We start from the raw sequence: 107,891 nt of genomic DNA, 5'->3' as shown, positions 1-107,891 counted from the left end.
CCGCCGCGCCGCGACCCGCCGACACGACGGTGCCGGCGGAGACCCCCGCGCCGCCGCGCCCGGCGGCCGACGCCGCCACGACGGTGCCGGCCGGGACCTCACCGACGCCGCCCCCGGCCGCCGACGCCGCCACGTCGCCACCCGCCGCCACGCCGCGCCCGGCCGGCACGACGGTGCCGGCCGGGACCTCACCGCAGCCGCGCCCGGCCGCCGACGCCGCCACGCCGCCGCCCGCCGCGACGGCGCCGGCGGAGTCCCCTGCGACGCCGCGCCCTGGCGAGCCGACGGTCACGTCGGTCTCGCCCGACATCGACCTCGCGCAGGACGCCTCGCCGCTGCCCGGGGCGCATCGCGGAGGGTTCCAGCGCCTGCCGACCGCGCCGGTCGCGGTCACCGTCGAGACGGCTCCCGCCGAGCCGGGTGGTGAGTTCACGCCGGACGACACCTCGTGGCAGGCGACCGATTCCGCGTTCCACAGCGGCCTCGCGGGCTGGGCGCTCGCGTTCGCGGTCGTCGGCCTCCTGGTGTCGATGTTCGTCGGGTGGGGATTCCCTATCGGACTGGTGGCCGTCGTCTCGGCGATCATCGCCCTGCGTCGCCCGCTCGAGAACCGCGCCGTGGCGGTGTGGGCCATCGCCCTCGGCGCGCTGTCCATCCTCTACAGCGCCGGGTGGCTGCTCTTCACCGCGATGCGGGCGAACTTCTTCGGCTGACACCCGCCCCGCTCCCGCCCCGCCTCCCGCACCGCGCCCCCGCCTGCCGGCCCTCCTCGTCAGTTCACTTGCGCTGAACGTACGGAGAAGACGGCCCCGGCCGTACATTCAGCGCAAGTGAACCCGGAATCGGGAGGGTGAGCGCGGCATCCCGAGGCAGCGGTCAGACGCGGTCGGCGAGGATCGCGGTGCGCTTGTTGCCGATCCGCGTGAGCAGCAGCGTGGCCGACGCCGACCCGCGGAGCTTCAGGCGGGTGCGCAGCGCCGCGGGATCGACATCCACTCCGCGCTTCTTGATCTCCAGGCGCCCGATGTCGCGCTCGCGGAGGGACTTGCCGAGCGCCTTCACCTCCGCCGGCAGCACCTCGCGCACGCGGAAGGTCGACACGAAGGGCGAGGTGAGGGCGGCGTCCGACGTGAGGTAGGCGATGTGCTCGTCGAGCATGCCCGCCTCGAGGCTGCGAGCGACGTCGCCGATGAGCCGTGCGCGGATGACCGCGCCGTCGGGCTCGTGCACGTAGGCGCCGAGCTCGCGAGCGGGCTCGTCGGCGGCATCCGTCTCCGCCGTCAGCTCATGCGCCCTGTCGTTGCGGATGACGAGCGCCGCTCGCCGCACGCCTTCGCGCGCGAGCGCGCCCGACCACAGCACGAGCTCGACGGTGGAGCCGTCGGCGCTCACCCACTGCGCCTCGACGTCGTCGGGGATGACCTCACGATCGAGGCCGGGCCCGAGCTTGACGCCGACGGGCATGCGTCGCGCGAGGCCGAAGACCCAGTCGAGCGACGGCGACCAGTCCTCGGGACGGGTGCGTGTGGTCTCGGCGTGACCGGCGGTGCGGCGCGCGGGATCGAGCCACGCGGCGTCGACGCCCTCGAGATCCGCCTCCTCCGCGGTGCCGTGGCGCACCTCGACATCGGCGCCGAACGGGGCCAGGTTGTAGGCGGCGATCCCCGCAGTGATCTCGTCGGCGTCGACCGCCGTGACGCGCAGGCCGAGGCCGGCGAGACCGAGCGCGTCCCCGCCGATGCCGCAGCCGAGGTCGGCGACGTGGGCGAAGCCGGCATCCCGGAAGCGCGCCGCGTGGCGTGCCGCGATCGGCAGGCGGGTGGCCTGCTCGAGCCCTGCGCGCGTGAACAGCATCCGCTCGGCCAGTTCGCCGAACTTCGGCCGTGCGCGCGTGCGCAGCCGTGCCTGCCCGACGACCGCCGACACGAGGTCGGGGGAGTGACCGTCGCGACGGAGCCGCGTCACCGCCCGCGCGACATCGTCGGACGAGTCGACCGGCGGCATGGCGTCGAGCAGCCGGAGCCCCTCGGGCGTCAGGAGCGCCTCGAATTCGGAGAGTTCCACCCGCCGAGCCTACGGGGGTACCCCGGGCTGCATCCCCGAAACCCCCACCGGATCCCCCTCTGCGGAGGGGGGAAGTGCGGGGAACCTCCGGATGTGGCCGCGACCGCCCGGGAAGAGACTCTTCATACACCGCCACCCTGGCTCAGCGAGAAAAGGATCAATCATGGCTGACGACAACACCAACGTGCTGGGTGTTCAGACGAACATCGAAGACGTCCTCTCCAACAACGAGGTCGGGAACACCGACGTCGAGGTCGAGGACAACGTTGTCGGCAACGACGGAAACGTGGTCGGCAACGACACGGACGTCGATGTCGAGGACAACATCGTGGACAGCGCCGTCGGCAACGACATCGCTTCCGACAACGAGATCGGCAACACCGACGTCGACGTCGAGGACTCCGGCAACGGCAACTTCTCCGACAACGTGGGTGGCGACGCCACCGACATCGACGACTCCGGCAACGGCAACTTCTCGGGCAACACCGACAACTCCGACAACTCCGACAACTCGGACAACTCCGACAACTCGGACAACTCCGACAACTCGACCAACAACGCCGCTGTCGGCGTGGGCAACCAGTCGGACAACTCGGACAACTCGGTCGAGAACGAGCTCGAGGTCGACGTCGAGATCGAAGACTCGTTCAACGACAACTCGGACAACTCGACGGACGACAACCGCGACATCGAGGAGTCGTACAACGACAACTCGGACAACTCGACGGACGACAACCGCGACATCGAGGACGCCTACAACAGCTACACGGACTCGTTCAACGAGACCACGCTGAACGACGACTCGGTCACCGTGGGTGTGCGCCAGTACAACACCGGTGTCGGCGGCGACCTCAACATCGGCGGCGTTCTGGGTGGCGGCGCTGCTGCCGCGGCGGCTGGTGCTGCCGGTGCACTGAGCCTCGAGCTCGACAACCGCGCTCAGGTCGTCGACCAGTCGGTCAACCAGTCCTTCGGCTTCGTCGACGGCGACGTCGAGCAGGACTTCGACCAGGAGGCCGTCGCCAACTCGGGCGACAACGGCGCTGCTGCCGGCGACGACGCGACCGTCGACAACTCGTGGACCAACACCGAGGTCGGCGACATCTCGATCGGCAACACGTGGATCGAGACGCACATCAGCGACTCCTTCCAGGACAACTCGACCAACGAGTGGAACGAGTTCGAGGTCGAGATCGACGACTCGTTCAACGACTACTCCGACCACACCAACGTCGAGGTCGAGATCGAGGACGCCTTCAACGAGGAGTTCAACACCGAGGTCGAGAACGACTTCGAATGGGAGAACAGCGGCAACTTCTTCAGCCCGGGTGGGGACGTCGCAGGCGACGACCTCATCGATCTCTGATCCCTCTCAAGCCTTGCCCGGTCGCCTCTGAAGAGGCGGCCGGGCAAGACCAATTTACGATGCGGATCGACCGCCCGGTCCGCAACCCCCGAGGTCGCTCCGATGCCGTAGCGTGATACGGGGGAGATGCGTCGAGGGGGACACAGGTGTCTGAAGCTGTAGCCGTCAAGAAGCCGAGCCGGGAGGATGCCGAGCCGGCGGCGCCGTCCGCGGTGGAGCGTTCGTCGAGCAAGGCGCTCGTCACGATCGTCGACAACGTCGGTCAGCTCGCCTCATCGACGGGGCGCACAGACCTGGCGCGGCGTCTGGAGCACACCCACGAACGACTGCAGGACCCCAACGTGCGGGTCATCGTCGTCGGCGAGTTCAAGCAGGGCAAGAGCAAGCTCATCAACGCCCTTGTGAACGCCCCGGTGTGCCCCGTCGACGATGACGTGGCCACGAGCGTGCCGACCTCGGTCGGCTATGCCGCGACCCCCGATGCATGGGTGACCCTGCAGTCCGCGAATGAGTCCGAGGCGCCGGTCCGTCAGCAGATCGCGCTGGAGGACATCGCACAGTTCGTGTCGGAGCGCGGCAATCCCGCCAATGAGCGCAGAGTCGTCGCCGCCGAGGTCGTGCTCCCCCGCGAGCTGCTGAAGGGCGGACTGCGACTGGTGGACTCGCCCGGTGTCGGAGGCCTCGACTCGACGAACGCCCTCGCCACTCTGGCGGCGCTGTCATCCGCGCATGCCGTCCTGCTCGTGTCCGATGCCTCGCAGGAGTACACCGAGCCCGAGGTGCAGTTCCTCAAGCACGCCATGCGCGTGTCGCCGAACGTGGCCGCCGTGCTCGCCAAGACCGACATGTATCCCCAGTGGCGCGACATCGAGCGCATCGATCGCGCGCATCTCGGCGACCTCGGGGACGTCCCGATCTTCGCGGTCTCCAGCGATCTGCGCCTCATCGCCGCCGAGGAGCAGGACCGCGAGCTCAACAGCGAGTCCGGATTCCCCGCGCTCGTGGCCCACCTCCGGCAGGAGGTGCTCGGCCGCGCGGAGATCATCCACGCGCGCAGCGCCGTGCACGATCTGGTGTCGGTGGTCGAGCAGCTGAAGATGTCGCTCACCTCCGAGCTCGAGGCGATCCTCCACCCGGAGAACACCCCGAGGCTCATCGCGCAGCTCGAAGATGCGAAGGCGCGCGCCGACGAGTTCCGCGGTCGCTCCTCCAAGTGGCAGATCACCCTGAACGACGGCGTCGCCGACCTCATCTCCGACATGGAGCACGACCTCCGTGACCGGCTCCGCAAGGTGCAGCGCGAGGCCGAGGATGCGATCGACGAGGGCGACCCCGGCCCCATCTGGGACCAGATCACCGAATGGCTCGACCAGCGGGTGTCGGCGGCAGTCTCGGAGACGTTCGTGTGGACCGACGAGCGCTCACGGTGGCTGTCGGAAGAGGTCGCCGAGCTGTTCAGCGAAGGTGAGGCCGGCCTCCCGCTCATCGACGTGGGCGACACCGAGGGCGTGCTGGACCCGGTCGAGGGTCTGTCCGACCTCGGCCATCGTCAGATGGGCGCAGCCGAGAAGATCTTCATCGGCGTCCGCGGCTCGTATGGCGGCGTGCTCATGGTCGGCCTCGCGACCGGCCTCATCGGCCTGACCCTCATCAACCCGCTCTCGCTCCTCGCCGGCGTGCTCGTCGGCCGCCGGGCGTATCGCGAAGACATGAGCTCGCGGCTGTCCCGCCGGCGGTTCGAGGCGAAGTCCCTCGTCCGCAAGTACCTCGATGAGGTGCAGTTCCAGGTGGGCAAGCAGCTGAAAGACCGCCTGCGGCTCGTCCAGCGGGCGGCGCGCGACCACTTCGGCAGCATGGCCGACGAGATCCACCGTTCGTTGTCGGATGCGATGCTCGCCGCCAAGCAGGCGGCCGGCACCTATGCCGGAGAGAGCGAGAAGCGGGTGAAGGAGCTGAACGCCCAGGTGCAGCAGCTCGAGGCACTCCGGGCCAAGATCCCCGCCCTGCCCCCGGCGCGGGCCGTGGAGGCGGCGAAGCGGTGAGGACCACCACCCAAGACGATACGGCCGCCCTCATCCGCGCCGCATCGGAGCTCTATATCGACGACCCCGCGGCCATGGACGTGCTGTCCGACCTGGATCGGCGGCTCCGGGAGCCGCTGCGTCTGGCCATCGCGGGGATGGTGAAGGCCGGGAAGTCCACACTCCTGAACGCGATGCTGGGCGAGCGGCTCGCGCCGACCGACGCCGGCGAGTGCACCCGTGTGGTCACGTGGTACCGGTACTCGGCGACGCCCACCATCACGCTCCACCCCCACGACGGGCCGCCGCGGCGCATGCCGATCCATCGCGAGGAGGGCCGCCTCGTCCTCGAGCTCGGAGACATCTCGCCGGACGAGACGGCGTGGATCGATGTGGGGTGGCCGTCGACCGGGCTGCGCAATCTCATCCTCATCGACACGCCGGGCATCGCATCGCTCTCGAAGGACGTCTCGGCGCGCTCCACGGACTTCCTCGTGCCCGAGACCGAGCCGTCGTCGGCCGACGCGATCGTGTACCTCATGCGCCATATGCACGCGTCCGACCTCAAGTTCCTGGAGTCTTTCCGCGACACCGCCGCAGGAGCTTCACAGACGGTCAACGCCGTGGCCGTGCTGTCGCGCGCGGACGAGATCGGCGCCGGCCGCATCGACTCCCTGCTGTCGGCCGGCAAGGTCGCCCGGCGCTACGAGAAGGACGGCGAGCTCGCGGCGCTGTCGCTCGGAGTGGTCCCGGTCGCCGGACTGCTCGCCGAGAGCGCACGGACGATGCGCGAGGACGAGTTCACCTCATTCCAGGAGCTCGCCTCCCTCGAGCGCAAGGCACGAGAGGCGCTCATGGTCTCTGCCGATCGGTTCGTGCGACCCGCCGATTCCACGTCGCTGAGCGAGGAGGTTCGCCGTCAGCTCCTGAGTCGCTTCGGCATCTTCGGCGTACGTCTTGCGAGCGCTCTCATCCGCACCGGCGCCACCGACTCCACACAGCTGTCGGAGCAGCTCGTGCAGCAGAGCGGGCTCAACGAGCTCCAGCAGTTCATCCGGCTGCAGTTCCGTACGCGAGCGGCGGCGCTCAAAGTACGGGGCGTGCTCGACGCTCTCCAGACGCTCCTGCGCGACAGCCCGCGGCCCGGCACCGAGACGATCGTCGGGGGAGTGGAGCGGATCTACGCCTCCGCGCACACGCTGCGCGAGCTGTCGCTCCTGGCCCGCGCACGATCGTCCGATCTGCCGTTGAGCCGGTCCGACGCCACCGAGGCGGAGCGGATCATCGGAGGTGAGGGCCCGTCCGCATCGGCCCGCCTCGGGCTTCCCGATTCGGCGACGCAGCAAGAGCTGCGCGACAAGGTCGAGGAGCTGCTGGCGCGGTGGCGAAGACTCAGCGCGTCTCCGATCGCGGAGCGGGCGACGGTCGAGGTGGCCCGTCAGGTGATCCGCAGCCTCGAGGAGGTGGCGTCAGAAGTCGCCCTCGCCGCCCCCGGCCCGACGGACGTCGTGCTTGCGGGCGGTCCATTGCAGCGCGCCCCGGAACGAGCTGAAGAGGAGCGCGAGGAGGGCTAGCGACCACTGTGCGAAGAGCACCTGGCGAAGAACGGGGCCGTGCTCACCGGTGGCGAAGAATTCGGACGACAGCAGGAAGAGCCCGATCTGTCCCACCACCGTCGCGAGCTGCCACCACCGGGCATTCGGCTTGCGATTCGAGAACGACACCAGCAGCACGATCTGGATCAGCAGCAGGGTGACCGCCACGGCGAAGACGGACCAGAAGAGGATGTCGGCGGCAGCCGTGTACGTCTCCTCGCTGCGCCCCTCCGCGACGCCCTTCACGACCTCCGTGATGAGCGGTACCTGGTCTTCGCGGATCACGAAGAGGTAGACGACCGCGACGCCACCGGCGAGAAGGCTGAGCACCCACAGGAGCTGACTGAGGCGCACCGTGAACGGCGGCGGACGCTTCGTCAAGACGGGCGCGACGTTCGGGCTCGCCGTCGGCGGACGCTCCGGCGCTTCACGTCGCTCGCGCGGCGGAGGTGGAGGCGGAGTCCGGTCGCGTGAGGGGCTCGGCTGCGGGGCCACCACCTCGGAGGCGGGAACCTTCGCCACCGGCACGCGACCGATCGCCGTGCCGGTCGGCGGCGCCGTATCTCCGAAGCTCGGCGGCTGAGGCTTCGGGCGCGCGCTCGCGCGCCTTGGGTGGGCCAAGGCGCGCGAGCGGTCGTCGTCTTCCGGATCTGTCACGTCGGGCCTCAGAACTCCTCCTCGGACTCCGGCTCGATGTAGGTCTCGTCGATGGAGATGGCCGTCGCGTCGTCGGACTCGTAGTTGCCCTCGTTCGACACGTCGACGTCGGTCGCCGTCTCGGTCGTGGTGGTGTCGTTGAACGACTCCTCCACCTCGACGTCGACCGCCACATCCGTGGAGTTGTCGTTGACGGAGTCTTCGACGCCGACCTCGATGTCGGTCTCGGTGTTGGTCGAACCGTCGTTGAACGAGCCGTCGATGTTCGTCGTCGTGTCCTCGTTGCCGATGCTGACATCGCCGACGGTCGTCGTGTCGTTCGAGTTGTCGACGGTGGCGTCCTCGCCGGCGGCGGCGCCGTTGTCGCCGCTGTTGACCACAGCCTCCTGGTCGAAGATCTGGTTGACGTCGCCGTCCGCCCAGATGTTCTGGTTGACCGACTGGTCGACGATGGTCGCCCGGTTGTCGATCGAGAAGGACTGGGTGATGTTCGTGATCTCCTTCTCCACGGTCGTCGGCTTCGGAGGTCCGGGAGGGGCCGGCGGTCCCGCCGGCTTCGGATACACGTCGGGGCGGTCCACGATGACCGGCGCGACAGCCCGGACGTCGTCGACGCAGGCGTCACTGAGCCCGTTGCGGGCGAGCGTGCCCTGCGGGTCCTCCTCGAACTCCGCGGCTGCCGCGGGGTCATTGAGCAGACTGAGGATGAACTCGATCAGTGCATCGGCGATTGTTGCGAGCGGTGTTGTCATGTCTCGGCTCCTGTCACTTCGAGGCTCATTCTCGAGAGTAGGTGGTTGGTGTGTTCGGTGAATCGGGGGTTTCCCCGATGCGGATGGGGGACGGCACGGGGATCTGCGCGGGCAGGCGAGGGCATCAGGTGTCCCCGTCCGCGGAAGGGCCGGTCGGGCTCAGCGCGACACGCAGTTTGGCGATCAGATCCGAGCGCGACGTCGCTCCCAGTCGGCGCCGGATGCTCGCGATGTGATGCTCGGCCGTGCGCGGTGAGATGAAGATCGTCTCGCCGATCTCGGCATAGGTCTTGCCCTGCACGACCAGTCGCGCGACATCCGTCTCGCGCTCACTGAGTCCGGCGGCCGCGCTCGCGCGCGATGCCGGGGAGCTCTCCGCCGACGCATCGGTCGTGCGGGTCTCCTGCGGGTGCAGTTCGCGCGCGCACGCGAGCAGGCGGGCCGAGACCTTCCGGTCGTCCGAGCGGTTGGCGCCGTGTCGCGCGAGTCGTGCGGCGTCCCACCGCAGCCCGATGGCGCCGAGCCCCTGGGCCGAGGCTTCGACGGCGTCGGCGTCCACCGTCCCGGCGAGCACCGACGTCCAGAGGCGCCCGGCGGTGGCCATCGTCGCCGCGACGCGGCTGCCGGGCGCGGCGTCGACGAGCGCGTGCGCGTGCGGGCCGAGGTAGTCGGGGTGGTCCAGCAGGATCCCGCGCTGAATGCCGGCCCACCGCAGGTGCGCGGCCCAGAGCGGCGGCGAACCCAGCGACTCCACGATGTGCAGGGCCTGCACGAACAGCGGCTGCGTCGCCGACTCGTCACCGACGCGCGCAGCGGCGGTCACGAGTTCCGCGACCGGCAGCAGAGTGTAGAGGTCGACGTCGGCGTCCAGCAGGCTGTCGCGCCCGGACTCCCAAGCTTCGGCGAGGCCTGCGGCATCCTCGTACCGTCGCGCGAGGCCGACGCGGATGGCGTGCGCCAGCAGGTCGTCCCGCGGCACCGGCGTCGGTGCGAGGGCGAGAGCGGCCTCGAGGTCCTCGCGCGCCTTCCCGCCCTGGGCGAGACCGAGTGCGATCCACGCGCGCCACAGCAGCAGCCGGGAGAGCATCCACGGTGTTCCCGTGTGACCCTCGATGGCCGCGTCGATGACGGATCGCGCCGTCGAGAGGTCGCCGGAGCTGATCGCGGCGACCGCGGCGATCACGGCGGGAAGCTCCGGCATGGGTGCCGAGGACCGGGACGCGGTGTACAGGTGGGATCCGCGAACGAGGTCGGCGAGCGCGGTGTCGGCCTGGTCTGCCCGCAGCGATGCACGCAGACCTCGATGGACGAGCTTCATCGCAACGGTGAGGGTCGAGGGCGCCGCGAGCGCGGCCGTCGCCGTCTTGCCCTCGTCATCCTGCGCGCGAGGATCCCCGACGCCGATCCGGGTGATGTACTCGCGAGCGGATGCCTCGGCCGACGCGGGAGGGAGCACGTCGTAGACGGTGCACCCGGTCTGCAGCATCCCCCGCATCGACCAGGTCGCCGCGGCGACATCGGCGAGCCGGGCGTCCACCGCGGCGTCGCGCTCGCCGGACGCCATGGCCTCATCGATGAGGTGCGCGGCGCCGTCGACGTCTCCGGTCGCCCAGGCCACCTGCGCCCGCTTCGCATGCAGGTCGGCGGACGATGTCCCCGCCTCGGCGGCGGCGCGGTAGAAGCTGCCGGCGCGCACCGGATCCGCGTCGAGCAACTGGTCCCCGCGTTCGACGAGTGCAGCCACCAGACGAGGGTCGGACACGTCCGACAGCCAGTCGGTTCCGTGCGGGGCAGCCGGGTCGACACCCCCGGGGTGGGTCGTCAGCAGTTCGACGAGCCGGCGCGTGGGAAGGGTTGCGCGGACGGCGGCGCGCACGACGGGCACCGGACGTCCGTTGCGCAGGAGCAGGCCGTCGGCGTATGCCTGGACGAGGATCCCGTCCGAGTCGCCCCGCAGCTCGGAGTCGAGCGGATTCGCCTCCGCCGCCGCCACGCTGACCGCTTCGACCGCTCGCCTCACGTCCGTGTCGACCACCCCGAGGCGGTGTGCGACGCTCTGCTCGAGCACGCGACCGAGCGCTGAGTGGTCGATGTCGTCGGCGCAGTCCCTCTCGTCGTGTGCCGACAGCGCCGCCGACACGAGCCATGAGACGCCGCCGGTGATCTCGAGGATGTGATCCAGGCACGGCGCCGGGATGTCGCGGCCGGTTCCCGCGAGGTAGTCCAGGACGTCCGAGCGCGTCACATGTCCGAGGACGACCGCCGGGCGGCTGCGCTCCAGGTGTCGTGCGATGCTCGCCAGCTCGTGGGAGCTCGGCCACGGCCTGCTCGTCACGACGAGCGCGGTGTCCGGATCCGCGGCCCGCGCGATGAGGCCCTCGATCTGCGCCGGCGGCAGCAGATGCAGATCGTCGACGAGCAGCACGCTGGCGGCGGGAACGCCCGTCACGTCGGTGTCGGGCCCGAGCAGGTGCAGCGGCACACGGTTGCGGGTGAGGAATCGCTGCGCGCCGCGCAGGATCGTCGACTTGCCCGATCCGGCGTTGCCCGAGATGAGCATGCGAGGCGGCGTGTCCTGTGTGGTGAGAGCGTCGATGAGAGGATGCGCGTGTCGCGATCCTGTGAAGTCGGCGGCGTCGAAGAACGTAGCCAGTGCGGCTGTCGGCGTTGACATGTGATTCCCCAGGCGATCCCGGCGTCAGGGGACGATCTCGGGAGCGGGTGAGGTCTCAGGGGCCGGCTGCAGATCAGCGGGGACCGGCTCCGGCTCGGGGTCGGCCGGTGGGGTCGTGGGCTCCGGCTCGGGGTCGGCCGGGGGAGTCGTGGGCTCCGGCTCCGGCTCGGGTTCGGGCTCCGGCTCCGGCGCCGGGTCCGGCTGGGTGGTCGGTTCCGGTTCCGGCTGCGTCGTCGGCTCGGGCTCCGGCTGGGTGGTCGGTTCGGGTTGCGGCTGCGTCGTCTGGCCCGGCGTGTCGTCGCCGCTCGACGTCGGCGTGGTGCCCGACGATCCGGCGGCCGGCTTCGTGGACGTGCCTTCCTTCGTCGTGGTCGTCGTGGTGGTGGTCGACTTGTTCGGCCCCGCCTTCGAGACGGGAGCGTCGCTCCGGGGGGTCGGCTTCCCGGCCTTCGGATTCGCCGTGCCGCCCGACCCCTTGTCCGGCTCGGGCGCCGTCGCCGTCTCGGGGGCGTTCGTGTCACCGGCGGGCTCCACCTGCGCGGCGGCCTCGGCCTCGGCGTCGGCGTCGGCGGGTGCGGGAACCTGCTCCCAGCCCGACAGTGACAGGAAGGTGCCGCTGCCGTTGCCGAGCGTCATGGTGCTGCCGAAGACGATCGCGGCGGCGACCAAGGCCGCCGCGGCAGAGATGGCGATGTAGTGGCGCGCGCCGTGAGCCGACGATGCCGCGACGGGGGCGACCGGTGCCGCGAGCGCAACGCCGGCCGGCACGAGGAGCTCCAGCCCGCCGGCCGAGGCGCCTTCGAAGACGACGAGTTCGCCCGGAGCGGCGATCTCGCGATCCATCGCGCGGATGAGCGCCGTGTGGGCCGCGCCGAGCGCGATGGACGCCTTCGGATCCGCGTCGATCGCGGTCGGGCGGTCCAGATGCTCTGAGATCCGTTGCGTGACCAGCGGGATCCGCGATGATCCGCCGATGAGCAGCACCGACTCGAGCTGCTCGGGGTCGACCTCTGCCGCTTCGAGCGCATCCTCGAGCACGTCGACCGTCTGTGTGACGTACGGATCGATCATGTCCTCGAACTCGGCGCGCGTCAGCCGCACGCTCGAGCGGCCGGCCTGCAGCAGGACTGGGATGACGACGTCGGAGTCGAACGACAGCGCCTCTTTGGCGTCGACGCATTCGCGACGAAGCTGCGACAGCGCGACCCGCGCGTCGGCGGACGAGTCGTCCAGCGCCTCGGGCGAGACCTCCGCGGAGCGCAGCACGTGGCGCACGACGGCGTCGTCGAAGTCGGCGCCACCGAGATTGTCGAGTCCCATCGGCTCTCCGACGAGCTCGAACGAGGTCTCGGTCTTGCGCAGCAGCACGCAGTCGAACGTGCCGCCGCCCAGGTCGTAGACGGCGAGGGTCTCTCCGGGCTCGAGCACGCGCGACGCCTCGTAGTGCCGCGCCGCAGCCTCGGGCTCGGTGATGAACTCCACGTCGCGGATGCCGAGCGCGGCGAGCGCCGAGCTGATCGTTCCCACACGGTGCGGACCCCACATGGCAGGATGCGTGACGATGACACCTGCCGGCGCGCCACCCTCGCGTTCGGTCACCGCGTCGATGACGCCCGCCACGGTCTGCGCGTACAGCTGCTCGGCCGGGATCGACTGGTCGCCCACGACCAGCGGCACGTCGTCGCCGATGCTGCGTTTGAACTCGCGGATCAGTCGCTCGGGCGCGGTGACGCCGCGGCGTTCCGCCGCATCCCCGAAGAGGAGATCACCATCCTCGGCGACGAAGACCACCGTCGCGACGCTGTCCGCGCGTCGCCCGAGTGGAAACGCCGCAGCCGTGATGCTGCCGTCCGAAGCGACGCGCGCTGTCGCTGCCCCCAGCCTGCTGGTCCCAAGATCCACAGCCAGGAAATACCGCTCAGCCATGTTGAAGCATGCCCCCACATCGTGTGCGAGCTCCCCCGAACTCGCAGCGTTCTCACTCCCCAGAGAGTGAGCCGCTGCTGTGATGATACGCCGGAGCCCGACAAAGCCTCAAGGGCATGTAACAGTTGTGTTTCCGCCAGGTGTCTGCGACGCGCGCGATGTGACGTCCCGATTGGCACTCACGTTGCATGAGTGCCAGACCGTTGCCTAGACTGTCATCAGCACTCTCAACGTCAGAGTGCTAACGAGTCTTAGTCTCAAGAAAGAAGAGGTAGACCGTGTCGGTTTCCATCAAGCCGCTCGAGGACCGCATCGTCATCAAGCAGGTCGAGGCCGAGCAGACCACGTCCAGCGGTCTGGTCATCCCCGACACCGCCAAGGAGAAGCCCCAGGAGGGCGAGGTCGTGGCGGTGGGCCCGGGTCGTATCGACGACAACGGCAACCGCATCCCGCTCGACGTCGCCGTCGGCGACCGCGTGATCTACAGCAAGTACGGCGGCACCGAGGTGAAGTTCGGCGGTGACGAGCTCCTCGTCCTGTCGGCTCGCGACGTCCTGGCAGTCGTCGTTCGCTGAGTTCCGCACTGCGCGTGACCTCGAGGGTCGGATGCTTCGGCATCCGGCCCTCTCGTCATGTCCGGAGTCTTCGGGCGGCGCCGCATGGCAGGATTCCGTGCAGGCTCGGCAGGGAAGGGATGCCGCGGGCCGGCGCAGCGGGCCGGCACCGCGCGGGGCGGGCGTAGGCTGACTCGGTGAGTCGCGAGCAGTCGTCCCCGTCGGAACGTGGCACCGTGGACGGGCTCGACCCCTCGACCGCGCTGGACCTCGGTGTGACGACCGGCAGCCGTCGGGTGGCGGATGCCGCCGCCGAGGCGCGCGAGCGCACGCTGGGCGGCGTCTACGCGTTCAGCGCGTATCTGCTGTGGGGTTTCCTGCCGCTGTACTTCCTGCTGCTGGCGCCGACGGGTCCGTGGGAGATCGTGGCGTGGCGCATCCTGCTGTCCCTCGTCTTCTGTGCGCTGCTGCTCACGGTGACGCGCACGTGGCCGCGGCTGGCGGCGATCTTCCGGCAGCCGCGTGTGCTGGGGCTCACCGTGGTCGCGGGTCTCCTGATCTACGTCAACTGGCAGGTCTTCATCTACGGGGCGCTGAGCGACCAGGTCATCGAGACCAGCCTCGGCTACTTCATCAATCCGATCGCGACCGTGCTGCTCGCCGTACTGGTGCTGCACGAGCGTCTGCGCGCGACGCAGTGGGTGGCGATCGGCATAGCCGCTGCGGCGGTGGCCGTGATCGTCATCGGCTACGGCGACTTCCCGTGGATCGCGCTCACGCTCGCGGCGTCGTTCGGTGTCTACGGGCTGGTGAAGAAGAAGGTGGGTCCTTCGGTCGACGCCGTGAGCGGTCTCACCCTCGAGACGCTGTGGCTCACGCCGATCGCGGTCGTCGTGCTGGCGATCGTGGGCGCGACGGAGGGCCTCACGATGGGGTCGAGCGGATGGCAGCACACCGTGCTGCTGAGCCTGACGGGCGTCATCACCGCCGTGCCGCTGCTGCTCTTCGCCTCGGGCGCCCGCCGCGTGTCGCTGACCACGATCGGGCTGCTGCAGTTCGTGGCACCGATCCTGCAGTTCCTGATCGGCTGGCTCGTGCTCGGCGAGCCGATGCCCCTCGAGCGCTGGATCGGCTTCGCACTCGTGTGGGTGGCGCTGATGGTGCTCACCGTCGACTCGGTTCTGCACGCCCGGCGTTCGCGCGCCGGCGCCTGAGATCAGCGCACGAGGCGGGCGATGGCCTGCGTGGCCTCGGTGATCTTGGCGTCGGCGGCCTCGCCGCCCAGGCGTGCCGCATCCACCACGCAGTGTCGCAGGTGGTCGTCGAGCAGGCCGACGGCGACGGCCTCGAGCGCGGAGGTCAGGGCGCTGATCTGCGTCAGGATGTCGATGCAGTACTTCTCGTCCTCCACCATCTTGTGGATGCCGCGAGCCTGCCCCTCGATGCGCTTCATGCGATTGAGGTACTTGTCCTTGTCGGTGATGTAGCCGTGGTGCGAGGCGTCGCCCTCCGGCGACGCGGCGTGGTCGAGGGTCGTCTCGCCGTGCGTGTCCATCGTCATGTCTGTGAGTCCTTCATTCTGAACAACGTCCATCAAGTATCTGGGCAGGATCGGCGAGCAGGTCGCAGCTCGGCTAGGAGGCGGCGATCGCCTCCGCAGCAGCGGGCGCTTTCGCCCGCGAGGGATCGGGTCGGCCGCCGGAGAGGCTGCGGAACCGCCGCAGCCGGAGGCTGTTGCCCACAACGAAGACACTCGAGAATGCCATCGCCGCTCCCGCGATCATAGGGTTCAAGAGGCCGAGCGCCGCGAGCGGCAGCGCCGCCACGTTGTAGGCGAAGGCCCAGAACAGGTTGACCTTGATCGTGCCGAGCGTCGCGCGCGACAGGCGGATGGCGTCGGCCGCGCTGCGCAGGTCGCCGCGCACCAGGGTGATGTCGGATGCCTCGATCGCGGCATCCGTCCCCGTTCCCATCGCGAGGCCCAGGTCGGCCTGTGCGAGAGCCGCGGCGTCGTTCACGCCGTCGCCGACCATGGCGACGACGCGCCCCTCGGACTGCAGCTGGGTGATGACGGCGACCTTGTCGTGCGGCAGCACCTCGGCGATCACGCGCTCGATACCGACCTCGTCGGCGATCGCACGGGCCGCTGCGGCGTTGTCGCCGGTGAGCAGCACCGGGGTGAGCCGGAGTGCCCGCAGCTGGGCGACCGCCTCGGCGCTCGTCGGCTTGACCTGGTCGGCGACCACGAAGAGGCCTCGCACCTCTCCGTCCCACGCCGCCAGCACCGCGGTGCGTCCCAGCCCTTCGGCCGACGCCTTCGCGGTGGCGAGCTCCGTGGGCAGGGCCAGCGCCCAGTCCGCCAGCAGCGACGCGCGTCCGACGAGCACGGCGTGCCCCTCGACGACGCCCGACACGCCCTTGCCCGGAACGTTCTGGAACGACTCGACCGAGGGGAGCGGTCCGGTCTCGTCGGCGGCGCCGCGTGAGATCGCCTGCGCGATGGGGTGCTCGGAGGCGTGCTCCAGCGCTCCGGCGAGACGCAGCAGCTCGGTACGGGCGCCGGCTGCGGCATCCGACGTCACGGTACCGCGCGCGACCACGACGTCGAGGAGGGTCATGCGACCGGTCGTGACGGTGCCCGTCTTGTCGAGCACGACGGTGTCGACGGTGCGCGTCGACTCGAGCACCTCGGGACCCTTGATCAGGATGCCGAGCTGCGCGCCGCGGCCGGTGCCGACGAGCAGCGCGGTCGGGGTGGCGAGGCCCAGGGCGCACGGGCACGCGATGATCAGCACGGCGACGGCCGCGGTGAACGCCATCGACGCGGAGGCGCCGGTGAGCAGCCACCCCGCGAGCGTCGCCAGCGCGATGAGCAGGACGATGGGCACGAAGATGCCCGAGATCCGGTCCGCGAGGCGCTGCACCTGGGCCTTGCCCGACTGCGCGTGCTCGACGAGGCGCGCCATCTGGGCCAGCTGGGTGTCGTCGCCCACGCGCGTCGCGCGCACCACGAGGCGCCCGCCCACGTTGACCGTGGCGCCGACGACGGCGTCACCCGGGGCGACCTCGACGGGCACGGACTCGCCCGTCACCATCGAGGCGTCGACGGCCGACGTGCCCGAGGCCACGACGCCGTCGGTCGCGATCTTCTCGCCCGGCCGCACGACGAACTCGTCGCCGACGTGCAGGTCGGCGACGGGCACACGGACCTCGTCACCCGTCGGCCGCAGCACCGCCACGTCCTTGGCGCCGATCTCGAGGAGGGCGCGGAGGGCCGCGCCGGCGCGGCGCTTGGACCGCTGCTCGAAGTACCGGCCGGCGAGCACGAACGTGGTGACCCCGGCGGCCACCTCGAGGTAGATGTCGCCGGCCCCGTCGCTGGGGGTCACCGACCACTCGAACGCGTGCGTCATGCCGGGCATGCCGGCGTGGCCGAGGAACAGGGCGTAGAGCGACCAGAGGAACGCGGCCGAGACGCCCAGTGAGATGAGCGTGTCCATCGTGGCGGCGCCGTGGCGGAGGTTGATCCACGCGGCCCGGTGGAACGGCCAGGCGCCCCACACGACGACGGGGGCGGCGAGCGCCAGCGACGCCCACTGCCAGTAGGTGAACTGCAGCGCCGGGATCATCGCGAGCAGGATCACCGGTGCCGACAGCACGATCGACCCGATGAGGCGCTGGCGCAGGCTCGTCAGCTCGGGATCGGCCACGTCGGGCGCGGGCTCGGCGGCGGGCGGGGCCGGAAGGGCGGCGGTGTACCCGGTCTTCACGACCTCATCGATGAGTGCCTGCGGGTCCAGTCCCGCCGGTACGCTCACGAACGCCTTCTCGGTGGCGTAGTTGACGGATGCCTCGACCCCGTCCAGCCGGTTGAGCCGCTTCTCGATCCGTGCGGCGCACGACGCGCACGTCATCCCGCCGATCTCGAGTTCGACCCGGGCGGGAGTCGAGGCCGCGGCCATCAGGCCCGGACCGCGCTGTAGCCGGCCTCGTCGACGGCGGCGATGACGGCGTCGTCGGCGAGCTCCGTCGAGGCGACGATCGTGAGGGTGCCGGAGGCGGCGCTCACCTGGACGTCTTCGACGCCCGCGAGCTTGGACACCTCGCCGCGCACGGACGCCTCGCAGTGCCCGCAGCTCATTCCCGTCACCTTGTACTGGGCCTCAGCCATCTCTTCTCCTCGTGTTGTCGGGGTGGGATACCCCTGTGGGGTACCTCGATGACCAGTGTATACCGGCAAGGGGTATGCGGGCCTGGTTCGGACGGGATCGCGCAGACGCGGGGCCGCGCGAGGCGGACCCGCGATGATCCGTCCACAGGCGAGGCGTCTGCCGGAGGCGTGGAATTGCCCGCCGATCACGGATTTCAAGCTGTTACAGATCGTTAACGAAAGGCAACATTGCAGGAGCCCGGCGGCGATTAGGTTTAGTGCACTGGGTCGGCGCCCGAGCCGTTCCCGTTTGCCATTACACAGCAAGGAGCAACATGAGCGTCTTCACCCGCTCGCGCACGTCCACCGTCCTCGGTGGCATCGCGCTCATCGGCGCCAGCGCCCTCGTCCTCGCCGGCTGCGCCGGTGGCGGCGACGGCGGCGACGAGCCCACCGAGAGTGCGGGGCCCGTCGACGAGCTGAGCCTGAAGCTCGGCACGGCTCTGCCGCAGACCGGCAACCTGGCGTTCCTCGGCCCGCCCGAGGAGGCCGGCGTGGCCTACGCCATGTCGCAGATCAACGACGCGACCGCCGACACCGGACTCGACCTCGACGTCGTCTTCGGCGACTCGGGCGATACCGACAACAAGGCGTACGAGACCGAGATCCCCCGCCTGCTCGGCGAGGACGTCTCGGCCATCATCGGCGCCGCGTCGTCGAGCACGTCGCTGCAGTTCATCGACCAGGTCACCGGCGCCGGCGTCATCCAGTTCTCGCCGGCGAACACGTCCGACGCGTTCACGACCTACGACGACAACGGTCTGTACTTCCGCACCGCTCCGTCGGACGTCCTCCAGGGCGAGGTGCTCGGCAACCTCATCGCCGAAGACGGGCACCAGACGCTCGGCATGATCGTGCTGAACGACTCGTACGGCACGGGCCTGGCCAAGTACGTCACCGAGGCGTTCGAGGCCGCCGGCGGCGAGGTCGTCGCGGCTCCCACCTACAACACGGGTGACACGAGCTTCGACGCGCAGATCTCCGAGGTCCTCGCGGCCGACCCGGACGCGATCGCCCTGATCACGTTCGAAGAGGTCAAGACGATCCTCCCCAGCCTGTTCGGGCAGTACCCCGCCGAGGACCTCTACTTCGTCGACGGCAACCTGGCCAACTTCGGCGACCAGTTCCCGGCAGGTTCGCTGACGGGAGCCAAGGGCACGTTCCCGGGTCTGTCGCTCGACGCGATCACGGACTTCACCGACGCGCTCCAGACCTTCAACACCGATGAGGGCAACGAGCCGCTGACGGAGTTCACCTACGCAGCCGAGTCGTACGACGCGACGATCCTGCTCGCGCTGGCAGCGCTCGCCGCGGGCACGACCGACGGAACCGCGATGGCCGAGAAGCTCATCGAGGTCTCGGGCGGCTCGGGCGACGGCGAGAAGTGCGACACGTACGCCGACTGCGCCGCGATCATCGTCGGTGGCGGCACGGCCGACTACGACGGCATCTCGGGCCCGATCACGTTCGACGAGGTCGGCGACCCGACCGAGGCGTCGATCGGCATCTACCAGTTCGGCGACGACAACACGTACGCGGCCTACGAAGGCTGATCGTCTCCTGACGCGAACGGCCCCGGGTCCTCGGACCCGGGGCCGTTCCGCGTCGTGGGCGGCTGACGAGGCCGCCGCCAGCAGCACAGATGAGGTTTCACACTCAAAAGCGATGGGGGACGGATGCCGCGGCATCCGTCCCCCATCGTCGAAGGGTGTGTTCGCTAGGTGCCCAGCGTGCCCAGGTACAGCTCGGTGACCTTGGGGTCGTTCAGCAGCTGGCGGCCGGATCCCGTGTAGGCGTCGCGGCCCTGGTCGAGCACGTAGCCGCGGTCGCAGATCTGCAGGCAGCGCCGTGCGTTCTGCTCCACCATGATGCAGGTGACGCCCGCCTTGTTGATCTCGGAGACGCGGATGAATGCCTCGTCCTGCCGGACGGGGGAGAGGCCCGCCGACGGCTCATCGAGCAACAGCACCTTGGGATCCATCATGAGCGCGCGGCTCATCGCCACCATCTGGCGCTCGCCGCCCGAGAGCGATCCGGCGCGCTGCTTGAGCCGCTTGCCGAGCTCGGAGAAGATCCCCGTGACGAACTCGAGCCGCTCCTTGTAGGCGCTCGGGCGCTGATAGAGCCCCATCTGCAGGTTCTCTTCGATGGTGAGGCTCGGGAACACGTTGTTGTTCTGCGGGATGAAGCCGACGCCGCGCGCGACGAGCTTGTTGGCGCGCAGGCCGGTGATGTCGTCGCCCTCCAGGGTGATCGTGCCGCTGCGCACGTTCACCTGCCCGAAGATCGCCTTCAGCAGAGTCGACTTGCCGGCGCCGTTCGGGCCGATGATGCCGATCAGCTCGCCTTCATGGGCGACGAGGCTGCAGCCGTTGAGGATGTTCACCCCGGGCAGGTAGCCGGCGTGGACATCTTCGACGACGACGACGGGTGTGCCCGTCGCGGTGGGAGCGGTCATCGGCCGTCCTCCTCTTCTTCTGCTTCTTCCTCCGCGACGCCCGCGTCGACGAGTGCGGCGGCATCCGCCGCGGCAGATGCCGAGGCATCCGTCGTCGGATCGGCCTCGACGATGTCGATGCGGCCGGTCACGACGCCCAGATCGAGCTCCTGGTGGGCGCCGAGGTAGGCGTCGATCACGGCGGGGTTGTTCATGACCGTGGTGGGGTCGCCCTCGGCGACGATCTTGCCCTCGGCCATGACGATGACCCAGTCGGCGATGTGGCGCACCATGTTCATGTCGTGCTCGACGAACAGGACCGTCATGCCGAGGTCCTTGAGGTCGAGGATGTGGTCGAGCAGGGACTGCGTGAGTGCCGGGTTGACCCCGGCCATCGGCTCGTCGAGCATGACCAACGTCGGCTCGGTCATGAGCGACCGTGCCATCTCGAGCAGCTTGCGCTGGCCGCCCGACAGGCTGGCGGCGAAGTCGTCGGCTTTCGCGTCGAGCTTGAACTTCTCGAGCAGCACCATCGCGCGGTCTTCGAACTCGGCATCCTGCGATCGCCACAGGGCGGGGATCAGGCTGCCCCAGAACTTCTCGCCGCGTTGATTCTTCGCGCCGAGCTTCATGTTCTCCATCACCGTCAGCAGGCCCAGGGCCTTGGTGAGCTGGAACGTCCGGACCAGGCCCATGCGCGCCACCTTGTAGGCGGGTACGCCCGACAGTGACTTTCCGTCGAAGGTCCAGGTGCCATGATCCGGGCGATCGAAGCCGGTGAGCAGGTTGAACAGCGTCGTCTTGCCGGCGCCGTTGGGCCCGATGAGCGCGGTGATGGCGTTGCGCGGGATCTCGAGGTGCTCGACGTCGACCGCGTTGACGCCGCCGAAGGAACGGCGCACGTCGTCGGCGATGATGATCGGGTCGACCTTCGGGACGCCGGGTACCGCGTCGCCGACGTGAAGCCCGGTGGTCTTCGGCCGGGCGACCGGCGCGGCGCCGGTGACCGGGGCGCTTTCACTTGACAAAGGTCAGCTCCTTCTTGTTGCCCAGGAGTCCCTGAGGCATGAAGATCACGAGCAGCATGAGCGCGACGCCGACGAGGATGAAGCGCAGTGTGCCCGCCTGGATCTGCGACAGACCGAACAGCCAGCCGGCTTCGGCCATCGCCGGCAGGACATTCGAGAGGAATGTCTGGAGCGCCCAGAAGATCAGTGAGCCCAGCAGCGGACCGAACACGGTCGCGGCTCCACCGAGGAGGAGCGCCGTCCAGACGAAGAAGGTCAGCGACGTGACGTACACGCCCGGGCTGACCGCGGACGGCAGTGCGTAGACGATGCCACCGGCCGCCGCGAGGACACCGCCGAGGACGAGAGCCTGCATCTTGTACGAGAAGACGTTCTTGCCGAGCGAGCGCACGGCGTCCTCGTCCTCGCGGATGCCCTTGAGCGTGCGCCCCCATGGGCTGCGCATCAGCATCCACACGACGAGCACCGCGATGCCGATCGTGATGATGCCCATGATGCGCACCCACCACCCGGTCTCGTTGTAGACCCACGGGCCGAAACCGTACTCGCCGCGCGGGATGGGGTTCGACGCCCGGAAGCTGGTGTGGTAGCCGCTGAGCCCGTCTGCCGAGCCGGTCACGTCGTCGAACGCGGTCGTGAGGAACAGCAGCCGCAGCACCTCGGCCGCGGCGATCGTCACGATCGCGAGGTAGTCGCCGCGAAGACGAAGGGTCGGGATGCCGAGGATCAGCGCGAAGATCGCTGCCGCCCCGAGCCCGATCAGGGCGCCCGCCCACCAGGGGAGGCCGAACGACAGGATCGAGATCGCGTAGCCGTAGGCGCCCATGGCCATGAAGCCCGCGATGCCCATGTTGATCAGGCCGGCGTAGCCGAAGTGCACCGCGAGTCCGAGAGCCGCCAGGGCGTAGCCCATCGTCGCCGGGCTGAGGATCGACGACAGCGTGTTGGAGAGTATCTGCAACCAGTCCATGAGTGTGTCCCTAACCAATCCGCTCGCGTCGGCCCAGGATCCCCTGTGGTCGGAAGAGCAGGATGACGATGAGGATGAACAAAGCGCTGGCGTACTTGAGGTCGGCCGGGATCCACAGGCTCGACACCTCCACCAGGATTCCGACGATCAGCGCACCGACGAGGGCGCCGTATGCGGTGCCGAGTCCGCCGAGGACGACCGCGGCGAACATGAGCAGCAGGATCTGCGCGCCCATGTCCCACTTGATGCCGGGACGGTAGTAGGCGTAGAGGATGCCGGCGAGGCCTGCGAGGGCGCCCGCGACGATCCACACGACGCGCACGACGGCGTCGACGTCGATGCCGGATGCCGCAGCCAGCGAGGCGTTGTCGGAGATGGCGCGCGTCGCCTTGCCCGTCCGCGAGCGGGTGAGCCACAGCGCGAACGCGACGATGACCACGATCGAGATCGCCAGCGAGATCATGTCGATGACGCTCATCTGGACGGAGCCGAACAGCGAGATCTTGGACTCCGACGAACCCGGGAGCTGGAGCGTGCCACCGCCGATGAACAGCTGGAAGGTGTAGCGCAGCGCGAGCGAGAGGCCGATGCTGACGATCATCAGCTGCACGACGCCGACCCGGCGCCGGCGCAGCGGCCGCCAGAGGATGACGTCGAGGAACAGCCCGAAGAGGGCGCTGAGCACGACCGCGACCGGATAGCCGAGCCACCACGGCAGCGCGAGGCTCGCGGGCCCGACGAGCATGAACGCGGCGATGGCGCCGAAGGTCACCATCTCGCCGTGTGCGAAGTTCGAGATGCCCGTGGTGCCGAACACCAGCGAGAGGCCGATCGCGGCGAGCGCGAGCATCAGGCCGAAGCTGAGGCCCTGGATGACGCGCTGAACGAGCTGGTCGAAGAAGCTCGTGACGTTGCGCTCGCCTTCGCCGATGAAGAAGTTGACGCTCACGCGCCCGCCCGGCCCCACCTCGGCCTCTTTGACGTTCGGGGTGTCGTCTTCGGGATCGACGACGGCGATGCCCTCGGGGAGGGTGTCTTCGTCGAGCGTCACGACGTAGGTCTCGCCCCGCTCGGGGACGCCCACCCGCCATTGGCCGTTCTCGTCGGTCTCGACCTCTTGCAGGCCGCCGGGGCCGTCGACGGTGAGCGTCACGCCCTCGAGGGGCTCGCCGTCGAGCTGTACGTTGCCGCTGATCCGATAGGGATCGTCTTCAGCGGCCAGAGCGGGTGTCGCAGTGGCGAACAGTCCCAGTGCCACGAGAAACAGAGCGAAGAGAGCGGCTGCCACACGCGCTCGGACGCGTCTCGGGATAGCAGTCGTAGGACCCACAGAACCTCCAGTTCGGCACCACGCGGACACCGAAGCTCGGGTCGCATCGGCCGTGATGACGACGCTACGACTGTAATGTGTCGTCGCTGTTTCGCCTACGGTGCGATGTGGATAAGTGACCCGATCGCAACCGGACGGCGCTCGGCGGCTCGCGCGCTCGCGCGTGCCGTTTACTGCGGGAACAAACGGCCCCGCCCGACGCTTAGAATCGAGTACGGAGCGTCACGAGCGCACCGGCCGTCGCCGTCCACCCCCGAGAGCACGCGCGCGCCGCGCGAGGAGACCCCATGGAGCACAACGACCCCTTCGGCTTCGTCGGACTGACCTACGACGATGTGCTGCTGCTGCCCGGCCACACCGACGTGATCCCCAGCGAGGCCGACACGTCGTCCCGCGTGACGCGACGCATCACCGTCGCGACGCCGCTCATCTCGAGCGCGATGGACACGGTGACCGAGTCGCGCATGGCGATCGCCATCGCCCGCGAAGGCGGTCTCGGCATCATCCACCGCAACCTCTCGATCCAGGACCAGGCCTCGATGGTCGACCGCGTCAAGCGCAGCGAGTCCGGGATGATCACCGACCCCATCACGACCACTCCCGACGCGACGATCGAAGAGGTCGACTCCCTCTGCTCGCAGTACCGCATCTCGGGCCTGCCCGTCATCGACGACGACAACCGCCTCGTCGGCATCGTGACCAACCGCGACATGCGCTTCGTCTCGGGCTTCGAGCGCCAGACGACCAAGGTGCGCGACGTGATGACGACCGAGGGGCTCGTCACCGGCCGCGTCGGCATCAGCGCGGGTGAGGTCATCGCCCTTTTCGCCCAGCACCGGGTCGAGAAGCTGCCGCTCATCGACGAGGACGGCACCCTCGCGGGCCTCATCACGATCAAGGACTTCGACAAGAGCGAGAAGTACCCGCTCGCCACCAAGGACGAGCAGGGCCGCCTCCGCGTCGGCGCGGCGATCGGCTTCTTCGGCGACGCCTGGCAGCGCGCCGAGGCGCTCCGCGACGCCGGTGTCGACGTGCTCGTCGTCGACACCGCCAACGGCCAGTCCGCCGGCGTCATCGACATCGTCCGCCGCCTCAAGGCCGACGCCAGCTTCGACCACATCGACGTCATCGGCGGCAACGTCGCGACCCGCGAGGGCGCACAGGCGCTCATCGACGCGGGCGTCGACGCCGTCAAGGTGGGCGTCGGGCCAGGCTCGATCTGCACCACCCGCGTCGTCGCCGGCGTGGGCGTGCCGCAGGTGACGGCGGTGTACGAGGCGTACCTGGCCGCCCGCGAAGCGGGGGTGCCCGTGATCGCCGACGGCGGCCTGCAGTACTCGGGCGACATCGCCAAGGCGCTCGTCGCCGGTGCCGACACCGTCATGCTCGGCTCGCTCCTCGCCGGCACCGACGAGTCGCCGGGCGAGATCGTCTTCCAGGGCGGCAAGCAGTTCAAGCAGTACCGCGGCATGGGCTCGCTCGGCGCGCTCCAGACGCGCGGCAAGAAGACGTCCTACTCGAAGGACCGCTACTTCCAGGCCGACGTCCCCAGCGACGACAAGCTCATCCCCGAGGGCATCGAGGGACAGGTCGCGTACCGCGGTCCCGTGTCGGCCGTCGCGTACCAGCTCGTCGGCGGCCTGCGCCAGTCGATGTTCTACGTCGGCGCCCGCACGATCGACGAACTCAAGGCCAAGGGCAAGTTCGTGCGCATCACCGCGGCCGGGCTCAAGGAGTCGCACCCGCACGACGTCCAGATCGTCGTCGAGGCGCCCAACTACAAGAAGTAGCCCTCCGTCGGGCCCTGTGAGCGGATGCCGCGGCCCGGCGTCAGCGGATCCGGAACGCCTCGGCTGCTCGGGCGGTGTCGTCGGTCGCGAGGTCGGCGAGCACCGAGCCGACCGCCGGTGTGAATTTGAAGCCGTGACCCGAGAAGCCCGCGCCGACGACGATGCGACCGCGGCGATCGAGCACGAAGTCCTCGGAATCCGTCGAGGTGTACGTGCAGCTGATCGGCTCGGCCGACTCGGGGTCGAGTCCGGGGAACCACTCGGCGACGTAGTCGTGCAGTGCCGCAGCGAGCGCGGGCACCGGCCGGGACGTCCGGCGGTCGGGGTCCACGACCGGTCCGACGTGGTGGAAGCCCACCTTCACGCCCTCGCCCGGCGTGGGCATCCCGTACGTCGGGCCCGGGTAGGTCCCGCGCGAGACGAGATGGTTGAACGAGGGCCAGCGGGCGTCTGCGGAGATCGGGGCGAAATGCGCGGGGCTCTCTTCGGTCACCGTCAGCCGGGGGAGCGGGAACGACGCGGGCACGATGCCGGGGGTCCAGGCGCCCGACGTGACCACCGCCGTCTCGGCCACGACGTCGTAGCGGCGCTCGCCGTCGTCGACCGTGAGCGCGACGCCGTCGCCGCGCTCTTCGAGGGCGACGACGCGGTGGCTGTAGCGGATGTCGGCACCGTGGCTGCGCGCGCCGTGCTCGAGCGCATCCAGGGCCGCCGCGGCCCGCACCACGCCTGCGTCCGGGGTGAACAGCACGTCGCCGTCGAACCGCATCCCGCTCCAGCGGCGTGCGGCATCGACCGGCTCGAGGATCTCGGCGCGCTCGCCGCGCGCGACGAGCGCCTCGTGCACCTCGGCGACCACGGCGTCGTCGCCGTGGGTCAGCAGACCGTGCAGCCGCAGCAGCGGCTCACCGGTCGTGCGAGAGAGCTCGTCCCACTCGGCGCGCGCGAGGGCGAGCAGGTCCAGGTAGTGCGCGGCCGCGTAGGCGTTGTTGAAGTTGCGTGTCGCGCCGTGCGATGCGCCGTGCGTGTGGCCGCGCTCGAACCGTTCGAGGGTCAGCACCCGGTGCCCGCGCCGGGCGAGCTGCCAGGTCGTGGCGAGTCCCATCGCACCGGCGCCGACGACGACATGCGGAACGTGCTCGGTCACGGGTCGGTCCTCCACGGATCTGGGGCGCCGGCCGACGGCGCCCACGCGGAGCCCGTCGCAGGCGTGGGCTGCGGCATCCGTCGTCCATCCTCGCGCAGCGCGCGTGAACGATCGGCAGGGAGTCGGAGTATGACGGCCGGCATCCCCATCGGCGTGGCCGTGTGTCGCTACCCTGGCGCCATGATCAGGCAGCGGCAGCATCCTGCGGCGACACAGCGCACCACGCGCCTCGAGGCGTTCACCGACGGCGTGTTCGCGATCGCGGCGACGCTCCTGGTGCTCGACCTCACGTCGAACTCGCTGGGCGAGGTCGATTCCGACACTCAGATGTGGGCCGCCCTGGGCGGCATGTACGAGCTGTTCATCAACTTCGCGATCAGCTTCGCGCTGCTGTGCCTCCTCTGGATGGTCCATGTGCGGCAGTTCGAGCACATCGCGCGGGTCGACTCCGTGATGCTCTGGCTCAACAACGGGCGCCTGCTGTTCATCGTGCTCGTGCCGTTCGCGACGCGGCTGATGACCGAGTACGAGGCGTACTACGCTGGTCGCCTCGCGATGCCGGTCACGTTCTTCCTTGCGATCCTCTTCAGCTGGGTGCAGTGGCAGTGGGCGGTCCGCCATCGTGAGGTCATGCTGCCCGACATGAGCGCCGCGGATGCCGCTGCCTATGGGCGCGGCTCGCTCAGCGCGGTGGTGATCGGCGGGCTGGTCGTCGTCGCGTCGCCGTGGATCGGGTCGGCCGCGTTCCTGCTGTTCCTGCTCGACGGGCCGTTCACCCGGCTGCTGCGCGGCAAGGGCGACTGAGCGGGCGGACGCCCTCGGTCGGGCGCGCTGCCGCGGACGAGGTCATGCGCTCTCGCCGAGCGCACATGTCCGCGACGCGGGGAGCATGTGGTTTCGGCGAGAGCACACGATGTGGACGGGCGCGCGGGGTCAGCGCGCGATGCCCACGGGCTCTGGGGAGCCGGCACCCGTCGGCGCGAAAGGCTCGGCACCAGCGGGGGCGGCATCGGCGCCGGCGGTCGCGGCGGTGGCTGCGGCATCCGTTGCCCTGCCCGACGGGAGCCACAGCGCCACGACCGTTGCCGCGAGCAGCACCGCCGCACCCGTGAACACGGCCGGACGCGCCGCGTCGACGTACAGATCGGGCATGAGCTCGCCGCCGGCGCTCACGAAGATCGCGGTCATCACGGCGGTGCCGAGGGCGACGCCCAGTTCGCGGACGGTGGAGTTCACGCCGGACGCCTTCGCGTGGTCGATGAGCCCCAGCGTGGCGAGCAGGGCGGTGGCGGACGGGGCGAACACGAGCGCCATGCCGACCCCGGCCATCACGAACGGGACGATGAGCGCCGGGTAGTCGAGGTCGGTCGACATGATCGCCGCGATCCAGGTGAGCGCGGCACCCTGCAGGGCGAGGCCCAGCACCAGCAGCAGCCGCGTACCCACGCGGGGGGCCAGGATGCCGGCGATCGGCGCCACGACCATCGGCGCGAGCGTCCACGGCGTGGTCTGCACCGCGGCCTCGAGCGGGGTGGAGCCCTGCACGACCTGGAGGTACTGGATGAGGATGAACACCGAGCCGAAGGTGCCGAAGCTGAACGCGAAGCCGACGATGTTCGTGATCGAGAACGATCGGTCGCGGAACAGCCGCAGCGGCATGAGCGGGGCCTTCGCCCGCATCTGCCACCCCAGGAACGCGGCGATCAGGAGCGCGCCGACGACGATCTCGACGATGACGCCGGGGGAGTCCCAGCCGTCGTCATTGCCGCGCACGATCGCGTGGACGAGGGCCAGCACGCCCGCCGCCGCGAGCACGGCTCCGGGTACGTCGATGCGGGCGCGGGCGCCGAAGTCGTTGGTGAGCACGACCAGCGCGAGCGGAATCGCGATGAGGGCGACGGGCACGTTGATCCAGAAGATCGCCTGCCAGTTCCAGCCCTCCATGATGGCGCCGCCGACGAGGGGCCCGACGGCGACGCCGAGGCCCGAGACGCCGCCCCAGATGCCGATCGCGAGGGCGCGCCGCGCGGGCGGGACGGCGCCGCTCAGCAGGGCCAGCGAGAGCGGCATGACGCCCGCCGCCCCGAGGCCCTGCACGGCGCGGGCGGCGATGAGCTGCCCGGGGTCGGTGCTGAGCGCGGCGAGCACCGACCCGGCGCCGAAGACGGCGATGCCGATGGCGAACAGCGTCCGGCGGCCGAAGCGGTCGCCGAGTGCCGAGGCGATGAGGATCGTGCCGGCGAACGCGAGCGTGTACGCGTTCACGAACCACTGCAGCTCCTCGACGCTCGCCCCCATCTCGCTGTGCAGGACGGGCAGAGCGTTGGTCATGACGAGGTTGTCGAGCGTGGCCATGAACATCGGGAGGGATGCCGCGGCCAGCACGAGCGCGAACGGGCGCGGTCGCCGCCGCGTCCGCGGGGCGAGGGAGGTGTCGGTCATGAGGATCTCCGGTTGTAATCGAATGATTACCACAATGTAGTAATCGACTGATTACAAAGTCAAGTCATTCGCTGATAACCTCGGAGCATGACTTCTGTGCAGCGGGATGGCAGCGGTGCCACCGCCCTCGACGAGCCGGTCGAGACCGGCAAGCGCCTGTCCTCCGACGAGCGGCGCCGGCAGATCCTGGTGGCCGCGCTCGCCGTCTTCGGCACCCGCGGGTACGAGGGCGCGACGACCGACGAGGTCGCCCGCGCCGCGGGAGTCAGCCAGCCGTACGTGGTGCGGCTGTTCGGCTCCAAGGAGAACCTGTTCCTCGCGACGATCGAGGACTCCCTGACACGGCTGCTCGCAGCGTTCCGCGCCGCGCTCGCCGCCGACGAGGGCGAAGACCTCCCCGCCGCCAAGCGCATCGGACAGGCCTACGTCGACCTCATCGAGGTGCGGGGCCTGCACCAGACCCTCGCGCACGCCTACCTCCTGGGGAGCAACCCGGTGATCGGCGCCGCCGCGCGCCGCGGGTTCGCGGCGGTGTGGCGGTTCTTCCGCGAGGAGATGGGGCTCGACGCCGACGAGGCCCGCGCCTTCATGGCCGAGGGCATGCTGATCAGCACGATGATCGGGCTGCGCATCGTCGACGACTACGGGTCGGACCCGCAGATCACCGAGCTCTTCCGCTCCTGCTTCCCGAGCGAGCTGCCGCACGTGCTCGACGTCCTCCCTCGGGGCGACGAGCGCTGGTAGCGCGCCGGGTCGCGGCATCCTCGAGGTCGTGTGATCTCGTCGAGAGCGCATGTCGTTCGCGCGCGCGGATCTCGGCGAGGCGGTGCGATCCCGACGCCGGTTCATCGAAGGATGCCGCCCCTTGGCCACCGTCGGAGGCGCGGCGTATCGTCGGGGGCATGTGCCGGAACATCCACACGCTCCACAACTTCGAGCCGGCGGCGAGCTCCGACGAGGTGCACGCGGCCGCCCTCCAGTACGTGCGCAAGATCGCGGGCACCACGAAGCCCTCGAAGGCGAACCAGGAGGCGTTCGATCGCGCCGTCCACGAGATCGCCCACCTCACGCAGCACCTCCTCGACGACCTCGTCGCGACGGCGCCGCCGAAGAACCGCGAGGTCGAGGCGGCGAAGGCGCGCGAGCGGGCGATCAAGTCCGGCCGGTACGCCGCGCCGGCCGCCTGAGCCCCGGTCGTCGAGCGAGCGAGGAACGAGCGAGACGAAACGCGCCCTACCCGGCGCGGCCCGTCGGCTCGAGGCGTTTCGTCTCGGTCGCTGCGCTCCCTCGCTCAACGACCGTGGCCGGCGTCGGGATCGCCGTCGCGTCTCGATCGCTCCGGTCCCGGTCGTTGAGCGAGCGAGGGACGAGCGAGACGAAACGCGCCCTCGACCACGCGAGTGCTCGGGTTGGGATAGTCTGGTCGGCTCCCTGATCGGCGACGGACGCTTGGACTCGTCCCTCGCTCAGCGCAAGTGCCGCACCGGAGCAGACAGGGAAACACCGTGGGCTACATCGACATCGCCGCCGTCTCGTATGCGCTGCCTGACGGACGGCCGCTCCTGGACGAGGTCTCGTTCCGCGTCGGCGAGGGATCGACGACCGCGCTGATCGGGCAGAACGGGGCCGGCAAGACCACCCTGCTGCGGATCATCCGCGACGAGATCCCGGCGCACGGCGGCGTCGTGCAGATCGACGGCGGCCTCGGCGTCATGGACCAGTTCGTGGGCCACGGTGGGCCCGGGCAGACCGTCCACGATCTGCTGATCACCGTCGCACCCGATCGCGTGCGCCGCGCCGCACGCGAGCTGGAGGACGCGGAGGCGGCCATCATCGAGCGCGACGACCTCGACACGCAGATGCGGTACGCCGGAGCGCTCGCCGACTACGCCGAGGCGGGCGGCTACGAGTACGAGACCGTCTGGGACACCTGCACGACGGCGGCACTCGGCATCCCGTTCTCGCGTGCCCGGTTCCGCGAGCTGACGACGCTGTCGGGCGGCGAGCAGAAGCGGCTCGCGCTCGAGGCGCTGCTGCGCGGACCCGACCAGGTGCTGCTGCTGGACGAGCCCGACAACTACCTCGACGTGCCCGGCAAGCGGTGGCTGGAGGAGCGCCTGCGCGAGACCCAGAAGACCGTGCTGCTCGTCTCGCACGACCGCGAGCTGCTGGCCCGCGCCGCCGACCGCATCGTGACGCTCGAGGTCGGCGGCGCGGGCAGCACCGCGTGGGTGCACGGCGGCGGCTTCGGCACGTATCACCGTGCTCGCGACGACCGCATGGCGCGACTCGACGAGCTGCGGCGGCGCTGGGACGAGCAGCACGTCAAGCTCAAGGAGCTCGTCGCGACGCTCAAGGTGAAGGCCACCGCGAACGACACGTTCACGTCGCGCTACCGCGCCGCCCAGACGCGACTGCGCAAATTCGAGGAGGCGGGCCCGCCGCAGGAGCGGCCGAGGGAGCAGGACCTCGATGTGCGCCTGCGCGGTGCGCGCACCGGGCGGCGCGCGGTCGTCGCCGAGCAGCTCGAGCTCACCGGCCTGATGCGGCCCTTCGACGTCGAGGTGTGGTTCGGCGACCGGGTCGCGGTGCTGGGGTCGAACGGCTCGGGCAAGTCGCACTTCCTGCGGCTGCTCGCACGCGGCGGCACCGATCCCGACGGTCGGCTCGGCCACCTGACCACGACGGGTGCGGCGCTGGATCCGGTCGCGCACACCGGACGGGCGATCCTCGGCGCGCGCGTCGTCCCCGGCTGGTTCGCGCAGACCCACCGCCACCCCGAGTTCGACGGCAGGACGCTGCTCGACATCCTGCACCGCGGCGAGGACGCACGAGCGGGGCTTCCGCGCGAGGCGGCGAGCAGCGCGCTCGACCGCTACGGCCTCGTCGGCCAGGCCGAGCAGACGTTCGACAGCCTGTCGGGCGGCCAGCAGGCGCGGTTCCAGATCCTGCTGCTCGAGCTCTCGGGCGCGACGCTGCTGCTCCTGGACGAGCCGACCGACAACCTCGACCTCGTCTCTGCCGAGGCGCTGCAGGACGCCCTCGCCCGCTTCGAGGGGACCGTGCTCGCCGTCACGCACGACCGGTGGCTGGCGAAGTCCTTCGACCGCTTCCTGGTGTTCGGCTCCGACGGCCGGGTGTTCGAGTCCGGCGAGCCGGTCTGGGACGAGACCCGCGTCGCGCGGGCGCGCTAGGGATGACGGATGCCGCGGCCCGCGGCATCCGTCCCCGCCCCGTCCCCGCCCCGTCCTCACCTCTGTCGGGGTTTGGGGCGCATCACGTCCGTTTGGGGCGCACCGCGTACGCCCCAAACGCACGCGGGACGCCCCAAACCCGCGAAGCACCGGGTGCGCCCGGGGATCCGTGCGCCCCGGACATACGCGGTGCGCCCCAAACCCGCGAAAGCACCGGGTGCGCCCGGGGATCCCGTGCGCCCCGGACGCACGCGGTGCGCCCCAAACCCGGGAAGACCGCGTGCGCCCGGCGGGATCCGGCCGCGACAACCCCGCCGGGTAGGCTGGTCGGGTGAGCATGGACATCGAGCTCGGCCGGGCCAAGCGCGCGCGTCGCGCCTACACGTTCGACGACATCGCGGTGGTGCCCTCGCGGCGCACGCGCAACCCCGAGGACGTCTCGACCACGTGGACGATCGACGCATTCAGCTTCGACATCCCGGTGCTGGGCGCACCCATGGATTCGGTCGTCAGCCCGCGCACGGCGATCATGCTGGGCCAGCTCGGCGGCCTCGGCGTGCTCGACCTCGAAGGCCTCTGGACGCGCTACGACGACCCCGAGCCGCTGCTGGCCGAGATCGCCGGGCTCGACAAGACCGCTGCGACCCGCCGCATGCAGGAGCTGTACGCCGAGCCGATCAAGCCCGAGCTCGTGCGCGACCGCCTGGCCGAGATCCGAGCCGCCGGCGTGACCGTGGCCGGCGCGCTCACGCCGCAGCGCACGCAGGAGCTGTATGAGACGGTCGTCGCCGCCGGCGTCGACCTGTTCGTCATCCGCGGCACGACGGTGTCGGCCGAGCACGTGTCGAGCGTCGATCAGCCGCTCAACCTCAAGAAGTTCATCTACGACCTCGATGTGCCCGTCATCGTCGGCGGGGCGTCCACCTACACGGCCGCGCTGCACCTGATGCGCACCGGCGCCGCCGGCGTGCTGGTCGGGTTCGGCGGGGGAGCGGCGTCGACCACGCGCGCCACCCTGGGTCTGCACGCCCCCATGGCCACCGCGGTCGCCGATGTCGCCGGCGCGCGTCGCGACTACCTCGACGAGTCGGGCGGACGCTACGTGCACGTCATCGCGGACGGCGGTGTGGGCACGTCGGGCGACATCGTCAAGGCGATCGCGATGGGTGCGGATGCCGTCATGCTCGGCGTCGCGCTCGCGCGCGCCACGGATGCGCCGGGCCGGGGCTTCCATTGGGGCCCTGAGGCGCACCACGCCAAGCTGCCCCGCGGGCGTCGGGTGAAGGTCGACCAGGTCGCCTCGCTGGAGGAGGTCCTGTACGGGCCGGCTCCGGTCGCCGACGGCACCGCGAACCTCATCGGGGCGCTGCGCAAGTCGATGGCCACGACCGGATACTCCGACCTCAAGGAGTTCCAGCGCGTCGAGGTCGTCGTCGCGCCGTACGCCGCAGGATGAGTGACCCCGACGACGACTCCCGGTCGTTGAGTGAGCGAGGAACGAGCGAGACGAAACGCCTCGGTGGCACCGACGACTCCGTGCCGGAGCATCCGACGAACGGGCGCGTTTCGTCTGCGGGCGCTGGAGCGCCCTCCGCTCAACGACCGGATGCAGACGAGCCGGTCGAGGAGTTCCCGCCGACGCTGCGCGAGGTGATGCTGCGCCCACGATGGATCGGGATGCTGCTGCTGTGCCTCGTCGTCGCAGCCGTGTTCGCCTGGCTCGGGCAGTGGCAGCTGGGTCGAGCGGTGCAGACGAATCCGCTGCCGCCCGGCGCGACCGAAGAGGTGCAGGAGCTCGCCGACGTCGCAGCGCCGGGCGAATACCTCCCCGAGCCGCTCGTGGGTCAGCGGGTCGAGACCGCCGGCAGGTGGGTGCCCGAGGACTTCGTCATCGTGCAGTCCCGGTTCAACGACGGCGTCGAGGGCTACTGGGTCACCGGTCAGCTGCGCCTCGACCCGACCCGCACCGAGACCTCCGCCCCCACCTCCGTCGCGGTGGCCCTGGGGTGGGCCGCCACCGAGGACGACGCCCGTGCGGCCATCGAGAAGCTCGAGGCCGAGGCGGCGGCGGGCGACACCGTCGAGCTGACGGGACGCCTGATCTCGGACGAGGGACCGGTGCTGCCGCCGCGCGGCGCCGATCCGCAGACGCTGACACGGATGTCGCCGGCCGCCCTGCTGGGGCAATGGCACGACGTCTCGGGGCTGTTCGTGTACCGCCCGTACCTGGCCGCCGAGGATGCCGTCGCCGGCCTCGCCGCGATCTCCTCCCCGGCACCGGCGGACGGGTCGAGCGTGAACTGGCTCAACATCTTCTACGCGCTCGAGTGGGCCGTCTTCGCCGGTTTCGCTTTCTACCTCTGGTATCGCCTGGCGAAGGATGCCTGGGAGAAGGAGCTCGAGGACTTCGAGGACGCCCGTCGCGAGCCGGGCGACGAGCCGGAGCCGTCGGGGTCCTGATCCGACTCGTCCGACGGGTCGGACTTGTTGGACCCAGGCGCGAAACTCCATTCACCTGAATCGTGTTCAGATCAGTGTGAACGGATGATGTCCGCATGCCGTCCGAGAGCAGTCGCCCGCTGCTCCGGAGCAGGTCGCGCGGGGTAACTTCCGCACACGGACTGAACAGTCGGCGAAGTCCCGGAGAACCCGCTGATCCGCCCCGGATCCGTCGACAGACTCTTCCTCGGGCTCGCCGCACTGGCGGGCCCGCGCCACGTGCGCTGACCGAGTCGCACCCGAAGCGGCTCTCTCGAGAGGTGATCCCGCGTGCCCCGAATCGGCCGTCCCGCATTGATCACGGCAGGTTTCCTTGCCGCGACCATCGGTCTGAGCAGCATGGCGGGAGGGGTCGCGGTCGCCGCCGGCGGTGGCCTCGCTCCGCCCGCCGTCGACCCCGTCACCATCCACAAACCCACCGCCGTCCCCGATCGCGTGATCCTCACGCCGACCGTGTCGCCGACGACGAGCCAGTCCGTGACGTGGCGCACGTCCGATGCTGTCACCGCGCCTCAGGTGCAGTGGGCGCTCAGCGGTCCCAGCTTGGTCACCGGCGCACAGACGCTCGCCGCAGCGAGCAGCGTGCAGTTCGACGCCAACCTCGGCTACCCGGTGGCGCATCATTCGGCCACCATCCAGGGCCTGGAGCCCGGCACGGTCTACGTCTATCGCGTCGGAGACGGCGAGACGTGGAGCGAGTGGCTCGAGTTCACCACGGCGACCGATCAGGTCGGCGGCTTCAGCTTCCTCGTGCAGGGCGACGCCCAGAACGACAACAAGGCCTACACGTCGCGCGCTTTCCGCGCCGCGTTCGAGGCGCGCCCCTACGCGCGCGCCGTCGTCCACGCCGGTGATCTCATCGATACCGAGACGAGCGACGCGGAGTGGGGCGAGTGGCACGAGGCCGCCGCGTTCGCGAACCAGTACCTCAATGTGATCGCCTCGACCGGTAACCACGAGTACTACCCCGGCCCCGACCTCTCCCAGTATTGGGGTGCTCAGTTCGAGTACCCCCGCAACGGCCCCGAAGGCCAGGACTCGCTCACCGAGACGGTCTACTACGTCGACTACCAGGGCGTGCGCTTCATCAGCCTCGATTCGACGCAGGGCTTCAACGCCGACTCACGCGCCGCGCAGACGGAGTGGCTCGAGGGCATCCTCGCCGACAACCCCAACGACTGGACGGTGGTGTCGTTCCACCACCCGGTCTTCTCGGTCACGAGCGGTCGCGACAACGCGACGCTGCGCGAGTCGTGGCTCCCGGTCTTCGAGAAGTACGACGTCGACCTCGTCGTGCAGGGCCACGATCATGCGTATGGCCGCGGGAACCTGATTGCGAACGAGCAGAACCTGCCCGAGGGCGTGGATGCCGCGACCAGCCACGCCGGTCCCGTCTATCTCGTGAGCGTCGCCGGGCCGAAGATGTACGTCCCCGACCCCGAGGGGTCCAACAACTGGACGGCGAACGACGCGAATCTGCGTGTCGTCGGCCGCGACATCCAGCTCTTCCAGACGGTCGACGTGACCGAAGACGGGCGCATGCACGTCGAGGCGCGCACCGTCGACGGCGCACTGTTCGACGCCTTCACGATCACGAAGGATGCCGATGGAAAGATCGTGACGGATGCCGAGGCATGGGCGGGCGGACCCGGTTCGACCCGAGAGGGTGTCGAACCGCCGGCGTTGCCGGTGGACCCGGTCGATCCGGTCGATCCGGTCGACCCGGTCGACCCGGTGGACCCTGTGGACCCGACGGACCCGGTGGACCCGGTGGACCCGACCGATCCCGCAACCGACGAGCCCGTCCTGACCCTCAGTGACACCTCGGTCGCCCCCGGCGGGCAGCTCACCATCGATGCCACGGGCTTCCTCGCCGGGGAACGCGTCGCGATCGAGCTGCACTCGACTCCCGTCACGCTGGCACTGTCCACTGCGACCGACGCCGGTTCCGTGAACGCCACGGTGACCATCCCGCAGGATGCGACGGCGGGTGAGCACTCGATCGTCGTGCGCGGTCTCGAGTCGGGCCGCAGCGCGAGCGTCGACATCATCGTCACCCGTTCCCCCGGTGCCTCCGCCGGCGCTCTGCCGGCCACCGGCGGCGAGCTTCCCGTCGCGCTCATCTCCGTCGGTGCGCTCCTCGCGCTCGGCGGCGGCGTCCTCGTCACCCGAACCCTGCTCCGAAACCGAAAGGCAGCCTGACCGATGGCTCGTCATCGCACACCTCAGCGGCTGATCGCCGGGAGCATCGCTCTCGCCGTGGCCGTGACGGGTGCCGTACTCGTCGCGAGCCCCGCGAACGCGGCATCCGTCCCCGACACCCAGCGGTATGCACCGCGGGGCATCCCCGACCGGATCACCCTCACCCCGGGCGAGGACCCGACGACGCAGCAGGTGATCTCGTGGCGCTCGTCCACGTCGGTCGGGGAGGGCGTCGTCGAGTACCGCTCGCTGACACCCACGCCCTATCCGAGCGGGGTACAGAAGCTGACGTCGCAGGACCGCGTCGAGCAGAAGACCGATCTCGGGTACACCCAGGCGGTGCATACCGCGAAGATCACCGGCCTGCAGCCGGGCGTGGCCTACATGTACCGCGTCGGCGACGGCACGAACTTCAGCGAGTGGCAGGATTTCGAGACCGCGTCCGCGGGCGATGAGCGATTCTCGTTCATCTACCTCGGCGACGTGCAGACCGGCATCCACTCCGATGCGTCCCGCGTCGTGCGCAACGCGTTCCGCGATCGTCCCAACGCCGACCTCGTGCTGCAGATCGGCGATCTGGTCAACGACGCGGAGTCGGATGCCCAATGGGGGCAGCTCGATGACGCTTTCTCGTACACGCTCGGCACGCAGCAGTTCCTGACGACGCCCGGCAACCATGAGTACGAGGGCGGTCTCTCGGAACAGTGGCAGAACCAGTTCACGTATCCCGACAACGGCCCCGAGGGCGAGGGGGACGTCTACGACGAGCTGGACGGATCGGTGTACTACACCGATCACCAGGGCGTGCGCTTCGTGTCGCTCAACAGCAACATCATCGACACCGAGGGCCTCGCCGTGCAGGCGGAGTGGCTCGACACCGTGCTCGCGGACAACCCCGGGGAGTGGGCGGTCGTGTACTTCCACCACCCCGTGTACTCGCTCGACGAGGGACGCAACAATCTCGGCATCCGCCAGTCGTGGGGTCCGATCCTCGAGGAGCACAACGTCGACCTCGTGCTCACCGGGCACGACCACGCGTACGGCCGCGGCAACCTCGATGCGAACGAGCAGAACCTGCCCGCGGGCGCGGACCCCGAACTGAGCCACACCGGCCCGGTGTACGTGTCGTCGAGCGTCGGCTCGAAGTTCTACGAGGCAGGACCGCGGCACTGGAACGAGAACGACGCGCACCTGCGACGCCTCGTGACCGGGATGCAGACCTACCAGGTCGTCGACATCGCCGACGGCACCCTGCGCTTCGAGTCGCGGACGGCCGACGGCGCGTTCCTCGACGGGTTCACGATCACCAAGAAGGATGGCCAGAAGCTCGTCGTCGACGGCGTCGAGCCGCAGGTCATCGATCCCGGCACCCCCTCGCCGTGCCTGGGTTGCGAGGTCCCGCCGGACCCGGTGGATCCCGTAGACCCGGTGGACCCGGTCGGCGACTTCGCGTACGAGCACCTCACGCACCTCGACTCGGTGATGCCGAACAGTGCGGGCGGGGCGCATACTGCGTCTCTGCCGGCGGGGGTTGCCTATGACGAGGGTCGGGATGTGCTGTATCTGGGCGACCAGAACAGCCGGAAGGTGTTCGAGATCGATCCGGACACCGACACCGTGCTGCGGGAGATGACGTTGCCGGAGAACATCCGTGATCTGGGGATCGATGAGCAGAACAAGCTGCTCTACGTGGGTCAGCAGAACCGGAACTGGGTGGTCGTGTCGATCGCGGACGAGGACTTCGGTCAGATCAAGCGCGGACCCTACTCGATCATCGAGTCGCAACGGTCGATCGATGTGGACCCGGTGAACGACTACGTGTATGTCGCGGTTCCGGCTCGCGGTGTCGAGGTGTTCCGGGCGTCGACGGGTGAGTCGTTGGGTGTGATCAACGGCACGGCGGATGCATACTACGTGGCGGCTGATCCGGCGACGGGGACGATCGTGACGACCAAGTTCCAGAGCGTGGCGGGTACTCCTGATCTGCAGGCGTTCGCGGCGAACGACGGGTTCCGTCTGCTGTGGGAGAAGGAGGTGCGTGCGGGTGCGCGTCAGGTCGACATCGACAGCGAGCGGGGTCTGCTCTACGTGGGTTACACCGGTACGGCGGCGGACAGTGGCGGGTTCTCGGTGCATTCGCTCGCGTCGGGCGCGCTGCTGGTGGACCAGGTCGGGCCGGAGTTCGGCAAGGACGGATACGGCATCGTCGTGGACGAGGCGCACGAACGCGTCTTCGTCGCCAACCGCGACTTCCGCCTCAACCCGCCCGGAGAAGAACTCGCCGCGAAGGCTGTGACGGTCAGCATCCGTACCGACAGCGGCGAGCCGGTGGACCCGGTGGACCCGGTCGACCCGGTGGATCCCACCGATCCGTCGGACGGGCCCTACACCGCGACCGCGCTCACGGCCATCCCGACCGCGACCCCCGAGGGAGCGGACGAGATTCGTCCGGTCGGCTCGGTGGTCGACCCCACCACGGGCCTGATGTACCTCGCCGACGAGATGCGTCCGGCGCGGGTGCACGTCATCGATCCTGAGACCGATGAGGTCGTGCGCACCCTTGCGGCGCCCACGCTCGACCCGGTCGAGGATGGGTTGCGAGACATCGCGTTCGACGCCGCGACGAACGAGCTGACGGTCGCCTTCGGCGACAACTGGGTCGTGATGGATGCCGAGACCGGCGCGAAGGTCAGAGGACCCTTCGCCTTCTCGGGCGGGGTGCGCGGCATGGACGTGGACTCCACCGGTGGGCGGGTGTTCGGTGCCCTGCGCGGCACGGGCTTCGACGTCCGGGATGCCGCGAGCGGTGAGCTCATCCGCACGGTCGAGGGGCCTGCGGACGGCGGCGCCTGGCGCACGCACGGCGTCGCCTATGACGCGGCCAACGATCGCATCTACGTGAGCAACAGCGACGCGACCGGCTCGACCCAGGGCATCCGCGTCTACGACGGAGAGGACTACTCGCTCCTGGACACGCTGAACATCGACGGAGCCGACTTCCGCTCGATCGCCGTCGACCCGGCGGACGACACCCTGGTGGTCGGACACCAGAGCATCACGTTCGACAACTCTGGAGTGTCCGTCTATCGTGCGAGCGATCTCTCCCTGGTGGAGCGTCTCTCGGCGCATGCGTTCGGCAACAAGGTCTACGGCGTCTCGATCGACCCGGACACGCACGCGATGTACGTGTCGGCCCGTGACCGGTACCCGGCGGGGGTGATCAAGATCGCGCGCTCCGACGCCGGCTGACCCACCCCGAGGATCGTCCTCTCTCGCTGCGCGGGGGAGGGCGATCCTCGTCTCCGCCGGCGACGGTGCGCGGGCCGTGCACGCGTCCAGAGCCGGATTCCCGGGCGAAATCCCGCGGGTAGACTGGCATCATGCCCCGCGCCCCGAAGCTCGCTTCCTTTCCGGCGATACGCGGAGCCCTGAGGTTCTACCAGGTCTGCTCTATCATCACGGGCACGATGCTGCTCCTGCTGGTGGCCGAGATGATCGCCAAGTACGCGGTCGGCTACGAGCTGTTCCTGGGAGGTTCCGGCGGGTTCCTGTGGTTCGCGCCGGTCGTCGAGACCGCCTCGGGTCTCGAGTCGACAGGCGACGGATTCAACCTGTCGCTCGGCATCCTCGTCGCCCACGGCTGGTTCTACGTCGTCTACCTGATCTCGTGCTTCCGCGTGTGGAGCCTCATGCGCTGGAACCTCGGGCGCCTGGCAATGCTCGCCGCCGGCGGCATCGTGCCGCTGCTGTCCTTCTTCATGGAGGCGCGCGTCGCGCGCGACGTGAAGACCTACCTGTCCGAGCGCGAGGCTGCTGAACTGCACTCGCGCGCCGAGCACTCGTCCCTCACTCAAGCGATCCCGACGGAGAACAAGCGTTGACTCAGAGCCTTTCAGAAACAGGGACCGAGACCTCCCAGCGCCCCGTTCTCGTCGTCGACTTCGGCGCCCAGTATGCGCAGTTGATCGCACGTCGCGTGCGCGAGGCGGGCGTCTACAGCGAGATCGTCCCCCACACCGTGAGCGCGGCCGACATCGCCGCGAAGAACCCGGTCGGCATCATCCTGTCGGGCGGTCCCTCGTCGGTGTACGAAGAGGGTGCACCGGCGCTCGACACGGGCGTCTTCGACCTGGGGCTCCCGACGCTCGGCATCTGCTACGGATTCCAGGTGATGGCGCAGGCGCTGGGCGGCGAGGTCGCCCACACCGGGCTCCGCGAGTACGGGGCGACGGATGCCGCGGTCACGGGCGACGGCGGCGTGCTGCTGGGTGGCCAGCCGATCGAGCAGAACGTGTGGATGAGTCACGGCGACCAGGTCGCCAAGGCGCCGGAGGGCTTCGACGTCCTCGCCTCGACGAGCGCCACCCCGGTGGCCGCGTTCGGCAGCGACGAGCGCCGCCTCTACGGCGTGCAGTGGCACCCCGAGGTGAAGCACTCCGACTACGGGCAGAACGTCATCGAGAACTTCCTGCACAAGGCCGCGGGACTCGCCGCTGACTGGAACAGCGGCAACGTCATCGCCGAGCAGGTCGAGCGCATCCGCGCGCAGATCGGCTCGGGCCGCGTGATCTCGGCCCTCTCGGGCGGCGTGGATTCCGCGGTCTCGACCGCGCTCGTCCACGAGGCCGTCGGCGACCAGCTGACCGCGATCTTCGTCGACCACGGGCTGCTGCGCAAGGGCGAGCGCGAGCAGGTCGAGAACGACTACGTCGCCTCGACCGGCGTGCGCCTCGTCACGATCGACGCGCGCGAGCAGTTCCTGAACGCGCTCGAGGGCGTCAGCGACCCCGAGCAGAAGCGCAAGATCATCGGGCGCGAGTTCATCCGCTCGTTCGAGGCCGCAGAGCGCGAACTCGTCGCCGAGGCCGCGGCCGACGGCGAGCCGATCCGGTTCCTGGTGCAGGGCACGCTCTACCCCGACGTCGTCGAGTCGGGCGGCGGCACCGGTACCGCGAACATCAAGTCGCACCACAACGTCGGCGGCCTCCCCGAGGACCTGCAGTTCGAGCTCGTCGAGCCGCTGCGCACCCTGTTCAAGGACGAGGTGCGCGCCATCGGCCGCGAGCTCGGCCTTCCCGAGGCGATCGTCGCCCGCCAGCCGTTTCCGGGCCCCGGCCTCGGCATCCGGATCGTGGGTGAGGTCACCGCTGACCGTCTCGAGATTCTGCGCGATGCCGACGCCATCGCCCGCGAAGAGCTGACCAAGGCCGGCCTCGACGGCGAGATCTGGCAGTGCCCCGTCGTGCTGCTGGCGGATGTCCGCTCGGTGGGCGTGCAGGGTGACGGCCGCACCTACGGCCACCCGATCGTGCTGCGTCCGGTGTCGTCCGAAGACGCGATGACCGCGGACTGGACGCGTCTGCCCTACGACGTGCTCTCGAAGATCTCGAACCGCATCACCAACGAGGTGCGGGAGATCAACCGTGTCGTCCTCGACGTGACTTCGAAGCCGCCGGGGACCATCGAGTGGGAGTGATCCCGCGGGCGCCTCGGACCTTCGGGTCCGGGGCGTCACTGCTTTCTCCCGGCTGCCCGGGCGCCGGCGTTTCGGAGACGTGCGGGAGGATGGATGGGTGACCCCGCCCCCCGACGACATGCTGCCCGATGCCGACTACGTGCTGGTCGGCAGCCGCGTCGCGCTGGGGCTGGACGGCGGCTTCGCCGTCGCCGTCCCGACCCGCCTGCGGCTGCTGGCATCCGCCGGCGCGCCGGACCCGCTGCAGCTGAGCGTCGACGGAGCGGCGCCCGACGTGCACGCCGCACAGCGGCAGGCGTTCGTCGACGCCGGGCTGCTCGACAGCACAGCCTCGGCTCGGAACCTCTTCGATGACGTCGCCGCGGATCCCGCCTGGCTCTTCTCGGCGGGGGAGCCGGCCGGAGAGGGCGCTCGCGGGCCGGGCGTCGAGTACCGAGAGGTGGCCGACGCCACCGGCACGAGCATCCTCTCGCTGCCGGTGTTCCGGGACGACCCGACATGGCATCTCTCGGATGCCGCGATCATCGTGCATGCTCCGGGCGGCGACCGTGTGCTGCGCGGGTTCCGCAGCCTGTACATCGCGTGGCTGACGCACATCGCCGACGAGCGGCGCGCTGCCGCCGGGGACCCCGACCGGATGCTCGTCGTCATTTTCGAGTCGCGTCAGATCGGCGAGGCGCTGACCGGGTGGGACGACCCGCGAGTCCGGCTCGTGCACACCGTCCACAACTCGCACCTGCCGGCGCCCCACGACGACCCCGACGCGCCGGTGACCGGCATGTGGCAGCGGTGGCTCGCGACGCTCGACCGCTATGACGCGGTACTGTGGCCGACCGCCGCGCAGCGCGACGAGGTGGCGGCGCGCTTCGGCGACCCGGACAACTTCCACGTCGTGCCGAACACGATCGAGCTCGGCGCGGAGCCTCCCGTGGCGGCATCCCGCGACCCGCACCGGGTCGTGATGCTCAACCGACTGGCACCGCAGAAGCGCGTCGACCTCGCGATCCGCGCGTGGGTGCGGGTCACCGCCGCCGTACCCGATGCGCGGCTGGACATCTACGGCGGGGGCCCGCTGCGGGACGAACTGCAGGCGCTCATCGACGGCTTGGGTCTGAGGGCATCCGTCACCCTCCACGGAGCGACCGCCGACCGCGACGCGATCTTCGACCGCGCCGCGCTCTTCGTCACCTCGACCGCGTTCGAGGGGCAGGGTCTGTCGATCGCCGAAGCGCTCGCGCGCGGGCTGCCGGTCGTGTCGTTCGATGCGCGGTACGGCCCGCGCGAAGCGATCGGCGACGCCGGGCTGCTCGTCGCACCCGGCGACGTCGAGGGGTTCGCCGACGCGATCACCGTTCTGCTGCAGGACGACGCCCGCCGTGCCGAGCTGTCGTCGCGGGCGCGAGCCGCGGCGGCGGCCTTCACACCCGACGCCGTGCGCCCCGCACTCGCCGGCGCGCTCCGCGCCGCGGTCGAGCGACCCTCGCGGCGCACCCCGGCCGGCTGATCCGCGCTCCGACACGTTCGGCGGTGTCGGGGGCCGGCGGTACCGTCGCTCCATGGGTGTGCGGGTGGTCGCTGCGACGGAGGCGGGATGGGATGCCGTCGACGCCGTCATGCAGGCCGATGCGTCGTCGCGCAACTGCCAGTGCCAGTTCCACATCCTCGAGAATGCGGATGCGCGCCTCACCACGCGCCAGTCGCGGCGAGACCTGCTGCACGAGCAGGTGCGCAGCCTCGATCCGCCGCGTGGTCTGGTCGCGTTCGACGGGGACGCGGCCGTCGGCTGGTGCGGCGTCGAGCCACGCGTGCGCGTGCGGCACGTCCTGGCGAGCCGACTCGTACGCTCTCACAGCCTGTACGCGGCGGACGACCCGGGCGTGTGGGCGATCTACTGCATCCTCGTGCCGCCCGCGCGACGCCGCGGGGGAGTCGGCGCGGCGCTCCTGGCGGCGGCCCTGGCCCACGCTGTGGAGCGCGGAGCGACCGCGCTCGAGGGGTACCCGATCGACACCTCGAGGCGCGGCGGCCAGCTGCCCGCGGGGTTCTCCACCGGCACCGTCGCCATGTTCGACCGGCACGGCTTCGCGGCGGTCGCGGCGCTCCCCTCCGCGCGCACGCTGATGCATCGGCTCGCCTGAGCCCGCGTACTCGATGGAAGCGGTGCGCAGCCCCACGCCTGAGATCGAAGTGGCGGCGATCCGCCCAGGGCAGAGCCGCCGCGAGCGGAACCGGATGCCGTCACTCGCGCAGCCGCGCAGGCTGGGGTCATGGCAGACGAAGGCAAGATCCCCCAGTTCGGGGCCGAGGCGCGTCGCGAGCTGTTCCACCAGCGCGTGCTCGTGCTCGACGGTCCGCTCGACGATGACAACGGCACCCTGATCGCGACGCAGCTGCTCGCGCTCGCGGCCGAGGACGAGGCATCCGATATCGCCCTCTGGATCCATTCACCGGGCGGCTCGGTCCCCTCGATGCTCGCCATACGCGACGTGATGAACCTGATCCCGAACGATGTCGCGACCCTGGCTCTGGGGCTCGCGTGCAGCGCGGGGCAGTTCCTGCTGTCGGCCGGCGCCCCGGGCAAGCGGCGCGCGCTGCCCCACGCGCGCATCCTCATGCACCAGGGGTCCGCCGGCATCGGCGGGTCGGCCGTCGAGGTCGAGGTGCAGGCCGATGACCTGCGGCACATGCGCGACACCGTGCTCGGCCTCATCGCGCAGGACACCGGACAGAGCATCGAGCGGATCTTCGACGACTCGCTGCACGACCGGTGGTACACGGCCGCCGAGGCGCAGGACTACGGGTTCATCGACGGGATCGTCGAGGACTTCGCCCAGGTCGTGCCCCGCCGGCGACGTCCCGCAGGTCTCGGCTTGGGAGCAGACGCCACGGCGACGAGGGAGGTGGCGGCATGAGCGCGTACACGATCCCCAACGTGGTCGCGCAGCACCCGCGCGGCGATCGCATCATGGACGTCTACTCGCAGCTGCTGACCGAGCGCGTCGTCTACCTCGGCACCGGCATCGACGCCGGCGTCGCGAACGCCCTGATCGCACAGCTGCTGCACCTCGACGCCGACAGCCCCGAGCGCGACATCCAGCTCTACATCAACTGCGAAGGCGGTGACCCCGCCGCGATGCTGGCGGTGTACGACACGATGCAGCACGTGCGGCCCGATGTCGCGACCACGGTCGTCGGGCAGGCCATCGGGGTGGGCGCCGTGATGCTGGCGGCCGGCGCGCCGGGCAAGCGCTCGGTGCTGCCGCATGCGCGGGTGGTGCTGCACCAGCCGGCGGGGCAGGGGAGGGGTGCGATCCCCGACCTGATCCTTCAGGCCGACGAGCTCGTGCGCGTGCGCGGCGAGGTCGAGGAGATCCTCGCGCGCCATACCGGACAGGATGCCGCCAAGCTGCGCGTCGACACGGATCGCGACCGTGTCTTCACGGCGACCGATGCCGTCGCCTACGGTCTCGCCGACCAGGTGCTCGAGCGGGTTCCGGGTCGCTGAAGGCGTCCTTCGGCAAGTTCAGGGCCCTTCCGATCCGATCGTTGAGCGAGCGGATCGGGTCGGCGCTTATCCGGTCGTTGAGCGAGCGGAGCGAGACGAAACGCGTCGGCGTCCGCGGGGACCTCCAGGGCGTTCGTCTCGCTCGTTCCTCGCTCGCTCAACGACCGGGGGAGGCGGGCGCGCGTTTCGTCTCGCTCGTTCCTGCTCGCTCAACGACCGGGGGAGGCGGGGGCGCGATTCGTCTCGCTCGTTCCTCGCTCGCTCAACGACCGGCGGCGGGCGCGTTTCGTCTCGCTCGTTCCTCGCTCGCTCAACGACCGGTAGCGAGGGGGCGCGTTTCGTCTCGCTCGTTCCTCGCTCGCTCAACGACCGGGGGAGGCGGGCGCGCGTTTCGTCTCGCTCGTTCCTCGCTCGCTCAACGACCGGTGGCGGTCATGGGGAGCCAGGCCAGACCTTCCCCTCCCACGGGTCGTAGTCGGCGATCAGGTCCTCCTGCGGCGGGCGCTCGGCCTCGGGGACGTGCTGCAGGTTCACGCGCACGCGGTACCAGAGCGAGCTCGAGCCGCGCATCCCGTCGATGAGCACGTCGGCGGGATGCAGCTGCGCGGCCACCGCCGGGTACCGCGCGGTCCACTCGTCGAGCGCGGCGATCGACTCGGACTTCGCCTTCGTGCGGGCGATCTCGATGAGCGGCATCGTGGACTGGCGGCGACCCGATCCGTCACCGGCGCGCGGGGGCTTCTCGCCAGGACCGAGCTCGTCGGCGAGGCGCAGCAGTCCGTCGAGGGTGCCGACGGCGTCGTCGATGCCTGCGTGCGGATCGCCGAGATCGGCGAATCGCTGCGGAACGGTGAGCACCGTGAACTCGTCGGGACGGCGCTCGCGCACCTCGTCCCAGTCGAGCGGCGTCGACACCCGCGCGTCGGGCAGCGGACGGATCGAGTAGGCGGACGCCACCGTGCGGTCCTTGGCGTTCTGGTTGAAGTCGACGAACACGCTCTCGCCGCGCTCCTCCTTCCACCAGCGTGCGGTCGCGAGGCCCGGCGCGCGGTTCTCGACCTCACGCGCGAGCGTCTCGGCCGCGGTGCGCACCTGCTTGTAGTCCCACTGCGGTGCGATGCGCACCAGGATGTGCATGCCGCGGGATCCGCTCGTCTTCGGCCAGCCGACGAGCCCCACGTCGTCGAGCACCTCGCGGGCGACGAAGGCGACGTCGACGATCTGCGACCAGTCCACGCCCGGCATCGGGTCGAGGTCGATGCGCAGCTCGTCGGGGTGGTCGAGATCCTCGGCACGGACGGGGTGCGGGTTGAGGTCGAGGCACCCGAGGTTGATCACCCACGCCAGGCCGGCGGCATCCCGGATCACGGCCTCTTCAGCGGAGGTGCCCCGGGCGTACTGGAGGGTCGCGGTGTCGATGAAGCCGGGGTGGTTCTCGGGGACGCGCTTCTGGAAGAACGGCTCGGCGTCGATCCCCTTGGGGAAGCGCTTGAGAACCATCGGCCGGCCGCCCGCTCCGCGGAGCGCGCCGTCTGCCACGGCGAGGTAGTACCGGACGATGTCGAGCTTGGTGATCCCCTGCGCGGGGAAGACGATCTTGGCCGGACTCGAGATGCGCACCTCGTGCCCCTCGATGTCGAGGATCTCGGCTTCGGACTTCGCGGGCGTCACCCGGCCAGGCTAGCGACGCCCCGGGACATCGGCCAGGGGCGAGAGGGACGACTCAGGCGGCGAGGGCGTAGGCGGCGCGGCATCCGACCACCGCACGCTCGGCGGCACGCGACCGGAGGTCGTCGACGACACCGGCCGTCAGCTCGATCAGCGTCAGCTCGAGGGCGCCGGCGACAGCCGCGATCATCTCGCTCGACGGCTCCTTGAGGCCGCGCTCGATCTCGGAGAGGTACTGCGGAGACACCCCGGCGCGCTGGGCGGTGTCGGCGAGGCGTTCGCCGCGCTCATGCCGGAGCCGCCGAAGGCGGTCGCCCAGCGCGTCGCGCCAGAGCGGCTCGGGCTCACGAGAGGGATGCGTCTTCGTCGGCAGCGGGATGATCTCGGCCATGCGCTCACGATAGGACGCGGGCGCCGAGTGCTCGACGGTGTTCCGCTGAGAGCAGAACGTGCGAGCGCCATCGACGGGCCCGGCGGGCTCGACGCGTCGCGGGCCTGGCGGCGCTGCGCGATGCGCTGTTTCGTGAGCGTCCGACGGACGTCACTGTGCGGTCTGCTCAACCTGGGAGATTCCTGTTGACCTTTTGAGAATTCGCACATAGCGTGCCGCCGTAACGTGATTCCCCACTCACGCAGAAAGCAGGCTCCCCCTTGAACCGACGCTCTCTGGCGGTCGTCGGCGCGCTCGCGCTCGCGATCACCACCCCCACCGCAGCGATGGCTGCCACACCCGACGACGACCCGTCGTCGAGATTCGAGAAGTCAGACACGAAGGGCGCGGTCGGAACGACCGTCCGCCCGATGAGCGTGGGCGCCGACGGGCGCGTCACCGTCATCGTCGAGATGGCCGGCGACCCGGTCGCCGTCGCGCAGGCGAAGAAGGGCAGCGATCTCTCCGCCGCCGAGCGGAAGGCGATCAGGAACACGCTCGAGTCCGCACAGGACGCGGTCGTCGGATCCATCGAGAGCAAGGACGGCGACGTCGCGGCGACGATGCAGTCCGCCTACAACGGGATCCAGGCGACCCTTCCCGCCGATCAGGTCGACGCTGTGGCAGCCCTGCCCAACGTCGTCGCCGTGCACGCCGTGAAGACCTACACGCTCGACAACGCCGTGTCGGTGCCCTTCCTCGGCGTGCCGCAGGTATGGCAGGACACGGGCTACACCGGCGAGAACATCAAGGTCGCCGTGATCGACACAGGCGTCGACTACACCCACGCCAACTTCGGCGGCGTCGGAACGCCCGAGGCCTATGCGGCGGCCAACGCCGCCGAGGCGCAGCCCGCCGACCCGGCGCAGTTCGGCCCGGACGCACCGCGCGTCAAGGGCGGCTACGACTTCGTCGGCGACTCGTACAACGCCGACCCCGCATCTCCGGACTACCAGCCCGTTCCGATGCCCGACGCCAACCCCCTCGACTGCAACGGCCACGGCAGTCACGTCGCCGGCACCGCGGCCGGCAGTGGTGTCACGGCCGATGGCGAGACGTACACCGGTCCCTACGACGCCTCGACGGCGTCGGCCGAGTGGACGATCGGCCCGGGCGTCGCGCCGCAGGCAGACGTCTACGCGCTCCGCGTCTTCGGCTGCGGCGGCTCGACCGACGTGGTCGTCCCCGCCATCGACTGGGCGGTCGAGAACGGCATGGACGTCATCAACATGTCGCTCGGCTCACCGTTCGGTCGCGGCGACGACCCCGACGAGGTCGCCGTCAGCAACGCGACCGGTGCGGGCGTGGTCGTCGTGAAGTCGGCCGGCAACGAGGGCCCGAGCCCGTACCTGGCCGGCAACGGCGACGGTGCCATCTCCGTCGCGGCGGTCGACAGCACGGAGTCCTTCCCCGGTGCCGAGATCACTGTGGACGGTGTCGCGATCCCCGCGATCAACGCCAACGGCGCGGTCCTGACCGGCCTGCCGGGCATGACCGTGGTCCGTCTGACCGACGACCCGGCAACCGCCGACGAGAACGAGGAGCTGGGCTGCTCGGTCGAGGCGTATCAGCACGCCGGCGTGACCGTGGGCGGCAACCAGCTCGCGGTCTCGGAGCGCGGCGTCTGTGCCCGCGTGGCCAAGGCGATCTTCGCCCAGCAGGCCGGCGCCGCGGCAGCGGTGATGATCAACTCGACCGACGACTACCCGCCGTTCGAGGGGCAGATCACCTCCAACCCCGACACGGGCGAGGAGTACGTCGTGACCATCCCGTTCCTCGGCGTCCGGCTGTCGGACGGCCCGAAGCTCGTCGACGGCGAGCCCGCGACCGTGACCGCTGCAGACCTCGCCAACCCCGGCTTCCGCGGGTACGCGTCGTTCAGCTCGAGCGGTCCGCGCAGCGGCGACAGCGCCCTCGGCGTCGACGTCGCGGCTCCGGGCGTCTCGATCGTGTCCACGGGCGTCGGGACCGGCAGCGGTTCCGCGACGATCTCGGGGACGTCGATGGCGGCTCCGCACGTGGCAGGCGTCGCGGCGCTCGCCGTGGAGGCGCACCCGACCTGGAAGGCCAGCGAGGTCGCTTCGGTGCTCGTCTCGACGGCGGACCCCGAGAAGGTCGCCGGTCAGAACCTCGTCCGCGGCGGCGTCGGCCTGGTCGATCCTGCGCAGGCGGTGGGCCAGCAGGTCACGGCCACCGGCGACGCGTTCAAGACGGAGGACGGGCGCCTGCGCGAGGCTGCGCTGAGCTTCGGCTTCGTGGAGAGCTCCCGCGACTTCCGCGACAAGAAGTCGGTCACGCTGACGAACTACGGCACCGAGGCGGTGACGTACGACGTCGGCGTCGAGGCATCCGCGCAGTCGGAGGCGGCGACGGTGAGCGTCAGCCCCAGCACGGTGACCGTGCCGGCGGGTCGCACCGCCAAGGTGACCGTCACCCTGACCGCTCCGGCGACGGCAGCGGGCAGCTCGACGGCGGGCGGCTTCGCATTCTACGAGTTCTCGGGCGACGTGGTGTTCTCGTCGTCGGCGGACACGCTGCGGGTCCCGTACCTGCTCGTGCCTCGTGCGACGAGCGACGTCTCGGCCTCGGGAGATCTCAAGGTCACCAAGAGGGGCGAGCCGGTCGACGGCCAGGTGCAGGTCTCGCTCAAGAACCGGGCCGGCGCCATGGCTGCCGACGCCGACTTCTACACGTGGGGCCTGGAGGACAAGAAGGACGCGCCGAAGTCGTTCACCGACACCGGCTACGACCTCCGCGCCGCCGGCGTGCAGTCGTTCGACATCGGCGGCGACCAGCTGCTGGTGTTCGCGGTCAGCACGCACAACCGGTGGTCGAACGCGGCGGCGAACGAGTTCGACGTCGTCATCGACACGAACCGCGACGGCGAGCCGGAGTGGATCGTGTTCTCGGCCGACGGCGGGCTGGTCGAAGCCGGCAGCGCGAACGGCATCTCGCAGGTGTTCGCGTACGAGATCGAGACCGAGGAGACCTACGCCACAGGCTTCCTGGCCGCTGCGCCGACCGACAGCAGCACCATCCTGCTGCCGGTGGTCGCGAGCGATCTCGGCATCACGGCCGGAGCGTTCGACTACACCGCGCAGAGCTTCTCGTCGGTGAACGACGGGTCGGACGCCATCGACGCCACGGCGACCTACAACCCGTGGGCGCCGGCTCTCACCAACGGGCAGTTCGTGCCGGTACCGGTCGGCGGCACCGTCCCGGTGCCCGTCGACGTGAACGCGGCGGCGTTCGCCGAGCAGAACCCGCTGGGCGTCATGGTCGTCGCGACCGACAACGCGGCCGGCAAGGACGAGGCGATACTGCTCAAGGCCAAGTAGCAGCGCCGCACGGATCAGAGGTGGCGTCCCGTCGAAAGGCGGGGCGCCATCTCGTGCATGCAGACGGGACGGATGCCGGCGGCCGGTGCCGCGGCATCCATCGGCGCAGTGCCCAGGGCGAGGCGGCCGGCCGTCACCGCGTGCAGAGCTTCGGGGTCATCGAGGCGGCCGGGCGTCACCGCGTGCAGAACCTCGGGGTGATCGAGGTGCCGAAGCGGCCCACGGCGAGGCGCCCCCCCCCGATCGAGGCGCCCCGGCCGTCACCGCGTGCAGAGCCTGGGGGTGTCCGAGGTGCCGAAGCGGTAGTCGTACGTCGTGGCGTCGACGGAGACGACGACGCGCATGCCGTCGACCAGGGCCTGCGTGTACGAGACGCCGGGCGACGGGCATCCGAGGGCGCCGTTGTTCCAGGTGACCGCATGCGCGGAGACGAGCTCGGGAGTGCCCGAGACGCCGCGGTCGGCGAGATCGGCGATGATCGCATCCCACCGGGCGGGCGGGACGATGGCCGGTTCGCCGGTGGGCTCGATCGGGCCGCGCGGCGTCGTCGCGAAGGGCGGACGGGTGTGCGCCGAGGGCGTGGGCTCGGACGGCGTGGGCTCGGTCATCGGTCCTCCTGCGCAGCCGGTGAGGCACAGCAGCACGGCGATGCCGAGAACCGCAGAACGCCGGGCCATGACATGTCACTCCTCGAGTCGGCTTCAGCCTAGGCGCGGTCTGCGGAGGCGGATAGCGGCTTGACGGGATGCACGGCAGGCTCCCGGCTGCCGTGGTCATGGCGTGAGAAACGCCGAACGGCCGCCCGGATACCCGGGCGGCCGTTCGTGAGCGTTGTGCGTCAGTTGCTGCTGCGCACGATCGCGATGATGCGGAGGATCTCGACGTACAGCCACACGACGGTGACCATGATGCCGAAGCCGCCGAGCCATCCGTACTGACGGGGAGCGCCGTTGCGCACGCCCTGCTGGATGTTGTCGAAGTCCAGCACGAGCGAGTACGCCGCCATGATCACGACGAAGACGCCGATGATGACACCCCACGGGATGCCGAACGGGCCCTCCTGGCTCAGCAGACCGAACGCGCCGCCGGCGATGGGCGCGTTGAACAGCATGAGTCCGATGTTGATGAGCGAGAACACGAGGTAGCCGACCATCGCGATGAGGAAGATCTTCGTCGCGCGCTTCGACGCGCGGATCTTGCCGCTGGCGAAGAGGGCGAGCGTGACGCCGACGACCGAGAGCGTCGCGAGGGTCGCCTGGAGCACGATGCCCTCGAACATCATCTCGAAGAAGGCAGAGATGCCACCCACGAAGAGACCCTCGAACGCGGCGTAGCCGAAGATCAGCGCGGGGCGGATCTTCTTGCGCGACGTGAAGATGACGACGAGCGAGAGGACGAAGCCGCCGAGGGCGCCGATCGCCCACGGGGCGATCGAGGGGTTCGGGTTGGCCGGGGTGACGCCCGCCATGGTCCACATCCAGCCGGCGACCGCGCCGACGATGAGGACGGCGAACAGTCCCAGCGTCTTCCAGACGGTGTCCTCGACGGTCATGCGGCCCGTCTCGACGGAGCCAGCCGGCGGAGCGGCGTACATGCCCTCGAGGTGGGCCTGGGAAGCGGCATCCGTTCCTGCGCGCTGCGCCGTCGCGAACTGCGTCTGTGATCCCAGGTTCGCCGCCTGCGAACCGCCGGGGTAGGTCTGCACGGCCTTCGGGTCCTGGAAGGCCGGGCTGTTGAACGCGGGGTTGTTGAGGGCCACTGCTCTCTCACACTCCAATGTCAAGGGATTCCCAGCACGATGCTGTTGATCAACACTATCCGACAGGGCGCGAGGTGGCACGGAATCGCGCTGTGAGCTGGCTTTGAGCGGGGCTCCCGCCGAGGGTCCCGCCGAGGGGGGTTTGCCGAGACCCCAGCCGCCGGACGAGACCCCGGGTGAACCCCACGGTCTCGTCCACCCGGTGGGGTCTCGCCGAGGGTGGGGTGGCGGGTCGCGGTCTCGCCGAGGGTGGGGTGGACGGTCACTACGCTGAGACGGTGCCCCGCCGCAGACCGCTCGTCATCGGCCACCGGGGCGCGCCCGGGTATCGCCCCGAGCACTCCCGGTCGTCGTACGCCCTCGCGTTCGCGATGGGCGTCGACGCGGTCGAGCCCGACGTCGTGGTCTCGCGCGACGGCGTGCTCGTCGTACGTCACGAGAACGAGATCTCGGGCACGACGGACGTCGCCGATCGGCCGGAGTTCGCGGATCGCCGCACCACCAAGACGGTGGACGGCGTCGAGCACACCGGCTGGTTCACCGAGGACTTCACGTGGGACGAGCTCGCGACTCTCCGCTGCCGCGAGCGGATCCCGCAGCTGCGGCCCTCGAGCGCGAGCTTCGACGACGAGCAGCCGGTGCTGCGGCTGCGCGATGTGCTGGACGCCGTGCGCGCCGCGTCGCTGGAATACGGCCGCGAGATCGGCGTCGTCCTCGAGATCAAGCACGCGACCTACTTCGCGACGTGCCTCGGCGCCGCAGGCGGGTGGGACATCGCAGCGCTCGTCGACGCCGAGCTGCGCGAGGCCGGCTGGGCCGGCGGCGAGCTGCCTCTCACCATCGAGGCCTTCGAGTCGACCGTGCTGCACGCGCTGAGGGAACGAGGCATCCGTGCGGCGTACGTCTACCTGCTCGAGGCCTCCGGCCGGCCGTTCGACCAGTTCGCCGCGGACGGCAAGGCGGCGCTGACCTACCGGCAGACCGCCGCGCCCGCGGGGCTCGACTCCCTCGTCGGAAAGGTCGACGGGATCAGCGTCGACAAGCGGATGATCCTCGCCCCCGACAAGCTCGGGCGCACCAGCGGGCCGTCGCCCGTCGTGGCCGACGCCCACGCCCGCGGCCTGCGCGTCTTCACGTGGACGTGCCGACCCGAGAACCGCTTCCTGATCGGCCAGTTCCGCACGCGCGGAGGTCCGTCGGCGTTCGGCGACTGGGAGGCCGAGTGGAGCGTCATCCGCAACAGCGGGGTCGATGGCGTGTTCGTCGACCACCCCGATCTGGGGGTCGCGTTCTTCCGCGACTGACGCCCGCCCCGCAGCCCTCGCTTCGGGTGTCACGACATGTGGCCTCGTCGCGACGTTGCCGCATGTCGCGACCCCTGAGCGCCGCAGACCCTGCTTCGGGGGTCACGACATGTGGCCTCGTCGGCGGGGAAGCGGCGTGTCGCGACCCCTGAGCGCCTGAGCGCCTCAGCGCCGCAGACCCTGCTTCGGGGGTCACGACATGTGGCCTCGGTCGCGACGTTGCCGCGTGTCGCGACCCCTGAGCCCCGTGGCGACGACGAGAACGGCGCGCCTGGTGGATAGAGTGAGCGCGTGACCACCCCCGGCATCGTCGTCCACGGTGTTCAGCGCTCCTTCGGACAGGTGCAGGCCGTGCGCAACGTGACGCTGCGGGCGCACGCCGGCCGGGTCACGGGGCTCGTCGGGCCGAACGGCTCGGGCAAGACCACGCTGCTGCTCATGCTCGCGTCGCTCCTCGCTCCCGACATGGGCTCCATCCGCATCGACGGCATCGATCCGGTCACCGATCCGCAGGCGGCGCGTGCCGTGCTCGGCTGGATGCCCGACGCGCTCGGCGCGTGGAACTCGCTCACCTCGCGCGAGACGCTCACCGTCACGGCTCGGCTGTACGGGATGCCGACGGCCGCGGCATCCGCCCGCGCCGACGCTCTCCTGCACGAGGTCGGCCTCGTCGACCTCGCGGACGCCCCGGCGCGCGTCCTCTCGCGCGGACAGAAGCAGCGCCTGGGGCTCGCGCGCGCACTCGTGCACGACCCGCGCGTGCTGCTGCTCGACGAGCCGGCGTCGGGACTCGACCCCCAGGCGCGCATCGAGCTGCGGCTGCTGCTGCGGCGGTTCGCGGCCGAGGGGCGCACGGTGCTCGTATCGAGCCACATCCTGTCGGAACTCGAAGAGGTCGTCGACGACGCCGTCTTCCTGATGGCGGGAGTCACCGTCGATCCGGCGCGCGTCGAAGCGGCGTCGCGCCGCGCACGCCCGTGGCGCGTGCGGCTGGCCGGAGCCGAGCCGTCCGCCGAGAGCCTCGACCGCGTGGCCGGTGCGCTGCGTGTTCCCGTGGAGAGTCTCGGCGTCGACCGCCGCGACATCGTGATGTCGTTCGAATCGGAGGATGCCGCGGCCGCGGCCCTGCGCGGCCTCATCTCGGCCGGGCTCGACGTCGTCGAGTTCGCTGCGGCGCAAGGGGCGCTCGAGCGCACCTTCCTGGACCTGGGTGAGGGGCGCCCTCCTCAGGCGCCGATGCCTTCCGCGCCGACGCCTCCGGGCGCGCCGCAGACGCCGGTGCCGCCCGCATCCGCGCCACCGCCCGCGACGCCTCCTGCATCCGCGCCACCGCCCGCGACGCCCACCGCTCCGGCATCCGCACCCCCGGCATCCGCACCCCCGGCACCCCCGCGTCCGGCGTCGGCAGCACCCGCCGGCGACGCGGGCGAGAGCGAGGCGACCTCGTGAACGGTCAGCGGCTCGGCACCATCGTCGGCCTCGAGCTGACGCAGCGCACGCGGAGCGTGGCCTGGTACGTGCTCCTCGGCGTCTTCGCGCTGCTCCTGGTCATCGTCACGGCGCTCTCGTTCCTGGCGTGGGGTGCCGCGTACCAGCCCGGCGGCGCGATCTACTCGACGATCGTCTACATCACGCTGCTGCTCGTGGTGCTCGTCTCGCCGACGCTGAGCGGCAACGCGATCAACGGAGACCGGGATGCCGCCACCCTCGCGCCCATGCAGATCACCCTGGCGACGACGGCCGAGATCCTCATCGGGAAGTTCCTCGCGGCGTGGATCACGGGACTCGCCTTCGTGGCGGTGTCGGTCCCGTTCCTCGCGGTGGCCACGCTGGCCGGCGGGGGAGAGCCCGCGACCATCGCGGTGTCGCTGCTCGTGCTCATGTTCGAGGTGGGCATCATCGCGGCGATCGGAGTCGCGCTCAGCGGCATCCTTTCGCGCCCGCTGTTCTCGGTGGCGAGCACCTACCTCGTCGTCGCGGCGCTCGTCATCGGCACGCTCATCGCGTTCGCGCTGGTGGGCTACTCGATCCGGTCGGAGACGACCAGCAGCTACCGGTCGTTCGAGTACGGCGAGTACTCCGGCGACACGTTCCCGTGCATGCCGGGGGAGGAGTCGAGCGACGAGTATCCCTGCGACGAGGATGCCGAGGTGCGCTGCGGCGAGTGGCAGACGTCGACGTACGAGGTGCCGCGGTTCGACCGCGTGTGGTGGCTGCTCGCCGCGAACCCCTTCGTGATCCTCGCCGACGCCACGCCGACGCAGTTCGACGAGTACGGCAATCCGAACGACCTCTTCGGCCAGATCAAGTTCGGCGTGCGGGCGGCCCAGCAGCCCCCCGACCTCGAACAGCGCTGGGACGACTGCGCCCCCGATCTGCAGAACGACCGGCCGACGCCCGAGGAGGTCATCGACCAGTCGGCGCCGATCTGGTTCGTCGGCATGGCGCTGCAGCTGCTGCTCGCGGCCGGACTGATGTGGTGGGCCTGGGCGCGCACCCGCACCCCGGCCGGGCGCCTGCCGTCGGGCACCCGCATCGCCTGACGGTCGAGGCGGGACCGGCGCTCGTCAGGCGTAGAAGCCGTCGCGCAGGTTGATCCCGTGCTCGACCCATACCTTCAGTGCCGCGAGCATGCCGGTCCAGCCCTCGCAGTTGCCGAACGCGCTCTTCGCGCCGTCGGGGCTGGCCTCCCAGGCCGACTCGGTGATGGTCACGAGGGTGCGTGCGCCGTCGTCGATCGGCTCGAACTCGAACGTGGTCGTGGTCTCCGACTCGACGCCCGCGCGGGCTTCCCAGCGGATGACGAGCTTCCGCGGCGGGTCGGACTCTACGACGGTCACCGGGAACCGGCCGGGGAAGTCCGCGAAGTCCCAGGTGACGTCGGCGCCCTGCTCGAGCCGGCCCCGCGCGCCGCCGGTGGTGAAGTAGCGGGACAGCTGCTCGGGGTCGGCGACGGCCTCGTAGACGTCGGCCGCCGGCCGCGAGACGCGCCCCGACACGGTGAACGAGAGGGCGGTGAGTTCTTCAGACATGTTGTAGTTTTATAACATGACGGATGCCGAGCACAAGGGGTCCGATGACGACCTGGTGTTCAAGGCGCTCGCCGCCCCGCTGCGCCGGCGCATGCTCGATGCCTTGAAGGACGAGCCGCTCACGACGGGGGCCCTCTGCGCGCGTTTTCCCGAAGTCGATCGCACGACCGTGCTGCAGCACCTCCGCGTGCTCGAGCGGGCCGAGCTCGTCACGGGCCGCAGGATCGGCCGAGAGCGTCACCTGGCCCTGGCGCCGGTGCCGATCAAGCGCATCCATGACCGCTGGATCGGGGAGTACGCGCGCGCCGCCGTCGACCTGCTCGACCGGCTGAACGACTGACGGCGTCTACCCGAGGCGCTCCTGGATCACGCGGGCCGTCGCCACGGGGTCGGGACGATGCATCACCGACTCGGGGACGACCACGAGCTCCGCGCCGTCCATGGCGTCGGCGAGGCGGTCGGCCGCGGTGACCAGGATCGGGAAGGTCTGCTCACCGCGCAGCACCGTCACCGGCGCCGCGACGCCGAGCATCTCGTCGGTGGGGAGGGACACTTGGCGGACCAGGTTGGTGTCGTAGACCGTGGACTGGGCGAGCGGGAGCAGCGAGGCGAACTGGTCGCTCGCGCGGATGCCCTCGACCATGTCGCGCGGGAGCCCGACGCTTTCGAGCTGGAAGGTGACGATCGCGTCGTCGAAGCGGCCCTCATCGACGTACTGTTGCAGGCGGTCGGCGAGGTCGTCGGCCGGCTCGTCGACGCCGAACCGCAGCGGCGGCTCCGAGAGGAACAGTGCGCGCACGGCCACGCCGCGGGATGCCGCGACCAGCGCCAGCACCGCGCCGGACGAGTGCCCGAGCACGGCCGCGTCGCCGCCGACCGCGTCGATCACCGCCGCGAGATCCTCGACCTCGCGGTCGGGCGTCGAGTGCCGTGCGTCACCGCTGGAGCCGCGGGCGCGGCGGTCCCACGTGACCGCCTGGAAGCCGGCATCCGACAGCGCCTGCGCGAGCCCCGCGGCGTCGGCGGCCGTCGACATCGCGCCGTTGACGATGACCACGGTGGGGCCGTCGCCGGTCGCTTCATACGCGATGGGGGTGCCGTCGGCGGAGGTCGCGGTGCGCATGGCGTCAGCAAACCACGGGCCGCCGACATGCGCCAGGCATGCGGCATCCGTTCCTCAGATCGTGCGCGCCCGCGCGCGAGCGGTGGCGTCCGTCACCGATCGCCGAGGTGCGCGCTCACGAGCCCGCCGCGCTGCGCGGCCGCCCATGGGCACCGCGGGCGAGGCCGCGGGCTGGCATACAGTAGGCACACTCCACCGTCCCACCGCACTCCGTCGAAAGGTGTTCTGCATGGCGAACGACGTTCCGCTCGGCCTTGCCGACCAGTCGCTGTCCGTCAAGATCTATGAGGAGCTGCGCGAGCGGATCATCGAGGGCACGCTCGCCGCGGGCGAGCGCATCCGTGAGCGGGAGCTCGCGGCGGAGTTCAACGTCTCCCGCATCCCCATCCGCGAGGCGATGCCGAGGCTGGAGGCCGAGGGATTCATCAAGACCCTGCCGCGCCGGGGCGCCGTGGTGACAGAGATGACGCTCAACGACGTCGAGGAGCTGTTCGTGGTGCGCTCGAGCCTCGAGGTGCTCGCCGCCAAGCTCGCGGCACAGGCGTGCGCGGCCGGCGCCTCGTCGGACGAGCTCTTCGCGCGACTGGCGAGAGCGGAGGCAGCACTGGATGCCGGTGGCGACCGGGACATCGCCGCCGCCAACTCCGCGCTCCACGAGGAGATCCTCGACCTGTCGGGGAACTCGCTGCTCATCGGGCTGATGGGGCCGATCAACGGCCGGGTCCGCAGGCTCTTCCGGCTGGAGGCCGAGCGGGACCAGCGCGTGCTCTGCGCGGAGCATCGCGAGATGTGCCACGCGATCGCCGACGGCAACGTCGAATGGGCGGGAGCGCTGGCGTACGCGCACGTCGAGCACAGCAGGGTCGACTCGCTGCGACTCATGCGGCAGCGCCTCGAGCACTGACGACCTCACTTGGCCTACCAAGCGGATCGAAACATGCAGTTTACGTAGCGCCTGATCGAGCGAAACACGGGAATGGAATCTTGTATACCAAGTTCCTCCTCCTCCCGAAGGGTCCTCGGTGCCACGCTCGCTCCTCCTCCTCGACGGCTCGCTGCCGGACGGCTCACGCGCCGACCTGACGATCACCGACGGGTGCATCGCCTCGGTGTCGCCGGCATCCGCGGTGACGATCGAAGCACCCGGGGTGTCGTCGCGGCGATTCGCCGCCGCGCTGCAGGAAGGCAGCGCGAGCGAGCTCCCGGCCATCGATCTCGAGGGACGCCTCGTGCTGCCGGCGCTGGTGAACGGCCACGCGCACCTCGACAAGACATTCGCCGGCTCGCCCTGGCAGCCGCACCGCCCCGGCTCCACCGTCCGTGAGCGGGTCGCCGCCGAACGCGCCATCCGCGACGAGCTCAGCGCCTCGGTCACCGAGCGGGCGTCCGCGCTCGCCGCCGCGATGATCGGATTCGGCACGGGCACCGTCCGCACGCACGTCGACATCGACACCGCGATCGGCCTGTCGTCGCTCGACGCGCTCCTCGAGCTGCGCGGCGAGCTGCGCGAGGTCCTGGGCGTGCAGATCGTCGCCTTCCCGCAGAGCGGCATCCTCGCCTCGCCCGGCGTCGGGCGGCTCCTCGCCGAGGCCCTTGCGGCCGGCGCAGACGTCATCGGCGGGCTCGACCCGGCCGGCTTCGACGACGACGCGGAACGCCACCTCGGGATCGTGTTCGCGCTGGCGGCCGACCACGGCGTCGGTGTCGACATCCATCTGCACGATCTGGGCGAGAGCGCCGTCCGCCAGTACGCGCTCATCGCCGCGAAGACACGCGAGATCGGGCTGCACGGGCGCGTCACCGTGAGCCACGCCTACGGGCTGGGCTCGATCTCGACCGAGGCGGCCCGGCGCGTCGGAGCGGAGTTCGCCGACGCAGGCGTCGCCATCATGACCAACGGCCCCGCGGGCCCCATGCCTCCCGTGCTGGCCCTGCGCGAGGAAGGCGCCGTCGTCTTCTCGGGCTCCGACAACATCCGTGACGCGTGGTGGCCGTTCGGCGACGGCGACATGCTCTCGGTGGCCCGCCAGGTCGCCTACCAGTCGAACTTCCGCACCGACGGCGAGCTGGCCGTCGCGCTCGACATGGTCACCGGCGCCGCCGCCCAGGCGCTCGGCGTCGGTCCGTACGGCGTGATGCCGGGCGCCCCCGCCGACCTTCTCGTGCTCGACAGCCCTTCGCCGGCAGCCGCAGTCGCCGCGAACCCGAGCGACCGTCTCGTGCTGCACGGCGGCCGCGTGGTCGCCGCCCAGACCTCCGCCTCCCACAGACTCGCGCCCCGCACTCTCGGCGCGTTGGCCGCCCGGCCGTGATCCACCCGTTCCTGCAGCACCCGACCCTGAACCCGGAGTGAACATGAGAACCACCAGGACCCGCCTCGCCACCGCCCTCATCGCCACGCTCGCCGTCGGCGCGCTCACCACCGCCTGCGCCGGCGGCTCGAGCACCGCGCCGACCACGGCCGCCCGCGACGAGACGGTCATCATCGGCACCGGAGCGACGCCCCAGACGCTGGACCCGGTCCTCGCCTCGGACGTGCAGACCGACTTCACCGTCGGCGGCGCCTATGACAAGCTCATCGACTACGACGAGGACGGCGCGATCGTGCCGATGCTCGCGACCGAGTGGGTCTACAACGACGACGCGACCGCCGTCACCATCACCCTCCGCGACGACGCGACCTTCCACAGCGGAAACCCGGTCACCGCAGCCGACGTCGTGTACACGCTCGACCGCATCCAGGCTCTCGGCGTGGGCGTCGCCTCGTTCCTCTCGTCGTACGCCTCGAGCACGGCCGTCGACGACACGACCGTCGAGATCGCGCTGTCGGGCACCAACACGACGTTCGTGGGCGCGCTGAGCAAGGTCTACATCCTGGACTCGGCACTCGTGTCGGAGCACGAGGGCGACGACCACGCCCAGGCCTGGCTCGCGACGAACGACGCCGGCTCCGGGCCGTATGTCATCACCGACTACACCGCGAACCAGCAGGCGACGCTGGAGCGCTACGAGGACTCGTGGCGCTTCGACGAGGCGCGGCCCGCGAGCCTCGTCTACCGCTACATCACCGAGAGCTCGACCCTGCGCGACGAGCTGAAGTCCGGTGGGGTGGATGTCGCCACCGGCATCGTCGGCACCGACCTCGACGCGCTCGCCTCGGCCGACGGGCTGGAGGCGCTGGAGCTGCCGAGCCCGCTGCAGCTGTTCGTCATGATGAACACGCAGGAGGGCATCACCGCCGACCCGCGGGTGCGTGAGGCGGTCAAGCTCGCCTACGACTACGAGGGGCACATCGCCTCGATCCTGAGTGGTCGCGGGTCGGTCGCCTCGGGCCTGGTCTCTCCGATCGTGGCCTGCCGTGTCGACACCGGCCCCACGGAACAGGATGTCGACGAGGCCAAGGCCCTGCTCGAGGAGGCGGGCGCGGTCGGCGCGACCGTCACGATGGCCTACCAGGCGCAGATCCCCGAGCACCAGAAGGCCGCCACGCTCCTGCAGTCGAACCTCAAGGACATCGGGCTGACGCTGGAGCTGCAGACGGTGACCTACCCCGAGTACGTCGCGATGATCGAGTCTCCCGAGACGACGCCGGACCTCGGCCTGCTCTGGGACTTCCCCTACTACCCCGAGATCGGACCGATGCTCTTCCGGGTCTACGACTCGCAGTTCATCGGGCAGACGAACTACGCGCTCTACTCGAACCCCGAGGTGGACGCGCTGCTGGAGGAGGGCATCGCGACCGTCGACCCGGACGCCGCCTGCGATCTCTTCACGCAGGCGCAGGAGCAGATCCTCGTCGACGACGTCAGCCTCAACATCTCCAACCCGGCCACCACGATCATGCTCCGCGACGGGGTGGGCGGCATCAGCTACTCGCCGACGTACCAGCTGTTCGACCCGACGATGCTCGTCGTCACCGAATGACGCCGCGGTGGCCCCGCCCGACGGCGGGGCCACCGTCCACCCCTGACCGACCCGAAACGAGGAGGCCCGAATGGCGAGCTACATCGCCAAGCGGCTGGGGCTCGCGCTCCTGAGCGTGTGGGGCATCATCACCATCGTCTTCTTCATGACGAAGCTGATCCCCGGCGACGCGGCGCGCGTCGCCGCAGGACGCACCGCCACCGCCGAGCAGATCGCGCAGGCCCGCGAACGCCTCGGCCTCGATCTGCCGGTGATCGAGCAGTACCTGGTGTTCCTGGGCCGGGCGCTGCGCGGCGACCTGGGACAGTCCGCGTCGACCCACCAGAGCGTGGTGAGCGACCTGTCGGCGACCGTCCCGACGACGCTGCAGCTGGTCGTGGTCACCATGATCCTGACCGTGATCGTCGCCGTGCCGCTCGGCGCCGTGTCGGCCGCGCTCCGCGACCGCGCCCCCGACGTGTCGGCGCGCATCCTGTTCGTCCTGGCGGGCGGCGTGCCCGTGTTCTGGCTGGCCATCCTCTTCCAGTGGGGCTTCGCGTCCACCCTGGGGTGGTTCCCCATCTCGGGCGCCAACTCCTTCGGGATGGCGCCGCCTCCCGTGACCGGGTTCACCCTCGTCGACTCGCTGCTCGCCGGCAGCCCGCCGATGTTCGCCGACTCGCTGTCGCACCTGATCCTCCCGGCCCTGGCGCTGAGCGCTCCATTCATGTCCACGATCGCCCGCAACGTGCGCTCGAACATGATCGGCGCCCTCGACTCGGACTACGTCTCGTTCGCCGTCTCGAAGGGGGCGGGGCCGTACCGCGTGGTGCTGCACCACGGGTTGCGCTCGACCATGGGGTCGACGCTGACGCTGCTCGGCATGCAGTTCGGCTGGATGATGGGCGCCGCCCTGCTCGTGGAGAGCGTGTTCGCGCTGCCCGGCATCGGGACCTACCTCAATCAGGCCGTCCTCAATCAGGACACCTTCGCCGTGCTGGGCTGCGTCCTGGTCATCGGCGTCGTCTTCACCGTCGCGAGCCTCATCGTCGACGTCGTGCAGATCTGGACCGACCCGCGCGTGCGCGCGTCGCATCTGACGGGAGCCCGCGCATGACGCTGACCACCGATCCGCCCGGACTCGACGAGGAGAGCACCTCGTCCGACGACCCGCGTCCTCGCCCGCCTCGCACGGCGGAGTGGCTCACGCCCGCCGGCCTCGGCGGCGGGATCTCGAAGGGGCTGCGAGGTCTGTTCGGGACGCACGCCGGAGCGCTGGACCGCATCGCCATCGTCGTCTCGGCGGCCCTCGTGGTCGTCGCGATCATCGGCCCGCTGCTCGCTCCCTACGACCCGTACCTCGCCATGCCGTCCGACGCGCTGCTGCCGCCGAGCGCCGCGCACTGGATGGGAACCGACGACGCCGGCCGCGACGTGCTCTCGCGGCTGCTCGCCGGTGCCGGCATGACGCTGCTCGCGGCGATCGCCGTCGTCGCGCTGTCCACGCTCGTCGGCGTGGTCATCGCCTGCGCGGCGGTGCTGTCGCCCCGCGGTGTCGACGCCACCATCATGCGGATCTGCGACATGTTCATGGCGCTGCCGTCGATGGTGCTCGCGCTCGGCATCGCCGCCGCTCTCGGCCCGTCGCTCGGCTCGGTCGTGCTGGCCATGGTCATCGCGATGTGGCCCGGTACGACCCGCCTGGTCCGCGGCATCCTGCGGGTGTCCATGAACTCGGCGTACGTCGAGTCGGCGAGGGTGAACGGCATCCGCCGCATCCCGACCCTCGTCCGCCACGTGCTGCCCAACTCGATGGATTCGGTCTACGTCCAGGCGAGCATGGAGATCTCCGGCGCCGTCGTCCTCATGGCGGGCCTCGCGTTCCTCGGCGTCGGCGCGCCCCCGCCCAGCGCCGACTGGGGAGCCATGGTCGCGCAGGGCCGCGAGTACATCACCACCGCGTGGTGGGTCACCACGTTCCCGGGACTGGCCATCACCGTCGCGGCGATCGCCTTCGGGCTGCTGGGCGATGCCCTTCGTGTCCGTCTCGACCCGAGCCTGCGGAGGAAGCGATGACCGACGCCCCCGTCCTGAAGATCACCGATCTCACGGTGCGCGTGCCCGCGGCGACCCGCACCGACTCCGGCCACGGCGACCTCACGCTGGTCGACAGGGTCAGCCTGACGATCGCGCGCGGCGAGCGCGTCGCGCTCGTCGGCGAGTCCGGTTCGGGCAAGTCCATGACCGCGAAGGCCGTGCTGCGGCTGGACCCCACCGTCGAGCTGTCCGGCTCGGTGCGCGTGGCCGGTCAAGAAGTGGTGGGTGCGCCCGAGCGCCGGCTGCGGCAGCTGCGCGGATCGACCGTCTCCATGGTGTTCCAGGACCCCATGACCGCGCTCAACCCCGTCCTCACCATCGGCGACCAGGTCGCCGAGCCGCTCGTGATCCGGGGCGTCGGCCGCCGGGCGGCGCGACGCCAGGCCGTCGAGATGCTCGATCGGCTGGGTGTGCCCTCCGCGGCCACGCGCCTCGACGCGTACCCCCACGAGTTCTCCGGCGGCATGCGCCAGCGGGTCGTGATGGCGGCGGCGCTGATCGCCGGACCGCAGCTGCTCATCGCCGACGAGCCGACCACGGCGCTGGACGTGCGCGTGCAGGAGCAGGTGCTCGACCTGCTCGAGGAGCAGTCCCGCGAACTCGGCCTCGCTGTGCTGCTGATCACCCACGACCTGGCGATCGTCGCGGGCCTCGCCCATCGCGTCGCGGTGATGCGTCACGGCCGCATCGTCGAGGACCGCCCGGTCGACGACCTGTTCCGGGCGCCCGAGCACGCCTACACGCGCGGGCTGCTGGCATCCATTCCGAGTGTCGACGCGGATCCGCTCGTGAGGCTGCAGACCGTCGAGGACGTGATGCGAGCGGATGCCGCGGCATCCGTCCCGCCCGCACCGGTGAGCGACACCACCCTCGAGGAGGCACGGCGATGAACACCCTGACGACCGATGGCGTCGACCTGCGGGTCGAAGACCTCGTCAAGCGCTTCGGGCGAGGCTCGCGGGAGTTCACCGCCGTGGACCACGTCTCGTTCCACCTGGGCGCGGGGGAGACGCTGGGGCTGGTGGGCGAATCGGGGTCGGGCAAGTCGACCACGGTCCGCTGTCTGATGGGACTGGAGCGGCCGCAGGCCGGATCTCTGGTCTACAACGGCCTCAACCTGCGTCGCATGACCTATCGCGCCGAGCGCGTGTTCCGCTCTCAGGTGCAGATGGTGTTCCAGGACCCGTACTCGAGCCTGGATCCCCGCATGACGATCGGGCAGATCGTGTCGGAGCCGCTCCGTGTGCACACCGACCTCGACGCCGCCGGCCGCCGCGCCCGCACCACCGAGATGCTCGAGCGCGTCGGCCTGGACCCGGCACACGTCAAGCGGTACCCACGCAGCTTCTCGGGCGGTCAGCGGCAGCGCATCGCGATCGCGCGGGCGCTGGTCGTGAGGCCCCGCGTCCTCGTGTGCGACGAGCCCGTCTCGGCGCTCGACGTGTCGGTGCAGGCGCAGGTGCTCAACCTCATCAAGGACATGCAGGCCGAGTTCGGCCTGTCCGTGCTGTTCATCGCGCACGACCTCGCCGTCGTCCGCTACCTGTGCGACCGCCTCGTGATCCTCGAGAAGGGCCGCGTCGTCGAGCAGGGGACGCGCGAGCAGGTCTACGAGCACCCCACCCACCCCTACACGCGGTCGCTGCTGGAGGCCGTGCCGCGGGCGGATCCCGCCACCGAGCGGCAGCGACGCGAGAACCGCCGCCGAGCAGCAGCCGCCCTCACCCCGCACACCGACAAGGAGATCGCCGCATGACCCGCGTGGGAACCGACGTCAAGTTCACCGACGGCAGGAGCGGATGGGGCGACCCCCTCCAGACTCTGCGCGCCGTCGCCGCCATGGGACTCGAAGGCGTCAACGTGCGCACCCTCGACGAGATCGCACCGACCCTCGATCCGGGGTTCCTGCGCGACTTCGCGCAGCTCGCGGACGAGCTCGACCTCTACGTCGAGATGGGGGTCGGCAAGGTCAACCCGTACATGACCGCCGAGCTGCCGCGCGTGCGCGACCTCGGGGAGGGGAGCTACCTCGCGGGCATGGAGCGGATGATCCGCACGTGCGCCGAGTTCGGCTGGACCGAGACCTGGACGGCCGTCGGCGGCTACAAGCCGTACCCCGGCATCTTCTTCACCGACCGGTTCCGCACCGACGCCGACTGGGCCGATCAGCTGGCGGCGACGGAGCGATTCCTGCAGCGGCTGGCGCCGGTGCTGCGCGAGACCGGTGTGCGCCTCAATCTCGAGACGCACGAGGAGATCACGACGTTCGAACTGCTGCGGCTCATCGACGCGGTCGGCGAGGACGTGCTCGGTGTGTGCCTCGATCCTGCCAACCTCGCGGTGCGCGCCGAGGTGCCGCTCGAGGGGATCGCCCGCATCGCGCCCCACGTGCGCACGACCCAGCTCCGCGACGCGGCGCTCTGGCGCACCGAGGAGGGGCTGTCGCGCTTCATCGCCCCCTGCGGGGAGGGTGTCATCGACTGGGATGCCGCGCTCGATCTCGTCCTCGCGGAGAACCCGTCGATCAACCTCACGATCGAGCCGATCGGCGTCGTCCGCGCCGAGATGAAGCTGCACGTGGCCGACCCGACGTGGCGGGCGGGGCATCCCGATCTCACCGACGAAGCGCTGCAGAGCCTCGATGCGCTGGCTGTCGCCTACGAGGCGCGCGTCGCCGCCGGCGACGCCGAGTCGCTCGCGCAGCTGCGGGCGCTCCGGCCCGACAGCGAGCTCGAGCGGTTCCTGCTGCGCTGCGCCGCCCACCTGCGCGCGACCCTCGCCGCACGCACGACCCCCGCCACGCCCGCGGCAGCAGCGCATTCCGCCGCCGTCCCCGTGCCGACCCGATGACCGAAGGAGCCACCATGACCCTCACCCATGCCACCGCCGCGCTCTCCGAACTGGCCGGCGCCGTATCGTGCGAGGTCGTCTATCCCGACCACGCCGACTACGACCTGCTCCGCCGCGTCTGGAACGCCGACATCGACCGGCTTCCCGCCGCCATCGTGCGCTGCCGCGATGCGCAGGACGTCTCGGACGCCCTGCGCTGGTGCGTCGGCAACGGGGTGCCCCTCACCGTGCGCGGCGGCGGCCACAACCTCGCCGGCACCGCGGTCTCCGACGGCGCGGTGCTCATCGACACGGCGCTGCTGGACGGGGTGGCGTTCGACCTCGAGGCGGGCACGGTGACGGTCGGAGCCGGATGCCGGTGGGGCGACGTCGACCGCGCCGCCCAGCCGTACGACCTCGCCGTTCCCGCCGGTGTCGTCTCGCACACCGGTGTCGCCGGGCTCACGCTCGGCGGCGGCTTCGGCTACCTCGCGCGGATGCACGGCGCTACCGTCGACCACGTCGTCGAGATCGAGGTGGTCGTCGCAGACGGCCGCATCCTGACCGCGAACGCCGACGAGAACCCCGACCTGTTCTGGGCGCTCAAGGGTGCCGGCCACAACTTCGGGATCGCGACGCGGTTCACCTTCCGCACGGTTCCGCTCCCGGGACTGGCGACGGTGCGCCAGGCGCTCTTCCCGGCATCCGACCGCACCGCCATCATGCGGCATTTCCGTGAGTGGGGTCTCGACGCGCCCGGCAACATCGGCACCTACCTGCGGCTGCTCCGCGCTCCCGAGTACTGGTCGCAGATCCCCGCCGAGCATCGCGGGCAGCCGATCCTGTCTCTGGCGACCGTGTTCTACGGCGATCCGGCCGACGAGCCCGCGGCCACAGCGGGGATGTTCGCGCTCGGCACGCCGATCTACGAGAGCCTGCGCACGATGCCGCACGTGACGCTGCAGCACGCGACAGACGACGAGTTCCGCTACGGCATCTCGCACTACTGGAAGCACCTGTTCCTGCAGGACTTCTCGGACGCCGCGATCGACACCGTGATCGAGATGAGCGACGCCTACACCGGTCGCGCCCTCAACTCGAGCGCGCACATCGCCCACCAGGTGATGTGCCCCTTCGAGATCATCGCCGGCCGACGCACGCCGCGGGACTCGTCGAACGACTCGACGGCCGGCGTCGGCGCCCCGTTCGGCGCCAACATCGGGGCGGACTGGGAGTACCCCGGCGAGAAGGCGCCGCTCGTCGCATGGGCAAAGCGGTTCGACGAGGCGTTGGCGCCCTACAAGGCCGGGACGTACATCAACTTCACCTCGGTCGCCGGCGATGAGGCAGTCGCGAGGGCCGTGTACGGCGGCAAGTACGAGCGTCTCGTGGCGGTGAAGCGCGCCTATGATCCGGCGAACGTCTTCTCGCGCGGCCTGGTCGACCTGAGCCCGGCCGCGGGGGAGCTCGCATGATGCGCCGCGTCGGCACCGACACCAGCAAGTTCCCGGGTGCCGCCGATCTCGGTGCCATCGGCACCCTCGAGCAGATCGCCGCCCTCGGACTCGAAGGCGCTTTCTTCCGCTCGGCGTTCGCGCTGAGCCCGACGCTCGACGCGGGCGAGCTGTCGGAGGTGACGGATGCCGCCGCCGACCTCGGACTGTACCTCGAGGTCGGTGTCGCGAAGGTCAACCCGTTCGCGACGCCGGAGGCCCCCGAGATCCGCCGCCTGGGCGAGGGGGACTACCTGCTCGGCATGGAGCGGATCATCCGCGCCATGACCGCGGCGGGCATCACCGAGCTGTGGACCGCGACCGCGAACTACCAGTTCCGCATCCGGGGTCTGTACGCCTGCGACCGGTTCCGGACGGACGTGGACTGGGCCGATCAGCTCGCCGCGACGGCCAAGGTGCTCGACCGGCTCGCACCGCTGCTGCGCGAGACCGGGGCCCACCTCAACATCGAGACTCACGAGGAGATCAGCTCGTTCGAGGTGGTGCGCCTGGTCGAGACGGCGGGCCCGGACGCCTTCGGCATCACGTTCGACACCGCGAACGTGCTGGTGCGCGGCGAGGACCCCGTGGCCGCGGCGCGCCGCGTGGCGCCCTACACGCGCTCGACGCACGTGCGAGACGTCGCCCTCCACCGCACCGACGACGGCATCGGCCGCTTCCTCGCCCCGGTGGGCAGGGGCGTCATCGATTGGGAGGCGCTCCTCGGCGAGCTGGACCGAGGCGGCGCGACGGCCAACCTGTCGATCGAGGGCGTCATCGGGATGAACGCCGAGATGCCGCTCTACGTCGACGATCCGCGCTGGTGGGCGGGGCATCCCGATCTCACGGCCGACGAGTTCGCCGTCGTCGAGGGGCTCACCGGCCGCTACGAGGAACGTGCCCGGGCGGGCACGGCTCCCGGACTCGATCGCCTGCGCGCTCCCGTCGACTCCGACGAGGCGCTCGCCTTCATCACCGAGAGCGCGGCGGCGCTGCGCGCCGCGCTCGCCGCCCGCATCCCGACATCCACCGCGGCCTGAGCCGCATCCGACCATCTCCGAGGAGCGAACATGACCCTGACCATCGTCCCCAACTCCGTCGCCGCCGACAGCGACTACTTCCCCACGCTGAGCCTCGCCGAACGCGATCGCCGCTGGGCGAACGTGCGTGCGTTCCTGTCCGAGCAGGGCATCGACGCACTCGTGATCTTCGGCCAGGGGCGCAATGCCAACGACTCGTACCTGACCAACGAGGAATCGCACGCGACGGTGCTCTTCACCCCCACCGAGGAGCCGCTCATGCTGGTCGGCGACGTGCCGCTCAACCGCTACGACGGCGCGGGCGCGCGCTACGAGCGCTGGACCGACAGCTGGCTGCACGGCAACCCGATCGCCAACCTCACCGCGGTGCTCAAGGAGCGGTCGCTGGACGCCGCCACGATCGGCGTCGTGGGGCTCACCAGCCGCGCGGTCGGACAGTGGAACGGCGTCATCCCGTTCCGCACGTGGACGAACGTCCTGGGGGCGCTCCCCAAGGTCACCTGGGTGGACGTGGCCGACGCGTTCGAGACGCTCACGCAGTTCAAGAGCGCCGAGGAGCGGGAGATGATCCGCAAGGCCGCCGCCATCGGCGAGGCCGCCTGCGCCGCCTACGTCGAAGCCACCCGGGTCGGCGTGCGGGAGAGCGTCGTCACGGCCGCGGCCATCAACGCCATCGTCGCGGGCGGCGGATGGATGCGCGCTCCCTTCATCCTGGAGCGCGCCGGCTCGCATCGCTTCGGCTGGGGGCAGCCGGAGTGGTTCGGCATGGGCGGCGCCCCGTACGTCCTCGAGGCGGGCGACAGCATCGCGTCCGAGATCTTCGCGTACTACGGCGGGTTCGAGTCGCAGCAGCAGATCGACGTCGTCCTCGGCGAGCCGGACCGCCTGCTGCGCGAGCTCGAGGACGTGTGCCTGGAGTCGTACCACGCCGGCATCGCGGCGCTGCGTCCCGGCATCCGCTTCGCAGAGCTGGCCGAGATCATGGACGAGCCGCTCAAGCGCTCGAAGACGTGGAACACCGGGCCGATGGTGCAGACGGTGTCGGGTGTGCTGTACAACTCCGCGACGCGCATCGACCCGAGCGTCGACCCGGCGCTCGCGCACCTGCCCAAGCTGCCGTCGGGTGTGGCGCTGGACGGCGACTTCGAGATCGGCGAGGGCGTCGCGTTCGCCTTCGAGCCGAACGCCCTCCGTGACGGCAAGCGCGTCTGCATCGGCGGCACCGTCATGCTGACCGACCGCGGCATCGAGGAGCTCAACGCCATCCCCAACCGTCTCGTGGTGGTCGACGCATGAGCGCCGTCCTCCCTTCGGCCGAGGCGGCCGCGGCCAGCGGCTCCCTGCGCGTCGGGCCCGCGATGCTCGCACCGGGCGCGGCGACCGGCCCGCTCGCCGGCACGGTCACCGTCACCAAGGATCTCTTCGACGTCGCCGGCCAGCGCATCGCCGCGGGGAACCCCGACTGGCTCGCCGATGCGGAGGTCGCGACGAGCAGCGCGGCCGCGGTGCAGCGCTGGGTCGACGCCGGCGCGAGCGTGGTCGGCATCTCGCACAGCGACGAGCTCGCCTTCAGCCTGTCGGGCACCAATGTGCACTACGGCACCCCGCGCAACCCGCACGACCCGGACCGCATCCCCGGCGGCTCGTCGAGCGGCTCGGCGGCCGCGGTCGCCGCGGGGCTGGTCGACTACGCCCTGGCGACCGACACCGGCGGCTCGACCCGCGTGCCCGCCTCGTACTGCGGCATCTTCGGCATCCGCACGACGCACGGCCGCGTGCCCACCGCGGGCCTGGTGCCGCTCGTGCCGCGGTTCGACACCGTGGGGGTGCTCGCCGCCACCGGAGAGGATCTCGAGCGTGCGTCGCGGGTGCTGCTGGGCGCCGCACCCGTGCCCGAGGCCGCGCCCGCGGTGCCGCGCATCGTGCTCGCGCAGGACGTGCTGGCTCTCGCCGACCCCGATACGGCCGACGCCGTCGCTGCGGCCGTCGAACGGCTCGCGGAGCACCTGGGGGCGGAGCGCACCGTCGTCGACATCGCCGGGCCCGAGACCCTGGGCCGCTGGCGCGCGGCGTTCATGGCGCGTCAGCTCCCCGAGATCTGGCGCACCCACGGCGAATGGGTCACGGCGCGCGAGCCGTCCTTCGGCCCGGGCATCACCGCGCGCATGAACGACGCCCGCAACGCCCCGACCGACGGGATGCATCTCGCCGACGAGGCGCGCGACGAGATCCTCGCGCGACTCGCGGAGATCCTTCCGGAGGGTGCGGTCCTCGCGTTCGCGGCGGCATCCGGTCCGGCCCCTCTCATCGAGCTGGATGCCGCGGCGAAGGGATCGCTCCGCGGCCGGACCATCGCCATGACGTGCATCGCAGGACTGGCGGGTCTGCCCGCCGTGTCGCTGCCGCTCGCCGAGGTCGACGGGCTTCCGGTCGGCGTCTGCCTCGTCGGCCGCCCGGGCGACGACGAGCTGCTGCTGGCGGCCGCGCGCTCCGCCGATGCGCTGACCGGGGTGCGCGTGTCGAGCGCGGTGCCCGCAGCGACGGCATGAGCGCCGACGCGCGCACCGGCGCACTCGTGCTGTCGCGCGCGTCGGTGCGCGACGCGGACGGGCTCGTCGACCTCCTGCTGGAGGACGGTCGCATCACCGGCATCGCGCCGGTGGGTGAGGGCATGCTCCCGACGTCCGCCGAGATCGTGGACGTCGGCGGGCGCGTCGTCGCGCCGGCGTTCTCGGAGCCCCACCTCCATCTCGACAAGGCGCTGCTCGGCGGCCCGTCCAACGGCGGGGCGCTGGATGCGGCGATCGCCTACACCGCCGAACGCAAGCGCGACTTCACCCACGCGGATGTCGAGGCGCGGGCCGAGCGCGTGCTGGCGGCGGCGCTGCGAGCGGGGACCACTGCGATCCGGGCGCAGACCGAGGTCGATCCGACCGTCGGCCTCCTCGGCGTGGAGGTCATGCACGACCTCGCCGCGCGGCACCGTGACTGGCTCGACCTGCAGATCGCCGTGTTCCCGCAGGAGGGCATCCGTTCCCGCCCCGGGACCCTCGAGCTCATGCGGGAGGCACTGCGGCTGCCGGGCACAGTCGTCGGCGGCTGCCCGTACACCGAGGCCGATGTGGCGGACGCGCGGGCGCATGTCGACACCGTGCTCGACCTCGCGGTCGAGTTCGGGACCCTCGCCGACCTTCACCTCGACCTCGCAGACGACGCGACCGACGAGCGCTTCGCGCTCGCCGAGTACGTGGCACAGGCTTCGGCGGCCCGGGGGCTGCACGGGAGGGTCGCGATCGGTCACGTCACGACGCTCGGTGCGCTCGAGCCCGACCGTCGCGCGCGTACGCTCGATGCTCTGGCCGGCGCCGGCGTCGCCGTGGTGGTGCTTCCGGCCACCGACCTCTACCTCGTCGGCCGCAACGATCGGAGGTCGGTGCGCCGTGGTGTCGCGCCGATCGGCGAGCTGTGGCGCCAAGGCGTTCGCACCGCGGTGTCGTCCAACAACATCCGCAACGCCTTCACCCCGACGGGGACCGCGGATCCGCTCGACATGGCGCTGCTCCTCGGGCGCGTGAGCTTCGCCTCGGATCCGGCCGACTTCGCCGCCCTCCACCGTGCCGTGACCACGGATGCCGCAGGAGTCATGGGATCGGAGCGGGCACGCGGCCTGGCCGTCGGCGCGCCCGCCGAGCTCGTGGTGCTCGACGCGCACGATGCGGAGTCCGTGGTCGTCGACCAGCCCGCGCGCCGGCTCGTCATCGCACGGGGGCGCATCGTCTACAGCGCGGCGGTGTCGGAGCAGTTCCACGGGACGGCCGCCGATCACTTCGGCGGCGAGGTGGCGGTAGGTCTCGGTCGCACGCGGCGAGCGGAGCACGCCCACCGCTTCTGATTCCGTAAAGTGCGCCGCCACCTCGCGAGTGCCGGGGGTTCACTGTTCGCTGTCGTCGAACAAAGGTTGCCGACCACATATATCGCGCTATCGTCATTCATGTTGCCGACCACATGAATGAAGGAGACGGTCATGAAAGCTCAGGTCATCACTCGGTTCGGAGATCCCGAGGTGTTCGAATACGGCGAGGTGGACTCGCCCGCCGCCGGACCCGGACAGGTTCTCGTGCGTGTCGCTGTGGCCGCCGTGAACCCGCTCGATGCGAAGATCCGCGCCGGCGCGCTGGCGTCGATGCTCCCCATCGACTTCCCCGCGGTGCTCGGCAACGAGATCGCCGGTGTCGTCGAGGCAGTCGGTGACGGCGTGCCGGACTTTTCGGCGGGGGAGCGTGTCGTCGGATTCGCACCCTCCGGCGGATATGCCGAGCTCGTCGTGACGACGCCGGATCGGCTCGTCCGCGTGCCCGACACGCTGCCGCTCACGCAGGCGGCGACGCTTCCCACCGCCGCCGAGACGGCGCAGCGGGCGCTGGCGCTCCTGGACGTGCAGCCGGGTGAGACCGTCGTGGTCAACGCGGCCGCCGGATCCGTCGGAAGCGCCGTCGTGCAGCTGCTCGTCGCCGCAGGCGCGCGGGTCATCGGCACGGCCTCCGAGACAAACCACGACTACCTGCGCGCGTTGGGCGCGACCCCGGTCCGGTATGGCGAACACCTGCTCGCCGACCTCGATCAGGCCGCACCCGACGGGGTGGATGCCGCCTTCGACGCCGGTGGTCGCGGGTTCGCCGAGCAGATGCTGGCGCTGGTCGATCCGTCGCGGATCGTCACGATCGTCGACTTCGCGGCCGCGGCGAAGGGCGTCCGGATCGCCGCCGGCGACCCGTTCGCGCTGAACGCTCGCTCGCTCCCGCCCGTGCTCGACCTCGCGGCGGCCGGGCGGTTCGCCACCGAGATCGCCGCGGTGGTGCCCTTCGACGGCGTCGCCGAGGCGCATCGTCGCAGCGAACGCGGCCATCTGCGCGGCAAGCTGCTCGTGCGGGTCGCCGACATCCCGGGGGCGCACGCATGAGCGCCCTGTGGGAGCCCCTCACGGTCGGCCGGATGCGGCTGCCGCACCGCCTCGCACTGGCGCCCATGACGCGCAGTCGAGCGCTTCCCGACGGCACGCCGGGCCCGCTTGCCGCCGAGTACTACGCCCAGCGCGCCTCGCTGGGACTGCTCATCACCGAGGGGGTGCAGCCGTCCGATGACGGCCAGGGCTACCTGAACACACCCGGCATCTCCCGGCCCGCGCACGTGGACGGGTGGCGGACGATCGCCGACGCCGTGCATGCCCGCGGGGGTCATCTGGTGCTGCAGCTCATGCACGTCGGCCGGATGTCGCATCCCGACAACACACCGCACCACCGGCAGCCGCTCGCGCCGTCGGCAATCGCGGCCGGCGTCGAGATGTTCACGCCCAGCGGGCGACGGCCGGCGCCGCCGCCGCGCGCGATGACGAGCGATGACATCCGCCGTACGGTGGCCGAGTTCCGCGACGCAGCCGGCAAGGCGGTGGAGGCCGGCGCCGACGGCGTCGAGATCCACGGGGCCAACGGGTACCTGCTGCACCAGTTCCTGTCGCCCAACGCCAACCTGCGCACCGACGGCTACGGCGGCTCGATCCCCGCTCGCTCGCGCTTCGCGATCGAGGTCGCCGCCGCCGTCGCCGACGAGATCGGCGCCGACAGGGTCGGCATCCGGATCTCGCCCGGGCTGCTCATCGGAGGCATCGACGAGGGACCAGATGCCGCAGACCAGTATCGGCACCTCGTCGGTGAGCTGGCCCCGCTCGGCCTCGCCTACCTGCACGTCGTGCAGTCGTCGGATGAGGCGCTCCTCCGGGACCTGCGTGCGCTGTGGCCGGGTGCCCTCCTCGTCCTGCGCGCGGGCCGACCCCTCGAGTCGGTCGCAGACGACATCGACGCCGGCGCCGCCGATGTCGTGCCGGTCGCGCGATGGGCGCTGGCGAACCCGGACCTCGTCGATCGGATCCGCGCGGGTGCGCCGCTCAACGACGCCGACCCCGTGACGTTCTACGGTGGAGGTGCCGCCGGCTACACCGACTACCCGGCGCTCGCGAGCATCTCGACCTGACGAGGAACCATGGCCGCCCAGCCCACGACGCCCGACCCCGACGAGCACCGGTCCGTGCTCGCCGACGTCGCGCCCGTGAGCTGGGCGGTCATGCAGCTCGCTCACACCCAACGCGCCCTGGCCGCACAGCGCCTCGCCACGCTCGGACTCTTCCCCGGGCAGGAGCTCGTGCTGGCGCACCTCTGGACCGTCGACGGCCGCTCGCAGAAGGAGCTGCGCTGCCTGCTCGGCCTGGACCACTCCACGATCGCCAAGTCGGTGCAGCGCCTGGAGAAGGCCGGCCTCGTCCGCCGGGAGCGCTCAGCCGTCGATGGCCGCGTGACCCTGGTGCTGCTGACCGACGCGGGCCGCGCCCTGCAGGAGCCGGTGCGCCGGATCTGGGAGGACCTCGAGACCCGCTGGGCGGATCTCGCGCCGGAGGACGCCGACCGGCTCACGTCCCTCGCGCGTTCCCTCCGCGCCTCGACCGCCGACTGACACCCCGGACCCAGGCACCGTGCCACGCGACCGCCGCGAACGCTAAGGTGCGTGAGTGAGCACGCGGGTGGATCTGAAGCGCGCGCTGCGCCGGGGAACCGGCCGGCGGCTGCGGCTGCATCCGGCCCAGGCCGTCGTGACCGGCTTCGGGATCGCCGTCGCGGTGGGCACGGTGCTGCTGATGCTTCCCATCTCGAAGGCGGGAGCCGGCGGGGCGACATTCGTCGAGGCGCTCTTCACCGCGACGAGCGCGGTCTGCGTCACCGGCCTCACCGTCGTGGATACGCCCACGTTCTGGACGCCGTTCGGCCAGGTGGTGATCCTGGGCCTGATCCAGCTCGGCGGTCTCGGCATCATGATCTTCGCGTCGCTGATCGGGCTGGTACTCGCCCGCAAGCTCTCGGTGCGGGCCCGGCTCAACACCGCCGCCGAGGCGAAGGTGGTCGGATTCGACGACGTGCGAGGGCTGGTCCGCGGCATCGTGCTGACCTCCCTCGTCATCGAGGCCGTCACCTTCGCCATCCTCTTCGTGCGATTCCTCACCGGCTACGGGTACGGCGTCGGCCAAGCCGCCTGGCACGGCTTGTTCCACGCCGTCTCGGCGTTCAACAACGCCGGCTTCGCGCTGTACAGCGACAATCTGATCGGATTCGCCCAGGATCCGGTGGTCTGCCTGCCGATCTGCGCGGCGATCATCCTGGGCGGACTGGGGTTCCCCGTCCTCCTGCAGCTGCGCAAGGAGTTCCGCCGGCCCCTGCACTGGTCCATGAACACCAAGCTGGTGCTCTGGGCCACGGTTGTGCTGCTCGTCGGGGGAACCGCGTACATCACCGTCCTCGAGTGGAACAACCCCGACACCCTGGGCTCCATGAATCCTTGGGGGCGCCTCCTTGCGGGCTTCTTCCAGTCGGTTCAGACCCGCACCGCGGGCTTCAACTCGGTCGACATCGGTGCGATGCGCGACGAGACCTGGCTCGGGATGGACGTGCTCATGTTCATCGGAGGCGGACCTGCCGGAACCGCCGGCGGGATCAAGGTGACGACGTTCGCGGTGCTGTTCTTCATCATGATGACCGAGCTGCGCGGCGAAGGCGCCGTCAACATCTTCGGCAAGCGGCTTTCGCGCGCGGTGCACCGTCAGGCGATCACGGTCGTGCTGATCGCCGTTGCAGCCGTCGTCGTCGGCGCCGTCATCCTCATGCTCCTGTCGGGTGAGAATCTCGACCGGGCGATGTTCGAGACGGTGTCGGCGTTCGCTACCGTGGGCCTGTCGACCGGCATCACGGCGAGCCTGTCGCCGGCAGCGCAACTGGTGCTCGTGGTGCTGATGTTCCTCGGGCGGCTGGGCCCGCTGACCCTCGGCTCGGCCATCGCCCTGCGCGAGCGCCGCATCCTGTACGAGCTTCCGAAGGAGAGGCCCGCCATTGGCTAGATTCCCGTTCTTCGGCGGGGACACCTCCCGTCGCATCGCCGAGGCGGACTCGGTCGCCGTCATCGGACTCGGCCGGTTCGGCAGCGCTCTCGCCCTGGAGCTTGTCAGCGGGGGCACGGAAGTGCTCGGCATCGACCTCGACGAGGATCTCGTCCAGTCGTTGAACGGCGAGCTGACCCAGGTCGTCCGCGCCGATTCGACGAAGTACGAGGTGCTCAAGCAGCTGGCCATCGACGAGTTCGACCGGGTCGTCGTCGCGATCGGCGGGGACATCTCGGCATCGATCCTCACGTGCTCCGTGCTGCGCAGCATGGAGATACCGGTCATCTGGGCCAAGGCGGTCGACGACCGCCACGGTCTGATCCTCGAACAGCTCGGCGTGCACCACGTGATCTACCCCGAGAAGGACATGGGGCGCCGTGTCGCCCACCTCGTGCGCGGCGCGGCGCTGGATTTCATCGAGGTCGCGCCCGGCTACGCGCTGGTCAAGTCCCCTGTCCCGTCGACGATCCAGGGCATCCCGCTGGGCGATACGGCGCTGCGCAAGAAGTACGGCGTCACGATCGCCGCCTATCACCATGAAGGCGGGTCATGGACGAACGCCGACAACGCCACGGTGCTGCAGAGCGGCGACACCATCCTTGTGGTGGGCCCGACGAAGGATGCCGAGGGCTTCGCGCAGCTGCGGTGAACGTGAGCGGGCGCTGACGGGCGAGAGCCACCGCAAGTTCGCGCCCCGCGGCCTCAGCCCACGGCGTGCCCGCCCGGCCCGAAGGACGCCGCAAGCGCCTCGAGCGTGACGGTGCGCTCCTTCATCGCGATCCTCCGCAGGAAGGGGGTCGCCAGCCGATACATGCCGTACGTGCGCATCTTCGCGTGATGGTGCACGAGCGTCGTCTCGTCATCGGTCGCCTCGAGCCGATACGCCGGCCAGCCCTCCAGCTTGAACCTGCCCCGCTTCGTCTTGTCCCACCAGTGGTAGACGAGCGTGTGCGGCGGCTGGAACTCCGCGATCTCACCCGGGGTGGGGCCGTACGACGTGTCGTCGAGATAGGTCGTGCCTAGGGCCGGGGCACCGGGCGAGGTCTGCGTGGTGCGTCGCAGCATGCTCCCCTTGTCAGGCATCCACTCGTTGTGCCCCTCGATGTCGGCGAGGCGGGCGAACACCGCGTCGATGCCGGCAGGGACGGTGCGCGTCAGCTCGAACTCGATGACACCCATGCGCTCAGGGTACGACCGGGAGGCCGCCCGTGTACCGGTGACCGTGTGACGGCCGCCCCCCCCGGTCGTTGAGCGGAGGGCGCTCTGGCGCCCGAAGACGAAACGCGTCGGGACTGCGGTCTGCGCCGGACTCGGCGCGTTTCGTCTCGCTCGTTCCTCGCTCGCTCAACGACCGGTGCTTCGACGCCCCGGTCGTTGAGCGGAGGGCGCTCTGGCGCCCGAAGACGAAACGCGTGGGGAGTGCGGTCTGCGCCGGGGTTCGGCGCGTTTCGTCTCGCTCGTTCCTCGCTCGCTCAACGACCGGTGCTTCGACCCCCGGTCGTTGAGCGGAGGGCGCTCTGGCGCCCGAAGACGAAACGCGTCGGGATCGCCGTCTGCGCCGGGTTCGGCGCGTTTCGTCTCGCTCGTTCCTCGCTCGCTCAACGACCGGGGGTAAAGGAACCGGTGCTTCGACGCGGGCCTGAGCCGACGTGCGTCGCCGAGAACGCTCATCGGGCGCCGAGGAATTTCACCGATCCGGCCCTCGCACCCCCGGGGCAGTCCTACCCTCTCGTCATGACACCATCGCCTTCCGGAATCGCGACGGCCGGGCAGTTGCGCGCATCGGGTCACACCTATCGGCCGGTGCGGATCGAACTGCGCGAGAACCTCCTCGACGCACTCGCGAACGGTCGCGACCCGTGGCCCGGCATCCACGGCTTCGACACGACCGTGATCCCGCAGCTCGAGCGCGCCCTCCTGGCCGGCCACGACATCGTGCTGCTGGGCGAGCGCGGGCAGGGCAAGACGCGACTGCTGCGCAGCCTCGTGGGGCTGCTCGACGAGTGGTCTCCGGTCATCGAGGGGTCGGAGCTCGGTGAGCATCCGTTCCACCCGATCACCCCGGCATCCGTCCGCCGAGCCGGCGAACGGGGTGATGACCTTCCCGTCGCGTGGCGCCACCGCAGCGAGCGGTACGCCGAGAAGCTCGCCACCCCCGACACGTCGGTGGCCGACCTCATCGGCGACGTCGACCCGATCAAGGTGGCGGAGGGTCGCTCGCTCGGCGACCCCGAGACGATCCACTACGGGCTCGTGCCGCGCAGCAACGGCGGCATCGTCGCGATCAACGAGCTGCCCGACCTCGCCGAGCGCATCCAGGTGTCGCTGCTCAACGTCATGGAGGAGCGCGACATCCAGATCCGCGGGTACGTGCTGCGCCTCGACCTCGACGTGCTCGTGGTCGCCACCGCGAATCCCGAGGACTACACGAATCGCGGCCGGATCATCACGCCGCTGCAGGACCGCTTCGGCGCCGAGATCCGCACCCACTACCCGCAGACGATCGACGAGGAGATCGCCGTCATCCGCCAGGAGGCCGACCTGGTCGCCGAAGTGCCCGCCCACCTCCTCGAGGTGCTCGCGCGATTCACCCGCAACCTGCGGGAGTCGGATGCCGTCGACCAGCGCGCCGGGGTATCGGCGAGGTTCGCGATCGCCGGTGCCGAGACGATCGCCGCGGCGGCCCTGCATCGCGCGACGCGGCAGCGAGAGGAGGTCGCCGTCGCCCGCCCCGTGGACCTCGAGACCGCCGTCGATGTGCTCGGCGGCAAGATCGAGTTCGAGACGGGGGAGGAGGGGCGGGAGCGCGCGATCCTCGAGCATCTGCTGCGCACCGCGGTCGCCGAGACCGCCCGGGCGCACCTCCGCGGGCTCGACGCCCGCGTGCTCGCCGATGCCCTCCACGACGGCGCGACCGTCATGACCGGCGAACAGGTGACAGCGGCCGACGTCCTCGCGGCGATGCCGGTGCTCGGCGAGTCCGACCTGTACGACCAGGTGGCCCAGCGACTCGAGGCCGTGACGCCGGGGGAGCGCGCCGGTGCGCTCGAACTGCTCCTCGAGTCGCTCTACCTCGAGAAGCGCATCGGCAAGGACAGCGCGGACGGGGAGACCGTCTATGGATGAGCACTGCCGGTCGTTGAGCGAGCGAGGTACGAGCGAGACGAAACGCCTCGTACCCGACGCGTTTCGTCTGCGGGCGCCAGAGCGCCCTCCGCTCAACGACCGGGAGGCGAAGTGCCGGTTCCTTGCCCGCCGGTCGTTGAGCGAGCGAGGTACGAGCGAGACGAAACGCCTCGTACCCGGCGCGGACCGCGATCGCGGCGCGTTTCGTCTGCGGGCGCCAGGGCGCCCTCCGCTCAACGACCGGGGGGCGAAGTGCCGGTTCGAGCGAGGTACGAGCGAGACGAAACGCCTCGAACCAACGACGCGCCCGAGCAGAGGCACGTAAATGCCCCGCTCCTTCCACCGCACGCCGGCGCACACGGCGCGATACGGACGGTACAACGGCGGCGATCCGCTCGCGCCGCCGGTCGAGGTGCAGTCGGCGCTCGAGGCGATCGGGCAGGACGTGATGGCGGGGACCTCGGCCGAGCGGGCGATGCGCGAGTACCTGCGGCGCGGAGACCGCAACCGGGAGGGGCTCGACGACCTGGCTCGGCGTGTGCGCGAGCGCCGGGCCGAGCTGGTGGGGCGGCACCGGCTCGACGGCACGCTCGAAGAGGTTCGCAGGCTGCTGGACCGCGCCGTTCTTGAGGAGCGCAAGCACCTTGTGCGCGACGTCCAGCTCGACGACGACACCCGTTCCTTCGCCGAGATGCGCCTCGAGAATCTGCCGCCCAGCACCGCCGCGGCTGTCAACGAGCTCGCCGACTACGACTGGCAGAGCCCGAGCGCACGTGCGGACTACGACCGCATCCGCGAACTGCTCGGCCGGGAGATCCTGGACCAGCGATTCGCCGGCATGAAGAACGCGCTCGAGAACGCGACGGATGCCGACCGCCAGGCGATCCACGACATGCTGAACGACCTCAACGACCTGCTCGAGAAGCGGCGGCTGGGCGACGACACGCAGGAGGACTTCGACGAGTTCATGCGCAAGCACGGAGATCAGTTCCCGGAGAATCCGCAGAACCTCGACGAGCTCCTCGACACGATCGCCGAGCGTTCTGCGGCGGCGCAGCGGATGCTCAACTCCATGACCCCGGAGCAGCGGGACGAGCTCATGGGCCTGGCCGCCCAGGCGTTCGGGTCGCCCGACCTCATGCAGTCGCTGTCGCGCCTCGACGACAATCTGCGCTCGCTCCGGCCCGGCGAGGACTGGACGGGCTCGGCATCCTTCTCCGGTGATCAGCCGACCGGTCTCGGTGAGGCGACGGGCATCATGCAGGACCTCTCGGATCTCGACGCGCTGACCGACCAGCTCAGCCAGACATACCCGGGCGCGCGCATGGACGACATCGATCTCGACACGCTCGAGCGCCTGATCGGCGAGGACGCCGCCGTCAGCGCCCGCACTCTGCGCGAGCTCGAGCAGGAGCTGAGGGACACCGGGATGCTGCAGCGCGCGTCCGACGGACAGTTGCGGCTGACCCCGCGGGCGATGCGCCAGCTGGGGCGGGCGCTCCTGCGCGACATCGCGACGCGCCAGTCGGGTCGCACCGGCCGTCGTGAGACGCGCCATGCCGGTGCCGCCGGCGACCGTACCGGTTCGACGCGGGAGTGGGCGTTCGGCGACACCGAGCCGTGGGACATCCCGCGCACGGTGTCGAACGCGGTGCTGCGGACGGTGCTCGACGGCGCCGACGCCTCGGCGGGCGTGCGTCTCGACACGCGCGACGTCGAGGTCGTCGAGACCGAGCAGCGCACGCAGGCCGCGGTCGCCCTCCTCGTCGACACGTCGTTCTCCATGGCGCTGGACGGCCGCTGGGTTCCGATGAAGCGCACCGCGCTCGCCCTGCACCACCTCATCTCGACGCGATTCCGCGGTGACAGCCTTCAGCTGATCGCGTTCGCCCGCCACGCCGAGGTGATCAACATCGAACAGCTGACCGCCAAGGACGCCGAGTGGGACAAGGGCACGAATCTGCAGCACGCGCTGCTGCTGGCCCAGCGGCATTTCCGTCGCCACCCGACCGCACAGCCCGTGCTGCTCATCGTCACCGACGGCGAGCCGACGGCCCACCTGCGGCCGGATGGTCGCGTGCACTTCGCCTACCCGCCGGATGCCCGCACGGTGGCGGTCACGGTACGCGAGCTCGACACCGTGCAGCGGCTCGGAGCCCAGACGACGTTCTTCCGGCTCGGCGAGGACCCCGGTCTCGCCCGATTCATCGACGCCCTCGCGCGGCGAGCTGGTGGGCAGGTCGTCGCCCCCGAGCTCGACGACCTCGGGCGGGCCGTCGTGGACAGCTACCTCGGCTCGCGGCACACCGGGCGCGGGTCGCCCGAGGACTTCGGCGACATGCTGCACGGGCGGTCGTGGTGGTGGTGAGCCCCGGGACCCCCGTGCCCGGGTCGCGAGTGGCGCTGACGACCGCCTGCCTATGACGCATAGCGTCATGACGCAGAACACGCTCGCCGTGCGGCGAGTCAGAGCTCGACCCTCAGCCACGGTGTGCCGGCGGCGAGTCGCAGCGCTTGCGCCCCGGGTCTGAGCCCCGCGAGTGCATAGAGGCTCGGGTCAGCGTCGAGCAGGTGGAACGTGTGAGCGTACCCCCAGTCGCTCATCTCGAAGTGGTCGGCGTCGCCACAGGCGAAGATCCAGTCGGCGCCGTCCCGTTGCACGAGCCTCACGGGGCGCAGGCTCTCGATGACGTGCATGCACGGGAAGCAGAACTCCGTGAATCCGGTGGCTGCGTGGGTACGGGAACACATGAGGGCGTACCTCTTCCTTGATCGGAGAGGGGCACGTCTCTCGGCGGTGAGTCGACGATACGGAGGGCTTCGGACATTCCAGCGATAAGCCGACGGGATCGACGGTGCGAGCGTCGCTATCCTGACGCCGTGAGCACGAATGACGAGAGAGGCATCGCGCAAGTGCGTGCGCTCCTCGGCTCCAAGCCGCGGCCGGTGGGGTGGGCGGAGCGCCGAGCGCGCATCGTCGAGGTCGGAACGGCATGGCCCGTGGCCGACGACGTCGAGTTCGATCCGACGGATGCCGGAGGCGTCCGCGCCGAATGGTCACGGGCGCCCGGAGCCGACACCACGCGCGTCCTGCTTTTTCTTCACGGAGGCGGGTACTGCTCCGGGTCGATCGCGAGCCACCGCACGATGGCTGCCGAGGCGGGTCGCGCGGCGGGCGTCCGCACCCTCGCGCTGGAGTACCGGCTTGCGCCGGAGCATCCGTTCCCGGCGGCGCTCATCGACGCGCTCGCGGCGTGGGACTGGCTCACCGCGACGGGGGTCGCGCCGAACCGGATCGTCGTCGGTGGGGACAGCGCCGGCGGAGGACTCAGCCTCGCTCTCTGGCAGGAGCTGCGTCGCACCGGGCGCGAGGGTCCCGCGTGTCTGTGGCTGGTTTCGCCGTGGACGGATCTGACGATATCGGGCGCTTCCGTGGACGACAACGAGCCCATCGACCCGTTGCTTCACCGGCCGTACCTCGAAGAGCTCGCCGCGGCGTACGTGCCGCCCGACGTGGCGCGCGATGACCCGCGGGTCTCGCCGCTGTTCGCGGTTCTGACCGATCTGCCGCCGACGCTGGTGCAGGTCGGAGCCGACGAGACCCTCCTCGACGACTCCGTCCGCCTGGTGCGCGCAGCCGCCCTCGCCGAGGCGGATGTGCGACTGCACGTGCTGCCCCGCATGATCCACGCCTTCCCGCTGTGGAACGCCGTGCTCCCTGGCGCGCGCGCCGCCCTCGCCGAGTTCGGCGGCTTCGCCCGTCAACACCTGAGATGAGGTCGTCGCAGAGGGCCTGGTTCCCGGCGGGACCTTCGGCCCATGATGGTCGAGAGGCGATGGCTTGACTATGTGGCATCATCCGCCGCCGACGAAGGGAGTGCCTGCGATGAGAGGAAGTGGATACCGCACGCTCGGCGTCGCTCTCGTGACCGCCGCTTCCGTGCTCGCGCTCTCGGGGTGTTCGCTGATGATCCCCGTCGGGCCACAGACCAGCGAGGAGCGGGACATCGGCGAGGTGTCGCACGTGATCCTCGACACATCAGGTGATCTCGTCGTGTCGGAGGGAGAGCCGGCGCTCACGGTGCACGCGCCGGAGGGGGCGATCGAGCGTCTCACGTCCGAGGTGAACGGCGACACGCTCGTGCTGGCCGCCGAACCCGGCTTCACGATGGGGTTCGGCGACGTGCGGTACGAGCTGACCGTGCCGCGGCTGGAGCTGGTGGAGCTGAACGGCTCAGGCGATGTCGAAGCGACAGTCTCGGCGGACGGCACCGTGCAGCTCGACCTCGACGGGTCCGGCGACGTCGACTGGTCGGGCCTGGAGGCCGATCGCGTCGAGGTGCGTCTCTCGGGCTCGGGAGACGTCGCCCTGGTGGGCTCGGCCGCCGAGCTGTCGGTCGACCTCGAGGGCAGCGGCCACGTCGACGCCGAACAGCTCGAGGCGGAGGATGCCGTCGTCACCCTCTCCGGATCGGGCGAAGTCGACGTCTCGGCGACCGTCAGTCTCTCCGTCGACCTCTCGGGCAGCGGTCAGGTCTCGTACTCCGGGGATCCGAGTACCGATGTGCGTGTGTCGGGTTCGGGAGACGTCGTGCGTCGCTGAATGCCATCGATGCCGAGAGAGTCGCCTACTTCGATCCGTTCGACCAGCCGCTCGCCGTTCGTCAACCGGACGCGCCTTTGCGTGGCTTGATGAATGCTCGGGACTCCGCGCTCGCGCGCTTCTCGGCGCGCTTCTCCTTGAGTGATGACTGAGCGACCTTCTTCGCGCCGCGTGCTCTTGGTGATCTGCCTGACATGACGACTCGCTTCCCCTGGTCGGCTGGCGGGTGAACCCTCGACCATAGCCGCCTTCCCAGGAAAGTCAACTCGCCGACTCGCGCCGGGGAAAAAACCTCTGACTTGCCTTTTTCTGGAACCGGGCTATGGTGATGGCCATGACCACGATGGCCCGCCCGCACCGCATGGAGCGTCTCACCGACGCCTCCGTGGTGACGGCCGTGGTCGATATCGCGGGTGCTCGCCACGAGGTGCTGCCGCCCCGGCTGAGCGGCGCGGATGGACTGCGCCCGCAGCCCACCCGTCGCGTCGCGCCCCCGTAGTACCGATCACCTCGATCGGTCCGAACCGGACACACCCCGCGCGTCGCACATGCGGCGCTTTTTTGTACCCGAGGAGCACAAATGTCCATCGAAGTCACCGAGTCCGTTCCTGTTGCCGGCCTCCAGCGCGAGCTCGAGCGGCAGCTCGAGGAACGGCTGGCGCTCATCCAGGAACTCGCACCATTCGCGCTGCCGAGCGTCGACCCGGTCGCCTACCAGGCGACGGCATCCCACCGGGTCGCGATCGAGCAGATCACCGCGGCGCTGAATCGGATCGCCCAGGGCACGTACGGCCGCTGCACCCGGTGCGGTCGGCAGATCGCGTCCGCGCGGCTCGAGGTACTCCCGTACGCGGCCGCCTGCATCGATTGTCAGAGCCATGCCGAAGCCGCGTAACCGCAAGCCCGTCGCCATCCCGTCCATCCCGCCTGTGACTCGGGTCGTCGACGACCATCACCGAGAAGCAGCCATGACGACCCTTCCAGCCCGGATTCTCGCTCGCGCGGGCGCGCTCCTGCGTCCGCGCGGCGATCGTCCCGCCGCGCATCGCCGGCTCGTCGATCCGCGCTCCGAGCCGCTCGCCTCGACCGATGCTCCGGTCGATGCAGACGGCGGCCCGGTGAGCACGTTCCGCGGTGCCACGGCTCGCTTCGTCGCGCTCGGCTGAGTCGTCCGGCGGCTGTCCCCTATGAGGTGGGTCGCGATGACTGCGGGGACGGATACCGCGCCAGCGGCGGCATCCGTCACCACCCTGAACGCGTGGGTGCGGACGTCGCCAGTCAGTGCTGCCCGGCGGGGCCGTACGTGCCGGTGCTACGGCGCCCATTCGTAGGAGCGCAGCCACGATCGGCATAGGGTCGTCCAGGCCGAGGCGGGGCCGGCATCGCGGGCGAGTCCGAGGGCATGATTGCCCCGCTCGAAGATGTGCGCCTCGTGCGGAACACCCGAGCGCGCGAGCGCCGAGCCGAGCAGGTAGGCATGCTCGACAGGCACGACGGTGTCGCCCACGGTATGCCAGAAGAACGAAGGCGGCGCGCCGGGGGACACCAGACGGTCCAGCGACGTCGCTACGCGCAGCGCGGCGTCGGCGTCCTCGCCGAGCAGATTGATGCGTGATGCACCGTGCGAGCCGAGCTCCATGGACACGACGGGGTACGCGAGCGCCACGAAGTCGGGCACCTCGTCGCGCTCACCGTGCGGTGCGTAGGCGGCGAGTCCCGCCGCGTGCCCGCCTGCCGAGAACCCCATCAAGCCCACGGTGTCCACACCGGCCGCGCGACGGCTTCGGATCTCTGCCCGAATCGCGAGCAGAGGACCCGGATGCCGCGTCATCAGCGGGTAGCGGAAGACGGATGCCGACACCCCGATCGACGCCAGCCAATCGACGATGGGCTCCGACGAGCGCTCCGCGTGTGTCGCATAGCTGCCGCCTGGGAGCACGAGGACGTGCACGGACGCGCCGCTCACTGAGGCACCGCCCGACCCCGCTGCCGGAAGTCCTCGAGCACGCGCTCCCAGGGGATCACCCCGTTCGCTTCCGCCCACCGCTGCCACGCGGCCTCGAGATCGGCGACGACGTCGGGGTGCTCGGCAGCGACGTCGGCCGTCTCGCCGCGATCGGCCTCGAGGTCGTACAGCCCCCAGGGCCGGCCGGACTCACGGACGAGCTTGAAGCGCCCGCGGCGCGCGGCGGCGTTGCCCATGTGCTCCCAGCAGAGGGTGCGCTCCGCCGGAGCGTCCCCGGACCCGGGCTGCCGCCACAGCTCGAGGAGACTCACCCCGGGGCCGTCGCCCGGTTCGTCGACGGCATCGAGGATGCTGGGAACGATGTCGACGATGTGCGCGGGTGCGTGCGCGATCTCGCCGCCGGCGATGCCGCCGCCGGGCCAGTGGGCGATGAACGGGGACGCGATACCGCCCTCGTGCACCCAGCGCTTGTAGAGCCGGAACGGAGCGTTCGACAGATGCGCCCACGGCCGTCCGTAGCTGGAATAGCCCGCTTCCGGGCCCGGGCGGATGCCCGGCTCGTTCCCGACCATGACCTCGACGCCGTCGCGCGTGAACGGCGGGCAGATGTCGGGGTTCATGCGGCGCTCCGAGAACGGAAGCTCTTCGGCACAGGCTCCGTTGTCGGAGCAGAAGACGATCAGCGTGTCGTCACGCACGCCATGGGCGTCGAGCGCCGCGATCAGGGTGCCGATGCCGCGGTCCATGATCTCGACCTGCGCCGCATAGACGGCCATGCGTTCGCTCTCCCACTCGGGGTCCGCAGCATCCGTCCACCGCGCCACGTCCGGGTCGGGGGCGGACTCGATCAGGCGTGCGATCCCGAGCTCGTGAAGCCGCTCCGCCCGCTCTTCTCGCAGCCGATCCCAGCCGCCCCGGTACCGCTCTCGGTACCTCGCGACATCCGCCTCGGGCGCGTGCAGCGGCCAGTGCGGTGCCGTGTAAGAGAGGTACAGGAAGAACGGCGTCCCCCGCTGCGCCGATCGCGCGACGAAATCCGCGGCACGGTGGGAGAGGTCGTCGGTGAGGTAGTAGTCCGCCGTCGTCTCTTCGTCCAGCCTCCGCTCCCCGTCGTACAGCGGAGGCCGGTAATAGCTGGATGCGCCGGGGAGGATGCCGTAGAACTCGTCGAATCCGCGATGGGTCGGCCACGTCTCGTTCGGCGCCGAGATGTCGGAGGACAGATGCCACTTCCCCACCAGGGCTGTGGCGTATCCCCGAGCCTTCAGCCGTTCGGCGATCGTCGGCGCGTCGACGCTGAGTGACCCCGCGTACCCGTGGGGACGGTCGTCCGTGGTGAGGATGCCGATACCGACCGAGTGGGACTCGCGGCCCGTCAGCAGCGCCGCGCGCGACGGGCTGCAGCGGGGAGTCGCGTAGAACGCGCTCATGCGCACCCCCGTCGCAGCGAGCCGATCCAGGTTCGGGGTCTCGATCTCGCCACCGAACGCCCCGGCATCCGAGAATCCGAGGTCGTCGGCGAGGATGACGACGATGTTCGGAGCCGTCATGAAGGCGTTCCGCCGCCGTCGAGGAGAACCGAGCGGTGCGGCGCGATGAACGCTTCGAGCGCACTCCTCTCGGATGCCGTGCACGCCGCCAGCGGCGCGGCCACGTGGGGCGGCAGCAGGCCGAGGAGGTCGAGGATCGCCTTCACCGCGGGCACGCCCGGCCGGATGCCGTGCAACCCGGTGAGCACCGTCGTGATCCGCTGCGCGTCGGCGGCGGCGGCGTCGTCGCCCGTGCGGAGGGCGGCGACGATCCGGAGCGCCAGTGCAGGCGCGACGTTCCCGGTGCCGGGCACGATGCCGTCGGCACCGAGACGCAGTCCCGCCACGAGTGCGGTCTCGCCGCCCTGACTGACGCCGAAGTCGGGACGCGACTCCTTGAGGGCCAGGAACCGCGTGAGCGTCTCGAGATCGCCGGAGCTGTCTTTCACCCCGACGACGTGCGCAAGGGCCGGAAGTTGCTCGATGACGGCCGGGCTCATCTCGTTCGTGTAGCGGGGGAGGTTGTAGACGATGACCGGGATGCCGAGCCTTTCGAACCGACGGTAGTGGTCGAGGATCTCGTCGTCCCGATGCCGGAAGTAGAAGGGAGGACACAGGGCGACGGCGTCCGCCCCCGCATCGACCGCGATCGTGCCGCGCTCCAGCGCCTCCGTCGTCGCGGGCGCCGTCGCATTGACGACGACCACCCCGGCCGGCACGCGTTCGCGCCAGGCGGCGACCATCTCGGCGACGTAGGGCGACAGGCTGCTCGTGGCGAGCAGCGGCCCCTCGCCGTTGCTCCCGAGCAGCATGAGCTTCGTGACGCCGGTGCGGGCCATCACGTCCAGCAGCCGCGTGCTGGCCGAGGCATCCGGCACGCCGTTCTCGTCCAGGCCCGTCACGAGCGGGACGACCAGGCCATCGAGCAGTTCGACGCCGTTCATCAGTAGGGGCGCACTTCCGGCAGATCGGGCCACGCGAGCTCGATGCCCGCCGCGACGAGCCGCGCCTGGAAGTCCGCGAGCTCCCCGTCGTCGTTGCGCACGCCGGAAGGCGTGAGGCCGCGTTCGAGGCAGTGGGCCGCGAGAAGGCCGGCCACCTCGCCGACGTTCCACTCCACCGGGTGGAGGCGGAAGCACCCGTTGGTGATGTGGGTCGTGCCGATGTTCTTGCCGGCGGGAAGCAGGTTGGTCACCCGCTGGGGGATGAGCGCTCCGAGAGGGATCTGGAAGGGGCAGCTCGCGACGTCGATGTAGTTGTCGCCCCCGGTGGAGGGGTGCAGATCGATGCGGTACATGCCGATGCCCACGCTGTCGGCGTAGTCGACGGAACCTGCGTCGCCCCGGACCGCGAACGAGAGGTCCTGCTCGACGACCGTGTACTCGGCGCGGATCCGGCGGGACTCCCGGATGTACGGCGCCTTCGCGAAGCCGTCCGGCGTGCCCATGACGTCAGGTCGCAGCCGCAGCCCCGGCCAGCCGCGGCCGCCATCGGGACGCGGCACTTCGGTCTGCAGCCAATAGAGCATGCTCCGGGCAAGCTCGCGGCTGCCGTCGAGGTGGCGCTGCTTCTCGTCGTCGCTCACCCCGATGAGGCTTCCGTCCAGGTAGTCGATCATCGGCCAGTTGACGATCGTCACCTCGCTGTCGCAGAACCCGGCCTCGAAGACGTCGCGAGAGACGATGCGGCGGAAGGCCCACAGTTCGCGGTCACCGGGATCGACGCTCTGATCGGCGACCACCTCGCCGGCCTTCTCGTGCGGCACGAAACGCCGCTCCAGCGGCTCGAGCGTGCGCGGGTCCGGCGCGGTGAGACCGAGCAGTGGACCCGGCCAGTAGTCGGGGCGGTACGAGCGCCAGTAGTCGTAGCAGGCGGGTCGCTCGATCGTATGGTCCTCGCCCTCGCGGTACTCGAGCGCGAACACCCACGAGAACGCCTGCATGTTGTCGGGCTGTGACTCGTCGGACGCGCTCGGCTCGCCCGTCTCTGCACGCGACTCGAATCCCGTGACGAACTCCGTGCCGGTGAGGGGAAGCAGGTCGCCCAGTTCGGTCGCGTCCAGGAAGTACCGCGCCGTGACCGTGACGTCGCCGCGGGGACCGCTCAGGGTCACGGCGGTGACCTCGTCTCCGTCGGTGTCGGCGGCCACCGGGACGTGGTTGTACAGGATGCGCAGCCGCCCGGACGTGAGGTAGGGCGAGAGCAGGGACTCGAGGACGGATGCCGCGACCCGAGGTTCGTGACAGAGCCGGCTGACCCGCCCGCGGCCGGGATTGAGCTCGGGGTCGCCCATCGCCTCGGTCGTGAGCGGATACCAGCGCCGATAGTGCTCGCGGATGCTGTCACGCAGGGCGCGGTACGTGCGCGTAGCCCCGAATCGCTCGATCCACGGATGCTCGTCCGGGGGCACCCCCTGACTGGTCAGCTGACCGCCGACCCAGTCGGTCTCTTCGCTGATGATCACGCGGAGCCCGCTGCGCACGGCGCTCAAGCCCGCCGCCACCCCTCCGAGCCCTCCTCCGACGATCATCACGTCGCACGTCTCGACCCCGACTTCAGTCAACGCTCTCCCTTTCATCGTGCTCATGTCGCGGCATCCGCTGATGCCTCCGCGCCGGACAGATCCAGCGCGGCGGCCAGGAGGTTCCGCGTGTACTCGTGCTGCGGTGCGCCGAAGATCTGCGCGGCGTCGCCGGATTCGACCAGCTCGCCGTGGCGCATGACCACGACGCGGTCCGCGATCTGCCGCACGACGCCGAGGTCGTGCGAGATGAACAGCATGGACAGCCCGTGCTCCTGCTTGAGATCCACCAGCAGACGCAGGATCTGAGCCTGCACCGAGACATCGAGGGCTGAGACCGCCTCGTCGCACACGAGCAGGCGCGGCTTCATCGCAAGGGCCCGAGCGATGCTGACCCGCTGGCACTGTCCGCCCGACAGCGCGGAGGGCCGGCGGTCGGCGACGCCTGAGTCGAGACCGACATCGTCCAGCAGCGCGGCGAGGGCCTTCTCGCGATCTCGAGCGGGTGCGATCGAGCGGTTCGTGCGCCACACCTCGTTGATGATCGCGCGCACGCTCATCCGGGGGTTCAACGAGGAGCGCGGGTCTTGGAACACCATCTGAAGCTCGCGCTTGAGTGCGGCGGGGCGGCGCGAGACCACGTCGAGCGTCGCGCCGCCGAACGTCATCGTGCCCTCTTGCGGGCGCTGCAGGCCCACGACGCAGCGGGCGACGGTCGTCTTTCCCGAACCGGACTCGCCGACCAGTGCGAGAGTCTCGTTCTCGCTGAGGGTGAACGAGACGTCATCGACGGCCCGGCGAGCAGGCGGCGTACCAGGCTTCTCGCGACGTTTGCGGCTGAAGTCGACGACGAGGTCGCGGACCTCGAGCAGATCGCCGTTCATACCGGGACCTCCTCGGCGAAGTGACACGCGCTGCGGCGGCCGGGACCGACTTCGATCAGCGCCGGGTCTACGTCGCGGCAGATGTCGCGTGCCATGGGGCATCGGGGGTGGAAGGCGCAGCCGGTGGGACGAGCGCGCGGATTGGCGGGTGCACCGGGAAGCGGGTCGGCGATCGCGCTCTTCGCGCTGACAGAGGGAACGCTGCGCACGAGGGCGCGGGTATAGGGATGCCGCGGCCGCCGCAGGAGCTCGCGCGCCGGGCCACGCTCGGCCACCCTGCCGGCGTACATCACGACGAGGTGGTCCGCGACGTGCGCCATGACGCGCAGATCGTGACTGACCAGGAGCATCGCAGTCCCCTCGTTGTCCCGCAGCGAGCGCAGCAGGTCGAGGATGCGCGCCTGCACCGTGACGTCGAGTGCGGTCGTCGGCTCGTCCGCGAGGATCAGCTGCGGTGTGCCAGCGAGTGCGAGCGCGACCATCGCCCGCTGGCGCATGCCGCCCGAGAACTGGTGGGGGTAGTCGTTCGCGCGAGCGGCGGGATCGGGGATCCCCGCCCGGTCGAGGAGTGCGACCGCGGTTTGCTGGGCCTCGGTGCGGCTCGACCCGTTCGCACGCAGGATCTCGCCCACCTGCTTGCCGATGCGCTGCGTCGGATTCAGGGCTGCGAGGGGGTCCTGGAAGATCATCGAGATCTCACGACCGCGGACCTTGCGCCGTTCGTCCTCGTTCATGGTCAGCAGGTCCCGACCACGGAAGCGGATGCGGCCGCCGGTCGTGGAGCCGGGAGGCAGCAGCCCGAGGACGGCCATCGCCGTCATCGTCTTGCCGCTCCCGGACTCCCCGATCAGACCGGTCGTGGTGCCCGCCGGCATCGAGAACGAGACGTCGTCGATGATGCGCACGGGACCTTCCGCTCCGGGGACGTCGACCGTCAGGTTCTCGACCTCCAGCAGCGGCGGTTCGGTGCTCCGTGCATCTGTCATCGACGATCCCCGTTCTTACTCGGCTGCGATCGAGACGCCGGAGAAGTCGACGCGGCCGTCCGGCGCCGGCTCGAAACCCTGCACGTTGCTCTGCCACGCGTACGCCGTCTCCACGAACATCGGGTACATGCCCACGGCGTCGTTCCAGATGATCTCGATCGCGTCGGCGTAGAGCGCTTCGCGCTCCTCCACATCACCGGTCGATCCTGCAGCGGCCAGGAGCTCGTCGAGGTCCGGGTTGCAGTAGCCCATGCGGTTGGCGGCGCAGGTGTACAGGCGTCCGAGGTTGGTCGCGGCGTCGAAGCCCGCCGAGCCGAGCTGCTGGATGTTGATGTCCCAGTTCAGCGCGAGGAGGTCCTCGAGGAACACCGCCTGCTCCTTCTCGAGCACTTCGACCTGCACTCCGATCTCGGCGAGGTCGGAGGCGACGGCCTTCGTGACTTCGGCGAACTGCGGCTGCGAGTACTGGAAGCGCAGGACGGTCGAGTAGTCGAACCCGGCCTCGTCCAGGGCGGCCTTCGCCGCCTCGGGGTCGAACCCAACTGCCTCCTGCGGCGCGTAGCCGAGGACATTCGGTGCCACCGGCGAGTCGGCGAGGCTGCCTGTCTCGGGGAAGAGGCTGGCGATGATCGTCTCGAAATCGACCGCCTGCCACAGGGCCCGGCGCACCTCGGCGTCGGCGAGTGCCGGCGTCGAGCTGTTCATCCACATCGTGAGGACCGCGGCGCTGGGGATGGTCTCGACGACGAGTCCGCTGTCCTCACGGAGCATGGTGACCTGATCGTCGGGCATTCCCCACGCGGCTTGGATCTCTCCGGTCTGCAGCGCTGTGATGCGCGCCGCGAGCTCGGGGATCGTGCGCATCTCGAGCGACTCGAGGGTCGGCACCCCGTCCCAGTAGTTCGGGTTGGGTACGAGCCGGAGCGACGATCCGGGCACGAACTCGTCCACCATGAAGGCTCCGGATCCGACCGGCTCGCTGAAGCTCGCCTCGTCGACGTCGGCGGGGGTGACGACGAAGTTGACCAGCTTGCCGAGCAGCGCGGCGTCCGAGGCCGGGGGAGTGAAGACGACGGTGGTCTCATCCGGAGCCGCGACCGTGTAGTCCTTGAAGTTGCCGGCGAGCGGCCCGGCAAGCGCCAGGAGCCGCTCGAACGATGCCACGACGTCCTCCGACGTCACGGGCGTCTCGTCCGAGAACACGATGTCGTCGCGGAGTGTGAACGTCCATTCGCTCGCGTCCTCGTTGGACTCCCACGACTCCGCGAGTTCGCCCTCGAACTCGCCTGCCCCTGTCGTCTTGAGCAGGTTGCTGAAGATCGCCTCTGCCGCGAGGCCGGTTCCGCCGTCCTGCGACAGGGCGCCGTGCGGGTCCAGGCCCTCGATCGGGAACTGCACGCCGACGATGAGCTCCTGTTCCTCGGCGAGTGGCGCTTCCGATGTGTCGGGGGACCCGGTGGTTGTGGTGGTGGTGCACCCCGCGAGAGCGAGGACGGCGATCGCCGCGCCCACCACGGAGAGTGCGGTTCTTGTGCTGTGCATTCTCTTCTTCTCCTTGCGTGACTTCGTTGTCGGGTTCATCTGTGATCACCGCTGGTGAAGCGAGCGGTGAGCCGGTCTCCGAGCAGCCCTGCGCAGATGACGAGTCCGCTCAGGGCGATGCCGGGAAAGGTCGAGATCCACCAGGCGCTGCCGAGGTATGTACGTCCTTCGGCGATGGTCTGCCCCCACGACACCGAGGAGGGTGGCAGCCCCAGGCCCAGGAAGCTGAGCCCTGCTTCGGCGAGCACCGCGCCGGCGAACTCGGTGGTGGCGAGCGCGACGATCGGGCCGAGGACGAACGGAGCGATGTGCCGGCCCAGGAGAAGTGGCGTGCGCACTCCGATGAGCCGTGCGGCATCGACCCAGGGGCGTTCGCGCAATGAGAGGCCGAGCCCGCGAGAGAGCCTCGCGAAGCCGATCCAGTTCGCCACAGAGAGGGCGATGATCACGACGAGCATGCTGCGCTCGAAGACGCCCGTGATGATGATGGCGAGCAGGATGCCGGGAAACGCGAGCAGCACGTCGATCAGGCGCGACACCGTGACGTCGACCCAGCCGCTGAAGTAACCGGCGATTGTGCCCAACAGCACGCCGACGAACCCTGAGATGACGACGACGCACGTGCCGATGATGAGGGAGGTGCGGGTGCCGTACACGAGCTGGCCGACCATGTCGCGGCCGAGACCGTCCGTGCCGAGCGGGTAGAAGGCGCCGTCGGCGCCGACAGACCCGGGCGGCAGCAGACGGTCGCCGACCGAGGTGAAGACGGGATCGTACGAGATCACGAGCGGTCCGATGAGGGCCACGAGGACGTACATGCCGATGATCGCGAGCGGAATCATGCCGGCGGTCGCGCTCAGTCGGCGTCCGCGGCCCGCGAAGACGCTGGTCAGTGAGATGGCGGTCATGAGCGCACCAGCCGGATCCGCGGGTCGAGCTGCGCGTAGAGCAGGTCGACGGTGAGATTGAGGATCACGACGATCGTCGCGGCGACCAGAGTCCCTGCCTGGACGATCGCGTAGTCGCGATTCGACACGGCCGACACGAGGAGGGTGCCCAGTCCCGGCCACGCGAACACGTTCTCGACGATGACGGCACCGCCGAGCAGTGCGCCGACCTGCAGGCCGAAGATCGTGACGATCGGGATCGAGGAGTTGCGCATCACATGACCGGTGAGCACGCGACGCTTGGAGAGCCCCTTGGAGCGAGCGGTCTGCACGTACCCCTCCGACATCGTCTCCACGACGCTGCTCCTCGCGATACGGGTGAGCAGCGCGATGAAAGGCGCGGCGAGCGTCACCGCCGGCAGTACGAGGTGGGCCCAGCTGCCGGTGCCCGAGCTCGGCAGCACCTGCAGCTCGAGGGAGAACAGCAGGATGAGCATGATGCCGACCCAGAACGTCGGCATCGCCTGCAGCGTGAGGGCGAGGCCGGAGATCCCCCGGTCGCGCAGTGAGCCGGGGCGAGACCCGGCGAGCGCGCCCAGCACGAGACCGAACAGCGCGATGGCGGTCGCTGCGAGGGTGAGCTCGATGGTGGCCGGAAGCCGGCTCATGACGAGCTCCAGTGCAGGCTGGCCGAAGCGATAGGAGTCGCCGAAGTCGAGCTGCAGCACATTGACCAGATACAGCCCGTACTGCACCAGCAGCGGCGCGTTCAGGCCGAGCTCCTCCCGCAGGGCCTCGACTTCCTCGGTGGTCGCATCGGGTCCGAGCAGGATCGTCGCCTGGTCGCCAGGCACCATGCGGACGATGATGAACACGAGCGTGACGGCGCCCCAGATGATGAACAGTCCGCTTCCCACGGCCCTGAGCATGTATCGGGTCACGTGTGCACCGAGACGGACGAGGCGAGGGCGATCGAGTTCCCGTCGACCGGCTCGCAGGGCAGGAGCTTCTGCAACGGCCCGGCATCGCGGTCCTCGAGGAGGGTGATGAGCATCCGGACGGCTTCCTGCCCCATCTCCGCCCGCGGCAGCGCGAGCCCGGTCCAGATCCGCGTGGGCGTCGACGCCGGCGCTTCACCGAGGAAGGCCACCGACAGATCGGTGGGGATGCGGATGCCGGCGCTCGCTGCGGCGAGCTCGAGTGCGCGGCCGATGCCATCGGCCTCGCGCGGCTCTACGAGGATCGCGGTGATTCCGGCATCCGTCCACGAGCGCAGCAGTTCGGCATCGATCTCGGACCCGTCTCCGACCTGGTGCACAAGGTCGGGCGTGAAGGGCAGGCCGGCTGCTTCGAGGCCTGCGCGATGACCGGCGGCACGGTCGAGGCCGGGCTCCGCCCCCTCCGCGCGGCGCACCAGCAGGATGCGGCTGTGGCCCATCGCGGCGAGCCGCTGCACCATCGTCTTCGTGGCGTTCGCATAGTCGGCACCGACGTACGAGAGGCGGACCCCCTCGACTTCGCGTCGGCCGATGAAGACGTAGGGGAAGTCCTCGCGTGAGAGCCGCGCGAGCTCGTCACGCGCGAGGTGGCGACCGAGAAGGACGCATCCGTCCGACTTGAGCAGGCGGTTGGACCCTCCGGCGTAGATGCTGCGCTCCGTCGATCCGCCGGCCGACGTGAAGAGCAGCATGTCGTAGCCCAGCAGCGCAGCCTCGGCCTCGACCCCTTGGAGGAACGGGAAGTAGAAGTCCCGCTCGCTCACCGGGAACACAGGCTCGAACGTGTAGAGGCCGAGGATGCGGTTCCCCTTGCCGCGAAGGCTGCGCGCCGCGGTGTTCACGGTGTACCCGAGCTCCGCGATGACGGCCAGCACGGCCTCGCGGCGATCGGCCGACACCTGCGAGCCGTGGCCGTTGATGACGAGCGACACCGTCGCCTGCGACACCCCGGCACGACGCGCGATCTCGACCTGTGTCGGACGGCGGCTTCCCTGTCGTGTCCCCAACTGAACGCTCCGTTACGTATTAGAATATGGGCGTTCCCGACTGTATATGAGCCTCTTCGAAGGCGTCAAGCGTCGATTCCTGGCCAGAATTCGGTCGCGATCTCCCCTTGCAAGGCGGTTGTGGATGCCGTTACCCTGCCAATCACTAATACGAAACGATGAAGTGATCAACCACGAGCGAAGGAGCTCAGTGAAGCTCGCGACATTCCTGCACGAGAACTCCGAACAGTGGGGATTCGTGTGGGCGGACCCCGTCACCGCGGAGCTGCGCGTCGTCGAACCCGGCCTTGCCGAGGCGGCGCTCGCCGGGAGCGGAGGCGGGACGAGCGGCTATGCGGCGAGCCGGCCGAGCTTCCTGGGCACGTGGCCCGGCACGCTCGCGGATTTCCTCGCGCTCGGCGATGAGGGAATGGCCGTGCTCGACCGGCTGGAGCGCTTCCTGGCGCGGTTCGCCTCCCAGTCCGATGCCACGATCCTCGACACGATCTCGCACGCGGTCGCCGACGTCGAGCTGCTCGCGCCCATCCCGCGCCCGCGGCTGTGCCTCGGGCTCGTCACCAACTCGCCGTCCTTCGCCCGCGCCAATCCGCGCATCGAGCATCTGAACCTGTTCCCCGTGGCGCACCAGCGCCCGCAGGGGAGTGTCGTGGGCGCGGGAGCCGCCGTGCTCATGCGCAACGGACATCACGATCCGCTCATGTCGTTCAATGTCGAGCTCGGGGTGATCATCGGCCGGGGAGGGCGGGAGATCCCGCTGAACGAGGCGATGCGCCATGTCGCCGGCTATACGAATGTGACCGACGTGGCGGGCACGTACTACTACGGCCGAGTGCCGGGGAACGCGGGGCGAGGCTACAGCCTGCCCGCCGAGTACGGTGATTGGTTCTTCCAGGCCACGGCGTCCTGGGGCGGGAAGATCGCCGACACGCTGTGCCCGGTGGGGCCCTTTCTCGTCACGAAGGACGAGGTCGGCGATCCGTACGACCTGCTCGTGTACACGCGGCAGGACGGGCGCCAGCGCGACCGTGCGCACACCTCGGCGACGATCCTCGGGGTCGAACGGGTCATCCAGTGGTACTCCTCGTTCGCCACGCTGCATCCCGGCGACATCCTCCATCTCGGCACCATGGGCGTCGACGGGCTGGCGATCCCGCGTGAGGTCGTCGAGCGCCGCGAGGTCGTGCTCGAATCGGAAATCGAGCAGCTGGGCGTCCTGCGCAACCCCGTCCAGGTGGTGCCGGTCGGTGAGCGCGTGCCGTTCGACCGGCATCCGTCCTACGCGATCAGGCGCGCGGCGCAGGAACCGCCGACGGACGCCGCCACCTGGCATACCGACGATGCCCGGCATGTGTTCACGGCCTTCGGCAATCACATCGGCGCGCCGGGCGAAGGTCTGCCGCGACTGCAGGTCCCTCGCTTCTTCACCGGACCGGCGAGCTCTCTCGGGGCAGACGGATCGCGCGTGGTGCTGCCTGCTCGCGCGACGGTCGTCGAGGTGACGATCGAGCTCGCGGCGATCATCGGCCGGCTCGCGTCGGACGTCGACCCGGACGATGCGGAGTCGTACATCGCCGGCCTCTCGCCAGTCGTGTCGCTGTGCGACGAGTCGTTCGGCGACGCCGTTGCCGAACCCGCCCGGCTCGGCGAACGGCACATCCCCGCCGTGTACGGCCGGTGGGGCGACGGCTTCAACGTGATCGGTGCGCTCGAGCCGCAATCCGGCAGATGGCGCGGGCGTCGCATGCGTCTGGACGCGGGCGACGAGTCCGTCTCCGGCTCCACCGACGATTACCTAGACGGCGCAGCTGAGATGCTCGCCACGATCTCGGCGGTGACGACGCTGTTTCCCGGCGACGTGATCCTGCTCGGCCGCACGGCCGCCACGCTGCGACTGCCGGTGAGCGGAGGCGTCGTCGCCGGCGAGATCGAGGGTCTCGGGCGCGTGCGCGCCGAGATCGTACGGGCAGGTGCGGGCGGGGCGACGGACGGGGAGGCATCCGCATGACAGCGGGCCGCGGCATCCATCAGAACCTCCTCATCCTCCACTGCCATGACTTGGGACGCTTCCTCGGCGCGTACGGAGTGCAGACCGTGTCGACGCCGAACCTCGACGCGCTCGCCGCACGGTCGGCGGTCTTCGACGACGCGTTCGCCACCTCGCCGCAATGCAGCCCGGCGCGCGCTTCCCTCTTCACCGGGACCTACCCGCAGCGCAACGGCGTGCTCGGCCTCACTCACTCGCCGTTCGACTGGGATCTCGCCGATCCGTCGTCGCACCTCGCGACACGGCTGAAGCGCGAGGGATTCCGCACCCACCTGATCGGGGTGCAGCACGAGTCACGGGTGCTCGACGAGGATGTCGTGGCGCAACGCCTGGGATTCGACCATGTGGAGTCGACCGGCGCGGGAGGTTCGCGCTCGGAGCGGTCAGGAATCGTCGTGGGCGACCGTGCGATCGACGCTCTGTCCCGGTACGCCGGTGATTCCCGTCCCTTCTATCTGCAGGTCGGATTCTTCGAGCCCCATCGCGCGCCGGACCCGCGGGACGAGCCCGGCGTCATGGGATTCCTCGGCGGCTACATCGAGCCCGACTCCTCGCGTGGCCACGGGGTGCCGGGCTACCTTCGCGACGACGACGGCGCCCGCGCCGAGATCGCCGAGCTGCAAGGGGCGGTGCGGTACCTGGATGAGCACGTCGGCCGGGTGCTGGACGCTGTCGAGAGGCTCGGACTCGCCGACGAGACGATCGTCGTCTTCACCACGGATCACGGGCTCGCGCTGCCACGTGCGAAGTGCACCCTCTACGACCCGGGACTGGAGGTCGCTCTCATCGTGCACGCGCCCGGCAGACACGCATGGAGCGGAGTTCGCGTCGGTGGACTCGTGAGCCACCTCGACGTGCGGCCCACCGTGCTCGGGCTGCTCGGCCTCCGACCCGACGACGACCCCGACGGCACGAGTCTCGTGCCGGTGGTCGAGTCGGCGGCAACCGCGCACCCGCACGTCTTCGGGCAGCTGACCTATCACGACTACTACAGCCCCCGACGCTCGGTGCGCTCCGACAAGTACAAGCTCATCGTCAACTTCGACAACGCCCCCAACCCGATGGATGCCACCCAGTCGTGGCTGCGGCGCAGTTCGGTGCGTGACCTGACGAAGGGCGGCATGCGCACCAGTCCGCTCGTCGAGCTCTACGACCTCGAGGTCGATCCCGGCGAAGAGCTCGACATCGCCGCGTCGCCTCGCAACGCGAGGATCCGCGACGAGCTCGCCGCAGCAATGCTCGGGTGGATGCGCGACGTTGACGACCCACTGCTTTCCCAGGGGCCGCGATCCCCGCACCATGCCGCGGCCGTGCAGTTCCTGACCACCGCAGGTGCGTGAACGACCGAAGGAGTAGGACGAGGAATGTCAACGCTCAGTAGACGGCACGTGATGGGTGCGGCAGGCATAGCCGCGCTCGGTGCCACCATGGCCGGACAGCTGTCTCCCTCACAGCCTGCCGCGGCGGCCGGGGCCACCGCCGACGCGCTGATGGGAACGACCCCGCAGGAGTTCGGCGCGGTCGGGGACGGGGTCGCTGATGACACGGATGCCATCCAGCAGGCCATCGACGCCCAGCTCACGCGTCCGAACAAGATCGTGTTCTTCCCTCCGGGGACCTACCGCATCACGCGCACGCTGGTCGTGCCCGACGTCGAAGGACTCGGGGGCGACAACTTCAACCGCATCGTGCTGGCCGGTGCGAGCACCATGAGCTCCCGGGTGTCGATCATCGATGTCGACTTCGACGGGACGGGACTCGAGATGCGAGCTCCCCTCGCCGCATTGCGGGGGCTCTGCTTCGTGGCGCCGGCCAGTCTGAAGAACACCGTCGCGGTGCAGTCGGCGCGCGATGCCAACCGGGTGGGCGCGAACACCGACGACGTCGATCTCGTTGTGACGGAGTGCACCTTCATCGAGTTCTACCTCGCGCTCAGGCACGTGGGTCGTGGGCTCGTGTTCACGAACAACCTGGTCGCCGTCGGCGATTTCGGCCTCGACATCTCGTGGCCCACGGCCGGCGTCTCCGGCACCGGCGTGCACCTCCTGCCGTACGGCATGCGCAAGTGGCTGATCGAGGGCAACCACTTCCACAGCATGGGAACCGCGATCCGGACGACGGGGGAGAACGCGGGGAGCTTCCGCGGCGCGATCATCGCCAACAACGTGCTCGACATCGGGCGCCGGCTGTTCGAGGGCGGCATCATCAACTCGACCTTCACGGGCAACGTGGTCGAGAACGGCTCGGGCGGTGCGCTGATCAACATCACTGCGGGGGGAACGAACCTCACCTTCACCGGGAACGTGCTCGGCGGCGGTGAGCCGACCGGTGGCGGGCGGCCGCCGTACTCGATCGCGTTCGACACCGCCGTGCAGGCACGCAACGTCGCGATCACCGGGAACACCTTCAACTGGGTCACCCGCTCTCCGGTGTACTTCGCGGCCGCCGCTGCGGAGATCACGATCTCAGGGAACTCCTTCGACAACTGGAACCTGGATCAGGATGAGCGCTGGGGCGCCGTCCGTATCAACGGCGATGCGACGGATGTGTCGCTCCTCGGCAACCTGTTCGGAGCGAACCCCGTGACCGAAGCGCCGCCGGTGCGGGTGACCGGGACCCTCACCCGCTCAACGATCACGGGCAACACCTTCGACAACACGGCGGGTGTGGTGTGGGCGCAGGTGATCGGGGCCGACAATGTCATCGAGCGGCGTCGTCCCGGTGCGATGGAGCAGGAGGTGACGGCAGCCGCCAACGCAGCGATCGTCGTCCGCGCCACCACGACCGGTGTCCACGACGTCGGGGCAGACGCGTACGGAGCATTCGTCGCCGCCTCGGACCAGAGCGCGGGCGCCGGGCCGGGCGTGAAGGGCGGCATGCGCGTCGTTCCCGTGAACGAGGTCGGATCGACCGCCGTCGACCTGCTGTGCTCCACGGACGACGAGAACGGCGTCGCCGCGATGCGCGTCGACATCACGGGCATCACGCCGACTGCCGACAACGCCCGTGATCTCGGCTCGGCCGAGAACCGGATGCGCACCGTGTTCGCCCACGGCGTCCAGCTCGCGGCGGGGCCGAGGCCGCAGCCTGCGCTGGGTGCGATGGCGATGGTGACGGATGCCGCCGGCACGAGCGTGCTCGCGGTGTCGGACGGAACCAGATGGCTGCGCGTGGTGCTCGGAAACCCCGTGTAGACGTCGCCGGAGGCACGTAAGCGCCCCGCCCTCGGAGGTCAAGAGACACCTTCGGGGGCGGGGTGCGTTCGGCCAACCATCTTGACCTCGACTTACCCGGCTTGTGTCCACCGTGTGTCCACGTGGAAGACATATCACCGGCCCGGGGCTGTGCTGCCGACGTGACTGACGTTCAGAGTCGGTCTTGGCCTGGACTGCGACGCCCACCCCGTTCTGGTTCTCGAAAGAGAGTTGCGTGCGCCGCTAACTCGCGTTAGTCTCAGATCGCCTCGAACTCACGCGCGTTAGTCAGCCCGCGCATCCAATGAAGGAACCGCAGATGTCAGAGACGACCCGGCGCCCGGTGACGATGGCGGATGTCGCGCGGCACGCCGGCGTGTCCCGCTCGGCCGTCTCGTTCGTGCTCAACGACCGACGCTCTGTCAGCATCGCCGAGGACACCCGCGATCGCGTATTGGCCGCCGCGGCCGAACTCGGCTATCGGCCCAATGCGGGCGCGCGCGCACTCGCCAAGAAGCAGAGCGACTGGTACGGCCTCGTCACGGAGATCGTGACCGCGCCGTTCGCTGTCGACATCATCAAGGGAGCGCAGGATCGCGCCCTCGTCGATGAGAAGTACCTGCTGATCGCGTCCACCGAGTCCGACCCCGCCGCAGAGACGGCCGCCATCGAGCGGCTGCTCGAGCAGCGCGTCGAGGGGCTCCTCTATGCCGCGACGTGGCATCGTGCCGTCGAGCTTCCCGCGATCGCACGGGAAGTGCCGACCGTGCTCGTCAACTGCTTCGACGTCGAGGGCCGGTACCCCGCCATCGTCCCCGACGAGCGCACGGGGGGCCGCCGGGCGACCGAGCGCCTCCTCGCGGCCGGGCACCGCCGCATCGGCTTCATCAACCTCGATCCCGACATCCCTGCGGCGGTCGGCCGACGCGTCGGCTACCACGAGGTGCTCCGGGAGGCCGGTATCGCACCCGACGGGAACCTCGAGATCTCGGGGCATGCGACGGCCGACGGCGGGTACACCGCAGCATCCGCTCTTCTGGATCTCGCCGACCCGCCGACCGCCGTCTTCTGCGCCAATGACCGGATGGCGATGGGCGCATACGACGCGATCAAGGAACGCGGCCTGCGCATTCCCCAGGACATCGCCGTCATCGGATTCGACAATCAGGAGCTCATCGCGGCATACCTGAGGCCGGGCCTGACGACGGTGGCACTGCCCTTCGAACAGATGGGCGCCCGCGGCGTGGACCTCCTCGCCGCGATCATCGCGGGTCAGTCGACCGGCACGGGAACCGTGACGGTCGACTGCCCGCTCCTAGAACGCGCGTCGGTGTGACTGGACATCTCGTCCGACGCGCAGCCCCTTCGGCTTCAACGAAGAAGAAAGGAACACACTCATCATGACAGTTCACCGCAAAGCGGTGCTCATCGCCGCCACGGTGGCGGCGACCGCCGCGCTCGCGCTGTCCGGCTGCAGCGCCGGCGGAGGCGAGTCCGCGGACTCGCTGGACGGCACCCAACTGCTGACGATCCCCCGTGAAGACATGGGGACCTTCGACCGCAACTTCAACCCGTTCGCCAACCCCGACTTCCCGATGACGCAGCAGGCGATCTACGAGTCGATGGTCGTCTACAACCCCGCCGACGGGTCCACCACCCCGTGGCTGGCGACGGAGTGGGAGGTCGCGCCCGACAGCACCGGCATCACCTACCACCTGCGCGACGGAGTGAAATGGTCCGACGGCGAGCCGTTCGTCGCCGACGACGTCGTGTTGTCGTTCGACCTGCAGCGAGAGGTCCGCGGCGGATTCGACTACATCGAGTCCGTGACGGCGGTCGACCCGCTCACGGTGCAGTTCGACTTCAACCAGCCGTTCTCGCCTGCGCTGCTCGACATCGGCCAGCAGGTGATCGCTCCCGCCCACATCTGGAGCGACGTCGACGACCCGACCAAGTTCGCCAACGAAGAGCCCGTCGGCACCGGACCCTACACAGAGGTCACCAACTTCCAGGCGCAGTCCTTCGACCTCGGCAAGAACCCGAACTACTGGCAGCCCGAGAAGCAGCAGATCGAGGGCATCCGCATGCTCGCGTTCTCCGGCAACGACGGCGCGAACCTCGCCGCCGCGAACGGCGACGTCGACTGGGCTCCCCAGTTCATCCCGAACATCGACGAGGCCTACGTCGCGAAGGACCCCGACAACCGGTTCTTCTGGTTCCCGCCGACCGGATCGATGATCAACTGGCAGTTCAACAGCGCGAAGGCGCCGTTCGACGACGCGGACGTGCGCAAGGCGCTCTCGATGGCGGTCGACCGCGAGCAGGTCACCGAGATCGGCATGCAGGGCTACACGTTCCCCGCCGACTGCACGGGTCTGACGGGTTCGTACGACACGTGGCGCGACGAGGCGGTCGTGGACTCGTGCACGTGGACGGAACGCGACCTCGAAGGCGCGGGAGAGCTCCTGGATGCCGCGGGCATCACCCTCGGCGCAGACGGCAAGCGCGTCCTTCCCGACGGATCGCCGTTCGCATTCGACTTCTCGGTCGGCTCCACCTCGAGCGACTGGGTATCGGTGGGCAATGTCATCGCACAGAACCTCGCCGAGCTCGGGGTGACCGTCACCGTCGCCGCGAAGGACTGGGGCGACGTCGTCGCGGGGTATGAGAACGGCACCTTCGACTCGGGCATCGTCTGGAGCGCGAACGCTCCGACGCCATACCAGTTCTACCGCGGCGTGATGTCGACCGAGACGGTGAAGCCCGTCGGCGAGCAGACGTTCGACAACTACCACCGCTTCGGCAGCGCGGAGGCCGATGCTCTCCTCGCGCAGTTCGCCGCGGCATCCGACGAAGCCACGCAGCACGAGATCATGAACCAGCTGCAGGCTCTCTTCGCCGACGTCGCACCGGTTGCGCCGCTCTTCCCCGGCCCGGAGTGGGGTGCGGCGAGCACGGCACGGTTCACCGGATGGCCGACCGAGGACGACCCGTACGCGACGCTCTCGACGCGCTCGCGGACGACGTTGCTGGTGCTCACCAGCCTGGAACCCGTCGTCACCGACTGACCCATCGTGCCGTCCTGCTGCGTCGCCCGCGCGGCGCAGCAGGACGGCCGAGGAGACACATCATGGGCTACATGCTGCGGCGCTTCGGGTTCTATCTCGTGGCGTTCTGGGTGTCGATCACCCTCAATTTCTTCCTTCCCCGTTTCATGCCGGGCGACCCGGTGTCACGCATGGTGGCACGGCTGCAGGGACAGATCCGTCCCGACCAGATCGAGGCGTTGAGAGAGTCCTTCGGACTCAGCGACGCTCCGCTGTGGGAGCAGTATCTGCGCTACCTCGGCCAGATCTTCACGGGCAACCTGGGCTTCTCGATCTCGCGGTTCCCGACCCCCGTCATCGACGTCATCTCCAGCGTCATCGGCTGGACCTTCCTGCTCGGCTTCGTGTCGCTGATCATCGCCGTCGTCATCGGCAACGTGCTCGGCATCCTCGCCGCGTGGCGCCGCGGAGGCGTCCTCGACTCCTTCGTGCCGCCCCTGCTCATCTTCATCGGCTCGTTCCCGTACTTCTGGCTGGCGATGGGACTGCTCTACCTGTTCGGCGTCACGCTCGGATGGTTCCCCTTGCGCCACGCGTACGAGGTGGGCACCACCCCGGAGTTCTCCCTCGCGTTCCTCGGCGACGTCGCGTACCACCTGATCCTTCCCGCCACGTCGATCGTGCTCGTCTCGGTCGGCGGCTGGATGCTGGGGATGCGCAACACGATGATCGCCACCAACGCCGAGGACTACATCGTGATGGCCGAAGCCAAGGGGCTGCCCGCGAACCGCGTGATGATGCAGTACGCGGCCCGCAACGCATTGCTCCCGTCCGTCACCGCATTCGGCATGTCGCTGGGCTTCGTCGTCGGCGGCGCGCTGCTCACCGAGGTCGTCTTCGCCTACCCGGGCATCGGCTACACCCTGCTCGCCGCGGTGCAGAACCTCGACTACCCGCTCATGCAGGGACTCTTCCTCACGATCACCACGGCCGTGCTGATCGCCAACTTCCTCGTCGACATCGTGTACGTGCGCCTCGATCCGCGCGTGCGCGTGAGCTGAACGGAGGGTGTGATGTCACTCGCGCAAGATCCCCGCGCCATGGCCGAGCTGGAGCTCGGCAGCCCGCCCGGTCCCGATGGGCAGGTCACCGCCATGCCGACGCCTCCGCGTCGCCGCCGTGGCGGAGGCGGACTCCTGGGAGGCCTGCTCGGCAATGCGAAGGCAACGTGGGGCCTGGTGATCCTCGTCCTCTTCGTGCTGATGGCGGTCTTCGCTCCGGTCCTCGCTCCCGGAGACCCCACGCTCATCCAGGGCATCGGCTCGCAGCCGCCGTCAGCCGAACACTGGCTGGGAACCACAGCCAAGGGGCAGGACGTGCTGGCGCTGAACATCTGGGGTTCGCGTTCGTCGCTGTTCGTCGGCTTCACCGTCGGGATCCTCGCCACGTTCGTCGGGCTCCTCGTCGGCCTCGCATCCGCCTACCTCGGACGCACGATCGACAACGTCCTGTCGCTCGTCACGAACGTGTTCCTGCTCCTTCCCGGACTGCCGCTGCTGGTGATCCTCGCGGCGTTCCTGCCGCAGGGTCTCGGCACCGTCATCCTGGTCCTCGTCATCACCGGCTGGGCGGGGTCCGCCCGCGTGCTCCGCTCGCAGGCAATGTCGATCCGCGGCAAGGACTTCGTCGCCGCCTCGCAGGTCACCGGCGAGGGCGGCTTGCGC

Annotated in this window: 91 protein-coding genes and 1 pseudogene (1 of these 92 only partly in view); 59 read left to right on the top strand and 33 right to left on the bottom strand. The window is 70.1% G+C overall.

The features are described from left to right. Positions 1–713: hypothetical protein (locus MRBLMI12_RS21680; protein WP_363358227.1), on the top strand; the 713-nt coding region annotated here is incomplete at its 5' end. Positions 714–876: 163 nt separating this feature from the next. Here MRBLMI12_RS21680 and MRBLMI12_RS21675 read toward each other — a convergent pair. After that, positions 877–2,004 (bottom strand): THUMP-like domain-containing protein, encoded by a 1,128-nt coding sequence (locus MRBLMI12_RS21675; RefSeq protein WP_414686244.1) that lies wholly within the window; start codon positions 2,002–2,004, stop codon positions 877–879. Between the two features lie 223 nt (positions 2,005–2,227). On the opposite strand from MRBLMI12_RS21675, the gene MRBLMI12_RS21670 reads away from it, so the two are divergent. The 3 genes from MRBLMI12_RS21670 to MRBLMI12_RS21660 all read left to right on the top strand — a co-directional run bounded on the left by MRBLMI12_RS21670 (position 2,228) and on the right by MRBLMI12_RS21660 (position 7,025). Beyond that, positions 2,228–3,430 carry a hypothetical protein gene (locus MRBLMI12_RS21670; protein WP_363358225.1) on the top strand — a complete coding sequence of 401 codons (1,203 nt, stop codon included), beginning with the start codon at positions 2,228–2,230 and terminating at the stop codon, positions 3,428–3,430. 146 nt (positions 3,431–3,576) lie between these two features. Then, on the top strand, positions 3,577–5,472 hold the full coding sequence (locus tag MRBLMI12_RS21665) for a dynamin family protein (RefSeq protein ID WP_349426465.1): 1,896 nt from the start codon (positions 3,577–3,579) through the stop codon (positions 5,470–5,472). After that, positions 5,469–7,025 (top strand): dynamin family protein, encoded by a 1,557-nt coding sequence (locus MRBLMI12_RS21660; protein WP_363358224.1) that lies wholly within the window; start codon positions 5,469–5,471, stop codon positions 7,023–7,025. Before MRBLMI12_RS21665 ends, MRBLMI12_RS21660 begins: the two co-directional genes overlap by 4 nt. Here the strand turns inward: MRBLMI12_RS21660 and MRBLMI12_RS21655 are convergent. The 4 genes from MRBLMI12_RS21655 to MRBLMI12_RS21640 form a co-directional block, all read right to left on the bottom strand. Continuing rightward, on the bottom strand, positions 6,921–7,427 hold the full coding sequence (locus MRBLMI12_RS21655) for a hypothetical protein (protein ID WP_363358223.1): 507 nt from the start codon (positions 7,425–7,427) through the stop codon (positions 6,921–6,923). The genes MRBLMI12_RS21660 and MRBLMI12_RS21655 overlap by 105 nt on opposite strands. Before the next feature lie 284 nt (positions 7,428–7,711). Then, positions 7,712–8,455: an IniB N-terminal domain-containing protein gene (locus MRBLMI12_RS21650; RefSeq protein WP_363358222.1), complete on the bottom strand. Its 744-nt coding sequence runs from the start codon at positions 8,453–8,455 to the stop codon at positions 7,712–7,714. Between the two features lie 124 nt (positions 8,456–8,579). Further along, positions 8,580–11,129, bottom strand: coding sequence for a LuxR C-terminal-related transcriptional regulator (locus MRBLMI12_RS21645; protein ID WP_363358221.1), 2,550 nt, complete (start codon positions 11,127–11,129; stop codon positions 8,580–8,582). Between the two features lie 24 nt (positions 11,130–11,153). Then, on the bottom strand, positions 11,154–12,920 hold the full coding sequence (locus MRBLMI12_RS21640; protein ID WP_363358220.1) for an Hsp70 family protein: 1,767 nt from the start codon (positions 12,918–12,920) through the stop codon (positions 11,154–11,156). Between the two features lie 413 nt (positions 12,921–13,333). Here MRBLMI12_RS21640 and groES point away from each other — a divergent pair, with 413 nt between their 5' ends. Both groES and rarD read left to right on the top strand, forming a co-directional pair. Continuing rightward, a complete protein-coding gene (groES, locus tag MRBLMI12_RS21635) occupies positions 13,334–13,630 on the top strand; it encodes a co-chaperone GroES (RefSeq protein ID WP_308867967.1) in 297 nt (98 codons plus the stop codon). A 275-nt stretch (positions 13,631–13,905) separates the two neighbouring features. Next, positions 13,906–14,823 carry an EamA family transporter RarD gene (rarD, locus tag MRBLMI12_RS21630; protein ID WP_363358255.1) on the top strand — a complete coding sequence of 306 codons (918 nt, stop codon included), beginning with the start codon at positions 13,906–13,908 and terminating at the stop codon, positions 14,821–14,823. Between the two features lie 2 nt (positions 14,824–14,825). On the opposite strand, the gene MRBLMI12_RS21625 is transcribed toward rarD, so the two are convergent. The 3 genes from MRBLMI12_RS21625 to MRBLMI12_RS21615 form a co-directional block, all read right to left on the bottom strand. Further along, on the bottom strand, positions 14,826–15,164 hold the full coding sequence (locus MRBLMI12_RS21625; RefSeq protein WP_363358254.1) for a metal-sensitive transcriptional regulator: 339 nt from the start codon (positions 15,162–15,164) through the stop codon (positions 14,826–14,828). A gap of 79 nt (positions 15,165–15,243) precedes the next feature. Continuing rightward, the gene (locus MRBLMI12_RS21620; protein ID WP_363358218.1) at positions 15,244–17,571 is read right to left on the bottom strand and encodes a heavy metal translocating P-type ATPase; all 2,328 of its coding nucleotides are present in this window, start codon (positions 17,569–17,571) and stop codon (positions 15,244–15,246) included. Beyond that, positions 17,571–17,780, bottom strand: coding sequence for a heavy-metal-associated domain-containing protein (locus tag MRBLMI12_RS21615; RefSeq protein WP_349426474.1), 210 nt, complete (start codon positions 17,778–17,780; stop codon positions 17,571–17,573). The genes MRBLMI12_RS21620 and MRBLMI12_RS21615 overlap by 1 nt, the downstream gene beginning before the upstream one ends. Positions 17,781–18,094: 314 nt before the next feature. Between MRBLMI12_RS21615 and MRBLMI12_RS21610 the strand changes: the two genes are divergently transcribed. Next, positions 18,095–19,372 carry an ABC transporter substrate-binding protein gene (locus tag MRBLMI12_RS21610; RefSeq protein ID WP_349426475.1) on the top strand — a complete coding sequence of 426 codons (1,278 nt, stop codon included), beginning with the start codon at positions 18,095–18,097 and terminating at the stop codon, positions 19,370–19,372. 164 nt (positions 19,373–19,536) lie between these two features. On the opposite strand, the gene MRBLMI12_RS21605 is transcribed toward MRBLMI12_RS21610, so the two are convergent. The 4 genes from MRBLMI12_RS21605 to MRBLMI12_RS21590 are packed head-to-tail and all read right to left on the bottom strand — an operon-like array spanning position 19,537 to position 23,542. Then, entirely contained in the window at positions 19,537–20,277 is a 741-nt protein-coding gene (locus MRBLMI12_RS21605; RefSeq protein ID WP_331912077.1) for an ABC transporter ATP-binding protein, read from the bottom strand. Continuing rightward, complete coding sequence (locus MRBLMI12_RS21600) at positions 20,274–21,284, bottom strand: ABC transporter ATP-binding protein (RefSeq protein WP_349426476.1); 1,011 nt, start codon at positions 21,282–21,284, stop codon at positions 20,274–20,276. The genes MRBLMI12_RS21605 and MRBLMI12_RS21600 overlap by 4 nt, the downstream gene beginning before the upstream one ends. Continuing rightward, positions 21,274–22,254 carry a branched-chain amino acid ABC transporter permease gene (locus MRBLMI12_RS21595; protein ID WP_349426477.1) on the bottom strand — a complete coding sequence of 327 codons (981 nt, stop codon included), beginning with the start codon at positions 22,252–22,254 and terminating at the stop codon, positions 21,274–21,276. Before MRBLMI12_RS21595 ends, MRBLMI12_RS21600 begins: the two co-directional genes overlap by 11 nt. Before the next feature lie 10 nt (positions 22,255–22,264). Next, on the bottom strand, positions 22,265–23,542 hold the full coding sequence (locus MRBLMI12_RS21590; protein WP_414686239.1) for a branched-chain amino acid ABC transporter permease: 1,278 nt from the start codon (positions 23,540–23,542) through the stop codon (positions 22,265–22,267). A 329-nt stretch (positions 23,543–23,871) separates the two neighbouring features. Here MRBLMI12_RS21590 and guaB point away from each other — a divergent pair, with 329 nt between their 5' ends. Further along, a complete protein-coding gene (gene guaB, locus MRBLMI12_RS21585) occupies positions 23,872–25,374 on the top strand; it encodes an IMP dehydrogenase (RefSeq protein WP_349426478.1) in 1,503 nt (500 codons plus the stop codon). 40 nt (positions 25,375–25,414) lie between these two features. Here guaB and MRBLMI12_RS21580 read toward each other — a convergent pair whose 3' ends face one another. Next, a complete protein-coding gene (locus MRBLMI12_RS21580) occupies positions 25,415–26,521 on the bottom strand; it encodes an FAD-dependent oxidoreductase (RefSeq protein ID WP_363358217.1) in 1,107 nt (368 codons plus the stop codon). Positions 26,522–26,701: 180 nt separating this feature from the next. Here MRBLMI12_RS21580 and MRBLMI12_RS21575 point away from each other — a divergent pair, with 180 nt between their 5' ends. After that, entirely contained in the window at positions 26,702–27,325 is a 624-nt protein-coding gene (locus tag MRBLMI12_RS21575; protein ID WP_349426480.1) for a TMEM175 family protein, read from the top strand. A gap of 129 nt (positions 27,326–27,454) precedes the next feature. On the opposite strand, the gene MRBLMI12_RS21570 is transcribed toward MRBLMI12_RS21575, so the two are convergent. Continuing rightward, on the bottom strand, positions 27,455–28,963 hold the full coding sequence (locus tag MRBLMI12_RS21570) for an MFS transporter (RefSeq protein ID WP_363358216.1): 1,509 nt from the start codon (positions 28,961–28,963) through the stop codon (positions 27,455–27,457). Positions 28,964–29,050: 87 nt separating this feature from the next. Between MRBLMI12_RS21570 and MRBLMI12_RS21565 the strand changes: the two genes are divergently transcribed. From MRBLMI12_RS21565 to MRBLMI12_RS21505, 13 genes are all read left to right on the top strand, one after another. Further along, a complete protein-coding gene (locus MRBLMI12_RS21565) occupies positions 29,051–29,707 on the top strand; it encodes a TetR/AcrR family transcriptional regulator (protein ID WP_363358215.1) in 657 nt (218 codons plus the stop codon). A 158-nt stretch (positions 29,708–29,865) separates the two neighbouring features. Further along, on the top strand, positions 29,866–30,150 hold the full coding sequence (locus MRBLMI12_RS21560; protein ID WP_349426483.1) for a DUF2277 domain-containing protein: 285 nt from the start codon (positions 29,866–29,868) through the stop codon (positions 30,148–30,150). Positions 30,151–30,468: 318 nt separating this feature from the next. After that, the gene (locus MRBLMI12_RS21555; RefSeq protein ID WP_363358214.1) at positions 30,469–32,157 is read left to right on the top strand and encodes an ABC-F family ATP-binding cassette domain-containing protein; all 1,689 of its coding nucleotides are present in this window, start codon (positions 30,469–30,471) and stop codon (positions 32,155–32,157) included. Between the two features lie 337 nt (positions 32,158–32,494). Then, positions 32,495–33,613 (top strand): GuaB3 family IMP dehydrogenase-related protein, encoded by a 1,119-nt coding sequence (locus MRBLMI12_RS21550; RefSeq protein ID WP_331912089.1) that lies wholly within the window; start codon positions 32,495–32,497, stop codon positions 33,611–33,613. Between the two features lie 197 nt (positions 33,614–33,810). After that, positions 33,811–34,617 carry an SURF1 family protein gene (locus tag MRBLMI12_RS21545; RefSeq protein ID WP_363358252.1) on the top strand — a complete coding sequence of 269 codons (807 nt, stop codon included), beginning with the start codon at positions 33,811–33,813 and terminating at the stop codon, positions 34,615–34,617. A gap of 309 nt (positions 34,618–34,926) precedes the next feature. Further along, positions 34,927–36,858: a metallophosphoesterase family protein gene (locus MRBLMI12_RS21540; protein ID WP_363358213.1), complete on the top strand. Its 1,932-nt coding sequence runs from the start codon at positions 34,927–34,929 to the stop codon at positions 36,856–36,858. Between the two features lie 3 nt (positions 36,859–36,861). Then, complete coding sequence (locus MRBLMI12_RS21535; RefSeq protein ID WP_363358212.1) at positions 36,862–40,107, top strand: metallophosphoesterase; 3,246 nt, start codon at positions 36,862–36,864, stop codon at positions 40,105–40,107. Between the two features lie 131 nt (positions 40,108–40,238). After that, positions 40,239–40,739, top strand: a complete 501-nt coding sequence (locus MRBLMI12_RS21530) for a DUF3817 domain-containing protein (RefSeq protein WP_349426486.1) — start codon at positions 40,239–40,241, stop codon at positions 40,737–40,739. Then, complete coding sequence (gene guaA, locus MRBLMI12_RS21525; protein WP_363358211.1) at positions 40,736–42,334, top strand: glutamine-hydrolyzing GMP synthase; 1,599 nt, start codon at positions 40,736–40,738, stop codon at positions 42,332–42,334. The genes MRBLMI12_RS21530 and guaA overlap by 4 nt, the downstream gene beginning before the upstream one ends. Positions 42,335–42,431: 97 nt before the next feature. Beyond that, positions 42,432–43,838, top strand: a complete 1,407-nt coding sequence (locus tag MRBLMI12_RS21520) for a glycosyltransferase (RefSeq protein ID WP_363358210.1) — start codon at positions 42,432–42,434, stop codon at positions 43,836–43,838. 52 nt (positions 43,839–43,890) lie between these two features. After that, on the top strand, positions 43,891–44,472 hold the full coding sequence (locus tag MRBLMI12_RS21515; RefSeq protein ID WP_363358209.1) for a GNAT family N-acetyltransferase: 582 nt from the start codon (positions 43,891–43,893) through the stop codon (positions 44,470–44,472). A gap of 129 nt (positions 44,473–44,601) precedes the next feature. Then, a complete protein-coding gene (locus MRBLMI12_RS21510) occupies positions 44,602–45,246 on the top strand; it encodes a ClpP family protease (RefSeq protein WP_363358208.1) in 645 nt (214 codons plus the stop codon). After that, positions 45,243–45,839 carry a ClpP family protease gene (locus tag MRBLMI12_RS21505; protein ID WP_363358207.1) on the top strand — a complete coding sequence of 199 codons (597 nt, stop codon included), beginning with the start codon at positions 45,243–45,245 and terminating at the stop codon, positions 45,837–45,839. The genes MRBLMI12_RS21510 and MRBLMI12_RS21505 overlap by 4 nt, the downstream gene beginning before the upstream one ends. A gap of 432 nt (positions 45,840–46,271) precedes the next feature. Here MRBLMI12_RS21505 and ligD read toward each other — a convergent pair whose 3' ends face one another. Next, positions 46,272–47,510, bottom strand: a complete 1,239-nt coding sequence (ligD, locus tag MRBLMI12_RS21500) for a non-homologous end-joining DNA ligase (RefSeq protein ID WP_363358206.1) — start codon at positions 47,508–47,510, stop codon at positions 46,272–46,274. A gap of 52 nt (positions 47,511–47,562) precedes the next feature. Then, entirely contained in the window at positions 47,563–47,898 is a 336-nt protein-coding gene (locus MRBLMI12_RS21495; protein ID WP_363358205.1) for a helix-turn-helix domain-containing protein, read from the bottom strand. Positions 47,899–48,158: 260 nt separating this feature from the next. On the opposite strand from MRBLMI12_RS21495, the gene MRBLMI12_RS21490 reads away from it, so the two are divergent. After that, positions 48,159–51,275: a S8 family peptidase gene (locus tag MRBLMI12_RS21490; RefSeq protein WP_363358204.1), complete on the top strand. Its 3,117-nt coding sequence runs from the start codon at positions 48,159–48,161 to the stop codon at positions 51,273–51,275. A gap of 14 nt (positions 51,276–51,289) precedes the next feature. Here the strand turns inward: MRBLMI12_RS21490 and MRBLMI12_RS21485 are convergent, their stop codons facing one another. The 3 genes from MRBLMI12_RS21485 to MRBLMI12_RS21475 all read right to left on the bottom strand — a co-directional run bounded on the left by MRBLMI12_RS21485 (position 51,290) and on the right by MRBLMI12_RS21475 (position 53,034). Beyond that, complete coding sequence (locus MRBLMI12_RS21485; protein ID WP_363358203.1) at positions 51,290–51,454, bottom strand: hypothetical protein; 165 nt, start codon at positions 51,452–51,454, stop codon at positions 51,290–51,292. 81 nt (positions 51,455–51,535) lie between these two features. Next, a complete protein-coding gene (locus MRBLMI12_RS21480) occupies positions 51,536–51,952 on the bottom strand; it encodes a hypothetical protein (protein ID WP_363358202.1) in 417 nt (138 codons plus the stop codon). A gap of 161 nt (positions 51,953–52,113) precedes the next feature. Next, complete coding sequence (locus MRBLMI12_RS21475; RefSeq protein WP_349426496.1) at positions 52,114–53,034, bottom strand: Bax inhibitor-1/YccA family protein; 921 nt, start codon at positions 53,032–53,034, stop codon at positions 52,114–52,116. Between the two features lie 278 nt (positions 53,035–53,312). On the opposite strand from MRBLMI12_RS21475, the gene MRBLMI12_RS21470 reads away from it, so the two are divergent. From MRBLMI12_RS21470 to MRBLMI12_RS21460, 3 genes and pseudogenes are all read left to right on the top strand, one after another. Then, positions 53,313–54,338, top strand: a complete 1,026-nt coding sequence (locus MRBLMI12_RS21470) for a glycerophosphodiester phosphodiesterase family protein (protein WP_363358251.1) — start codon at positions 53,313–53,315, stop codon at positions 54,336–54,338. 291 nt (positions 54,339–54,629) lie between these two features. Further along, positions 54,630–55,559, top strand: a pseudogene (locus tag MRBLMI12_RS21465) (ABC transporter ATP-binding protein); the annotation flags it as partial. A gap of 224 nt (positions 55,560–55,783) precedes the next feature. Then, the gene (locus tag MRBLMI12_RS21460; protein ID WP_363358201.1) at positions 55,784–56,881 is read left to right on the top strand and encodes an ABC transporter permease; all 1,098 of its coding nucleotides are present in this window, start codon (positions 55,784–55,786) and stop codon (positions 56,879–56,881) included. A gap of 24 nt (positions 56,882–56,905) precedes the next feature. On the opposite strand, the gene MRBLMI12_RS21455 is transcribed toward MRBLMI12_RS21460, so the two are convergent. Then, entirely contained in the window at positions 56,906–57,370 is a 465-nt protein-coding gene (locus MRBLMI12_RS21455; RefSeq protein ID WP_363358200.1) for an SRPBCC domain-containing protein, read from the bottom strand. A 16-nt stretch (positions 57,371–57,386) separates the two neighbouring features. Here MRBLMI12_RS21455 and MRBLMI12_RS21450 point away from each other — a divergent pair, with 16 nt between their 5' ends. After that, complete coding sequence (locus MRBLMI12_RS21450) at positions 57,387–57,710, top strand: ArsR/SmtB family transcription factor (protein WP_363358199.1); 324 nt, start codon at positions 57,387–57,389, stop codon at positions 57,708–57,710. 6 nt (positions 57,711–57,716) lie between these two features. Here MRBLMI12_RS21450 and MRBLMI12_RS21445 read toward each other — a convergent pair whose 3' ends face one another. Further along, positions 57,717–58,493 (bottom strand): alpha/beta fold hydrolase, encoded by a 777-nt coding sequence (locus tag MRBLMI12_RS21445; protein ID WP_363358198.1) that lies wholly within the window; start codon positions 58,491–58,493, stop codon positions 57,717–57,719. A gap of 229 nt (positions 58,494–58,722) precedes the next feature. Between MRBLMI12_RS21445 and MRBLMI12_RS21440 the strand changes: the two genes are divergently transcribed. The 18 genes from MRBLMI12_RS21440 to MRBLMI12_RS21355 all read left to right on the top strand — a co-directional run bounded on the left by MRBLMI12_RS21440 (position 58,723) and on the right by MRBLMI12_RS21355 (position 78,482). Continuing rightward, on the top strand, positions 58,723–59,397 hold the full coding sequence (locus tag MRBLMI12_RS21440; protein WP_363358197.1) for a GntR family transcriptional regulator: 675 nt from the start codon (positions 58,723–58,725) through the stop codon (positions 59,395–59,397). Between the two features lie 118 nt (positions 59,398–59,515). Then, on the top strand, positions 59,516–60,805 hold the full coding sequence (locus MRBLMI12_RS21435; protein ID WP_363358195.1) for an amidohydrolase: 1,290 nt from the start codon (positions 59,516–59,518) through the stop codon (positions 60,803–60,805). A 43-nt stretch (positions 60,806–60,848) separates the two neighbouring features. Continuing rightward, positions 60,849–62,417: an ABC transporter substrate-binding protein gene (locus MRBLMI12_RS21430; RefSeq protein ID WP_363358193.1), complete on the top strand. Its 1,569-nt coding sequence runs from the start codon at positions 60,849–60,851 to the stop codon at positions 62,415–62,417. 70 nt (positions 62,418–62,487) lie between these two features. After that, the gene (locus MRBLMI12_RS21425; RefSeq protein WP_363358192.1) at positions 62,488–63,513 is read left to right on the top strand and encodes an ABC transporter permease; all 1,026 of its coding nucleotides are present in this window, start codon (positions 62,488–62,490) and stop codon (positions 63,511–63,513) included. Further along, entirely contained in the window at positions 63,510–64,472 is a 963-nt protein-coding gene (locus tag MRBLMI12_RS21420) for an ABC transporter permease (RefSeq protein WP_363358191.1), read from the top strand. The genes MRBLMI12_RS21425 and MRBLMI12_RS21420 overlap by 4 nt, the downstream gene beginning before the upstream one ends. Then, on the top strand, positions 64,469–65,383 hold the full coding sequence (locus MRBLMI12_RS21415) for an ABC transporter ATP-binding protein (protein ID WP_363358190.1): 915 nt from the start codon (positions 64,469–64,471) through the stop codon (positions 65,381–65,383). Before MRBLMI12_RS21420 ends, MRBLMI12_RS21415 begins: the two co-directional genes overlap by 4 nt. After that, on the top strand, positions 65,380–66,249 hold the full coding sequence (locus MRBLMI12_RS21410) for an ATP-binding cassette domain-containing protein (protein WP_363358189.1): 870 nt from the start codon (positions 65,380–65,382) through the stop codon (positions 66,247–66,249). Before MRBLMI12_RS21415 ends, MRBLMI12_RS21410 begins: the two co-directional genes overlap by 4 nt. Continuing rightward, positions 66,246–67,343 carry a sugar phosphate isomerase/epimerase family protein gene (locus MRBLMI12_RS21405; protein WP_363358188.1) on the top strand — a complete coding sequence of 366 codons (1,098 nt, stop codon included), beginning with the start codon at positions 66,246–66,248 and terminating at the stop codon, positions 67,341–67,343. Before MRBLMI12_RS21410 ends, MRBLMI12_RS21405 begins: the two co-directional genes overlap by 4 nt. Positions 67,344–67,357: 14 nt before the next feature. Beyond that, entirely contained in the window at positions 67,358–68,797 is a 1,440-nt protein-coding gene (locus MRBLMI12_RS21400; protein ID WP_363358187.1) for an FAD-binding oxidoreductase, read from the top strand. Further along, positions 68,794–69,855: a sugar phosphate isomerase/epimerase family protein gene (locus MRBLMI12_RS21395; RefSeq protein ID WP_363358186.1), complete on the top strand. Its 1,062-nt coding sequence runs from the start codon at positions 68,794–68,796 to the stop codon at positions 69,853–69,855. The genes MRBLMI12_RS21400 and MRBLMI12_RS21395 overlap by 4 nt, the downstream gene beginning before the upstream one ends. Positions 69,856–69,885: 30 nt before the next feature. Then, complete coding sequence (locus MRBLMI12_RS21390; RefSeq protein WP_363358185.1) at positions 69,886–71,151, top strand: M24 family metallopeptidase; 1,266 nt, start codon at positions 69,886–69,888, stop codon at positions 71,149–71,151. Beyond that, the gene (locus MRBLMI12_RS21385; RefSeq protein ID WP_363358184.1) at positions 71,148–72,404 is read left to right on the top strand and encodes an amidase; all 1,257 of its coding nucleotides are present in this window, start codon (positions 71,148–71,150) and stop codon (positions 72,402–72,404) included. Before MRBLMI12_RS21390 ends, MRBLMI12_RS21385 begins: the two co-directional genes overlap by 4 nt. Then, positions 72,401–73,747, top strand: coding sequence for an amidohydrolase family protein (locus MRBLMI12_RS21380; RefSeq protein ID WP_363358183.1), 1,347 nt, complete (start codon positions 72,401–72,403; stop codon positions 73,745–73,747). The genes MRBLMI12_RS21385 and MRBLMI12_RS21380 overlap by 4 nt, the downstream gene beginning before the upstream one ends. Before the next feature lie 132 nt (positions 73,748–73,879). Beyond that, positions 73,880–74,815: an NADP-dependent oxidoreductase gene (locus tag MRBLMI12_RS21375; RefSeq protein WP_363358182.1), complete on the top strand. Its 936-nt coding sequence runs from the start codon at positions 73,880–73,882 to the stop codon at positions 74,813–74,815. Further along, the gene (locus MRBLMI12_RS21370) at positions 74,812–75,882 is read left to right on the top strand and encodes an alkene reductase (protein ID WP_363358181.1); all 1,071 of its coding nucleotides are present in this window, start codon (positions 74,812–74,814) and stop codon (positions 75,880–75,882) included. Before MRBLMI12_RS21375 ends, MRBLMI12_RS21370 begins: the two co-directional genes overlap by 4 nt. A gap of 9 nt (positions 75,883–75,891) precedes the next feature. Then, on the top strand, positions 75,892–76,359 hold the full coding sequence (locus MRBLMI12_RS21365) for a MarR family winged helix-turn-helix transcriptional regulator (RefSeq protein ID WP_363358180.1): 468 nt from the start codon (positions 75,892–75,894) through the stop codon (positions 76,357–76,359). 55 nt (positions 76,360–76,414) lie between these two features. After that, positions 76,415–77,791, top strand: a complete 1,377-nt coding sequence (locus tag MRBLMI12_RS21360; RefSeq protein ID WP_363358179.1) for a TrkH family potassium uptake protein — start codon at positions 76,415–76,417, stop codon at positions 77,789–77,791. Then, on the top strand, positions 77,784–78,482 hold the full coding sequence (locus MRBLMI12_RS21355) for a potassium channel family protein (RefSeq protein WP_363358178.1): 699 nt from the start codon (positions 77,784–77,786) through the stop codon (positions 78,480–78,482). The genes MRBLMI12_RS21360 and MRBLMI12_RS21355 overlap by 8 nt, the downstream gene beginning before the upstream one ends. A gap of 53 nt (positions 78,483–78,535) precedes the next feature. On the opposite strand, the gene MRBLMI12_RS21350 is transcribed toward MRBLMI12_RS21355, so the two are convergent. Beyond that, entirely contained in the window at positions 78,536–79,012 is a 477-nt protein-coding gene (locus MRBLMI12_RS21350; protein WP_363358177.1) for an SRPBCC family protein, read from the bottom strand. A gap of 555 nt (positions 79,013–79,567) precedes the next feature. On the opposite strand from MRBLMI12_RS21350, the gene MRBLMI12_RS21345 reads away from it, so the two are divergent. Both MRBLMI12_RS21345 and MRBLMI12_RS21340 read left to right on the top strand, forming a co-directional pair. Continuing rightward, positions 79,568–80,959 (top strand): AAA family ATPase, encoded by a 1,392-nt coding sequence (locus tag MRBLMI12_RS21345; protein WP_363358176.1) that lies wholly within the window; start codon positions 79,568–79,570, stop codon positions 80,957–80,959. 325 nt (positions 80,960–81,284) lie between these two features. Beyond that, positions 81,285–83,327, top strand: a complete 2,043-nt coding sequence (locus tag MRBLMI12_RS21340; RefSeq protein ID WP_363358175.1) for a vWA domain-containing protein — start codon at positions 81,285–81,287, stop codon at positions 83,325–83,327. A 98-nt stretch (positions 83,328–83,425) separates the two neighbouring features. Here the strand turns inward: MRBLMI12_RS21340 and MRBLMI12_RS21335 are convergent, their stop codons facing one another. Continuing rightward, positions 83,426–83,629, bottom strand: coding sequence for a hypothetical protein (locus tag MRBLMI12_RS21335; protein ID WP_363358174.1), 204 nt, complete (start codon positions 83,627–83,629; stop codon positions 83,426–83,428). 210 nt (positions 83,630–83,839) lie between these two features. On the opposite strand from MRBLMI12_RS21335, the gene MRBLMI12_RS21330 reads away from it, so the two are divergent. From MRBLMI12_RS21330 to MRBLMI12_RS21310, 5 genes are all read left to right on the top strand, one after another. Continuing rightward, complete coding sequence (locus MRBLMI12_RS21330) at positions 83,840–84,736, top strand: alpha/beta hydrolase (protein WP_363358173.1); 897 nt, start codon at positions 83,840–83,842, stop codon at positions 84,734–84,736. Positions 84,737–84,845: 109 nt separating this feature from the next. Further along, the gene (locus MRBLMI12_RS21325; RefSeq protein ID WP_363358172.1) at positions 84,846–85,562 is read left to right on the top strand and encodes a head GIN domain-containing protein; all 717 of its coding nucleotides are present in this window, start codon (positions 84,846–84,848) and stop codon (positions 85,560–85,562) included. Positions 85,563–85,896: 334 nt separating this feature from the next. Further along, positions 85,897–86,061 (top strand): hypothetical protein, encoded by a 165-nt coding sequence (locus MRBLMI12_RS21320; protein WP_363358171.1) that lies wholly within the window; start codon positions 85,897–85,899, stop codon positions 86,059–86,061. A gap of 81 nt (positions 86,062–86,142) precedes the next feature. Continuing rightward, on the top strand, positions 86,143–86,457 hold the full coding sequence (locus MRBLMI12_RS21315) for a TraR/DksA family transcriptional regulator (protein ID WP_363358170.1): 315 nt from the start codon (positions 86,143–86,145) through the stop codon (positions 86,455–86,457). Positions 86,458–86,530: 73 nt separating this feature from the next. Further along, positions 86,531–86,728 carry a hypothetical protein gene (locus tag MRBLMI12_RS21310; protein ID WP_363358169.1) on the top strand — a complete coding sequence of 66 codons (198 nt, stop codon included), beginning with the start codon at positions 86,531–86,533 and terminating at the stop codon, positions 86,726–86,728. A gap of 146 nt (positions 86,729–86,874) precedes the next feature. On the opposite strand, the gene MRBLMI12_RS21305 is transcribed toward MRBLMI12_RS21310, so the two are convergent. The 10 genes from MRBLMI12_RS21305 to MRBLMI12_RS21260 are packed head-to-tail and all read right to left on the bottom strand — an operon-like array spanning position 86,875 to position 97,882. Further along, positions 86,875–87,528 (bottom strand): alpha/beta hydrolase, encoded by a 654-nt coding sequence (locus tag MRBLMI12_RS21305; RefSeq protein ID WP_363358168.1) that lies wholly within the window; start codon positions 87,526–87,528, stop codon positions 86,875–86,877. Further along, entirely contained in the window at positions 87,525–89,078 is a 1,554-nt protein-coding gene (locus tag MRBLMI12_RS21300; RefSeq protein WP_363358167.1) for an arylsulfatase, read from the bottom strand. Before MRBLMI12_RS21300 ends, MRBLMI12_RS21305 begins: the two co-directional genes overlap by 4 nt. Then, a complete protein-coding gene (locus tag MRBLMI12_RS21295) occupies positions 89,075–90,001 on the bottom strand; it encodes a dihydrodipicolinate synthase family protein (RefSeq protein WP_363358166.1) in 927 nt (308 codons plus the stop codon). Before MRBLMI12_RS21295 ends, MRBLMI12_RS21300 begins: the two co-directional genes overlap by 4 nt. Continuing rightward, on the bottom strand, positions 90,001–91,620 hold the full coding sequence (locus MRBLMI12_RS21290; RefSeq protein WP_363358165.1) for an FAD-dependent oxidoreductase: 1,620 nt from the start codon (positions 91,618–91,620) through the stop codon (positions 90,001–90,003). Before MRBLMI12_RS21290 ends, MRBLMI12_RS21295 begins: the two co-directional genes overlap by 1 nt. A gap of 20 nt (positions 91,621–91,640) precedes the next feature. Beyond that, positions 91,641–92,462 (bottom strand): ABC transporter ATP-binding protein, encoded by an 822-nt coding sequence (locus MRBLMI12_RS21285; RefSeq protein WP_363358164.1) that lies wholly within the window; start codon positions 92,460–92,462, stop codon positions 91,641–91,643. Next, on the bottom strand, positions 92,459–93,448 hold the full coding sequence (locus tag MRBLMI12_RS21280) for an ABC transporter ATP-binding protein (protein WP_363358163.1): 990 nt from the start codon (positions 93,446–93,448) through the stop codon (positions 92,459–92,461). The genes MRBLMI12_RS21285 and MRBLMI12_RS21280 overlap by 4 nt, the downstream gene beginning before the upstream one ends. A gap of 15 nt (positions 93,449–93,463) precedes the next feature. Beyond that, on the bottom strand, positions 93,464–94,990 hold the full coding sequence (locus MRBLMI12_RS21275) for an ABC transporter substrate-binding protein (RefSeq protein ID WP_363358162.1): 1,527 nt from the start codon (positions 94,988–94,990) through the stop codon (positions 93,464–93,466). Positions 94,991–95,025: 35 nt separating this feature from the next. Further along, the gene (locus MRBLMI12_RS21270; RefSeq protein WP_363358161.1) at positions 95,026–95,898 is read right to left on the bottom strand and encodes an ABC transporter permease; all 873 of its coding nucleotides are present in this window, start codon (positions 95,896–95,898) and stop codon (positions 95,026–95,028) included. Then, positions 95,895–96,818 carry an ABC transporter permease gene (locus MRBLMI12_RS21265; protein ID WP_363358160.1) on the bottom strand — a complete coding sequence of 308 codons (924 nt, stop codon included), beginning with the start codon at positions 96,816–96,818 and terminating at the stop codon, positions 95,895–95,897. The genes MRBLMI12_RS21270 and MRBLMI12_RS21265 overlap by 4 nt, the downstream gene beginning before the upstream one ends. Continuing rightward, on the bottom strand, positions 96,815–97,882 hold the full coding sequence (locus tag MRBLMI12_RS21260; RefSeq protein WP_363358159.1) for a LacI family DNA-binding transcriptional regulator: 1,068 nt from the start codon (positions 97,880–97,882) through the stop codon (positions 96,815–96,817). Before MRBLMI12_RS21260 ends, MRBLMI12_RS21265 begins: the two co-directional genes overlap by 4 nt. Before the next feature lie 190 nt (positions 97,883–98,072). Here MRBLMI12_RS21260 and MRBLMI12_RS21255 point away from each other — a divergent pair, with 190 nt between their 5' ends. From MRBLMI12_RS21255 to MRBLMI12_RS21225, 7 genes are all read left to right on the top strand, one after another. Then, positions 98,073–99,887, top strand: a complete 1,815-nt coding sequence (locus MRBLMI12_RS21255; RefSeq protein ID WP_363358158.1) for a fumarylacetoacetate hydrolase family protein — start codon at positions 98,073–98,075, stop codon at positions 99,885–99,887. Next, positions 99,884–101,266 (top strand): sulfatase family protein, encoded by a 1,383-nt coding sequence (locus MRBLMI12_RS21250; protein WP_363358156.1) that lies wholly within the window; start codon positions 99,884–99,886, stop codon positions 101,264–101,266. The genes MRBLMI12_RS21255 and MRBLMI12_RS21250 overlap by 4 nt, the downstream gene beginning before the upstream one ends. A 24-nt stretch (positions 101,267–101,290) precedes the next feature. Then, a complete protein-coding gene (locus MRBLMI12_RS21245; protein WP_363358154.1) occupies positions 101,291–103,120 on the top strand; it encodes a glycosyl hydrolase family 28-related protein in 1,830 nt (609 codons plus the stop codon). Between the two features lie 319 nt (positions 103,121–103,439). Then, positions 103,440–104,456, top strand: coding sequence for a LacI family DNA-binding transcriptional regulator (locus tag MRBLMI12_RS21240; RefSeq protein WP_363358153.1), 1,017 nt, complete (start codon positions 103,440–103,442; stop codon positions 104,454–104,456). A 64-nt stretch (positions 104,457–104,520) separates the two neighbouring features. Further along, a complete protein-coding gene (locus tag MRBLMI12_RS21235) occupies positions 104,521–106,188 on the top strand; it encodes an ABC transporter substrate-binding protein (RefSeq protein ID WP_363358152.1) in 1,668 nt (555 codons plus the stop codon). Positions 106,189–106,250: 62 nt separating this feature from the next. Next, the gene (locus MRBLMI12_RS21230) at positions 106,251–107,228 is read left to right on the top strand and encodes an ABC transporter permease (protein ID WP_363358151.1); all 978 of its coding nucleotides are present in this window, start codon (positions 106,251–106,253) and stop codon (positions 107,226–107,228) included. Between the two features lie 93 nt (positions 107,229–107,321). Continuing rightward, a protein-coding gene (locus MRBLMI12_RS21225; RefSeq protein ID WP_363358250.1) for an ABC transporter permease crosses the window boundary here: on the top strand, positions 107,322–107,891 show its 5' portion. The gene runs 363 nt beyond the window's last position; the window shows 570 of its 933 coding nt (coding positions 1–570); the start codon lies at positions 107,322–107,324; the stop codon falls past the right edge of the window.

Source organism: Microbacterium sp. LMI12-1-1.1 (assembly GCF_040676455.1).
GTDB lineage: Bacteria > Actinomycetota > Actinomycetes > Actinomycetales > Microbacteriaceae > Microbacterium.
This window is presented reverse-complemented; position numbering and strand designations above follow the sequence as displayed.

Coding starts and splice junctions, on each gene's coding strand:
- MRBLMI12_RS21315 (WP_363358170.1), top strand. CDS start 86,143: ATGTCCATCGAAGTCACCGAGTCCGTTCCTGTTGCCGGCCTCCAGCGC.
- MRBLMI12_RS21575 (WP_349426480.1), top strand. CDS start 26,702: ATGATCAGGCAGCGGCAGCATCCTGCGGCGACACAGCGCACCACGCGC.
- MRBLMI12_RS21415 (WP_363358190.1), top strand. CDS start 64,469: ATGACCGACGCCCCCGTCCTGAAGATCACCGATCTCACGGTGCGCGTG.
- MRBLMI12_RS21430 (WP_363358193.1), top strand. CDS start 60,849: ATGAGAACCACCAGGACCCGCCTCGCCACCGCCCTCATCGCCACGCTC.
- MRBLMI12_RS21370 (WP_363358181.1), top strand. CDS start 74,812: ATGAGCGCCCTGTGGGAGCCCCTCACGGTCGGCCGGATGCGGCTGCCG.
- MRBLMI12_RS21645 (WP_363358221.1), bottom strand. CDS start 11,129: ATGTCAACGCCGACAGCCGCACTGGCTACGTTCTTCGACGCCGCCGAC.
- MRBLMI12_RS21605 (WP_331912077.1), bottom strand. CDS start 20,277: ATGACCGCTCCCACCGCGACGGGCACACCCGTCGTCGTCGTCGAAGAT.
- MRBLMI12_RS21405 (WP_363358188.1), top strand. CDS start 66,246: ATGACCCGCGTGGGAACCGACGTCAAGTTCACCGACGGCAGGAGCGGA.
- MRBLMI12_RS21365 (WP_363358180.1), top strand. CDS start 75,892: ATGGCCGCCCAGCCCACGACGCCCGACCCCGACGAGCACCGGTCCGTG.
- guaB (WP_349426478.1), top strand. CDS start 23,872: ATGGAGCACAACGACCCCTTCGGCTTCGTCGGACTGACCTACGACGAT.
- MRBLMI12_RS21615 (WP_349426474.1), bottom strand. CDS start 17,780: ATGGCTGAGGCCCAGTACAAGGTGACGGGAATGAGCTGCGGGCACTGC.
- MRBLMI12_RS21545 (WP_363358252.1), top strand. CDS start 33,811: ATGCTGCGCCCACGATGGATCGGGATGCTGCTGCTGTGCCTCGTCGTC.
- MRBLMI12_RS21610 (WP_349426475.1), top strand. CDS start 18,095: ATGAGCGTCTTCACCCGCTCGCGCACGTCCACCGTCCTCGGTGGCATC.
- MRBLMI12_RS21675 (WP_414686244.1), bottom strand. CDS start 2,004: ATGCCGCCGGTCGACTCGTCCGACGATGTCGCGCGGGCGGTGACGCGG.
- MRBLMI12_RS21310 (WP_363358169.1), top strand. CDS start 86,531: ATGACGACCCTTCCAGCCCGGATTCTCGCTCGCGCGGGCGCGCTCCTG.
- MRBLMI12_RS21410 (WP_363358189.1), top strand. CDS start 65,380: ATGAACACCCTGACGACCGATGGCGTCGACCTGCGGGTCGAAGACCTC.
- MRBLMI12_RS21445 (WP_363358198.1), bottom strand. CDS start 58,493: ATGCGCACCGCGACCTCCGCCGACGGCACCCCCATCGCGTATGAAGCG.
- MRBLMI12_RS21595 (WP_349426477.1), bottom strand. CDS start 22,254: ATGGACTGGTTGCAGATACTCTCCAACACGCTGTCGTCGATCCTCAGC.
- MRBLMI12_RS21385 (WP_363358184.1), top strand. CDS start 71,148: ATGAGCGCCGTCCTCCCTTCGGCCGAGGCGGCCGCGGCCAGCGGCTCC.
- MRBLMI12_RS21230 (WP_363358151.1), top strand. CDS start 106,251: ATGGGCTACATGCTGCGGCGCTTCGGGTTCTATCTCGTGGCGTTCTGG.
- MRBLMI12_RS21240 (WP_363358153.1), top strand. CDS start 103,440: ATGTCAGAGACGACCCGGCGCCCGGTGACGATGGCGGATGTCGCGCGG.
- MRBLMI12_RS21620 (WP_363358218.1), bottom strand. CDS start 17,571: ATGGCCGCGGCCTCGACTCCCGCCCGGGTCGAACTCGAGATCGGCGGG.
- MRBLMI12_RS21565 (WP_363358215.1), top strand. CDS start 29,051: ATGACTTCTGTGCAGCGGGATGGCAGCGGTGCCACCGCCCTCGACGAG.
- MRBLMI12_RS21480 (WP_363358202.1), bottom strand. CDS start 51,952: ATGGCCCGGCGTTCTGCGGTTCTCGGCATCGCCGTGCTGCTGTGCCTC.
- MRBLMI12_RS21250 (WP_363358156.1), top strand. CDS start 99,884: ATGACAGCGGGCCGCGGCATCCATCAGAACCTCCTCATCCTCCACTGC.
- MRBLMI12_RS21420 (WP_363358191.1), top strand. CDS start 63,510: ATGACGCTGACCACCGATCCGCCCGGACTCGACGAGGAGAGCACCTCG.
- MRBLMI12_RS21535 (WP_363358212.1), top strand. CDS start 36,862: ATGGCTCGTCATCGCACACCTCAGCGGCTGATCGCCGGGAGCATCGCT.
- MRBLMI12_RS21515 (WP_363358209.1), top strand. CDS start 43,891: ATGGGTGTGCGGGTGGTCGCTGCGACGGAGGCGGGATGGGATGCCGTC.
- MRBLMI12_RS21440 (WP_363358197.1), top strand. CDS start 58,723: ATGGCGAACGACGTTCCGCTCGGCCTTGCCGACCAGTCGCTGTCCGTC.
- MRBLMI12_RS21395 (WP_363358186.1), top strand. CDS start 68,794: ATGATGCGCCGCGTCGGCACCGACACCAGCAAGTTCCCGGGTGCCGCC.
- MRBLMI12_RS21425 (WP_363358192.1), top strand. CDS start 62,488: ATGGCGAGCTACATCGCCAAGCGGCTGGGGCTCGCGCTCCTGAGCGTG.
- MRBLMI12_RS21650 (WP_363358222.1), bottom strand. CDS start 8,455: ATGACAACACCGCTCGCAACAATCGCCGATGCACTGATCGAGTTCATC.
- MRBLMI12_RS21390 (WP_363358185.1), top strand. CDS start 69,886: ATGACCCTGACCATCGTCCCCAACTCCGTCGCCGCCGACAGCGACTAC.
- MRBLMI12_RS21670 (WP_363358225.1), top strand. CDS start 2,228: ATGGCTGACGACAACACCAACGTGCTGGGTGTTCAGACGAACATCGAA.
- MRBLMI12_RS21400 (WP_363358187.1), top strand. CDS start 67,358: ATGACCCTCACCCATGCCACCGCCGCGCTCTCCGAACTGGCCGGCGCC.
- MRBLMI12_RS21270 (WP_363358161.1), bottom strand. CDS start 95,898: ATGACCGCCATCTCACTGACCAGCGTCTTCGCGGGCCGCGGACGCCGA.
- MRBLMI12_RS21530 (WP_349426486.1), top strand. CDS start 40,239: ATGCCCCGCGCCCCGAAGCTCGCTTCCTTTCCGGCGATACGCGGAGCC.
- MRBLMI12_RS21285 (WP_363358164.1), bottom strand. CDS start 92,462: ATGAACGGCGATCTGCTCGAGGTCCGCGACCTCGTCGTCGACTTCAGC.
- MRBLMI12_RS21295 (WP_363358166.1), bottom strand. CDS start 90,001: ATGAACGGCGTCGAACTGCTCGATGGCCTGGTCGTCCCGCTCGTGACG.
- MRBLMI12_RS21570 (WP_363358216.1), bottom strand. CDS start 28,963: ATGACCGACACCTCCCTCGCCCCGCGGACGCGGCGGCGACCGCGCCCG.
- MRBLMI12_RS21235 (WP_363358152.1), top strand. CDS start 104,521: ATGACAGTTCACCGCAAAGCGGTGCTCATCGCCGCCACGGTGGCGGCG.
- MRBLMI12_RS21275 (WP_363358162.1), bottom strand. CDS start 94,990: ATGCACAGCACAAGAACCGCACTCTCCGTGGTGGGCGCGGCGATCGCC.
- MRBLMI12_RS21450 (WP_363358199.1), top strand. CDS start 57,387: ATGACGGATGCCGAGCACAAGGGGTCCGATGACGACCTGGTGTTCAAG.
- MRBLMI12_RS21455 (WP_363358200.1), bottom strand. CDS start 57,370: ATGTCTGAAGAACTCACCGCCCTCTCGTTCACCGTGTCGGGGCGCGTC.
- MRBLMI12_RS21495 (WP_363358205.1), bottom strand. CDS start 47,898: ATGGCCGAGATCATCCCGCTGCCGACGAAGACGCATCCCTCTCGTGAG.
- MRBLMI12_RS21245 (WP_363358154.1), top strand. CDS start 101,291: ATGTCAACGCTCAGTAGACGGCACGTGATGGGTGCGGCAGGCATAGCC.
- MRBLMI12_RS21625 (WP_363358254.1), bottom strand. CDS start 15,164: ATGGACACGCACGGCGAGACGACCCTCGACCACGCCGCGTCGCCGGAG.
- MRBLMI12_RS21325 (WP_363358172.1), top strand. CDS start 84,846: ATGAGAGGAAGTGGATACCGCACGCTCGGCGTCGCTCTCGTGACCGCC.
- MRBLMI12_RS21375 (WP_363358182.1), top strand. CDS start 73,880: ATGAAAGCTCAGGTCATCACTCGGTTCGGAGATCCCGAGGTGTTCGAA.
- MRBLMI12_RS21550 (WP_331912089.1), top strand. CDS start 32,495: ATGGACATCGAGCTCGGCCGGGCCAAGCGCGCGCGTCGCGCCTACACG.
- MRBLMI12_RS21380 (WP_363358183.1), top strand. CDS start 72,401: ATGAGCGCCGACGCGCGCACCGGCGCACTCGTGCTGTCGCGCGCGTCG.
- MRBLMI12_RS21345 (WP_363358176.1), top strand. CDS start 79,568: ATGACACCATCGCCTTCCGGAATCGCGACGGCCGGGCAGTTGCGCGCA.
- MRBLMI12_RS21510 (WP_363358208.1), top strand. CDS start 44,602: ATGGCAGACGAAGGCAAGATCCCCCAGTTCGGGGCCGAGGCGCGTCGC.
- MRBLMI12_RS21505 (WP_363358207.1), top strand. CDS start 45,243: ATGAGCGCGTACACGATCCCCAACGTGGTCGCGCAGCACCCGCGCGGC.
- MRBLMI12_RS21280 (WP_363358163.1), bottom strand. CDS start 93,448: ATGACAGATGCACGGAGCACCGAACCGCCGCTGCTGGAGGTCGAGAAC.
- MRBLMI12_RS21340 (WP_363358175.1), top strand. CDS start 81,285: ATGCCCCGCTCCTTCCACCGCACGCCGGCGCACACGGCGCGATACGGA.
- MRBLMI12_RS21300 (WP_363358167.1), bottom strand. CDS start 89,078: ATGACGGCTCCGAACATCGTCGTCATCCTCGCCGACGACCTCGGATTC.
- MRBLMI12_RS21560 (WP_349426483.1), top strand. CDS start 29,866: ATGTGCCGGAACATCCACACGCTCCACAACTTCGAGCCGGCGGCGAGC.
- MRBLMI12_RS21320 (WP_363358171.1), top strand. CDS start 85,897: ATGACCACGATGGCCCGCCCGCACCGCATGGAGCGTCTCACCGACGCC.
- MRBLMI12_RS21350 (WP_363358177.1), bottom strand. CDS start 79,012: ATGGGTGTCATCGAGTTCGAGCTGACGCGCACCGTCCCTGCCGGCATC.